Genomic DNA, 108,947 nt, shown 5'->3' with positions numbered 1-108,947 from the left:
CCGGATCGCGCTCACCCAGGCCCGCTGCCACCCGGGCGCGCGAGAGCTTCTCGCCCGCCGCAAAGCAGGCGGGGACGGCGGCATGGAAGCACTGCGTATCCTCAAACGCCGACTATCCGACGTCGTATATCGAGCTCTGATCGACGATCAGAAAACCTCCGCAGCCCGCACGCTCATCCTCGCTGCTTGACAGAGGAGCTAGGGACAGTCCCCCGAATCCGTCGCAGACGGCGATGAGCACGTCTTCCACGCCCCGGTTCTTCAGCTCGGAGAAGACCTGCAGCCAGAACCGGGCGCCTTCGGCGCCGTCGCCGGCCCAGATGCCCAGGATTTCCCGCTCCCCATTAGTGGTGACGCCCATGACGACGTAGAACGGGGTGTTGCGCACCTGACCGTCGCGGACCTTGACGACGATCGCATCGACGAAGAGCACCCTGCTGATCGACGACGAACCCGGGCAAAAGGCGTTCTACGAATCGCTCGGCTACCAGGAAATGTCGGAGTATCGGGACGCTTCCCTGCGGGCATATATCCGTTTCGACTGATCCGGCCCGCAGGCGTGAGCCATACCGTGATCAAAATAGGCCCGATGTAAGGATTTGTCGAGGCAGTCGGGTGGGCTGGAGCGTGAAACGGTCTCCTGTGCGTGATGGTTGAGTTTAGTCGGCTCCCTGGCTACTCGCCCTTGCCGTTTGACGAGGGTGCCGAATCCTCTTCTCCTACCTCAGCCTTGGCTCTGGTCTTTCTCCGGTGGTTGCCGAACAACAGAATAATGAGGCAGGGTCTGGCCGATGTCCGCCTCGACCTCCACCAAGTGGCCATTGAGCCCGACGAGCGCGACGGCAAATGTCCTTCCCAGCGGCATCTAGCCCACCGCCTTCAGGTGCTCGATCGCGGGCGGGTTGATGCCGTCGTCGACAATCCCCAGCGCATCGACCCGGTAGCCGGCCGGCCGGAGATCGTGGGCCCGGGCCCATTGCCCCGCCAGCAGACAGAGCCGCGCCAGCTTGGTTGCGCTGATGGCCTCCAGCGGGTGCCCGTAGTCGAGGCTGGACCGGGTCTTGACCTCCACCACCACCAGCGTCGCCTCATCGACCGCGACGATGTCAATCTCCCCGGCCGGGGACCTCCAGTTCCGGTCGACAATATGCAGACCGGCGTCCGCAAGGTACTCGGCTGCCAGCGCTTCCCCGCGCCGGCCCAGAACGTCCTTCGCTCTCATGAAACCACCTCCGCCCATACTGTGGCTCAGGGGCCATGGCGGAGGCAGGGCACGGGCGGGCTATGTGGAGAACGCAGCCGGCCCGGCAGCGTGTGCCGGACCAGTCAGTTGCCCAGGCTGCCGTCCTTGGGAAGGGCTAGGTCGTCCGACTTGGCCAGCTCTTCGACGTTGACGTCCTTGAAAGTGATGACCCGCACGCTCTTGACGAACCGGGCGGAACGGTAAACGTCCCAGACCCAGGCATCCTGGAGGGTCAGGTCGAAATAGATCTCGCCGTCGGCTGAACGCGCCTGCAGATCGACGTGGTTGGCCAGGTAGAACCGCCGTTCGGTCTCCACCACATAGCTGAACAGGCCTACTACATCCCGGTACTCGCGGTAGAGCTGCAGTTCCATGTCGGTTTCATAGTTCTCAAGGTCTTCGGCGCTCATGGCTCTATCATCGCACTGGCCGGAACCTCAGGAGCGCAGGGAACAGCCATCTGGGGCCCCGCCGGCCGCAACCCGTCCGGGCCGAAGGATGTGCCAAGGCGCCAGCTCGTGCGGTGCACTGCGGAGGCCCCCATCCCCGCGATCGCCGCACGGTGCGACTCCGTCGCATAGCCCTTGTTGACTTCCCAGCCGTAGCCGGGGTGCCGCAGGGCCAGTTCGGTCATCATGGCGTCCCGCTCGACCTTGGCAAGGACACTCGCGGCCGCGACGCTCAGGCATTGCAGGTCCGCCTTGATCTTCGTAAAAACGGGCGCGTCGCAGGCGTTTTCAGCGGGGTCGTCGAACAGCGATGCCTGCTGCTGTCCCGACAGCCAGTCATGGTTCCCGTCCAGGATCACCACTTCCGGCCGGACGGTCAGGAGCACCTGCTGCCATGCCCGGTTGCCTGCGAACCGCAGGGCGGCCATCAGGCCGTGCTCATCGATTTCCCGGTTGCTGGAGTGTCCTACGCCGTAGGCTACAGCCCAGCGCTGGATCCTGGGAACCAGTTGTTCACGCTCGGAAACGGACAGGAGCTTACTGTCCCTCACTCCCTTAAGCGCCCGCACCGCCGAAATGTCGATGACGACCATGCCGACGCTGACCGGACCGGCCAGCGCTCCCCGTCCGACTTCATCGCACCCGGCTATGTAGCGGTGTCCGGAGGCCGTGAACGAACGCTCGAACTTGAGCGTAGGTGCCGCCTTGGCGCTGCGGGCCGTGCCGCGCGCTCTGCCGGCGCGGGGGTTCACGGAGTCGACGGGGTTTACGGGATCAGTGGTCATCGCTGCGCCATCGTTGGTTTCAGTTCAATTCTCGCCGCTGCAGTTCGGCCGGTACAGACTCGTAGCGTACAGACCCGCCCGGTACAGACCCGCCCTGCCCGGACTGCGCTGCCGGCGGAGCGGAGGCCGGTTCCGGAATGCCCTCGAAGACGTTCGGATAGTTGCCCAGGAAGCCAACGCGGTTCAGCGGCCAGGCGATGACGGCGGCCTTGCCCTCGACATCGGCGATATCGATGAAACCCTGGCCCGGGCCTTCCTGGTGTTCACGGGAGTCAGCCGACGCATTGCGGTGGTCTCCCATGACCCACAGCTTGCCTTCCGGTACGGTCACGTCAAAGGCGCGGTCGGAGGGGCTGGCGCCGGGGAACAGGTAGGGCTCATCCAGTCCTTCGCCGTTGACGGTGATCCTGCCGTCGGCGTCGCAGCAGATGACCCCGTCCCCCGGCAGGCCGATGACGCGCTTGACCAGGTGCTGCTGCGATTCGTCTGGCAGCAGCCCCACGAAGACCAGGGCATCCTTGACCCAGGTGCCCGGGCCTTCAGGTTCGGGCTGAACCGGCGGGAGCCAGGCTTTCGTGTCCTTGAAGACGATGACATCGCCGCGGGACAGATCAAAGGGATCCGGCACCATCAGGTTCACGAAGATGCGGTCGTTGACCTGCAGCGTGTTCTCCATGGAGCCGGAAGGGATGAAGAAAGCCCGGAAGAAGAACGTCTTGATCAGGAAGGACAGCACCAGCGCGATGGCCACGATGGTGATGATTTCCTTGATCCAACTGCCGAAGGTGCGGGTTTCGCGCGGCTGCTTCTGCTTCATCGTCTGGGTCTCATCTCGTCGCGGTAAGTCCGGGCCGGACGCCTGAACGGCGCCGGCCGCAGTGGCAGGATCCTGGGGTGAGCGCGGGACGAACGCCTCGTCGTCGGACTTCTCCGGGAAGGTCTTCGGCATCGGCTCAGTCCCCTGTCTTTCGTGATCCAAATTTCCCGTCCGTGTTCGGATGCGGCGGATAGTTACTGCTCATCCAACAACGGTTCCGGCACCGGTCCGGTTAGCTGCAGTTCCCCGGCCCGGTCAAGGGGCCACAGGATGGACAGCGGCCGTCCGATCACCCGGTCCGCCGGCACGAAGCCACCGCCCGGAGCCCCCAGCAGGGAACGCGAATCAGCCGACACCGACCGGTGGTCCCCCAGTACCCACAACCTACCCTGCGGCACTTCGACGCTGAAATTGGACTCGCTGGGCACATCCCCGGGGTAGAGGTAATCCTCCCTGATGGGCTGGCCGTTGACCTCGATGCGGCCGCCGGCATCGCAGCAGGCTACCCGGTCGCCCGGCAGGCCGATGACCCGCTTGACGTAGACGGTATCGCTGCCTGCGATCCCCAGCCATTGACCCGCCGCATGAAGACCGTCGACGACGGCCGGCTGCCCTGAATCCAGCGGTGCGAAGGAACCGCGGCCATCGAAGACCACGACGTCGCCGCGCTCGATGGATCCCTGACGGTAGTCCGTTTTGGACACGAGGATCCGGTCCCCGGCCTCCAGCAACGGCTCCATCGAATCGGACGGAATGTAGTAGACATCAATCAGTACGGCCCGGACAATGCCGGCCAGCACCACGGCCGCTGCGAACGCTGAGAGCACGAAACGCCAGCCCAGTCGGGGCCGGCGTTCCGGATGCTCCTCGGATTCCTCCGGAGCGGATGTATCCTGCAACAGTTTCAGCGAAAAAGCTACTTCGCGGCGGTGAAGTCGCGCTTCTCCTTGATCTTCGCAGCCTTACCGTGCCGGTCGCGCATGTAGTACAGCTTGGCCCGGCGGACGTCGCCCCTGGTGAGAACTTCGATCTTGTCGATGATCGGAGAGTGGATCGGGAAGGTACGCTCCACGCCGACGCCGAAGCTGACCTTGCGGACCGTGAAGGTCTCGCGGACGCCGTCGCCCTGGCGGCCGAGGACGAAGCCCTGGAACACCTGGACGCGCGAGTTGCGGCCTTCGATGATGTTCACGTGGACCTTCAGGGTATCGCCCGCGCGGAACTCGGGGATATCGCTGCGCAGCGAAGCTGCGTCGACAGAGTCGAGGATGTGCATGTCAGTCACTCCTGGTGAACGCCACAGGTCATTCACTTTCGGTCACGGCAGCAAAGCCGCGCAGGCAAAAGCCGGGCTGCGGAATTACTGCCGAACATTCTGTAGACCGGCGTCCGGGATCGGCAGCCGGTGCGTTTGGCTGTTTGGCGGCACTCCCCCCGTGGCAGGAGCAGGCCCAGTAAACGCGACTCCCTATTGTGTCACACCAGGCCAGGCGGGAGCTAATCCCCGTTGGATTTTTCCAGCCGCCCTCCGGCCGGACGGTAGCCGAGCGCTTCCAGTGCCGCCAGGTCCTGGGGGGACAGCGATTCCGGGTCAAGCGCCTCGATAAGGTCCGGGCGTCGCCGGGCCGTGCGGCGCAGCTGCTCATCGCGCCGGAACCGCGCGATCCTGGCATGGTTGCCGCTCAGCAGCACCTCCGGTATGCCGCGCTCCCGCCAGAGCGAGGGCTTCGTATACACCGGGTACTCCAGCAGCCCGTCGGAGTGGGATTCCTCCACCAGCGACTCCGGATTCCCGACGACGCCGGGAAGGAGCCTGCCGACCGCCTCCACCATCGCCAGGACCGCCACCTCACCGCCGTTGAGCACGTAGTCGCCCAGGCTCACGGGACGCACGGCAAAACGGTCGGCGGCCCACTCCAGGACCCGCTCGTCAATGCCCTCGTACCGCCCGCAGGCAAAGACCAGGTGCTCCTCCTCGGCCAGCTCATAGGCGAGGCGCTGGGTGAACACTTCACCGGCCGGCGACGGGACGATCAGGACGGGACGGCGGGCGGGCGGGGTGTCGGCTCCGTTGGCGCTCGGCTCAACCACCGGGACTCCGCCGGCGCTCTCAACCACCGCTTCCAGCGCCTGCGCCCAGGGCTCCGGCTTCATGACCATGCCGGCGCCGCCGCCGTACGGCGTGTCATCCACGGTGCGGTGCCGGTCGCTGGTGAAATCACGCAGGTCATGGACCCTCAGGTCCAGCAGCCCGTCCTGGCGTGCCTTGCCGATCAGGGACAGGTCCAGGGCGGCCAGATAATCGGGAAAAATGCTGACGACGTCGATGCGCACCTAGCGTTCGCCCTCGCCGTCGTCGGGGGTGCCGGCCGCCCCCGGGGAATTTAGCTCGAACAGGCCTGGCGGCGGCGTCAGCTGCACGAAACCCTCGGCGATGTTCACCTCCGGCACGATCTGTTCCACGAACGGTACCAGCACCTCTTCCCCGTGCGCGTCTTCGATGACCAGGAGGTCCTGCGCCGGCATCGTGTTCAGTGCCGCAACGGTACCGACGACGACGTCCCCCACCTTGGCCTTCAGGCCCACCAGTTCGTGTTCATACCAGGTGTCTTCCTCGTCCTCGGCTTCGCCGCTGTCGATGAAAAGCCTGGCGCCGCGCAGCAGTTCGGCGGCATTGCGGTCCTGGACCTGCTCGAACCCCAGGAGCAGAATCTCCTTGTTCCAGCGGGCACTGCGCAAGGTCAGCGGTCCCAGCTTTTCCGGCTCGACGATGAACGCCGCGCCCACGGTGAACCGGTCTTCCGGTGCATCCGTGAGGACCTGGACGGTCACTTCGCCGCGGATGCCGTGCGGCTTGCCGATTCGTGCGACCTGTACCTGCATGGTTCTCCTGATGTTGTTTCTCCGTCCGGCCCGGGGCCGGGCCCGGCCGGTGGGAAAAGCGTCCGGCCCCTCCACCATTATCTGGTGTCGGGGCCGGATCCTATGAAATTGGTGGGCGCTGCAGCCGAAGCTGGTCAGCGGCGGCGGTCCGTGTCGACGACGTCGACGCGCACCGGTTCACCCTCGGCGAGGGCTGCCACGACCGTGCGCAGGGCGCGGGCTGTACGGCCCTGCCGTCCGATCACGCGGCCCAGATCATCCTGGTGGACACGAACCTCGAGGGTCTCCCCGCGGCGGTTGTTCTTCGCCGTGACCTTGACGTCCTCGGGACTGTCAACGATGCCACGGACCAGGTGTTCGAGCGCTTCGGCCAGCAACTTACTCAGCCTCGGTGGTCTCTGCCTCGGCGGCCGGAGCCTCTTCGGCTTCTTCCTTCTTCGCCTTCGGGGTGATGGCTTCCGGAATAATGACGGAACCCTTCTCCGGGGCGGCGAACGCTTCCTTGGCTACCTTGGACTTCAGGGTACCCTCAGCACCCGGCAGGCCCTTGTACTTCTGCCAGTCGCCGGTGATCTTGAGGATCGCGGCAACCTGCTCGGTAGGCTGCGCGCCGACACCCAGCCAGTACTGGGCGCGCTCGGAGTTGACCTCGATGAACGAGGGCTCCTCGGTCGGGTGGTACTTGCCGATCTCTTCGATCGCACGGCCATCACGCTTTTCGCGGGAGTCCATGACGACGATGCGGTAGTACGGGGCGCGCATCTTGCCGAGGCGCTTAAGGCGAATCTTTACGGCCACTTTTGTGGTCACTCCTGGTTCTGGAAAGTGGGCGAACCCGTTTTCATGCTCCCGTGGGGCAGGCCAATCGTAGGGTTCTGAGGACAAGACACACGCGCAGAGAGAGGGGCTGCACGGATCGAGTACCTGACTATTGTGCCAGAAAACCTGCCGGGCATGCGACACGCCCCGGCAGGTTCACCGGTCACGATCGGTACGGCGGATCTGCCGGCCGGTTCCGGTCAGGCCACCGCGATGCGGATCCGGTTCCGCCACGGGTCTTCAAAGCGCAGTTCGGCACCGGTGTGGTGGCTGGAGACTCCGGCATGCTTCAGGCGGTCCGCCACGGCCCCGACTTCATCCGCAGCGGGAACCCGGATGAGCACTTCGCCCAGGCCGAGCGTATCCTTACGCGGGCCTGCGCCGCGGCTGTTCCAGACGTTCATGGCCATGTGATGGTGGTAGCCGCCGGCGGCGACGAACAGCGCCTGGCCGTGCCAGCCTGCGGTCTGCTCGAAACCCAGGATGCCGACGTAGAACCGGTGTGCCGTTTCGACGTCGCCCACCTGCAGGTGGATGTGGCCGATTTCGGCCCCAGCATTACTCTGGTGCGCCACGGCCTCCTGTGTCAGATGGTCGCCCAGGTACTGCTGCGGCGGCAGCATGACATTGTCCATGCGGACCTGCCCGTTGATCCACTCCCAGCTCTCCCGCGGCTTGTCGAAATACAGCTCGATGCCGTTGCCTTCGGGATCCGTGAAGTAGAAAGCCTCGCTGACCAGATGGTCCGCACTGCCTACGTAGGCCCGGGGATTGAACTGTGCGGCGCTGGCAACGGTGGCAGCCAGGTGCGAACGCTCCTCGAACAGGAAGGCGGTGTGGAACAGCCCGGCCTCTCCGCGGGACGGCAACTGCAGTCCCTTGGCCGGGGCCAGATGGACCAGGGGGCGCGTGCCGCGGCCCAGGTACAGGCCGCCGTCGGCTTCGGCGACGACATCCAGGCCGAGGGCCTGCTGGTAATAGGTCGACATGGCGGACATGTCGCCTACCTTGAGCATCACGGTGCCCATCGAAAGGTCTGCGGGAAGGAGGTCCTGGGAGGTTGCTTGGATCATGCCCTCAATTTTACTTGAAGCTTCATCTATTCCGCAACCCCCGGTTTGTCCAGGGCAGCTCCGGCTGCCGGACCACCTTGCCGCGGAGGATCACGTGCGTGAGCGAAGCCACCTGGCTGATGTCGGTCCGCGGGTCCTCGCGGCAGATCACGACGTCGGCGCTGGCGCCTTCGCTGATCGCCTCGGCTCCCAGCCATTGGCGGGCGCCCCAGGCTGCGGCATCCAGCGCCGCCGCCGTCGGCAGGCCCGCCCGGGTCAGTTCGATGATTTCATCGGCGATCCGGCCGTGCCGGATCACGCTGCCGGCGTCCGTGCCGGCGTAGATCTTCACGCCCGCTTCGAATGCCCTGCGGACGGTCTCATGGCGACGTGCCCAGAGGTCGCGCATATGCGCGGCATAGACCGGGAACTTGGCCTCCGCGGACGCGGCGATCTCCGGAAAGGTGTCGATGTTGATCAGCGTCGGCACGATCGGTACCGGCTGTTCCACGAACCGGGGAATGTGCCGCTCCAGCATGCCGGTGGCGTGCTCGATGCAATCGATGTCCGCGTCCAGCATGTCGTCCAGGGTCTGTTCGGCGAAGCAGTGGGCAGTGACGCGCGCACCCTCGTCGTGCGCGGCGGCTACCGCGTCCCTGAGCACCGCCGCAGGAAAAGCGGGAGCCAGGTCGCCGGCGCCGCGGTCGATCCAGTCGCCCACCAGCTTCACCCAGCCGTCGCCGGCGCGCGCCTGCTTGCGCACCGCCTCCACGAGGTCCTCCGGCTCCACCTCAGAGGCGAAATCGCGCAAATACCGGCGGGTGCGGGCGACGTGCCTGCCGGCCCGGATCAAACGCGGCAGGTCCTGCCGCTGCTGGATCCAGCGGGTGTCATTGACGACGCCGGCATCCGCACCAGCAGGGTTCCGGCGTCGCGGTCCAGCAGGGCCTGCTCCTCGGCTGCCGCATCGGGAACCATGCCGCCGGCCGCCAGGCCGATGTGGCAGTGCGCGTCGACGAAGCCTGGCAGGACCCAGCCCTCCAGCCGGCCGGTGACGTCGCCGCCGGGGACCTCGAAGGTGATCGTGCCGTCCCGGATCCACAACTGCCGGCGTTCTTCGGTCGGCGAAACAAGGATGTGGCCGGTGACATGCAGGATCCCGCTCATGCCTGCCACCCTCCGTTGGCGCGGATAAAGTCCAGCAGCGCCTGATGGCCCTCGGCCGTGTCCTGGGGCCGGTGGTTTCCGCCCGCATGCAGATGCTTGGCGCCCGTCGCGGCCAGGTACTCCGCCACCTCCTCGTACAGCGGCTCCCAGGCACCGGTCTCAACGAGCGTCGACACGCCGGGCACAAGGTCCAGCGGGGCCTCCCACGGCCGGGCAGGCAGGGCGGCATTGCCGGCAATGTAGCTTTCGGTGACGGGCAGGTCCCGGGTCAGGGACAGCGGCGCCGGTTCCATCAGGGCCAGCGACCGGACCAGGTCGGGACGCTCCACCGCAGCCATCATGGCGGGAACGGCGCCCTCGGCATGGGCGACCACGTGGCCGCCGTCTTCCAGCAGTTCCAGGATGCTGTCCGCGTCGGCGCAGTAGTCAGGGACCGCGGGCCCGGGTTCCTCGAAGCCGGCACGTTTGAGGAACAGGCAGTCATAGGGCAGGGCGAGCTTGTGCTGGTTCGGCCAGGCTGCGGCACCGGCCGGACCGGCGCCGTGCACAAAGACGATGCGTTCCTTCTTCATGCATCCAACCTAACTGCCGCCGGGGACGCTACTTGCCCAGGAACTTCTCGAAGCCCTTGGGCAGGTTGAGTGCGGACGGGTCGAAGTCCTGCTTCTGCTGGCCGAAGGATGCTCCGGTGGGCAGGGACTTCGGTGCATTGGCCCGGCGTGCCTCTGCCTCGGCCAGCTGCTGGGCAGCCTTGGCCGGATTGCCGGAACGTGCCTTCTTCTTGTTCTTGGCGGCGGTCTGCTTGGCCTTCCGGCCGCCGCCGAAGCCGCCCGGACCGGGCATCCCGGGCATCCCGGGGATGCCGCCGCCCGCGGCCATCTTCTTCATCATCTTCTGGGCCTGCCCAAAGCGCTCCAGCAGCCCGTTGACCTCGGAGACATGGACGCCGGAACCGCGGGCAATGCGGGCGCGGCGGGAGCCGTTGATGATCTTGGGTGCGACGCGCTCGTGCGGGGTCATGGAGCGCACAATCGCCTCCACGCGGTCGATCTCCCGCTCGTCGAAGTTCTCCAGCTGCTCGCGAATGTTCGCGGCGCCCGGCATCATCATGAGCATCTTCTTCATCGAACCCATGTTGCGGATCTGCTGCATCTGGGCCAGGAAGTCCTCCAAGGTGAAGTCCTCCTGGTCGGCGAATTTCTTCGCCATCCGGGCGGCTTCCTCCTTGTCCCAGCTCTTTTCGGCCTGCTCGATCAGGGTGAGGATGTCGCCCATGTCGAGGATGCGCGAGGCCATCCGGTCCGGGTGGAAGAGTTCGAAGTCGTCCAGGCCCTCGCCCGTGGAGGCGAACATGACCGGCCGGCCGGTCACGGACGCGACGGAGAGCGCGGCACCGCCGCGGGCATCGCCGTCGAGCTTGGACAGCACGACGCCGGTGAAGTCGACGCCCTCTTCGAAGGCCTTGGCCGTGTTGACCGCATCCTGGCCGATCATGGCGTCGATGACGAACAGGACCTCGTCCGGGGAGATCGCGGCGCGGATGTCCGCGGCCTGCTGCATCATCTCCGCGTCGATGCCCAGGCGGCCGGCGGTGTCCACAATGACGACGTCGTGCAGCTTCGCCCGGGCGTGCTCGACGCCCTCGCGGGCCACGGTGACCGGATCACCGGTGGCAACATCGAATTCGGAGGTGGTGCCCGGATGCGGCGCGAAGACCGGCACGCCGGCGCGCTGGCCGACCACCTGCAGCTGGGTCACCGCGTTGGGACGCTGCAGGTCGGCGGCGACGAGGATCGGGCTGTGGCCTTGCCCCTTGAGCCATTTGGACAGTTTTCCGGCCAAGGTGGTCTTACCGGCACCCTGCAGGCCGGCGAGCATGATCACCGTCGGCGGGTTCTTGGCCAGCCGGATGCGGCGGGTTTCCCCGCCGAGGATGCCGACGAGCTCATCGTTGACGATCTTGACGATCTGCTGGCCGGGATTGAGCGCCTGGGAAACTTCTTCCCCGAGGGCACGTTCCTTGACCTTGGCGGTGAATTCGCGCACCACCGTCACCGCGACGTCGGCATCGAGCAGGGCGCGGCGGATCTCCCGCACCGTGGCATCGACGTCAGCCTCGGAGAGGCGCCCCTTGCCGCGCAGGTTCTTGAAGGTTGCTGTCAACCGGTCAGAGAGTGAATTGAACACGCGCCGTGTACTTCTTTCATCGCTATGGGCCAGATGTCACAGACAGAGCCTGATTCCACTGGCAGCCTTCCAAATATTCGTGGGACTGCGCTGGACTTCTCAGGACATTGTCCGGGCTCAACTATCAAGGATAACAACTGCTGCGGACCGGACCACGATCGCTGCCGCACAGCCGAGACAACGGCGGCCCGAAGTGGCAGGGTAAGTTCCGTGACTTCTTCAAATGTACCGGCTGCGGAATCCGCGGCCCAGCCGACGTCCGACTTCCGCTCCGGCAATGGCCATAGTGCCGTGCAGACGCTGCTGATCCTGGGTGCCTCCGGCGACCTGACCGGCCGCCTGCTGCTGCCCGGCCTGGGCAGGCTCCTGGCCCAGGGCCGGACCGCAGGCCTCAACCTGGTGGGCGCCGGCTCGGATGACTGGAGCGAGGAAAAGTGGCAGGACCGCGTCGCCGGCGCTTTCGAACCAAATGCCGCAGACGCCAACGACGCCGGCCGGTCGGCGCTGCGCGATGTGCAGGAGTCGACGACGTACCACGCACTGGATGCGACGGAGCCAGGAAAGCTTGCCGGGCTGCTGGCCTCGCTGCCGGCTCCGGTCGCCATCTTCTTCGCCCTGCCGCCTGCTGTCAGCCAGAAGGCCTGCGAAGTGCTCCGGCCCGAGGATCTGCCGGAAGGGACCCGACTGGTGCTGGAGAAACCGTTCGGGACCGGCCTCGAATCCGCCAGGTCCCTCAACCGGACGCTGACGGGACTGGTCCCGGAGGACCATATCCACCGGGTGGACCATTTCCTCGGCAAGGCGACTGTTTTCAACATCCTGGGCCTACGCTTCGCCAACCGGCTCTTCGAGCCGCTGTGGAGCAATCTCCATATTCAGAAGGTGGAGATCATCTTCGACGAGGACCTGGCCCTGGAAGGGCGCGCCCGCTACTACGACGGCGCCGGCGCCCTGCGGGACATGATCCAAAGCCACCTGCTGCAGATCATGGCGCTGCTGGCCCTGAACGCGCCGGCGACGCTGGGCGAACGGGACCTGCGGGACCACGTCGGCAGCGTGCTGCGGGCCAGTTCAGTGGACCCGGACTTCACCCGGACCACGCGGCGGGCCCGGTACACGGCCGGGCACATCGGCGAGCGCAGCATTCCGAGCTACATCGATGAGCCGGGCGTCGATCCGTCGCGGATGACCGAGACCCTGGCCGAGATCGAGGTGTCCATCAACAACTCCCGCTGGTCCGGCGTGCCGTTCATCCTGAGGTCGGGCAAGGCTCTGGGGACGCGGCAGAAGGAAGCCATCATTACCTTCAAGCAGATCGACCACCTGCCCACGGGCCTGCGCGGCGTGGACGAACCCACCCGGCTGCGGATCGGCTTCGGCCCGGATACGCTCCAACTGGAAATCGATGTAAACGGCCCGGGTGACATTTTCACGCTGGACCGGGCCGTCATGACCGCCCAGCTCAATCCCTCCGGCCTGCTGCCATACAGCGAAGTCCTGGACGGAGTCCTGCAGGGCGATCCGCTCCTCTCCGTGCGCGGCGATATCGCCGAGGACTGCTGGCGCATCGTGGAACCGGTCCTTGGCGCCTGGACCGCCAACAAGGTTCCGCTGGAGGAATATCCGGCCGGTTCCGGAGGCTGCCCGACGTGGGACACCTCGCGCGAGGACAAGCCCCTCGAGCAGGTGGATACCTCCGCCTGAGCCGTCCGCACACCGGACACAGCAGCAGCGCACCCATTCCCTGGCGGAACAGGTGCGCTGCGGCTGTGTTCGCTTCGGCTACAGTGCTGCCTCGGCCCGCTCGCCGGTGCGGACGCGGATCGCTTCCTCAACCGGGATGACCCAGACCTTGCCGTCGCCGGCCCGGCCGGTGTTGGCGGTGGCGACCAGGACGTCAACGATGTCGCTGACCCACTCGTCCGCCACGAGCACCTCCACCCGCACCTTCGGCAGCAGGTCCACGGTGTACTCCGCCCCCCGGTAGACCTCAGTGTGGCCCCGCTGGCGGCCGTAGCCGCTGGCCTGGCTGATCGTCAGGCCCTGGACGCCGTAGCTCTCCAGGCTGGAGCGGATGTCGTCGAGCTTTTCGGGACGGATGATGGCCGTGACGAGTTTCATGCCTTGACCTCTTCCGGTGCATTGTAGGCGGTGGCGTTCAGGTCTGCTGCCTGCGGGAAAGGCTTGAAGGTGCGGCCGGTGCTGAGGCTGCCGAATTCGTAGGCGGTTTCCGCATGCTCGCTCAGGTCCACGCCGGCGACCTCCTGCTCCTCGGTGACCCGGAAGCCCATGCTCCGGTGGATCGCCAATCCGATGGCCAGGGTCAGGACGGCCGTGTAGACGATCGCCACCAGAGTGGCCACCACCTGGGCGCCCAGCTGCCCCGGTCCGCCGCCGTAGAAGAGGCCGCCGCCTTCTCCGTCGACCGGCAGCGCGATGAAGCCAATGGCGAGGGTGCCGACGATGCCGGCGGCCAGATGGACACCGACGACGTCGAGCGAGTCGTCGAAGCCAAGCCGGTACTTCAGGCCGACCGCAAGGGCGGCGATGACGCCGGCGGCCAGGCCCAGGCCCAGTGCGCCGACCGGGCTGACATTGGCGCAGGCCGGGGTGATGGCGACCAGGCCTGCGACGACGCCGGAGGCTGCACCCAGGGAGGTCGGACGGCCGTCGCGGATCCGCTCGGTGAGGAGCCAGCCGATCATGGCTGCTGCGGGAGCGGCCATGGTGTTGACCCAGATGAGGCCGGCTTCCTGGGCCGAGCCTGCGGCGCCTCCGTTGAAGCCGAACCAGCCGAACCACAGCAGGGCCGCACCGAGCATGACGAACGGGATGTTGTGCGGGCGGTGGCTGGGATCCTTACCGAAGCCCTTGCGCTTGCCCAGGATCAGTGCCAGGACCAGCGCGGCGGTGCCGGCGCTGATGTGGACCACGGTCCCGCCAGCGAAGTCGATCGCCTCGCCGACCGCGGTGCCAATGGCGCCCTCTGCGCCCAGCAGGCCGCCGCCCCATACAATGAAGGCCATCGGGCAGTAGACCAGGGTGACCCAGACCGGGACGAAGACGGACCAGGCTCCGAAACGGGCCCGGTCGGCGATCGCGCCGCTGATCAGGGCGACCGTGATGATGGCGAACGTTGCGCCGTAGCCGGCGCTGATCAGGTCCTCGGTGCCCAGCAGGGACGCCAGACCGAAGGCGGCGAACGGATCGCCGAACAATTGCAGCACGCCGTCGCCGCCGCTCATCGAGTAGCCCCACAGGACCCAGACGGCCCCGACGATGCCGACCGAGATGAAGCTCATCATCATCATGTTCAGGGCCGCCTTGGCCCGTGTCATACCGCCATAGAAGAATGCCAGTCCCGGCGTCATCAGCAGCACGAGCGCCGCCGATACCATCACCCAGACGTGACCCGCAGTCAGATCCATTGCACGTCCTTCCCCTGAAGTCCTGAGGCGGGATGGTCCCGCCGCTACGACGTCTTCCGTCGTTCGCTTCCAAGCTTCCGGGACATGTGTTTCAAGCCATGCGGGGATGTGTTGCCGGCCGGTTACGAAAAAAGCGGCCACGTAAAAAACACGTGACCGCTTTGTTTCGGCGACGTAAACGGCGCCTGCCGCTGTCAGTTCAGGAGGGCATCGACGAAACTTTCCGCCTCGAACGGGGCCAGGTCGTCGGCCCCTTCACCCAGGCCCACCAGCTTGACGGGTACGCCCAGGCTGCGCTGGATGGCGACCACGATCCCGCCCTTGGCGGTTCCGTCGAGCTTGGTCAGCACGATGCCGCTGATGTTGACCACTTCGGCGAAGACCTTGGCCTGGCTCAGGCCGTTCTGGCCGGTGGTGGCATCCAGCACCAGCAGGACCTCGTCCACAGTGGCCTGCTTCTCGATGACCCGCTTGACCTTGCCCAGCTCATCCATCAGGCCCACCTTGTTCTGCAGGCGGCCGGCTGTGTCGATCATGACGACGTCGACCTCGCCCTCGATGCCCGCCTTGACCGCCTCGAAGGCGACGGAGGCAGGATCTGCCCCATCGACGTCGGACTTGATCGTGGGCACGCCGACGCGCTGCCCCCAGGTGGCCAGCTGCTCCGCCGCGGCGGCACGGAAGGTGTCCGCTGCCCCCAGCAGCACGTCCTTGTCCTCCGCCACCAGCACGCGGGCCAGCTTGCCGACGGTGGTCGTCTTGCCGACGCCGTTGACGCCGACCACCATCACAACGGCGGGACGGTCGGCATGGCGGTCGGTGGCCAGGCTGCGGTCCATCGCCGGGTCAATCAGCCGAACCAGCTCCTCGCGCAGCATGACCTTGACCTCTTCCGGGCTGCGGCTGCCGGCAACCTTGACCCGGTCGCGCAGCGCGTCGACCAGCTCCATCGTGGGTTCGGTGCCCAGATCTGCCAGCAGCAGCGTTTCCTCGATCTCGTCCCAGACATCCTCGTCGATCCTGTCGCTGGACAGCAGCGCCAGCAGACCCTTGCCGATCGCGTTGTTGGATTTGATCAGCCGCGCCCGCAGGCGGGCCAGACGGCCCTCGACAGGTGCCGGGGTTTCCACCGGAATGGCTTCGATGCCGGCAAGGGTTTCCTCGACCTCGGCTTCGGGAACGGCGACCTCGGCCTCCGGCGGAGCCTGGGGAGCCGCGGGCGGGGCCGCCGGCGGGGCCTCTTCGAGCGTGGCGGTCGCGGTGCCGCCCGGGGCCTGGTCGTTCTCGTCGCGGGTCGTCGGATAGGTGCCCTTGGGAACCTTGCGCCCCCGCAGCAGGAGGACGGCGAGGCTACCCACAACGGCAATGGCAATAACAACGTAGATAATTACCGCAAGAGTATCGTTCACACGTCTTAGCTTCTCACACGGCGCTTCCGGCGGGATGAGGGTGCCGGCTCTATGAGACTCTATTGACCATGCCCCGTCCCCGTCCTGCTGCCCGCCGTCCGATCAGCTTCCGCCCAGCCTCCCGTGTCCGCAGTCCCCGGGTGCCCATTCCCCCCGAGATCCAGGTCCTGGTGGCGGCGGCGTTCGTCATCGCCCTGGGGTACGGCCTGGTGGCGCCGGTGCTCCCCCAGTTCGCCCAGAGCTTCAACGTCGGCATCGCGGCGGCCTCGGTCATCGTCAGCGCCTTCGCCTTTACCCGGCTGGTCTTCGCGCCCGCCGGCGGCGCCCTGATCGGCCGCCTCGGGGAGCGGCCGGTGTACATCACCGGTTTGCTCATCGTGGCAGCCTCCAGCGCCGCCACCGCCTTGGCCCAGGACTACTGGCAGCTGCTGATCTTCCGCGGGCTCGGCGGGATCGGTTCAACGATGTTCACCGTCTCCGCCATGGGCCTGATCGTCCGGCTGGCACCGCCGGGCAGCCGCGGCCGGGTTTCAAGCGCGTATGCCACGGCGTTCCTCCTCGGCAACATCGGCGGGCCCATACTCGGCGGCCTGCTGGCCGGCTTTGGCCTGCGCGTCCCGTTCATCGTCTACGCCGTGGCGCTGCTCCTCGCCGCCGCGGTGGTCTTCGTCCGGCTGAAGCCCTCGGCGCTCAAGCCTAAGCAGGAGACGGCCGCCCGGCCGCCGATGACGTTCCGCGAGGCCCTGGGGGATTCCGCCTACCGGTCGGCCCTCGCCTCCTCCTTCGCGAACGGCTGGTCGAATTTCGGCGTCCGGATCGCCCTGCTGCCGTTGTTCGCCGCCGCGGTCCTCGGCCAGGGGCCGGAAGTCGCCGGTCTGGCGCTGGCTGTCTTTGCCGCCGGAAACGCTGCCGCGCTCACCGTCTCCGGACGGCTGGCGGATACGCTCGGACGCAAACCGATGATCCTGTCCGGCCTGGCCGTCAACGGCGTCGCCACCATCGTGCTCGGCTTCACGACGAATGTTCCGGCCTTCGTGGCCGCTTCGGTGCTCGCAGGGGTGGGCGCCGGGATGATGAATCCGGCCCAGCAGGCCGCCGTCGCCGACGTCATCGGCAGCGGACGCAGCGGCGGCAAGGTCCTGGCTGCCTTCCAGATGGTCACCGACACGGGAGCCATCGTGGGGCCCATCCTCGCGGGCATGCTGGCGGACCGCATGTCCTACGGCGTGGCGTTCGCCGTGACCGGCGGAATCGTCCTGGCTGCCCTGGTGGCCTGGCTGCCCGGCCGGGAGACCCTGCCCCGGGAGACGCCGCCGGACGGGGACGGAAAGCCGGACGGGGACGGAGAGCCGGACCGGGACCCGCGGCGCTAGCGCGTCACGCCTACCCCCAGCCTCGCAAGCTCGGCCAGAGCCCCTCGGCGCTAGCTGGCCGCGGCGATCCGCTGGCTGATGACCGTGGAGACGCCGTCGCCGCGCATGGTCACCCCGTACAGGGCGTCTGCTACCTCCATGGTGCGCTTCTGGTGGGTGATCACGATCAGCTGGCTGGACTCGCGTAGCTCCTCGAAGATCGTGATCAGACGCCCGAGGTTCGTGTCATCCAGGGCGGCCTCCACCTCGTCCATCACATAGAACGGGGACGGGCGGGCCTTGAAGATCGCCACCAGCATCGCCACGGCGGTCAGGGAACGCTCGCCGCCGGACAGCAGCGACAGGCGCTTGATCTTCTTGCCCGCCGGCCGTGCCTCGACTTCGATCCCGGTGTGGAGCATATCCTGCGGGTCGGTCAGTACCAGTCGACCTTCCCCGCCGGGGAACAGCCGGGCGAAGACATGCCTGAACTGCTCGGCGGTGTCCCGGTACGCGTCCGCGAATACCTTTTCGACGCGCTCATCGACCTCGCGGATGATGTCGAGCAGGTCCTTGCGGCTGGCCTTCAGGTCCTCAAGCTGCGTGCTCAGGAACCGGTGCCGCTCCTCCAGTGCATCGAATTCCTCCAGCGCCAGCGGATTGACCTTGCCGAGGGCGGCCAGGTCCCGTTCGGCCTTCTTCAGCCGCTTCTCCTGGTCCTGGCGCACGAACGGCACACCGGCCGGAACGGCGTTACCGTCCGCATCCACCTCGGCCCGCAGCGCCGCCCATTTGTCCTCCTTCTCCGGCGGGACCGGAACCAGAGTATGGGGGCCGAACTCGTTGACCAGGTGGTCCGGCGTCATGCCCAGTTCCTCGATGGCCCGCGTCTGCACAGTCTCGATCCGCAGCAGCTGCTGCGCGCGGGCCAGTTCCTCCCGATGGACCGAGTCCGTCAGCTCGGCCAGCTCGGCCGCGTACTTTTCGTTGGCCTCCCGGACCGCGGCCAGCTCCGAATCCCAGGCCGCGCGGACTTCCTCCGCCGCATCCCGTTCCCCGGCGGCCAGCTCCACCGAGACATCCAGATAGGCCAGCGCGTTCCCGACGCCACGGCTGACCGCTGTGGCCCTGCCTGCCTGGATACGGCGGCGGCGGGCACGTTCGGCCGCCTGCGCCCGGGCCTGCCGTTCGGTGGCGGCCGCGCGTTCCAGGGATGCAGCGCGGTTGGCGATGGCCGTCAGCTGTTCCTCCGCGCTGCGCAGCCCCAGGCGTGCCTCCATTTCGGCCTGCCGGGCCGCGGTGGCTTCACGGGCCAGCCGGTCCCGCAGGTCCGTGGACGGCTCCTCCTCCGCAGGAGCCTCCTGCGCGGCGGCCAGGCGGGCAGCGGCGGCAGCCAGCGTTTCCTGTTCGGCCGCCAGGTTCTCCTCGGCTGCCTCGGCAAGCCGGGCCAGCCGGTCGTTCTCCCCTACCGCGGACCGCAGGGCCGAGCCCAGGTTCCCGAGCCGCTCAGCGACAGCCGCCAGCCGGGCGTCTGATTCGTGCAGCCGGTCAAGCGCGGCGCCGGCCCGCGCGCGGGCCTCGTCCCGCTGCGCCTTGGCCGTGGCGATCGCGAACTTGGCCTGCTCGGCACGGGCCGCTGCCGCCCTGAGCCGGGACCCGGTTTCCTCCACCGCGGCCTGCACCTCGAGCAGGCTGGGCGCGCCCGCCGAACCGCCGCGCACCGACCAGGACGTGAAGACGTCCCCGCCGCGGGTGACGGCCATCAGGTCCGCGCGGGCGCCGATGACCGCCGCTGCGGTCCGCACATCCTCGACCACGACGACGCCGCGCAGCAGGGCCGCGAGGGTCCCCTCGAGCCCGTCCGAGGAGTCAATGAGGCCGCAGGCGGCAAGGGCACCGGGGATGTCCGCATCGGCCTGTTCGGGGCGTCCCGCTCCGCCGGCTGTATCGGGTCCGCCGGTTGAACCAGGCATGGCCGGGCCGGCCAGCAACAGCTCCACCCGGCCGCCGTCGTCGTTCTTCAGCAGCTCCAAGGCGCGCAGTGCCGCATCGAGATCCGCCACCGCCACCGCTTCCGCGGCCGATCCCAGCGCCGCGGCAATGGCCGTCTCGTAGCCGGGACGCACGCTGATCCGGTCTGCGACGGCGCTGAGCACGCCCTCGATTCCGGCGGACAGGAGCAGCTCCGAGCCGTCACGGCGGTTGAGGCCGACTTCGAGCGCTTCCTTCCGGGCCGCGAGCGCGTCCCGTTCCCGTTCGGCGTCCCGCTCCTGCCGCGTCAGCTCCTCGATCCGGTCAGCGAGCGCTTCGAGCTGCGCATTCGCCTCTTCGTACTCGGCGTCGAGGCCTTCCTCCCCTTCCTCGGCGCAGGCGACCTGGCTTTCCAGCGCGGTGAATTCCAGCTGCGCCTGGCGGCGGCGTTCGGTGCTGTCGGTGATGGAGCGGCGCAGCCGGCCCAGCTCCGCCTCCGCCGCTTCCACCCGGGACCGCGCGGCCCCCGCCGTGCCGGCGAGCTTGGCCAGCCCCTCGCGCCGGTCCGCGGCGGCGCGCAGGATGGCGGTCAGCCGTTCCTCCTCAGCGGCGGCGGCTTCCTCCGCGTCGGCACGGAGTTCGACGGCGGCTTCCAGGCTCAGGCGCCGTTCCTCAAGCTGCAGCCCGAGGTCCTCCTGTTCGGCGCGCACGCGGGCCGCCTGCTGCTCCAGCTGGTCAGGATCCTGTCCGGCCGGGGGCGGTTCTTCGGCGCCGAGGAGGCGGCGCCGCTCCGAGGCCAGCGTGCCCAGGGAACGGAACCGTTCGCGGGTGGCCGACAGCTGGTACCAGGCGTCGCGGGCGGCGTTGACCGCCGGCGTGGCCTCGGCCGCCAGCCGCTCGAGTTCTGCCTGCCGGATCCTGCCGGCGGCCAGCAGCTTTTCGGTTTCCGCCCGGCGTGCTTTCAGCGCTGTTCCGTCGGCGGCCTCCTGTTCCAGGGCGGCCTGGAGCTGGACGAGGTCGTCGGCCAGCAGCCGGGCGCGGGCGTCGCGCACGTCGAACTGGACTTGCTGCGCGCGCCGGGCCACCGCGGCCTGCTTGCCCAAGGGCGTGAGCTGGCGGCGGATCTCGGCGGTCAGGTCGGAAAGCCGCGTCAGGTTTGCCTGCATGGCTTCGAGCTTGCGCACCGTCTTTTCCTTGCGGCGGCGGTGCTTGAGGATGCCGGCCGCTTCCTCGATGAAGCCGCGGCGGTCCTCCGGTGTCGCATGCAGGATGCGGTCCAGCTGGCCCTGGCCGACAATCACGTGCATTTCGCGTCCCAGCCCGGAGTCCGAGAGCAGTTCCTGGATATCCAGCAGCCGGCAGTTGGTACCGTTGATGGCGTATTCGGAGCCGCCTGCACGGAACAGGGTCCGGGAAATGGTGACCTCGGAGTATTCGATCGGCAGAGCGCCGTCGGAATTGTCGATGGTGAGGGAGACCTGGGCACGGCCCAGCGGCGGACGCCCGGCGGTGCCCGCGAAGATGACGTCTTCCATCTTGCCGCCGCGCAGGGTCTTGGCTCCCTGTTCGCCCATAACCCAGGCCAGTGCGTCGACGACATTGGATTTGCCGGAACCGTTGGGGCCGACGACGGCCGTGACTCCGGGTTCGAAGTCGAACGTCGTGGCGGATGCGAAGGACTTGAAGCCCCTCACCGTCAAGCTCTTTAGATGCACATTCCTACTCCCGCACAGCAATCCGGCAGCACCGGACCTTCTGAACAATCTACCGTCTTGCTGTGACATTTCCCCGTTGGCAGGGCCGCAGCCGGCTGCACCGGTTCCGGCTCCTGGCCTGCAATGGCGCGGGATTTCCACCGGGCAGCGCCGGTGAGCCTATGTGCGGGAAGGGGTCGCAAGGGTGCATAGTTAAGGTTTCAGACAGTGAATTGTGCCCGCAGACCCTGTGCCTGCAGACCCTGTGTCCCAGGCTCTGCGCGCCATGCTCTGCACCCGCAGGGCGTACGGCACGTTCCTCCCCCGGACGAAGGCTGGATATTGATCGGTAACGCAACGTTTCGGCACACCAACACAGCTCTGCTCTCGGTCACCAGTGTCGAAGCCCCGGTCGCGGTCACGTCCGCAGAATTCGATGAGCGTCTGGCCCCCAGCCTGAAGCGGCTCCGCCTGTCGAAGCGGCTGCTTGAGCGGGTGGCCGGAGTGCGGGAACGGCGCTGGTGGCACACGGGCCAAAGCTTCGACGACGCCGCGACCGAGGCCGGGGCCAAGGCCCTTGCTGAAGCCGGCATCGCACCCTCGCAGGTAGGACTGCTGATCAATACCTCCGTCACCCGCCGGAATTTGGAGCCCTCCGTCGCGGTGAAGATCCACCACGGACTGGGGCTGCCGTCCTCGGCCATGAATTTCGACCTGGCCAACGCCTGCCTGGGCTTCGTCAACGGTATGACCCTGGCGGCCAACATGATCGACTCCGGCCAGATCAGGTACGCCCTGATCGTCGCCGGAGAGGACTCCAGGCCAACGCAGGAAACCACCTTCGAGCGCCTCAACCATCCGGACTCCACGCGCGAGGACTACCTGCGTGAGTTCGCCACCCTCACCCTCGGTTCGGGGGCGGCCGCCGCCGTGCTGGGCCCGTCCGACGCGCACCCGGGGTCCCACCGGCTCCTCGGCGGCGTCTCCCGCGCCGGCACCGAGCACCACGAGCTGTGCGTGGGCGGCCCGGACGGGATGTTCACCGATACCAAGGGTCTGCTGGACGGGGGCCTGGAACTGGTGATCACCGCCTGGCATGAGGCGCACGGCGACGGCTGGGACTGGGGCCGGATGGACCGCTACGTCACCCACCAGGTGTCCCATTCCTATACCAACGCGATCATCAAAGCCATCGACCTGGACCGCGGCCGCGTGCCCATCACCTTCCCCCGCTGGGGCAATGTCGGGCCGGCTTCCCTGCCGATGACCCTGGCAGCTGAAGCGCAGTCACTGAACGCCGGGGACCGGGTGCTGTGCATGGGAGTGGGCTCCGGACTCAACACCACCATGATGGAGATCGCATGGTGAACCGCTGGCCCGGCGTCGAGGCGGCCTGGTCCCGGCGCGTCCGGGTCCGCTCCACCGCGCCGGTGGATCCGGCCGGAACCGTCAATACCTGGCACCTGCTGGACAACGGGCCGCAGCTGGCCGAACGCGGCGCTGCCCCGGCCGGGACCCTGCTCTGCGTGCACGGCAATCCCACCTGGTCCTACCTGTGGCGTACCCTGCTGGCCGCCGGGACGCGGGCCGACCGGCCGTGGCGCGTCATCGCCGTCGACCAGCTGGACATGGGCTTCTCGACGCGGACCGGCGTGTTCCGCCGGCTCGAAGACCGGATCACCGACCTGGGCGATTTGGCGGACGCACTGGACCTGGACGGGCCCGTGGTCACGGTAGGCCATGACTGGGGCGGCATCATTTCGCTGGGGTGGGCCACCCGGCACCGGGCGCGGCTTGCCGGCGTGGTACTGGCCAACACCGCCGTCCACCCCGCCGGCTACGCTCTCCCCGCGCCGCTGCGGCTGGCGCTGCACCCGGCCGTCCACCGGTGGGGCACGACGACGACGGACGCCTTCCTGCGCGTCACCCACGCACTGGCCCGCCCGGCCCTGGCCGGCGACGTCCGGGCGGCCTTCAGAGCCCCCTACCGCAGTGCCGTCCGGCGTGCCGGAGTGGGCAACTTTGTCGCCGACATCCCCGCCGATCCTTCCCACCCGAGCTGGCCCACACTGTCCAGCGTGGCCGAGGGCATCCGCACCCTGGACGTTCCGGCCCTGCTGCTCTGGGGCCCCACGGACCCGGTCTTTTCCGACCGTTACCTGCGCGACCTGCTGGCGCGGCTGCCGCAGGCCGATGTGCACCGCTTTGAAGGCGCCGGGCATCTGGTCGGCGAGGATGTGGACATCGCCGCGCCGGTGTTCGAGTGGCTGGAGCAGAAGCTGCCGGCGGCAGCAGCCGGTGGCGGTGCCGCAGCCGGTGGCGGTGCCGAGCAGGATTTCGTCCCGATGCTGGCCGAACTGGACGCCCGCGCCGCGGATGACTCCCCCGCCGTCGTCGACATGGTGCCGCTGGGCGCCGCGGCGGGCAGCGGACCCCGGGTGCTGTCCTGGGCCGAACTGGCCCGCCGGGTCAACCGCCTGGCAGCCGGGCTGGCGTCTATCGGCGTCAAGGCAGGGGACCGCGTGAACCTGCTGGTACCGCCTGGTTCGGACCTCACTGCCCTGATCTACGCCTGCCTGCGGCTGGGGGCCGTCATCGTCGTCGCCGACGCCGGCCTGGGGGCCAAGGGGCTGAGCCGGGCGATCAAGGGCGCCGGTCCGGCCTACCTCATCGGCATCGACACCGCGCTGGCCGCGGCCCGGGTCTTCGGCTGGCCCGGGGTTAAGATCAGCGCCACGGACCTGCCGGCGGCGAAGCGGCGGCTGCTGGGCGCGGATCACACTGTTCCTGAGCTGCTGGAGTCTTCCGCCCACGCGATCCCGGCCCACCCGGTGGATCCGGAGGCCGACGCCGCCATCCTCTTCACCTCCGGCTCCACCGGCCCGGCCAAGGGCGTGGTCTACCGGCACCGGCAGTTGGCGGCGATGCGGGACACCCTGAAGGACACCTACGGCCTGCAGGCGGGAACCTCCCTGGTGGCGGGCTTCGCCCCCTTCGCGCTGCTGGGACCGGCCCTGGGCGCAACGTCCGTCACCCCGGACATGGACGTGACCAAGCCCAGGACGCTGACCGCGGCCGCCCTGGCGGACGCGGCCTCGGCAGTGGACGCCACGGCAGTCTTCGCGTCCCCGGCCGCGCTGAACAATGTGCTCGCCACCTCCGCCGGGCTGGAGCCGGAACAGCGCGAAGCCCTGGCCGGCATCGAACTGCTGCTCTCGGCGGGCGCTCCGATCCCGGAGCCGCTGCTGGCCCAGGTGCAGGAGCTGGTGTCCAATGCCTCGCTGCACACCCCCTACGGCATGACCGAAGCGCTGCCGGTGACGGATATCAGCCTGGACGGCATCCGCGCCGCCGGCGCCGGCAACGGCGTCTGCGTCGGCACCCCGGTCGCCGGGGCGCGGGTGGCGGTCTGCCCTCTCGAACCGGACGGCAGCGCCGCCGGCGGACCGACGACGGATCCCGGGGTCACCGGCGAGATCATCGTCAGCGCCGGGCACGTCAAGGACCGGTACGACCGGCTGTGGATCACCCAGGCCCACAGTGCTTCCATCCCCGGCTGGCACCGCACCGGCGACGTCGGCCACCTGGATCCGGCGGGACGGCTGTGGGTCGAGGGCCGGCTGGGCCACATCATCACGACGGCTGCGGGCGTCCGCACCCCGGTGGCCGCCGAGCAGCTGGCGGAAACGGTCGACGGCGTCCGGCTGGCCGCCGTCGTCGGCGTCGGCCCCGCAGGCGCACAGGTGCCGGTCGCCATCGTCGAAACCGTTCCGGCTGCCGCCGCACCCGGCCCGGCTTCCCCGCCCCTGGCGGCCCGGATCCGGGAGGCCGTGTCTCCGGCCCACCTGGACCTTGCCGCGGTGCTGGCAGTACCGGAACTGCCCACGGACATCCGGCACAATTCCAAGATCGACCGCAGCCGGCTCGCCCGGTGGGCCGCCGGAGTGCTGTCCGGCGGAAGGATGACGAAACCATGAGCAGCCCGGACACCGCGTCAGCGGACACACGGCGGGTTCTGGTCACCGGTGCCAGCGGCATGCTGGGCGGAGCCGTCGCCCGCCTGCTGCTGGAGCGCGGGCACCGGGTACGCACCTTCCAGCGGCGTCCGGCCCGGATCAGCGCCGCCGGCCGGACCGCAGAGGACGTGTCCGGATCCGTGGCGGATTCCGCCGCCGCCGCGCGTGCCGTGGCAGGGTCCGACGCCGTCATCCACCTGGCCGCGAAGGTTTCCTTTACCGGTGCCTGGGCGGAATTCGAGGCCACCAACATCCACGGCACACGGACCCTGCTCGAAGCGGCCAGGCAGGCCGGCGTCCGGGACTTCGTCTTCGTCTCCTCGCCCTCCGTGGCGCACTTCGGCGACCCGATCAGCGGCGCCGGCGCCGGGGCAGCCGATCCGGCCCGGGCCCGCGGCAGCTACGCCCGCTCCAAGGCGGCCGCCGAGCAGCTTGCCCTCGCCGCCGATGCGCCCGGCTTCCGGGTCACGGCCATCCGTCCGCATGTGGTGTGGGGGCCCGGGGACACGCAACTCGTGGAACGGGTAGTCGAGCGCGCCCGCGCGGGCCGTCTGCCCCTGCTGGACCAGGGTGCGGCGCTGATCGACACCACCTATATCGACAACGCCGCGGCCGCGATTGTCCGCGGGCTGGAACGTATGGAACAGGCGCATGGGCAGGCACTGGTAGTCACGAACAGCCAGCCCCGGACGGTGGCCGAGCTGATCGCCGGCATCTGCGCCGCGGCCGGGGTCGCTGCCCCGGCCTGGAGCCTGCCCGGCGCCGCTGCGCGGGCCGCCGGCTCGGTGATTGAGCGCGCCTGGCTCTTTGCCGGCCGGCGCGGCTGGGTCCACGACGAACCGCCGATGACCCGTTTCCTGGCCGAGCAGCTGTCCACGGCCCACTGGTTCGACCAGCGCCGGACGCGCCAGGTGCTGGACTGGGAGCCGCAGGTCGGCATCGAGGAAGGCCTGGAGCGCCTGGCCGCGCACTACGGACGGACAGCCGGCCCGGCTGCGCCGGAGCAGGCCGGCGGCGGACGGCAAGGGCTCCCTCGCTAGGATGGAACCTGTGCAGAGTGCGAAGATGATCGAGTCCTGGCCCGTGAAGCATGCGTCGACGGCGGTGGTCCGGCGCGACGGCGCCGTGACGGCCAGCCACGGCGACCAGGACCGGCGGTATCCGCTGGCCTCGGTAACCAAGCTGCTGACCGCCTACGCTGCGTTGGTGGCCCTAGAGGAAGGCGCGCTGGAGCTCGACCAGCCGGCCGGCCCGGAGGGGTCCACGGTGCGCCATCTGCTGGCCCACAGCGCCGGCTACGATTTCGCCGACCGGACGGTCCGGTTCACCCCCGGTGACCGCCGGCTCTACTCCAATGCCGGCTTCGAGGTCCTGGCCGAGACCCTGGCCGCCTCGGCCCAGATGCCGTTCGGCGACTACCTGCGCGAGGGCGTGCTGCGCCCGCTGGGCATGGACAGCACCACGCTGGACGGCTCCCCCGCCGCCGGGGCCACGTCCACCGTTGCCGATCTGGTGCGGTTCGCCGCCGAACTGCAGCGGCCGGCGCTGCTGGACCCGGCAACGCTGGCGGAGGCCACCAGCGTCGTGTTTCCCGGCCTGGCCGGCGTCCTGCCGGGCTTCGGCCGGCAGCAGCAGAACGACTGGGGGCTGGGCTTCGAGATCCGGAACCACAAGGAACCGCACTGGACCGGCGCCGGCAGCTCGCCGCGCACCTTCGGACATTTCGGCCAGTCCGGCACGTTCCTGTGGGTTGATCCGGACGCCGGTGCCGCCTGCATCGCGCTGACGGACCGGGACTTCGGCCCATGGGCCGCCCAAGCCTGGCCGGTCTACACGGACGCGGTGCTGGCTGACCTCAGGGGCTAAGAGCTACCAGCGGGCGTTGCGCGGCCTGCGCTGGCACACCGGGCAGGTATAGGACGAGCGGTTCATGAAGACGTCGCGCCGCATCAGGGTCTGCCGTCCCAGCGCGGCGCAGCGGCAGCAGGGCTGCCCCGCCCGCCCATAGGCCTTGAGGGAACGGGCAAAGTAGCCGGAGGCCCCATTGACGTTGACATAGAGGGAATCGAAGCTGGTGCCGCCGGCCTCCAGGGCACGGGTCATGACATCGTGGCACGCCTCCAGAAGCCGCTGCGCTTCGGTGCGGCGCAGCGTATCCGTCGGCCGGGCATAGTGAAGCTTCGCTGCCCAGAGCGCTTCGTCCGCATAAATGTTGCCGATGCCGGAAATCAGGCCCTGGTCGAGCAGTGCCCGCTTGATGCCGGTTCTCCGGGCCCGCAGCCGCCGGTAGAACGCGTCGAAGGAAAAGGCCGGATCCAGCGGATCCCGGGCAATGTGGGCGGCCTCCGCGGGGACCAGCGGCAGGGCCGTTTCGGACAGGCCGCCCGGGTGGCCGTCAGCCGTCGGAATGAGATCGGCCAGGAACACGCCGCCGAAGATCCGCTGGTCGATGAAACGCAGTTCGGCCGGAAAACCGTCCCGGGCGGACAGGGTGAAGCGTACCTTCAGGTGCTTTTCGTCCGGGGCGTCATCGCCCTCGATCAGCAGCTGGCCGCTCATGCCCAGGTGCGCCATCAGCGCAAGCCGCGGAACGCCGTCGTCGGTCCGGACTTCGGCGGGCAGCCCGGGGGCTGAATCGGTCAGCGGCATCCACAGGAACTTGCCCCGGCGGGCCACGTCAAGGACGGTGGCCCCGAGAAGGTTTCCACGCAGGTCCTCCGCTCCCAGCGCATGCCGGCGGATGGAGCGCTCGTCCAGCACCTGGACGTCGGTGATCGTGCGGCCGCGCACCCACTGGGCCAGGCCCCGGCGGACGACCTCGACTTCGGGGAGTTCAGGCATTTTGGTGCGCGGTGTCCGCGGCCGGCGCTGCCTCCGGCTCCCGTTCCCGCAGCATCTGCCAGGAGACCGCAGCGGCTTCCTGCTCGGCTTCCTTCTTGGACCGGCCGGCGCCTTTGCCGTACGCGGTCCCGCCGATGCTCAGCGTGGCCTCGAAGGTGCGGGCGTGGTCCGGGCCGGAACCCTGGACCCGGTACTCGATGTTGCCCATCTTCCGGTTGGCGGCCATCTCCTGGATGCTGGTCTTCCAGTCGGTTCCGGCGCCCAGGGCGGCGGCATCAGCCAGCAGCGGCCCGACCAGCCGCATGACCAGCTGCCGTGCCGTTTCGATGCCGCAGGACAGGTAGGCGGCGCCGAAGATGGCTTCCATGGTGTCCGCCAGGATGGAGGACTTGTCCCGGCCGTTGGTCAGTTTCTCCCCCTGTCCCAGCAGGATGTGGTCGCCCAGATCCAGGCTCCGGGCAATGCCGGCCAGCGCGCGGGTACTGACGACGGCGGACCGGCGCTTGGCCAGTTCACCCTCCGGTAGGTCGGGGTTGTCGCGGAAGAGAGCATCCGTGACGGAATAGCCCAGGATGGAGTCGCCCAGGAATTCCAGGCGCTCATTGGTGGGAATGCCGCCCTGCTCATAAGCGTAGGACCGGTGGGTGAGCGCAAGACGAAGCGTCCCGGCGTCGATAGGGACGCCGAGACGCTTCAGAAGCTCTTCAGTTGAAGGCATGACGTCTCTTTAGACGTCAGCTACCTTGCGGCCCTTGTATTCAAGGAACAGCGCGGTGCCGGCTGAGTCGGTAACGACCTTGGCCTGATGCGGCAGGCTGTAGGTAACGCGGCCGTTTTCAACGGTCTTCACCAGATTGGGGGCGCTGGCCTTCCACTGGGACCGGCGTGCGCGCGTATTAGAGCGGGACATCTTCCGCTTGGGAACAGCCACGGCTAACTCTCTTCTCTCTCGTCTGACTCTGTACTAGGTGCTGCGTCGGCAGCGTTGGACAGCCCGGCAAGGGCTGCCCAGCGAGGATCCAGGACCTCATGGTGGTGACCCGGATCATCCGCGAGGCGGATTCCGCATTCGGAACACAAGCCTTCACAGTCCTCCCGGCACACCGGCTGGAACGGCAGGGAAGTTACCACTGCGTCCCGCAGCACCGGCTCAAGATCGATGGAATCATGCTCGATCCGGTACTGGTCTTCTTCCCCTTCTCCTTCGGCGGCAGCCTCCTCGCGGAAGCGTTCCTCGTAGTAGAAGAGTTCCTGCACGTTGACGTCAAGGTCGTACGCGATAGGATCCAGGCACCGTCCGCACTCGCCGGTTACTTCGACGGCTGCGTTTCCGGAGACCAGGATTCCCTCGTGCACGGCCTCAAACCTCAGGTCCAGATCCATGGTGGATCCTTCCCGGACGCCAATGAGTGCCACACCAAAATCCTTTGGTGCGGGCACATGCTCTTCGATTGTCCGCATGGTTCCCGGGCTCCGCCCGAGGTCCTTGACGTTGAAAGTCAGGGGCGAACTGAGATCGCGATTAATGAGGACTCCTGTAGAACATATGACCGACGTATTATCTTAGCCTGATTCCCGGCAGCTCCCAAACCAGCCGGTACTGCGGCGCGCCGAGGCTTAGTGGGCACTGTCCCTGGCCCGCAGGCGCTTGAGGACACTCTTGGGAACAAAGCCGGAAATGTCTCCACCCAGCGTAGCCACTTCCTTCATCAGCGTCGAGGAAAGGTGGATGTAGTTGCTGTCGGCGGCCAGGAAAACGGTCTCCACTCCCGTCAGGTGCCGGTTCATGGTGGCCATGGGCACTTCGTAGTTGAAGTCCTGGTCGGACCGCAGGCCTTTAATGATGACGCCCGCGCCCCGGCTGCGGCAGAATTCCGCCAGCAGGCCGTCCGCCATGGGCTCCACCGTAATGCCGCGCAGGGCGGAAAGCGTATCGCTCGCCATCCCGATCCGCTCGTCGAGGTCGAACATGTACCTCTTGGCCGGGTTGTTGGAGACCGCCACGATGACTTCTTCGTACAGGCTGGCGGCACGGGCGATGATCTCGACGTGGCCGTTGTGTATGGGGTCAAAGGATCCGGGGCAAACTGCGCGTCGCATAGTACGAATCTACTTCACCGTTCCGTGGCGCTCCATACACAGCGGACCAAGGTGGTAATAGTGGGACTCATGACTACTTCAGTTCGACCCCTGCTGCTCGGCCCGGATCCGGACACCCGCGGCGGCGCCCCCTGGCAGCGTGCGGCGGCGGGTGCGAATCTGCTGGGCGCCGGCGGAGACGTGGCAGTGACAATCTTCGAGGAGATCACCACGCTGGCGGGACAGGTCGGCGCCATCAACCTCGGGCAGGGTTTTCCGGACGAGGACGGCCCGGCCTCGATGCTGGAGGCCGCGCGGTCGGCCATCGCCGGCGGCGCGAACCAGTACGCACCGGGCAAGGGAATACCAGCGCTGCGGGAAGCCATCGCAGCGCACCAGCAGCGCTTCTACGGACTGACTCCTGAGCCGGACTCGGAGGTCATCGTCACCACGGGGGCCACCGAAGCCATTGCCGCCACCCTGCTGGCCCTGACCGGTCCGGGTGATGAGGTGCTCACCTTCGAACCGTTCTACGACTCCTACGGTGCGGTCATCGGCCTGGCCGGAGCGGCGCACACTACCGCCCCCCTGCTGGCACCGGACTTCATGCCGGACATGGAGGCGCTGGAAGCCGCTTTCACGGACCGGACCCGGGTGGTCCTGGTCAACAATCCGCACAATCCCACCGGCGCGGTATTCGGGCGGGACGTCCTCGCCCGGATCGTCGACCTGGCCGCGCGGCACGACGCCGTCATCGTAACCGATGAGGTCTACGAACACCTGACCTTCGGCGCCGCCCACATTCCGGTGGCGACCCTTCCCGGGGCCGCCGAACGCACCATCACGATCTCCTCGGCCGGCAAGACCTTCTCCTTCACCGGTTGGAAGGTCGGCTGGCTCAGCGGGCCTGCGGATCTAGTCGCCGCCATCCGGACGGTCAAGCAGTTCCTCTCCTACAGTTCCGGCACCCCCTTCCAGTCCGCGGTGGCCCAGGGCCTGGGCCTGGACGACGGGTTCTATGCCGGCATCGCCGCCACGCTGGCACACAAGCGGGACCTCCTCAGCGAAGGCCTCAGGGCCGCCGGACTGGAGGTCTTCACCCCGCAGGGAACCTACTTCGTGAATGTGGATACCGCTCCGCTGGGTGTCACGGATGCAACCGCGCTGGCCAGGCGGCTTCCCGCCCTGGTCGGCGTGGCCGCCATACCCGTTCCGGTGTTCTGCCACGCCGAAGGAGCGCAGCGGACCCAGTCCCTGCTCCGGTTCGCCTTCTGCAAGAAAGTGGACGTGCTGGAAGAAGCAGCGCGTCGGATCGCCACGCTCAAAGACAGGCTCTGAGCCGTGGCCAAGGGCGACCCGTCCCGGCTGCTCGGCAGCGGCGTGCACGCCGTGATCGAACCGGATACCCTGGTCCCCGGCTCGTACATCCTCAGCATCGGTGGCGTGGAGCAGTCCCATGTCAATCTGCAGCACCCGGAAGAGATCTTCTACGAGTACCTGCGCCGCATCGGCCACCTGGCCGATCTGGTGGCTCCGCCCGGCGAGCCGATCACTGCGCTCCATCTCGGCGCCGGCGCCCTGACCCTGGCCCGCTACATCGCCGCCACCCGCCCCGGCTCGGTGCAGCACGCCGTCGAACTGGAACGCGAGCTGATGGACTTCGTCCTGCGGCATCTGCCGCTGCCTGCCGGCAGTGACATTGCCGTGCACATCGGCGATGCCCGGGACCAGCTGGCAGCCTTCGCTGCCGGTCCGGCGTTCGACCTGGTCATCCTGGATGTGTTCGCAGGCGCGGACGCACCGGAGCATCTGACCACCGCAGCGTTCTACCGCGAGGCCGCCTCCGCGCTGAAACCGCAGGGGCTGCTGGTGGTCAACGTGGGCGATGATCCCGGACTGGCGTTCGCCAGGGCCCAGGTGCGCGCGCTGCGGGAGGCCGTGGACGACGTCGCCGCCGTGGCCGAGCGGAGCATGTTCAGCGGGCGGTATCCGGGCAACATCGTCCTGGCCGGGTGCCGCGGCCGCTGGCCGGCGGACTGGACCGCGCGGCTGCTGGCCGCCGGCCCGCATCCGGCCGCGGTCCTCACCGGCCCGGATCTTGATTCCTTCGCCGGTGTCTAGGCCCCTGCTATCCAGGCCGCGGGAATCAGGCCTGCGCGGGTTCAGCGAACCAGAGCTGCGTTTCGCCGTACTTCTTCCGCGCAAAACCCTCCAGCCCGTCCGGCCAGCGTGGTTCGGGCGAGCGGGAGGAGCGTTCGACGACGACGACGGCTCCGTCGGCCAGGTGCCCGGCCACTGCGGCCAGGACTCCTTCCAGTGCCGCTTCGTCCAGCGGATACGGCGGATCCAGAAGGACCAGGTCCCACGCCGCCTCCCCGGCCCGGAGCAGGAAGGTTTCGGCCTTGGCCCGGTGCACGCGCACCGCTTCCCGGCCCAGCAGCCCGTTGACCAGGGCCGCGTTCTTCCGGCAGACACCGGCGGCCTTCTCCGATAGTTCCACCAGTTCCACCGCCTCCGCGCCCCGGCTGGCGCATTCGACCCCGAGCGCCCCGGAACCGGCGAACAGGTCGAGCACGCGCGACCCGGAGACGACGTCGTAGGATTCCAGGCGGGAGAAGAGCGCTTCCTTCACCCGGTCCGTCGTCGGGCGCGTGCCGGCGCCGGGAACGCTGGCCAGCGCAAGGCCGCCGGCAGCTCCGGCCACAATGCGGCTCATGCATCCCTCCCGCAGGCCCCCGGCACCAGGTGCAGGTCAGCCGCGCTCAAGGAAGGCTTCCTTTTCGGGATTCAGGTACTGCTGGATCGCATCGTCCAGCGGAGCGTACGTCAGCAGATCCGGATCCTCATCGATGATGGTGCGGGCATCAATGCGGGCTGTTTCGATGATGTGCTCGTCCTTGAGGACCCGCAGCAGCTTCAGGGTGGACCGGCCCCCGGACTGTGAAGCGCCCAGGATGTCGCCCTCCCGGCGCAGTTTGAGGTCTTCCTGGGAGAGCAGGAAGCCATCGGTGGTGCCGGCGACCGCATCGAGGCGCTGCCGGCTGGGATGTCCGGGCTCCAGGGAGGTGACCAGCAGACAGGTTCCGGGCTGGCCGCCGCGGCCCACCCGGCCGCGAAGCTGGTGCAGCTGGGAAATGCCGAACCGGTCCGCATCCAGGATGACCATCAGTGTCGCGTTGGGCACGTCCACACCCACCTCGATGACGGTGGTGGAAATCAGCAGGTCCAGTTCGCCGGCGTTGAAGGCGGCCATCGTCTGTGCCTTCTCGGCCGGATCGAGGCGGCCGTGCAGGACGCCCATCCGGACACCGGACAGGCTCGGGGTCCGGGCCAGCCTCTCGGCCACGGCCGTCACCGACGCGAGTTCGCGCTTGTCCGTGCTGTCCACCGGCTCCACCGAAGGATCGGCCTCGACCCCCGGATCATCGTCATCGCCGATCTTGGGACAGACCACGTAGACCTGGCGTCCGGCCTCGATCTCCTCCCGCGCCCGTTCCCAGATGCGCCCGACCCAGGACGGATTTTCCACCATGCCGACCAGAAAGGTCCGGATCGGGGCACGGCCGGCCGGCAGTTCGGTCAAGGTGGAGGTTTCCAGGTCACCGAAGACGGTCATCGCGACGGTCCGCGGGATCGGGGTCGCGGTCATGACCAGCAGGTGCGGCGGCTTGGCGGCCTTGGTCCGCAGCACATCGCGCTGCTCCACGCCGAACCTGTGCTGCTCATCAACCACCACCAGGCCCAGGTCGAAGAACTGCACATTCTCGGAGAGCAGGGCGTGAGTGCCGATCACAATGCCGGCGTCTCCGCTGGCCGCGTCCAGCAGCGCAGCCTTGCGGGCGGCGGCGGTCATGGACCCGGTCAGCAGCACGACCTTGGTGCCGTTCTCGGCCCCTCCCAGCATTCCGCCTTCCGCCAGCGGACCCAGAGTCCGGGTGATCGACTGGTGGTGCTGCGCTGCCAGCACCTCAGTGGGAGCCAGCAGCGCTGCCTGGCCGCCGCCGTCGATCACCTGCAGCATGGCGCGCAGGGCCACGAGTGTCTTGCCCGACCCCACCTCTCCCTGGAGCAGCCGGTTCATCGGATGTGCGCTTTCCAGTTCCCGGGCCAGGGTTTGTCCGACCTGTTCCTGGCCGGCGGTCAACTGGAATGGCAGCCGTGCATCGAACTGCTCCAGCAGGCCGCCCGGTATGGCCGGCCGGCTCGTCGCTTCCTCCCGCGCCGCTTCGGAACGCCGGCGCGCCAGCGATGTCTGCAGGATCAGGGCTTCCTGGTAGCGGAACCGGTCCTGCGCCTCGCGTGCGGCTTCCATCGTGACCGGCCGGTGGATCTGCTCATAGGCCTGTGCCAGCGGCAGCAGCCGGTGCCGTGCCCGGATGTTCTCCGGGACAGGATCCGGCACGGACGCGAATTCGACGCTGTCCAGCAGGACACCGACGGTGTTGAAGATGCTCCAGCTGCTGAGCTTGGCCGTGGCCGGATAGATGGGGATGGGCTGTTTGGCCAGCTCGACGTCGTCCTGTCCGGCCTCTTCCAGCAGCACGAAGTCCGGATTCGTCAGCGTCAGCTTGCCCTGGTACATGCTCACTTTGCCGGAGAACATGGCACGGCGCCCGGTCAGCAGTTCCTTCTGCGCCCGCCAGCCGTTGAAGAAGGTGAGGTGCATGCCGCCATAGCCGTTGCCGGTGTCATCCGTGATCGTGATGTCCGTGATGGATCCGCGGCGCGCGCGCATCTGGCGCGTGGTGCTCGCCTGCACCCGTGCCAGCAGCGTGACGTCCTCGTCCAGCGGCAGCTCGGAGATAGGTGTCAGCTCTCCCCGCTTCAGGTAGCGTCGCGGGAAGTAGTTGAGGAGCTCACCGACGGTGGTGAGGCCCAGATGCTTTTCGATCGGACCGGCGGACCGCCTTCCGACGCGGCGCTCAAGCGGATAATCGAATTCGCCGGGAACGCTAATGCCCATGGACGTCCTCCGCGGCGGCCGTCAGCTGCGTGACGGTGACGTTCATCGGGTCGCCGACTCCGCTGATGATACCGAGGGCGGCGTCGGCATCCGGAACATGGACATGGACCCTCCAGCGGTACCCTTCCTCGACCTCGGACACGGCGCTCATGATGACCGAATCCCCGAACTCATCCAGCTGCATGCGCAGTGTGGCGGCATCGAGCGGGCTCAGCTCGACGGTGCACATCAGCTCCACACCGGAGGCAGGCGGCATAGCCTCATGGATGTGCGGGTCCTGGACATCGTAACCATGCAACCCGTCCAGCAGCTCGCCCTTGAGCGCTTCGCCCAGCAGCGAAGCGCGCAGCGCATCCATGATCAGCAGGAAGCCGACCCCACCGGCGTCCACGACGTGGGCCTCGGCCAGCGCACCAAGCTGGCTTTCGGTCCGGACCACGGCTTCGAGGGCGGCATCCACGGCGGCCTGCACCGTTGCCGTCAGGGCACTGTTGCTGTCATCGTGCTGGCCTGAACCGGCCTCCGAGGCTGCCCGGGCCGCGGCTTCCAGCACCGACAGCAGTGTTCCCGGTACCGGATCGCTCAGTGCTGACCAGCTGCGGATCTGCCCGCGCTCCAGGGCCGCGGCCAGCAGCGGTCCGGTCAGCCGGGTGACCGACTGCAGCGGCTCTGCCATGGCGGAGAGGAAGACCGAAAACAAGGTTCCGGAGTTGCCGCGGGCCTCTTCCATGGCGGCCCTGCCCGCCACGGCCAGCAGCTCCCCGATGTCCTGGGTCCCGGCGGCCGACGCCGCCGCAGCGGCCGAGCGCACCGTCAGGTACAGATTGGTCCCGGTGTCCCCATCCGCAACCGGAAAAATATTGATGGCATTGAGGCGGTCGCTGTGGTTGCCCAGGACCTCCTCCGCTTTGCACAACCATCGCGTGAGCGCTTGCGCGTTTGCGGCAACCCTAGTTTGCAAAGTGATCCCATCCCACGCTTGCCGGCGGCTCGCCGCCCACTGTCACGCCGGGTGACCCGGCGTTAACCGAGCCTATCGCAACGAATCCTTCCGGCAGCGCCGCCTGGGGAGGAAAAACGCCCAGCAGTCCGTGGTCTTCGCCGCCGCCAAGCACCCACAGGGCCGGGTCCGCGCCGAGCAGTTCCGCCGCCGGCAGCAGCGGCTGTGCCAGGGCACGGACCGCAGCCGGCAGCAGGTCGATGCCCACGCCGCTGGCGCTGGCCATCCGGCCGGCATCGCGCACCAGCCCGTCGGAGACGTCCATCAGGGCATGGGCGCCGGCCGCGGCGGCGCCGGGGCCGGCCGCCAGCGGAGGCCGGGGCCGCAGTTGCCGGCCGACCAGTTCCGCCAGCTCCGGGGCAAGTCCGTCCACCGGATGGGCGCTTTCCAGCAGTGCCAGGCCGGCCGCCGCATAGCCGACCGTACCGGCCAGCGCGAGGACGTCCCCCGGACGCGCACCGCTGCGCAGCACCGGACTCCGGCCCGCCAGCGATCCGGTCACGGCCGCCGTGACGGAGATTTCGCTGCCGCCGCCCAGGTCCCCGCCGGCGACGGAACAGTCGGCGGCGCCGAGCTGGACGATACCGGCCGTGAGACCTTCGGCCAGCTGCTCCACCCAGGAAACGGGGGTGTTTTCCGGAACGGTGAGACTGACCACCATGGCTGTGGCTGCTGCGCCCATGGCATTGATATCCGAAAGATTCTGTGCCGCTGCCTTCCAGCCAACATCGAACCCCGACGTGCGGCAGCCGTTCGGCCAGACCAGCCGGAAGTCCCGGTCCTGCACCTGGGTATCCACCGAAATCACCGTCCGGCCGTCCGGAGCGGCGATGACCGCAGCATCATCCCCGGGGCCAACGAGCACCGAGGAGCTGGTGTGCAGTCGGGGAAAGATCCTGGCCAGCAGCTGGGACTCGTCCAGTTCGCCGACCACCAGCTCGCCGACCACCTGCTCGTTGAGGCTGCCAGCGGGGCCGCTGCCGGCGGGAACGTTGCCGGCGGGTTGGACTTGTGCTTCAGTTTCCACGTTTCCACGTTAGCGCTTCGCACGGACGGTTTAGCTGAAGAACAGGCGATCAGGGCCCTTGCACGGCCATCGGGCTCCCCAGCTGCGCCCGGACTCCCGGGGAGAACAGCACTGATTCCGGGGGATCCTGAACCGGAAAGCCGGCGGCTTCCAGCAGTGAATCCTCACAGTGGACCAGCGCAGCGGGATGCAGCGGCCAGGGCCGGTGCGAGATGGGGAGATAGGCCGTGCGGCCGGCGAACCGGCCATGGAGCCCATACCGCGCCGTAAGCCACCGGGACAGCCCATCGCCGGCCGGCCTGGTCAGGTCCGGGCGCACAGCGAACGATGAAGCACCCTGCCCGCGGAACCGTTCGACGTCGTACCCATAGCCCGGCGCCGTCCCCGGCACCACAGTGGGCCGGCACCGGGACCACACATACGGCATGCCGCCGGCCCGGGCGGCGAGGACGAAGGCGAGTCTGGATGCGTCCATCGACAGGAACACCACCCCGCCCTTTCCGTCCCTGCCGCGCGAGTACAGGCGCACATTGATCTCGGTGAAGGAGCCGGCATATGGAAGCGGCAGGACCGGGCCGAGCCGGGTGCCGGGCACACGGAAACCGATGAGTCCAACCCAGGTCGATCCCTCGAACACGTCCGGTTCGATGCCGGGCGGCATGTACGGCGAGGCGGCGGGGCCGGGGATGCGCCAATGCAGGAAGACCGCGTCGGCCCAGGACTGCTTCAGCAGGACGGGGCCCGCCAGCCCCGGTCCGGTCGTCCGGGAACCGGCGTGGCTGGATTGAGGTAGCTGCATGCCGCAAATCTAGCAGCCGCCGCATCTGGCGGAACCGATAGTCTTGACATCATGCCTGTTTTACCCACCCACACCGCCGGAAGCCGACGGCGGCAGGCCGGCGCCGCCGTCGTGCTTGCCGCAGCTGCCGCCGCGCTGGCCGGATGTTCCCCTGTTGTCGACGTCGAACCTGCCGCGGATGCCGCCAATCCGGACTGCGCCAGGATCATGGTGGTGCTGCCGGACCTGGTGGCCGACAACGAACTGCGGGAGACCAACAGCCAGGCGACCGCCGCCTGGGGGGATCCGTCCAAGGTGGTGCTCCGCTGCGGTGTCCAGGTGCCGGGACCGACGACGGACCAGTGCGTAGGCGTGAACGGCGTCGATTGGGTCATCCAGGAGGGAGACCCTTACTGGACCATGACCACCTACGGCCGCAATCCGGCCACGGAGGTGCTGATCGACCCGAACCAGGTAGCCTCCAGCACGGTGCTGGTGGACCTGTCCGCGGCCGTTGCCGAAGTGCCGCAGACGAATAGGTGCCTGGGCCCTGCCCAGACGCTGCCGGGCTGAGCCCGGCCCTAACGCAGACCCACCTTGCGGTTGAGCGCCAGGTGGATGAGTTCGTCGATCAGCTCGCTGTAGGGCAGTCCGGTCTTTTCCCACATCTGCGGATACATGCTCTTGGGCGTGAAACCGGGCATGGTGTTGATTTCGTTGATGATCAGCCCGCCCGCGGGGGTGTAGAAGAAGTCCACCCGTGAAAGGCCTTCCGCCCCCACGGCATCGAAGGCCGCGGCGGCCTGGGCCCGGACCTGTTCCGTGACGTCTTCCGGCAGGTCTGCCGGGCAGCTTAGCGCTGCGGCATTGTCCTCGACGTATTTAGCGTTGAAGTCGTAGAACTCGTGCGTTCCGTCGTGGGCCACGGCGATCTCACCGGGGAGGCTGGTGCGCGGCGGCTCGCAGTCCCGGCCCTGCAGGACCGCGCATTCGATCTCGCGGCCGGCGATGGCGGCTTCGACGACGACCTTCGGGTCATGCTCCCGGGCGGCCTCGATCGCTTCCCGCAGGCCGCTGCGGGAGGAAACCTTGGAGATGCCCATACTCGAGCCCGCCCGCGCGGGCTTGACGAAGACCGGGAAGCCAAGTGCGGCCACGCTGTCCATCGCCGCCGCCTCGTCCCTGAGCCACTGCCGGTCGGTGATGACGCGGTAGGGGCCGACGGCCAGGCCGGCGGATTCGAAAACCACCTTCATGTAGTGCTTGTCCATGCTGACCGCCGAGGCCAGGACGCCGGCGCCGACGTAGCGGACGTCGGCGAGCTCCAACATTCCCTGCAGGGTACCGTCCTCGCCGAACGGGCCGTGCAGCAACGGCAGCACCACATCCACCACGCCCAGGCTGCGCAGCAACTGGTTCGGGGCCGCCGCAACCAGCGCGGTGCCTTCAGGATCCTGGTCCAGCAGTACGCGCTCACCGGCAGCGGTGACCTCGGGAAGGGTCGCCGAGGCCAGGGACCACTGCTCCGGGTCATCGGACACCTGCACCCACTGGCCCTGCCTGGTGATGCCGATCGGAACCACGTCGTACTTGCAGCGGTCGATGGCGTGCAGCACGCCGGCGGCGGTCACGCAGCTGACGGCGTGCTCGCTGGAGCGGCCGCCGAACAGTACGGCGACGCGCGGCCTGCGTGTACTGCCGGCAGGGGTATCCGTCCCCGGCACTGCGCGGGCTGACATCTGATCGGTCACTTTTCGCCTTCGGATTTCAATTCCCGGGACAGCAGTCGCGGCCCCAGGTCGTCTACGGACAATTCGCCATGCAGCACGGCGACAACGCTTTCGGTAATGGGCATCTCAACGTCGAGTTTATTGGCCAGGTCCAGCACGGCCTGGCCGGACTTGATCCCTTCGGCGGTCTGGGTCATCCGCTCGGTGACTTCGCTGAGGGTCAGGCCCTCGCCCAGCAGCCGGCCGGCGGTGTGGTTGCGGGACAGGGGCGAGGAGCAGGTGGCCACCAGGTCCCCCAGGCCTGCGAGCCCGGCCATCGTCTCGATCTCGCCGCCCAGCGCCAGCGCCAGCCGGGTCGTTTCGGCCAGGCCGCGCGTAATGACGGATGCCTTGGTGTTGTCGCCGAACTGCCTGCCTTCGCAGATGCCGACGGCCAGGGCGATCACATTCTTGACGATCCCGCCGATTTCCACCCCCACCACATCGGTGTTGGTGTAGGGACGGAAATAGGCCGCGGTGCAGGCGGACGCGATCCAGGCCGCCGTGGCGCGGTCGGTGCACGCGACCACCGACGCCGTGGGTTCCTGCCGGGCGATCTCCATCGCCAGATTGGGTCCGGAAATCACCGCGACGCGCTCCGGGGGCAGTCCCAGCTCCTCCTGGATGACCTGGCTCATGCGCGCATCGGTCCCGATCTCCAGGCCCTTCATCAGCGAGACAACGACGGCATCCGGCTCGATCAGCGGCTTCCAGGCTCCCAGCTGGGCGCGCAGGGACTGCGCCGGGACGGCCAGCACCACCAGTTCGGCTTCCCGGAGCACCTCGGCGACATTCGTGGACGCCGTGATATTGGCCGGCAGCTCGGTGTCCTTCAGATACTGGACATTGCGGTGGGTGGAGTTGATCTGTTCGGCGACTTCCGCCCGGCGGGCCCACAGCCGGACCTGCCGCCGGTCCGGGTCTCCCCCCGCCGCGTCTGCCACGATCTTCGCGAACGTGGTGCCCCAGCTTCCGGCGCCGAGCACCGCAATGACGGAGGGCGGTTCAGTGGACGCACCGCCGTGCTGATCATCCGGGCCCGCGGACCGGGCGGACGCTCTCACGCCTTGCCCTCGTCAGCGCCGTTGCCGTTGTCCGCGCCCAGCGCAGGCGGGTTCTTTTCCATCATCCGGCCCAGCGTCGTCTGGTTATGGGCCACCGGGTCCCAGCGCTCGGCCGGCGGTTCCTCGCCGCGCAGTTCGGCCAGCAGCGCGGTCACGGCATCGAGAATGCGGTCTGTTGCCGCCGTCAGCGTCGCCTTGTCCAGCGGCCGTCCGGCAAATTCGGAGAGGTCCACCGGTTCGCCGGCCAGTACCCTGACGGTCCGGCGCGGGAAAATGCGCAGGCGCTTGGCGTACCGCGGCAGGACCTCCTGGGCGCCCCACTGAGCGACCGGGATGACCGGCGCCCCGGTCTGCAGCGCAAGACGCGCAGCCCCGGTCCGGCCCTTCATCGGCCAGAGCCCGGGATCCCGGGTCAGGGTGCCTTCCGGATAAATGATGATGCCGCCGCCCTGCCCGAGGATCTCGCGTGCCGTCTCCAGGGACCGGTTGGCACCGGCAGTGCTGCGTTCGACCGGAATCTGCTGCAGGCCGTGCAGTACCTGACCCAGCACAGGAACCCGGAACAGGGATGCCTTAGCCAGGAAGTGCGGCAGGACCTTGTTGCTGTACAGGAAGTGCCCCACGACGACCGGATCAATCTCCGTGACGTGATTGGGACAGACGATGAACCCCCGGTCCTTGGGCAGATTGCCGGTGCCGAACCATTTGCGGCCCATCAGCCCGTTCATGATGGGCCGGACAATGGCGGCGAGCACGGCAAAAGTTGCGCGCGGCGGACGGCTTTGGCTCATCGGTCCCCTCAGGCTGCCGCAGAGGCTGCGATATCGAAGTCCGCCCCCAGGCCTGCCAGCTTGTCCTGGAACCTCTCGTAGCCCCGGTTGATGAGTTCGATGCCGGTGACCCGGGACGTGCCCGTGGCAGCCAGGGCGGCGATCAGATGGCTGAATCCCCCGCGCAGGTCCGGCACGTCGATATCGACGCCCTTGAGCTGGACCGGCCCCGAAATGACGGCCGAATGCAGGAAGTTACGCTGGCCGAAGCGGCACGGCACGCTGCCGAGGCATTCACGGTGGACCTGGATATTGGCCCCCATGCGGATCAGCGCCTGGGTGAAGCCGAAGCGGTTCTCATAGACCGTCTCATGCACGATCGAGACACCGTCGGCCTGGGTCAGCGCGACCACCAGCGGCTGCTGCCAGTCCGTCATGAACCCCGGATGGACGTCGGTTTCGAGGACCAGCGGGGACAGCTTGCCGCCGGGGTGGTAGAAGCGGATGCCTTCGTCGGTGATGTCAAAGGCACCGCCGATCTTCCGGTAGGTGTTCAGGAAGGTCATCATGTCCTGCTGGTTGGCACCCTCGACGAAGATGTCACCCCGCGTCACCAGCGCCGCCGAAGCCCACGAGGCCGCCTCGATCCGGTCGGAGAGCGCCTTGTGGTTGTAGCCGTGCAGTTCGCTGACGCCTTCGATGCGGATGACACGGTCCGTCTGCACACTGATGATGGCGCCCATCTTCTGCAGCACCGCGATCAGGTCCATGATTTCGGGTTCGATCGCCGCGCCGCGCAGTTCCGTAATGCCCTCGGCGCGGGTTGCCGCCAGCAGGACCTGTTCGGTTGCTCCCACGCTGGGGTAAGGCAGCTCCAGTTTGGCGCCCTTGAGGCCCTTCGGCGCGGAGATAGCGATGCCGCCGGGGCGCTTTTCGACGACGGCTCCGAAGTTGCGCAGGACCGTCAGGTGGAAATCGATCGGGCGGTCGCCGATCTTGCAGCCGCCCAGGTCCGGAATGAACGCTTCGCCGATCGAGTGGATCAGCGGACCGCACAGGAGGATGGGAATGCGCGAATCGCCGGCGTGGGCGTCGATTTCCTTCGACGGGGCAACGGTGGCGTTCTTCGGGTCCAGGCTGAGGTCGCCCGTTACCGGGTCCTTGGTCACGTCGACTCCGTGGAGGCGAAGCAGGTTCGTGACGACCTCGACGTCCTTGATCTCCGGGACGTTGCGCAGCAGCGAAGGTTCGCTTCCCAGCAGCGCGGCAACCATCGCCTTGGGGACCAGATTCTTGGCTCCCCGAACCGCTACTTTGCCCGTCAGGGGAACGCCCCCGCGGATTGTCATAACGCTACCCATGAACACCTGTTTCCTAGTACTTTTCGGGCCTCTGCAACTGAGCGAGGCTCCAGCTAAGTGTAGAAGCTCCCGTAATGAGACTGAAACCAAACGGAGGGGTGTCGCGCGATTCACCGCCGCCAGTGGCGCACGACAATACCGCGCGGCCGGACACGTCAGCGTCCGGCGCCGTGCTCCTTGGCGCGCTGCGCCTCGGCACGGACCTCGGCCTGGGTGGCACGCTCGGCGACCAGCCACTGGGGCGGATTTGCCAGCAGCTCCGATATCTGCGCGGTGGTCAACGCCTCCGTCACGCCGCCGCGGGCCAGGCCGGAAATGGAGACGTTCAGTTTCCGTGCCACGACCGGCCGGGGGTGGGGCCCGTTCCTTCGCAGCTCCACCAGCCAGGCCGGCGGGTTTTCCTGCAGCTCGTTGAAGGCGGTGCGGGTGATCGGGTTCTCCTGGAATTCCCGGGGCGTGGCGGGCAGGTAGACGCCCAGCTTCTTGGCCGCCGTCGCCGGCTTCATAGTTTGCGGTGTTTTCTCCGAACTCATGCCTCCAGCGTATCCGCCGCCGGCGGCGCAGGGTGCGCTAGGGTGATTTCTACCCGCGCAGAGGGAAAGGACACCCATGGAACCCGCCGAGGGCGCGCATGCGAGCCTCACCATCGGATTCGTCCCCGGCGTAGCCCCGGGAAAATGGTTCGGCCGGTGGCGGGAACGCCAGCCGGACATCCCGCTGGACTCCTTCCAGACCGAGGTCCAGGACCAGGTCCGCATCCTGCGGGACGGGCGGGCCGACATGAGCTTCGTCCGCCTCCCCATCGACCGCGAAGGCCTCAGCGTGATTCCGCTGTACCGCGAGCGTCCCGTGGTCGTTGCCCCCAAGGACCATGAAATCGCCCTGTTCGAGGAGGTCGACGCCGCCGAACTGGACGGCGAGAATATCCTCGATCCCGCCGGGATGGGCGGTGCCGCAACGGGCATCGAGGTGGTGGCCTCCGGAGCCGGACTCATGATCCTGCCGATGTCGGTGGCACGGCTCTACAGCCGCAGGGACGTGGTGTACCGCCCGGTGAGGGGACTTGAGGAGACGCAGATCGCCCTGGCCTGGCCGGAAGGGAAGACGACCGAGGTCATCGAAGAGTTCATCGGCATTGTCCGCGGACGCACGGAACGAAGTTCCAGGCAGCCCAGCTCCCGCCAGCCCTCCGCGCAGCAGGCGGAAGGCTCCCGGCAGCAGGGAGACAGCTCGCAGAAGCAGGCGGCAGGGCGGAAACGGACCGGAGGGGCGGCACAGTCCGGCGGCCGCGCCCGGAACACCCGGAGCGGCGGCCGCTCCGGACGGCGCGGCCGCCGCTGACGCCTCACAGGCTCGGCGCGGGCCCTCAGCTCTTGGCTGGGAGAGTCTTCGGCTTCCAGCTGGGCCGGGTGGCCTCGTAGGCGGTGATGTCCGCTTCGTGGCGCAGGGTCAGCCCGATGTCGTCGAGTCCCTCCAGCAGGCGCCAGCGGGTGTAGTCGTCGATCTCGAACGGCGCCACCAGCGAGCCGCAGGTGACAGTCTTCGATTCCAGATCGACCGTCACCTCGGTGCCCGGATGGCTTTCCAGCTCTTTCCAGATCAGCTCGATGTCGTTCTGCGCAACCTGGGCGGCCACCAGGCCCTGCTTGCCGGAATTGCCGCGGAAAATGTCCGCGAAACGGGAGGACAGGACGGCCTTGAAGCCGTAGTCCTTCAGCGCCCACACAGCGTGCTCGCGGGAGGATCCGGTGCCGAAATCCGGTCCGGCGACCAGCACCGAGCCGCTCTTGAACGGCTCCTGGTTCAGGATGAAATCGTCATTCTTGCGCCAGGCGGCAAACAGTGCGTCCTCGAAGCCGGTGCGCGTGATCCGCTTCAGGTACACGGCCGGGATGATCTGGTCCGTGTCCACATTGCTCTGGCGCAGCGGAACACCGATGCCGGTATGGGTGATGTACTTTTCCATCGAAGTCCTCCTAGGCAGCCTGGCCGGCGGATGCGGCGTCGTCGTGTACGGGGTCCAGGTCCGACGGCGCGCTGAGCGTGCCGCGGATCGCGGTTGCGGCCGCCACCACCGGCGAGACCAGGTGGGTGCGTCCGCCCTTGCCCTGGCGGCCTTCGAAATTGCGGTTCGACGTCGATGCGCAGCGCTCCCCCGGTGCCAGCTGGTCCGGGTTCATGCCCAGGCACATGGAGCAGCCGGCAAAGCGCCACTCGGCGCCGAAGTCCCTGAAGACCCGGTCCAGGCCCTCGGCCTCGGCCTCCAGCCGCACCCGGGCCGAGCCGGGAACCACCAGCATGCGGACATTCGGGTCCTTCCGCCGGCCGCGGATGATGTCCGCGGCCGCACGCAGGTCCTCAATGCGGCTGTTGGTGCAGGAGCCCAGGAAGACCGTGTCGACGCGGATGTCCTTCATCGGCGTACCCGCTTCCAGGCCCATGTACGTCAGGGCCCGGGAGGCGGCGGCCTTCAGGTTCTCATCCGCGAAGTCCTCCGGAGCCGGCACGGATCCGGACAGGGAAACGCCCTGCCCCGGGTTGGTGCCCCAGGTGACGAACGGTTCCAGTGTGTCGGCATCGAGGAAGACCTCGGCGTCGAAGACGGCATCGTCATCGGTCCGCAGGCTCTTCCAGTATTCGACGGCGGCATCCCAGTCCGCGCCTTCGGGCGCGTGCGGGCGGCCCTTCATGTAGTCGAAGGTGGTGTCGTCCGGTGCCACCATGCCCGCCCGGGCGCCGGCTTCGATGGACATGTTGCAGATGGTCATCCGCGCTTCCATGGACAGCTGGCGGATGGCCGAGCCGCGGTACTCCAGCACATAGCCCTGGCCGCCGCCGGTGCCGATCTTGGCGATGACGGCCAGGATAATGTCCTTGGAGGTCACCCCCGGCTGCAGCGTTCCCTCGACGTTGATGGCCATGGTCTTGAACGGCTTCAGCGACAGCGTCTGGGTGGCCATGACGTGCTCCACCTCGGAGGTGCCGATGCCCATGGCCAGCGCGCCGAAGGCGCCGTGCGTGGAGGTGTGCGAATCACCGCAGACCACGGTCATGCCGGGCTGGGTCAGGCCCAGCTGCGGACCTACCACATGCACGATGCCCTGCTCAGCATCGCCGAGCGGGTGCAGGCGGACGCCGAATTCCTTGCAGTTGGCCCGCAGGGTGTCGATCTGCGTCCGGCTGGTCAGGTCCGCGATGGGCTTGTCGATATCCAGCGTCGGCGTGTTGTGGTCCTCGGTGGCGATGGTCAGGTCGGGACGCCGCAGCTTCCGGCCGGCCAGGCGCAGCCCCTCGAACGCCTGCGGGGAGGTTACCTCATGGACCAGGTGCAGGTCGATGTAGAGGAGGTCGGGCTGCCCATCCTCGCCCTTGCGCACCACATGCGCATCCCAGACTTTCTCGGCAAGTGTCCTGCCTGCGGATTGCTCGCCCATCGCCAGCTCCCTCCATCGGAAATCCCCTCGGAACCACCTGTAACGGCTCCTTGAATTGTGTTCTTCCACTGAACCAGCACCACCGCTGTGCGCGCCAGCACTTCCACTTGCATCTCAGATACTGAGACGGCAATATCAAGCTATGGACAATTCTAGTGGCGTCGGCGTCATCGATAAAGCAGCCATGGTGCTGGATGCCCTCGAGGCAGGGCCTACCTCCCTGGCACAGCTGGTGGCCGCCACCGGCCTGGCCCGTCCCACCGTCCACCGCCTCGCGCAGGCCCTGGTCCACCACCGGCTGGTGAGCCGGGATATCCAGGGCCGCTTCGTCCTCGGCAGCCGCCTGGTGGAGCTCGCCTCCGCTGCCGGCGAGGACCGGCTGATCGCCTCCGCCGGACCGGTGCTGCTCCAGCTGCGGGACGCCACCGGGGAGAGTTCCCAGGTTTTCCGCCGGCAGGGTGAATGGCGTGTGTGCGTAGCCTCTGCCGAACGCCCGATCGGCCTGCGGGACACCATTCCGGTCGGCACCCAACTGTCGATGAAAGCAGGCTCCGCGGCCCAGGTCCTGCTCGCCTGGGAAGACCATGACCGGCTGCTCGAGGGCCTCCAGAATGCCCGCTTCACGCCGACCGTCCTTGCCGGCGTCCGGCGCCGCGGCTGGGCCCAGAGCCTGGGCGAACGCGAGCCCGGAGTGGCGTCGGTATCCGCGCCGGTGCGCGGCCCGTCCGGACGGGTGATCGCCGCGGTCTCCATTTCGGGACCGATGGAGCGCCTGACGCGCCAGCCCGGCCGGATCCACGCCGAGGTCATCGTGAATGCCGCCCGCCAGCTCTCCGAGGCCCTGCGCAAAGGCAGCGAGTAGACAGTCCCCGCCCCGGCCTACGCTGTGGGCATGACCAACTATGCAGTCTTCCTGCGCGGTATCAATATCGGCGGCATCAATATCAAGATGGCGGCCCTGCGCCGGGCGCTGGCCACACTGCCCCTGACGAACGCGTCGACCCTGCTGGCCGCCGGCAACATCGTCTGCAGTTTCGACGGTACCGCCGCGGACCTGAAGTCCCTCGTGGAACAGTGCCTCCGGGCCGCCTTCGGCTACGAGGCCTGGGTCATCGTGCTGCCCAGCGAACGCCTCGCGGCCGTCATCGAAGCCTGCCCGTATCCGGCGGAGTCGAAGGAGCAGCATACGTACATCACCCTGTCCTCGGATCCGGGGGTCCTGGATGAGCTGTACGAGGCGACCGCCGCCGTTGATCCGCAGGCGCCACAGCAGCGGCTGGGGCCGGAGGCCACGGCCTGGCTGGCCCCGGTCGGCGGCACCGCGGATTCGCCGGCCGGCAAGGTGGCCGCCAAGCCCAGGTACAAAAGCACGACGACGACCCGCAACCTGCGTACGATGCTGAAGGTCCGGGATGCGCTGGCCAAGCTCTAGCCGCCCTGCGCGGTCCGCAGCGCCTCCCGGAAGCCGATGCAGCGGGCCAGTTCCGCCTCCACAGGCGCAGCCACATATCTGTCCGCGACGGCGGCGATGGCCGCCCTCAGGCGCCGCCGCGCGGCCCGCGCCCTGCCCCTGGCCACCCATCGGGCGGCCACCGCCGAGGCCAGGGCCAGCACGATGCCCAGCAGGATCCCCGCGCCCAGCAGCAGCGTGGGAACGGGCAATCCTTCCACCTGCGGTGGCTGAGGCACCGGCAGCTGCAGGTAGCCGAGGATGAACAGCAGGCCCAGCCACAGCAGCCCGGCCACGGCCGCAGCCAGTGCCAGCCACTGGAGGAGTCCGACCACCGGCCACCACCAGGAATTCCTGCGCGCCCCCAGGTCCGCGGAGGCGATGGCCTGGTCGATCGCGTCCGGCAACGCATTGGTTGAGGCCCTGGCGGCACGCCGAATGGCTGCCCGCCACGGTTCCGGCACACCGCTTCCTGCGGCGTCGGCGAAGGCCCGCACCGCGGAATCCGCCTGGGCCCGCTGGGCGGGACCGGGCGGCGGCAGCGATGACCGGTTCAGCGCTGCCTCCACCTCGGGCCGGTGCAGGTTCAATCTGCGCAGCGGGTCGGGGCGCAGGCCGCCGATCCAGCGCAGCACCGGCCAGCCCGTCCGCGCGTGGGCCCGGCGGCGGTAGGACTTCTCCACCGCCTCCACCACGACGTCGACGGCTGCCGCCTGGGCGAGCCGTTCGGCCAGCAGGTGCCGGGAGTCCTTGGCGACCGTCGCAGCCGGCGCCGGCTCCTCCCCCAGACCCGCGGCCTCCCCCAGCCGGCGCGCCGCGTCCGACACATCGGCCGCCAGTCTGGCCTCGGCCGCCCACCGCCGGTCCACGACCGCGCGGATCGCTGCCCTCAGCTCTTCGATGCCCCGTCCGGTGGCTGCGGAGACAGGGAAAACCGGCACCGTCGGCAAACCGTCCTGCGCCAGCGCTGCGTGCAGTGAGCCGAGGACCGGTTCCACGTCCTGCTCCGGCAACCGGTCCAGTTGGTTCAGGACGATCATGGTCACAGCGTCGTGCGAGGCCAGGGGTTGGAGGAAACCGTGGTGAACGGCCGCATCCGCATACTTCTGCGGGTCGAGGACCCACACGAGGACATCGACCTGGCCGGCCAGCCGCTCGACGATCTGCCGGTGGACCAGCGCCGTCGAATCGAAATCGGGCAGATCGAGCAGGATAAACCCGGCCGCCGGTTCCCTGGCTGCGTTGTTCCTGGCGGGGTTCCTGCCGACCTGCTCGGCCAGCACGTGCCGGCGGCGGACCTGCAGCCAGTCGAGCAGCGGTTCGCTGCCCTCGGCACCCCAGATGGCGGCGAGCGGTTCCGCCGTCGTTGGCCGCCGCGCCGCCACTGCGGCCAGGTCCTGTCCCGTTACGGCATTGAAGAGCGACGACTTGCCGCTGCCGGTGGCTCCGAAGAATCCGACGACGGTGTGCTCCTCCGAGAGGGAACGGCGCGTTGATGCGCGCTCCAGGACGGCATCAACAGACGTCAGGGCCTGCTCCGGGAGCCTGCCGTCGGCGAGCTCGCGGGCTTCATCGAGGGCCTGCAGCCGGACGCTGAGTCCGGGCGCCCTGCCGGTGCTGCGGCGGCTGCTCATCCCTGACCCTCCCCTGCGGCGGCCGGCAGTTCCAGCCGCGCCAGGCGGTCCGCCTGTGCCCGGAGTGTCCCGGCGGGCGTTTCCGTGCGCAGGACATCCAGCCGGTCCAGGAAGCGCTGTTCCTCCGCCTTCATCAGCACGGTGCAGCGCCGGGCCAGGTTACCCTGCGCGGTCCTGGCCAGCCTGCGCACAGCGTCCTCACCGAAGACCGCCTCCAGCAGCTTCTGCCCCACGATGGCGGATCCGCCCGCGATGCCGACCTCCAGACCGGTCAGGCCGGCCGTTGACGCGAAGACGACAACCATCAGAGCCACCGCCAGGCCATTGACGCCGAAGGACAGCATCCGCGCTACGGAACGCTTGCCCGCGCCCTCGCTGCGGATCAGTTCCATCAGGTCGCCCTGCCAAGCGCGGATCTGAGCGGCAACGGCAGCCGGAAAGTCCGGGCTCGTGCTGGACAGATCGTCCGCCCCGAGGAGCTGGCGCCCGGCCGGATCGTCCCGCCAGCGCTGGTCCGCCGTTTCCGCGGCTTTGGCGGCCTCGTCCACAATCACCGCCTGCAGGCCCGATTCGATCGCTGCCTCGACGGTGACAGCGGGTGTGGGTTTGCCGGCGAAGAACGCGCCGATCCGGTCCCGCAGCCGCCCGATTCCGCTTTCCAGCGCGCGGAAGAACTCGCCCGTGCCCACGAAGTCCTGCCAGCGTGCCAGGACTTCGCCGCGCAGCAGCGTCCCGTCCCGCGCGGCCGCCAGGATCCGGGCCAGGCCATCTTTGTAGGCGGACGCGGCATCGACGGCCAGCCGGTCTCCGGCAGCCAGCTGCTGCTGACCGGCGTCGGCAACGGCCTGGATCGTCCCGCCCAGGGAACGAACGGCCCCTGTCAGTGTGCGGCGCGCAATCCGGGAACGTCCGGCGGCATCCGCGGCAAGGTGCGTCAGCCAGGTCCGGACCGGTTCGACGGCGTGCGGCGGAAGCATCCCGGTGCTGCCCAGGTTCTGCTCATGGATGACGAAGAGCCGGGCCTGGCCAAGGCCCTGGCGCGCCAGCATGCCGGCCAAGTCGGCACGCACCTCTTCCTCGGCCTCCGGGGGCACCCGGTCCAGCACGACCCCCACCACGATGTCCCGCGACGCGGCGTCCAGCAGCAGGCGCCATGGCACCGCGTCCGCATACCTGTTGGCGGTGGTCACGAACAGCCACAGGTCCGCGGCGGCGAGCAGCTGCCCTGCGAGCCGGCGGTTCTCATCGGCGATGGAGTCGATGTCCGGAGCATCCAGCAGGGCCAGGCCGCGGGGTATGGACTCATCGGCCACCAGCATCAGGGAAGCGGCCGGCTGCGCTTCCGGGCGCCGGGAGGGCGGCTCTACCGCTGGGCGCCGGGACGGCGGCTGCGGGCTCCGGCCGTCCTTCAGGACCACGCCGGTAACCCGGCTCAGCCCGTGCAGCACGCGCTGGTCCGCGAACCAACGGCGGTCACCCGGATGGTGCAGGAGGATGGGCTGGCGCGTCGTCGGCCGGATGGCACCCGCGCGCGTCACAGGGTGGCCGGCAAGGGCATTCACGAGAGTGGACTTGCCGGCGCCCGTGGACCCGCCCACCACCGCCAGCAGCGGAGCGTCCAGGCTTCGGCAACGCGGAAGAATGTAGTCATCGAGCTGGGCGAGGGCGGCGGTAATACTGCCGCGGGCTTCCTCGGTGCCTGGCAGCTGCAGCGGCAGCTTGACGGCGGCCAGGGATTCACGGACCGACTCCAGCAAGCCCAGCAGCTCATGCGCGCCGAACGGAGCGTCGCTGTTCGATGTGGTGCTCACGGACTCCATCATGCCAGCCGGTGCCTCGGAGGTAGGCAAAGGAAGCAGGCAAAAGAAAACCGGCCCCGGACCTAATCGTCCGGGACCGGTATCGGTGACCCCAGCGGGATTCGAACCCGCGTTACCGCCGTGAGAGGGCGGCGTACTAGGCCGCTATACGATGGGGCCTGGTATCTTACTGCTTGCAACGTTGCTGCCTTCGGCGTTCCGGCCGAACGGGCTCAATGAGTATTTCACACATTCCGCCCGGCTCCAAATTGGTGATTTGGAGGAATCCCGCCGGTGCTGCGAAGCGAACCGGCTGTCTATCCAGCGCTGGGATACCAGGACTCGAACCTAGAATGACGGTACCAGAAACCGTTGTGTTGCCAATTACACCATATCCCAAAGGCGCTTCATCACTGACCGCCCGAAGTCTTCCGTCTGACTTTCAGTGGTTCAAGCGCCGGGATAAAACTTTACCTGCCCTTCGCCGATTTCTCAAAATTCACTTTCCGGCCATCCGTTTTTCCCTTGATTCCGCGGGAATCCGGGGCACATCAGTCCCTGGAAAGCCGGACGGACGGAAATGCTATTGAGTGATAAACATCTCAAACAATTGCGACAGGTCCTTGAGCTGCGCGCCGTCGTAGCCCTCCGCGCCACGGCCGTTGCGGTTCAGCCAGATGCCCACCATGCCGGCCGCCGTCGCACCCACGGCATCGACTTCCAGATTGTCTCCGACGTACAGGGTGCGTCCGGGCTCGGTTCCCAGCAGCCGGGTGCCCTCCAGGAAGATGGCCGGATCCGGTTTGGCCACACCCACGGTGTCAATGCCCACCAGGATCCTGATCCGCTGCAGCCCGGCCTGGTCGAGCTTGGCCCGCTGGTAGTCGTGCACATTATTGCTGACCGCCCCGTACGGTATGCCGAGGGCATCGAGTTCGTCCAGCACGGGTCCCACGTCCGGGAACGGCGCAAAATGGAGCGAGAGGGTCGCCTCGTATGCGGTGTTCCACTGCGCGGCGGTGTCGGCGTCGAACGGCTCCGCCCCGAACCGCCCATGGGCGTGCCGCGCCCGCTCGATCCGCTGCTCCACGAAGCTCAGCTCACCGGCCAGGTACCGTTCATAGTGCCGCAGGGGGTCGTCGACAAAAAGCCGCTTGTATTGGACCCAGTCATCATCGCTCAATCCCGGCAGCAGCCGGGCGCTGACGTGCTGGAGGGTGTTGCCCATCGCGGTTTCGAGATCCACCAGGGTGTCGTCGATGTCGAAGAGGACACCTCCGATGCGGTGGTCGGGCGGGCTGGTCCGGGTTCCGGTCACAGGGGTGTCCTCTTCTGGTTGTGTCAGGGGGCGCAGCCGACGGGCTGCGGCGTGTGCAGGAGACGGGCGCTCAGCCGCGGAAGGCCTTGATGCGGGCGAGCGATGAATGCCTGCCCAGAATCACCATGGACTCGAACAACGGCGGCGAAATGCGCCGGCCGGATACCGCTGTGCGGATGGGGCCGAAGGCCAGCCGCGGCTTGATACCCAGATCCTCGACCAGCGCCTGCTTCAACGCCGATTGCAGGTTCTCGGCCGTCCAGTCCGCCGGCTCGATGGGTTCCAGGGCGGCCAGCGCGGCGTCGAGCACCTCGGCGAGGTTCTGCGGCAGCCCCTTGCGTGCGTCGTCCGCGATGTCGATCTCGTCGTCGTTCCTGAACAGGAAGCCGAGCATCTCCGGAGCCTCGCCCAGCAGCGTGATGCGCTCCTGGATCAGCGGGGCGGCCTCGGCCAGGATCTCCTCCTGCCGGGGCTCCAGCTCCTCGCCCACCAGACCGGCATGGCGCAGGTACGGCAGGAGACGGTTGCGGAAGTCCTCGGGCTGCAGCATGCGCACATGGGTGCCGTTGATGGCTTCGGCCTTCTTGAGGTCGAAGCGGGCCGGGTTGCTGAGCACGTCGTGGATGTCGAACTTCTCCACCAGCTGGTCGACGGTGAAGATGTCCTCGTCTGCGGACAGGGACCAGCCCAGCAGGGACAGGTAGTTCAGCAGGCCCTCCCGGATGAAGCCGCGTTCCCGGTGCAGGAACAGGTTGGATTCCGGGTCGCGCTTCGACAGCTTCTTATTGCCCTGGCCCATGACGTAGGGCAGGTGGCCGAACAGCGGCATGTACTGCGCCACGCCGATGTCCACCAGCGCCCGGTAGAGCACAATCTGGCGCGGCGTCGAGGACAACAGGTCCTCGCCGCGCAGCACGTGGGTGATGCCCATCAGCGCGTCATCAACGGGATTGACCAGCGTGTAGAGCGGTGCGCCGTTGGCACGGACGACGACGAAGTCGGGCACGCTGCCGGCCTTGAAGGTGATCTCCCCCCGCACCAGGTCAGTGAAGGTGATGTCCTCGTCCGGCATGCGGACGCGCAGCACCGGTTCGCGGCCCTCTGCCCGGAAGGCAGCCACCTGCTCGGCGCTCAGTTCGCGGTCGAAATTGTCATAGCCCAGCTTTACGTCGCGGCCTGCGGCCTTATGCCGGGCCTCGATCTCCTCCGGAGTCGAGTAGGACTCATAGACATGCCCTGCGGCCTTGAGCTTGGCGATCACATCCTGGTAGATGTCACCGCGCTGGGACTGGCGGTACGGCTCATGCGGTCCGCCTACCTCCACGCCTTCGTCCCAGGTGATGCCCAGCCACCGCAGCGCATCGAGCAACTGGTGGTAGCTCTCCTCGCTGTCGCGTGCAGCGTCCGTGTCTTCGATCCGGAACACCATGGTCCCGCCCGTGTGCTTGGCATAAGCCCAATTGAACAGGGCGGTACGGATCAGGCCGACGTGCGGAGTACCCGTCGGTGACGGGCAGAACCGGACGCGAACAGGCGTTTCGTCGGTGACAGTGGGAACGGCGGACGGTGCGGCAGCGGAGGAAGGAGTACTCATGATGATCCGAGTTTACCTGCCCTCCAGCTTCCGGCCCTCAGCAACTCAGGAGCGCCCGGTCAACGCGAAAGTGTTGGCCTCCGGACCGGAGCCCGGACGCCTGTCCCAGTACAACTAGCGCCGTGCCGGATTCGACAGCCTGCCGATTCCCTCGATCTCCACTTCATAACGCTGGCCCTCGGTGATGAGGCCGACCCCGGAGGGCGTTCCGGTCAGGATGATGTCGCCGGGCAGCAGCGTGAAGGCCTGGGAAACGTAGGAAACCAGTTCCTTGACGTCCCAGATCATGTCACTCGTTGTGCCGTCCTGCTTCAGCTCGCCGTCAAGCCGTCCGGAGATCGACAGGTTGTCCGGATCAAGGTCGGTCTCGATCCACGGACCAATGGGGCAGGAGGTATCGAAGCCCTTGGCCCGCGCCCACTGCCCATCCGTCCGCTGTGCATCGCGGGCGGTCAGATCATTGGCGCAGGTATAGCCGAACACGACTTCATTCACGCGTTCCAGTGGAACATCCTTGCAGATCCGCCCAATGACGACTGCGAGTTCGGCCTCGTAGGAAACTTCTTCGGAGAAGGCCGGCAGTATGACGGGGTCGCCGGGACCAACGACGGAGGTGTTGGGTTTCAGGAACATCAGCGGTGCTGCCGGGGTCTCGTTGCCCATCTCCCGGATATGTTCCGCGTAGTTGCGGCCGATCCCGACCACCTTGCTGCGCGGGATGATCGGTGCCAGCAGCCGGACGTCCTCAAGCTTGTGGCGGGCACCGGTCAGTTCGACACCCGAATAGAAGGGATCGCCCTTGATGGCAACGACCTGCTCGCTGCCTTCTTCACCCTCAACGACGCCAAACCCCGGATCACCATCAGCAACAAATCGAGCAATACGCATGGTTCCCACCTTAGTGGAATGCGCGCTAGCACCATTTCGCACAGCAGGTCGTGTTGGCAGAGCAATCCCGATCCTTGTGGATGCACCGTGGGGCCTGGCTCGGTGTGGAGGCAGGCAGAAGGACGCCCGCTGAGGCGGACGTCCTTCGGAGGCTGAAGTTATGTGCGGTTCAGGCCAGCCGGGTCAGCCAGCCGTAGGTGTCCTCGACGGTTCCGGTCTGGATGCCAAGGAGCTGTTCGCGCAGCGACATGCTGACCTCGCCGGCGCCGGCCTCGGGGGCGCCAATAGAGCCCTCAGCCGTCTTCAGTTCCCCGATCGGAGTGATGACGGCGGCGGTGCCGCACGCGAATACCTCGGTGATATCGCCGGAGGCTACGCCGTCACGCCATTCGTCCAGGGTGATCTTGCGCTCTTCTACCCTAAGACCGCGGTCCCTTCCCAGCTGGAGGATCGACGAACGGGTCACGCCCTCGAGGATCGTTCCGGTCAGCGCCGGGGTCACCAAGGACCCGTCCTTGAACACGAAAAACACATTCATGCCGCCGAGTTCTTCGATGGCGTTGTCATTGAACTGGTCCAGGAACAGCACCTGCTGGCAGCCATTAGCCTCGGCCTCGAGCTGGGCGGCCAGCGAAGCGGCGTAGTTGCCGCCGCACTTGGCGGCGCCAGTGCCCCCGCGGCCCGCCCGCGCATAATTCTGCGAGAGCCAAATGGAGACGGGCTGGAGTTCACCGCCGAAGTAGTTGCCCGCAGGAGAAGCGATCACCCGGTAGGACACTTCACGCGCGGGCCGCACGCCCAGGAAGGCTTCCGTGGCAATCATGAACGGCCGCAGGTACAGGCTCTCGCCGGCGCCGGACGGAACCCAGTCCTTATCCACGGCCACGAGCTCGCGGATGGACTCAAGGAAGACGCCATCGGGAAGCTGCGGCAGGGCCAGCCGTACGGCGGAGCGGTTCAGGCGGGCGGCGTTGGCTTCGGCGCGGAACGTCCAGATGCTGCCGTCCGCATGCTTGTAGGCCTTCATGCCTTCAAAGATTTCCTGGCCATAATGGAGCACAGCAGCGGCCGGATCGAGGGGGATCGGACCGTAGGCTTCGATCCGGGCGTCGTGCCAGTAGCCCTCGCCGTCCTCGCCTACCGAAAAGTCGACAACTGCAGTGTGGTCCGTGAAGTACTTGCCGAAGCCGGGGTTGGCGAGGACCGCTGCGCGCTGTTCTGCGCTCTTCGGCCGGTTCGAAAGGTGCCGGGCGAACTCCAGGTCACTCTTGGTCTGAGTCATACTTCCTCCACGGATACAAGCACGCCCTTGTGCCGGAAATTTCTTGTGCTGTTACAGCGTATCGCTTTTCACAAAGGCCCCTGCCGCCCCGCCGGCAAGCCGGCGAGCGGCGGAGGCGGCAGGGGCGGCAGCAATCAGAGGGCTGATGCGATCGCGTCGCCCACTTCGGCCGTGCTCCGGGCGGTCCTGCCGCGGTTGGCGACATCGCTCTCAACCGCCTTTTCCACCCGCGAGGCTGCCTCATGGAGTCCAAGGTGCTCAAGGAGCAGGGCCACGGACAGGATGGCCGCCGTCGGATCCGCCTTCTGCTGGCCGGCAATGTCCGGAGCGGAGCCGTGGACCGGTTCGAACATCGACGGCGCGGTCCGGTCCATGTTGATGTTGCCCGAAGCGGCCAGGCCGATGCCGCCGGTGACGGCGGCGGCCAGGTCCGTGATGATGTCGCCGAAAAGATTGTCCGTCACGATCACGTCGAAGCGGGACGGGTCGGTGACCATGAAGATGGTGGCGGCGTCGATGTGCAGGTAGTCGTGGGTGACCTCGGGGAATTCCTTGGCAACAGCCTCGACCGTGCGCTTCCACAGATGGCCGGCGTGGACCAGCACATTGTGCTTGTGCACCAGGGTGACCTTCTTGCGCGGACGCTCGCTGGCGCGGCGGAAGGCATCGCGGACGACGCGCTCGACGCCGTGGGCCGTGTTGACCGAGACTTCCGTGGCGATCTCATGCGGCGTGCCCACGCGCAGCGCCCCGCCGTTGCCTACATACGGTCCTTCGGTGCCCTCGCGGACGACGACGAAGTCGATCGCACCCGGGTTGGCGAGCGGGCTTTCGACGCCGGCGAACAGCTTTGCGGGCCGCAGGTTGACATAGTGGTCCAGGCTGAAGCGCAGCTTGAGCAGCATCTCCCGCTCGATGATGCCCGACGGGATGCGGGTGTCCCCGGGAGCGGCCCCGACGGCGCCGAACAGGATCGCGTCATGCCCCCGCAGTTCCTCGAGCGTCGAATCCGGCAGGGTTTCGCCCGTGGCGAGCCAATGCTCGGCACCGAGCTTGAATTCCTTGAGTTCGAAGGACACGGACTCGTTTTCCGTGACCTTCTTCAGGACCTTGACGGCTTCGGCAATGACTTCAGGGCCAATGCCGTCACCGGGGATTACTGCCAGATGAATGGATGTGCTCATGGCCATGAGTTTAAGGAGCCGTCCCACATCATGGGCAATCCGTCTCAGAATCCGGACAGCCCCGCACCTCAGACCTAGGGTGGATGCCCGCCCGGGCCGGCTCCCCCTAAAGTTACACACCATGGGCCTGCATCAGAAGATCTACCGCTGGTTCCAGCGCAATCCCCGAAAAGTCGACTTCCTCGCGATGCTCGTCTGGCTGACGTTCCTGGCACTTCCGTTTATCTTCATGGACCGGGTGCTGTTCGTCGCTTCCGTGGCCATGATCGTCCCCCTCGCCTGGCGCCGCAGCCACCCGGTTCCTGCCACGGCCGTCCTCGTCACCGTCTTCTTTTTCGTGTGGCTGGCGGACCTCGCGCCGGTGCCCGCCCTCATCAGCGCGCCGGTCATGATCCATGCTGCGGCAGCCTATGGACCCCGCTGGTGTGGTCTCGCCGCCTTGGGAGCGGGGACGCTGGGCGCGGTCCTCTACGGAATCCGGCAGCCCAATATCAGTCCGCCGGACCTGACCGGCACCAGCTGGCTGCTGCTGGCAGCCGCCAATTTCGTGTTCATTGAACTGCTCTCCGTGCTCGCCTGGACCTTCGGCGACCTCCAACGGACCCGGCGACTGCAGGTCGAGGCGCTGCGGGACCGGGCACATCGGCTGGAAATCGAACGCCAGCAGGAGCGCGACCTCGCCGCAGCTGATGAACGCAGCCACATCGCCCGCGAAATGCACGACATCGTGGCGCATTCGCTCTCGGTCATCATCACCCAGGCCGACGGCGCCCGCTATGCCGGGGCCCAGGATCCGCAGGTCGCGCTCAACACGCTGGGCACCATCGCGGACACTGGCCGGACTTCGCTGCGCGAGATGCGCCGGCTGCTCGGTGTCCTGCGCAGCGACGAGGTTGCCTCGACCCGCCCCCTGCCCGCGCTGGCCGACGTCGAAACCATGGTCGGGACGGTCCGGAAAGCCGGGCTGGCGGTCCGGTACACCGCCCAGGGCGAACCGCGCCGCGCGCTGCCGGCAGGCGCCGAGCTCACCGCGTACCGCGTCGTCCAGGAAGCACTGACCAATGTGCTCAAGCATGCCGGACCGAATACCGCGGCTGAGGTCCGGCTGGAATGGACCGGTAAGGGCCTGGAACTGCAAGTCGACGACGACGGCCGCGGCGCTGACGCGGATCCGGCCACCGCCGGCGCGGGCCAGGGAATCGTCGGCATGACCGAGCGGCTGGCCCTCTACGATGGGACGGTGCGGGCTGCGCCCCGGGCCGGCGGAGGTTTCCGGGTCCAGGCTTTCATCCCCTACACCGAGGCTTAGCAAATAACGAGGCAGAGAACATGACCATTTCCACGCCGGCCGCGCCCGGACCGGCCCCTGCCGCTCCCATCCGGGTGGCGCTGGTCGACGACCAGCAGTTGGTGCGCAGCGGCTTCACCATGCTGATCAATTCCCAGCCGGACCTGGAAGTGGTCGCGGAGGCCGGCAACGGCATGGAGGCCCTCTCGGCGCTCGCGGCAACCCGGGCCGACGTCGTCCTCATGGACGTCCGCATGCCGGTGATGGACGGGATCGAGGCGACCCAAAGACTGCTCGACCGCGCCGCCGGGCAGCCGGACGGCTCCGCGCTGGCGGACCTGAAGATCGTCGTGCTGACCACCTTCGACCTCGATGAGTACGCCCTGTCCGCGATCCAGGCCGGCGCCAGCGGCTTCCTGCTCAAGGATGCGCCGCCGGAGGAGCTGCTGGCCGCGATCCGCACGGTGCACCGCGGCGATGCCGTGATTGCCCCCTCCACCACGCGGCGCCTGCTGGACCACGTCGCTCCCCTGCTTACGGCCCCCAGCCCGGCACGCACGGCCCACACCGCGGCGGTCGAATCCCTCACCGCCCGCGAGCGCGAGGTGTTCACGCTGATTGCCCAGGGCCTGTCCAATCCGGAGATTGCCGCGCAGTTGTTTCTCTCCGAGGCCACCGTCAAGACGCACGTGGGCCATATCCTGGCCAAGCTGGGCGCGCGTGACCGCGTCCAGGCTGTGGTCATCGCCTATGAAACGGGCATTGTGACGGCGGGCTGACCCCAGCTGAGGCAGGGTGCCTGCCGCCTGGAGCTGAGACCAGCCTCATCCCGCGGTATGAAAGAACGACGGCGGCGGGCCGGCTTTTTCCGTCCGCAGCCCGATCCGCCGGCCGGCTCCCGATACCTACCTTGGATACGACCCCATCACCGATCCAAGGAGAAACCGTGCCACGCACCGGCTACGAGACCCAACCCGCGCCCCCGGCAGCCCCAGCCCACTCTGCCAAGGCGGACGCCGTCGTCGCCCGCGGCCTGACCAAAACCTATGGCAGGGGCGACACCCGCGTGACCGCCCTGCGCGGGGTGGACGTCGGCTTCGAAGCCGGCAAGTTCACCGCGATCATGGGGCCGTCCGGCTCCGGTAAGTCCACCCTCATGCACTGCCTGGCCGGGCTTGACGCGTGCGACGGCGGGCAGATCCTGATCGGCGGCACGGACATCACGCAGCTGACCGACAACCAGCTGACGGAACTGCGCCGGGACCGCGTGGGCTTTGTCTTCCAGGCCTTCAACCTGGTGCAGACGCTGACCGCCGAACAGAACATCACGCTGCCGGTCGCCCTGGCCGGCGGCAGCGTGGACAGGGAGTGGTTCCGCTCGGTGACCGCCACCCTCGGCCTGGCCGAACGGCTCCGGCACCGCCCGCACGAGCTCTCCGGCGGCCAGCAGCAGCGCGTCGCCGTCGCCCGCGCCCTGCTCACCCGCCCGGATGTCATCTTCGGCGATGAGCCCACCGGCAACCTGGATTCCAAGGTGGGGGCCGAGGTGCTCTCCCTGCTCCGCCGCTCCACCAAGGAAATGGGCCAGACCATCATCATGGTCACCCACGACCCGGTGGCCGCCTCCTACGCCGACCGCGTGGTGCTGATGAACGACGGCGAGCTGGTCGGCGAACTGCAGCGGCCCAGCGGCGAAGAGATCCTGGCCGCCCTGGCCCGGCTGGGGGAATAACCCATGCTGAACATTGCCCTGTCCCAGGTGCGCAGCCACGCGCGCCGTTTCATCGCCGTCGGCCTGGCGGTGGTGCTGGCCGTCGCGTTCCTCAGCGCCACGCTCATGGTCAACGCCACCACCCAGGCATCGCTGGGCGCCAGCCTCGGCGCGGCGTATGCCAAGGCGGATCTGGTGGTCACCTCCGACGAGCCGCTGGATCCCGCCGCAGCGGACGCCGCGCTCCGGGACCCCGCAGTGGAGGCGGCCTACGTCCGGTCCACGTCGCTGGCCGCCTTCGGCACCGGGCGCAACGCGGTCTTCGCCCAGGTGGCCAATACGGCGCCGGAGAAGCTCGAAGCCGCGCAGCTGCTTGAGGGTTCGCTCCCGGGCGGACCTGGAGAACTGGCGCTGGATGCGGCCAGCGCCGACAAGTACGGGGTGAACATCGGTGACGTGCTGTCCATCGCTCCGGGTACCGGCGCCTCGGCACAGCAGGACCTGGACGACGCCGGCACAGCCGCCACCGTGGTGGGCATCGTCGCGCCCTCCGCGGATCCGTTCCTGGCGGCGCTGCCGCAGCTGCTGGCAGAGGACCGGACGGTCGCATCCCTGGCCGGAGGCGAGCCGGCCATCCACAGCATCCAGCTCGATCTGGCCGCCGGAACCGGCAGCAACCAGGCGGCCGACGACGTGGCCCGGCTGCTCGAGGGCGCAGGCTACCCAAACCTGAACGTGCGGACCGCCGACGAGCAGACCACCGCAGTCGTCCAGTCCCTGACCGGCGGCAGCGACCAACTGACCATCATCCTGCTGGCGTTCGCGCTGGTAGCCGTACTGGTCTCCGCACTGGTCATCTCCAACACCTTCTCCGTCCTGGTGGCCCAGCGGACCCGGGAATTGGCGCTGCTGCGGTGCATCGGCTCCAGCCAGCGGCAGATCCGCAATTCAGTGCTGGCCGAGGCGGCCGTGGTGGGCTCCGTTGCATCGGTGGCCGGGGTACTGCTGGCCACGGGCGTCATGGCCGGGCTGGTCTCCTATGCCAGGACGATTCCCGGCAGCGAATTCGCCACCCTGGCGGTGCCGCCGTCGGCCATTGCCGCCGGCCTGGCGGCAGGCATCCTGATGACGCTCGTCGCCGCGTCCTTCCCGGCCCGGGCGGCCACCGCCGTCGCACCGCTGGCCGCACTGCGCCCCGCCGACGACGCGGCCCTGGGCAACCGGAAGGGACGCCTGCGGCTGGCTCTCGGCTTGGTTCTGCTGGCGGGCGGCGCCGCACTGCTGGCCGCCGGCGCCGCGTCCGGGCAGCTGCTGGTGGCGCTGCCGGGCGGAGCGCTGTCCTTCGTCGGCATCCTGCTGTGCGCGGTTCTCTTTGTCCCCGCCCTGGTCTCCGGAACGGGCAGGCTGGCCGCCGGACTCGGTGTCCCGGGCAGGCTCGCGGCGGCCAACGCAGTGCGGAATCCTGCCCGGACCTCGTCCACGGCGGCGGCGCTGCTGATCGGTGTCACCCTGGTGACGATGATGATGACCGGTGCGGCCTCTGCCCGTACCGGCTTCGACAACGCCCTGGATGAAAGCTATCCGGTGGATGTGGCCATCAGCGGACCCACGCTCGCGGGCGGACCATTGTCAGGCGGCGCCGTTACGGCCGCCCGGGAGGTGCCAGGAGTCCAGGATGCCGCGCTGCTGCTGCCGGCCGGAACACTGGAAGACACCGGAACGCCGGAGGCGGCCGATCAGGAGCCGGGCGGTCCTGTTCCCGTCCTCGCCCTGCCGGAAGAAAAGAACGGTCTGCTGCGGGACGATGCCTTGATCCTCGACGCGGACACCATCCTCATGCCCGCCGGGACTGCAGCGGATACCCTCACTGTGACCGGTGCCAGCGGCCAAGCCGAACTGCGGGTCGTCACCTCGGAAGCGGATGACTTCCCGCCGCTGATCTCCGCCGCGGTGATGGACCAGCTGGGCGGTCCCGCGGCAGACGCGGCTTCGGAACTGTGGCTCGCCGTCGAACCGGATCTGTCCGGAGGAGAGCTCATGGACCTGCGCACCGAGCTGGCCTCCGTGGTGCACGTCAACGATTACCAGGTCTCCGGTGCCGCTGTGGAGAAGGCGACGTTCAACGAGGTCATCGATGTGCTCCTGCTGGTCGTCACTGCGTTGCTGGCCGTGGCTGTGCTGATTGCGCTGATCGGGGTGGCGAACACCCTCTCGCTGTCCGTGCTGGAACGGACCCGCGAATCCGCCCTGCTGCGGGCACTCGGCCTGACGAAGGGGCAGCTGCGGGGGATGCTGGCCGTGGAGGCGGTGCTGATCGCCGGGGCGGCGGCACTGCTGGGTACAGTGCTGGGTTCCGCCTACGGAGTCCTCGGCGCGCAGGCCGCCCTCGGTGCGGTCGCCGACGTCGTACCGGTCCTGCCCTGGACGCAGCTGGCGGCGGTTCTGGCCGTGGCCATCGTTGCGGGCCTGCTGGCCTCGGTCATGCCCGCGCGGCGGGCGGTCCGGCTGTCACCGGTGGAAGGACTGGCGACCACGTAGCGCCTCCGGGAGCCCTGACCGAAAAAGCCGCCGCGGCAGCAGACGCCGCGGCGGCTGCGTGCTACGTTGGCTGGAACAGTTAAAGCATCTCTGTTTAAAGCATTACTGTTCCGCCAAGATCAATTCCGTTACATTCGATGGAGTTTGACGATGAGCAAACCCATACTGGTCCAAGAGCAGCCGGAACTGAAGCGGGCCATCGGCCCCAAGCTCCTCCTCCTGTTCATCGTCGGCGACATCCTGGGCACCGGCGTCTACGCGCTGACGGGCAGGGTCGCCGGGGAAATCGGCGGCGCGGCCTGGGCTCCGATCCTGCTGGCGTTCGCGGTCGCCACGATCACGGCCTTCTCCTATCTGGAGCTGGTTACGAAGTATCCGCAGGCCGCAGGGGCGGCTCTGTACACGCACAAGGCCTTCGGCATTCACTTCCTGACGTTCCTGGTGACCTTCGCGGTGCTTAGTTCCGGCATCACCTCCGCCTCTACGGCCGCCAAGTTCCTGGCCGAGAACTTCATCGTCGGATTCAACCTCGACTGGAACCAGACCGGCGTCACCTGGGTCGCGGTCATCTTCATGGCGCTGCTGGCGGTGATCAATCTGCGGGGCGTGAGCGAGAGCGTGAAGTTCAACGTGGTGCTCACCCTGGTCGAGTTCACCGGCCTGCTGATCGTGATCCTCATAGGATTCTGGGCCATGTCCCAGGGAAATGTGGATTTCAGCCGCACTGTCGTCTTCGAAACATCCGGTGACAAGAGCGTCTTCCTGGCCCTGACCGCTGCCACCTCGCTGGCCTTCTTCTCCATGGTGGGGTTCGAGGACTCGGTGAACATGGCGGAGGAAACCAAGGATCCGGTCCGGATCTTCCCGAAAGTGATGCTGACCGGCCTGAGCATCACTGTAGTGGTCTATGTGCTCGTCTCGATCAGCGCAGTGGCGATCGTGCCAATCGGCATGCTGTCCGAAAGTTCAACGCCATTGCTTGAAGTGGTCCGCATCGGCGCTCCGGGCCTGCCGGTCGATGTCATCTACCCGTTCCTGTCCATGTTCGCCGTGGCCAATACCGCACTGATCAACATGCTGATGGCCAGCCGGCTGCTCTTCGGCATGGCCCGGCAGGATGTGCTTCCTCCGGTGCTGGGCAAAGTCCTGCCGCGCCGCCGTTCGCCGTGGACCTCCATCATCTTCACCACCGTGCTTGCCTTAGGCCTGATCATCACGGTGACGAACTTCATGGGTGCGGACACGGTCAGCGCACTCGGCGGCACCACTGCCCTCCTGCTGCTGGGCGTCTTTACGATCGTCAACATCGCCGTCCTGGTGCTGCGGCGCAGCCCGGTGGAGCACCGGCACTTCCGCTCCCCGGGGATCCTCCCCTACCTTGGGATCCTGACCTGCGCGTTCCTGGTCGGCCCTTGGGCCCAGGACCCCATCGAGTACCAGATCGCCGGCATCATGCTGGCGATCGGCGTCGTGCTCTGGCTGCTGACCTGGCTGTGGAACCGCACGGTGCACCACCGGAAGACCCGCTTCGAACACCCCGAGGACCTTGTCCGCTGACAGGCGCATCCCGTCACCCCTCCCGGTGACTCAGTAGCACACGTATGAAAAACCGGTCAGACGTGCGCGTACTGCGGAGCCAGCGAGGGTGCGGGACTCCGCGACGCCCGGATAAGGTAAGGCTACTGACGATCGACGGAACAGGAGCGCACGATGACTAAGTCCCCTTCCCGGCCGCTGGAGGCCTATCTGAACGACCACCTGGCCGCCGCAACGGCCGGGGTCCGCTTGTTCGACGCGGCCCAGGCCACCTGGCGCGGCACAGCGCACGAAGAAATGTTCCGGCACCTGCGGGAGCAGATCGCCGGCGAGCGGGATGAAGTCCGCCGGCTGATCTCAAGGCTTGGATTGTCATCCAGCAACGTCAAGCTGGGGCTGGCGGCGGCCGGTGCGCAGGTCAGCAGGGTAAATCCGCTCAATCTGCTGCGCTCCCGCAACGGCACCGCGCCACAGTTGGAGCTGGAGTCCCTGCAGACCGCGGTCCGCGGCAAGGAATGCCTCTGGGAGACACTGCTGGCCCTTGCCCCGTCGGATCCCCGGCTCGACGCGGACCACCTGCGACAGCTGCGGGATGTGGCCCGCCTGCAGCAGCAACAGATCGCCGCGGTCATGGCCGAGACGGCCCCGGACCGGTTCCCCCGCTGAACGAAGCCCCGTCCGCGGCCTAAGCCTCCACCGGCTCCTCATACTTGGGGAAGACCGGCTTGGGCGCCGGCAGCCCGGTGCCCGGCACGATGGGTGCGGCCAGCGCCGCGAAGGTGCGGGCGCCGTCGTCGTCCTGTCCCAGCAGCGCCAGCAGCTTGGCGGCACTGTCCGGCACCACCGGCTGGACCAGGATGGCCACGGTGCGCAGCACTTCCAAGGTGACATACAGGACCGTGTTCATGCGTTCAACGTCGGTCTTCCGCAGAACCCACGGTTCCTGCACGGTGAAATAGCGGTTGGTGTCCGCGACCACGGTCCAGATGGACTCGAGCGCCCGGTGGAAGTCCTGCACCTCGTAATCAGCCCGGGCGGTTTCCAGCAGGCCGGCGGCGGCGTCCAGCAGTTCCTTGTCCTCGGCGGAGAAAACACCGGGCTGGGGAACGGCCCCTGAGCAGTTCTTGGCGACCATGGACAGCGACCGCTGGGCCAGATTGCCAAGGTCATTGGCCAGGTCCGCGTTCATCCGGCCAACAATGCCATCGTGGCTGTAATTGCCGTCCTGGCCGAAAGGCACCTCGCGCAGCAGGAAGTAGCGCAGCTGGTCCAGGCCGTAGGTGTCCACCAGCGCGAACGGGTCCACCACATTGCCGACCGACTTGGACATCTTCTCCCCCTTGTTGAAGAGGAAGCCGTGCGCGTACACGCGCTTGGGCAGCGGCAGCCCCGCGGACATCAGGAACGCCGGCCAGTAGACGGCATGGAAGCGGGCAATGTCCTTGCCGATGACGTGCAGGTCCGCCGGCCAGTAGCGGCGGTAGGTACCGCCGTCGGTATCCGGATAGCCGACGCCGGTCAGGTAGTTGGTCAGCGCGTCCACCCACACGTACATCACATGTTCCGGGTGGCCCGGCACCGGCACGCCCCAGTCGAAGGTGGTGCGGCTGATGGACAGGTCCTCCAGGCCGCCGGACACGAAGCTCATGACCTCGTTGCGCCGCTGGCTGGGCCCGATGAACGCGGGGTTTTCCTCATAGTGCTTCAGCAGGCGGTCGGCAAAGCCGGACAGCCGGAAGAAGTAGGTCTGTTCCTCAGTCCATTCGACCGGCGTTCCGGTCAGGAGGGCGTAGCGGACACCGTCCTCGCGCACCTCCGTCTCCGCCTCGACGTGGTAGGCCTCGTCCCGCACCGAATACCAGCCGGCATAGGAATCCAGATAGATGTCCCCGGCCTCCTCCATGCGCTTCCAAATGGCCTGGGACGCCTCATAGTGGTCCGCGTCCGTGGTGCGGATGAAGCGGTCGTGGGAGATATTCAGCAGGCCGGCCATGTCCTGGAAGATCTGGGAATTACGGTCCGCCAGCTGCCGGGCCGTCAGGCCCTCCTTCTCGGCGGTCTGCTGCATCTTCAGCCCGTGCTCGTCCGTTCCGGTCAGGAACCGGACATCGTAGCCGTCCAGCCGCTTGAAGCGGGCCATGGCGTCGGTGGCGATGACCTCGTAGGCGTGGCCGATATGCGGCCGGCCATTCGGATAGGAAATGGCCGTGGTGATGTAGAACGGGGTCTTTTCAGAGGAAGAATGCACCCTTAGAAATTACCCCCGCTCGCGGAGGTTGTCGAAATCCGGAAAACCGAAGGCGCGGCCCGGCAATCGGCGCGGCGACGTCGTCGTCCGCAGAATGCCGGGCCGCGCCCGCCTGCATTAGTCGCGATTAGTCCTGCAGGTCGACCTCGCGGGCCACAGTGGCGCCGATCGCCTCGCGGATCGCGTCGAGCACGTCCTGCGGAACGGCGCTGTCCACGGCCAGCAGGGACAGGGCCTGTCCGCCTTCAGCCTTGCGGGCCACCTGCATGCCGGCGATGTTGATGTCCTTTTCGCCGAGGAGGCGGCCCAGCGTGCCGATGACGCCCGGACGGTCCTGGTAGAGCATGACCAGCAGGTGCTCGCTGATCGGGATCTCCAGGTCGTAGCCGTTGATGCCGACCAGCTTTTCGATCTGCTTGGGTCCGGTCAGCGTGCCGGACACCGAAATCTGGGTACCGTCGGACAGTGCGCCGCGGATGGTCAGAACGTTGCGGTAGTCCTCGACCTCCGTGGTGGTGATCAGACGGGTGCTGATCCCCCGCTGTTCGGCCAGGACCGGTGCGTTCACGTAGGAGACCTGCTCGGAGACGATGTCCTTGAAGACACCCTTCAGGGCCGCCAGCTCCAGCGCCTTGACATCCAATGCGGCGATTTCGCCGGCGACCTCGACGTCGATCTGGGTGACGGATCCGTGGGACAGGGCGGTGAAGATCCGGCCCAGCTTCTCGATCAGCGGGATGCCCGGGCGCACGTCTTCGGCGATGACGCCGCCGGCCACGTTGACCGCGTCGGGAACCAGCTCGCCGGCCAGGGCCAGGCGGACGGACTTGGCGACCGAAATGCCGGCCTTCTCCTGCGCTTCCTCGGTGGAGGCGCCCAGGTGCGGGGTGACGACGACATTCTCCAGCGCAAAGAACGGCAGGTCGGTGCTGGGTTCCTTGGCAAAGACGTCGATGGCCGCACCGGCGATTTTCTTGTCCTTGAGCGCGCGGTACAGGCTGTCCTCGTCGATGAGGCCGCCGCGGGCTACGTTGACCACGTAGGCGGTGTCCTTCATCTTGTCGAAGGCGGCGTCACCGATCATGCCGACGGTCTCCGGCGTCTTGGGCATGTGGATGGAGATGAAGTCGCTTTGCTCCAGCAGCTCGTCCAGGCTGACCAGCCGGACGCCCAGCTGCGCAGCGCGGGCGGACGTCACGTAGGGATCGTAGGCCAGGATCTCGGTCTCGAAGGCCTGCAGGCGGGAGGCGATCAGGGCGCCGATCCGGCCGAGGCCGATGATCCCGATCTTCTTTTCGTACAGTTCCGTACCGGTGTACTTGGACCGCTTCCACTCGCCGTTCTTCAGTGCAGCGTTGGCCGCCGGAATGTGGCGGGCCAGGGAGAGGATGTGCCCGACCGTCAGTTCGGCCGCGGAGACGATGTTCGACGTCGGCGCGTTGACCACCATGACGCCGGCCTGGGTGGCAGCCTTGATGTCCACGTTGTCGAGGCCGACGCCGGCGCGGGCGATGACCTTCAGGTTCTTCGCCGCGGCAATGGCTTCGGCATCCACCTGGGTGGCCGAACGCACGAGGATCGCGTCCACGTCGGCGATGGCCGGCAGCAGCTGGGAACGGTCCGCGCCGTCCGTCGTGCGGATTTCGAAATCGGGGCCCAGCGCCTCGATGGTGGCCGGCGACAGCTCTTCAGCCAAAAGTACTACTGGTTTTTGCATGGTTTCAGGGATCCTCTGCGAAACAGTACGGTTGATTTGTTTAGTCTAGATCGACAAAAAGGCCGGACCCACAATGTGAAGTGTGTGTCCGGCCTTTTTGGGGTTCAGCGCGCCTTAGCGGGCAACGGAACCTTCGGTGTAGTCGTCGTCCGTGGACTTGATCCAGGAGAAGAGCTTGCGCAGCTCGCGGCCGGTGGCCTCGATCGGGTGCTCCTCGCCCTTCCGGCGCAGTTCCTTGAACTCCGGAGCTCCGGCGTCCTGGTCGTCGATGAAGCGCTTGGCGAAGGTGCCGTCCTGGATGTCCTTCAGGACAGCCTTCATGTTCTCCTTCACGTGCGGGTCGATCACGCGCGGGCCGGAGACGTAGTCACCGTACTCGGCGGTGTCGGAGACGCTCCAGCGCTGCTTGGCGATGCCGCCTTCGACCATCAGGTCGACGATCAGCTTCAGTTCGTGCAGGACCTCGAAGTAGGCGACCTCCGGCTTGTAGCCGGCTTCGGTCAGGGTCTCGAAGCCGTACTGGATCAGCTGCGAAGCACCGCCGCACAGGACGGCCTGCTCGCCGAAGAGGTCCGTCTCGGTCTCTTCAGTGAAGGTGGTCTTGATGACGCCGGCACGGGTGCCGCCGATGCCCTTGGCGTAGGACAGCGCCAGGTCCCAGGCCTTGCCGGAAGCATCCTGCTCGACGGCGATCAGGTCCGGAACACCGCGGCCGGCTTCGAATTCGCGGCGCACGATGTGGCCCGGGCCCTTCGGAGCGACCAGTGCGACGTCCACGTCCGCCGGCGGCTTGATGTAGCCGTAGCGGATGTTGAAGCCGTGTCCGAAGAACAGTGCGTCGCCGGACTTCAGGTTCGGGGCGATTTCCTCGGCGTAGACGAAGCGCTGGGCCTGGTCCGGGGTAAGGACCATGATGAGGTCGGCTTCGGCGACGGCGTCGGCAACGTTGAGGACCTTCAGGCCCTCGGCCTCAGCCTTGGCGCGGGACTTGGAGCCCTCCTTGAGGCCGACGCGGACATCGACGCCGGAGTCGCGCAGGCTCAGGGCATGGGCATGGCCCTGGCTGCCGTAACCGATCACGGCAACCTTGCGGCCCTGGATGAGCGAGAGGTCGGCGTCGTCGTCGTAGAAAAGTTCAGTCACTTTTGCATTCTCCTGATTGATATTGCGGTCTTTGCGGGCCCGGCTGTGCAGCCGGACCCGGAAGCGGGTTTAGCTAAGCGGAACGCAGGGCGCGGTCGCTCATCGACTTGGCGCCGCGGCCAACGGCCAGCGTTCCGGATTGGACAATTTCGCGGATGCCAAACGGCTCCAGCACTGACAGCAGTGCGTTGAGCTTCTCGGCGGTGCCGGTTGCCTCGATGACCAGCGATTCTGTGGAAACGTCGACCACCGAGGCGCGGAACAGATCTGCTGCCTGGGTTACCTGCAGCCGTGTTGCGGCATCCGCACGAACCTTGACCAGGATGTGGTCGCGTTGCACGGAAGACTCGGGAACAAGCTCCACGATCTTGATGACATTGATGAGCTTGTTCAGTTGTTTGGTGACCTGCTCGAGCAGATCACCCTCGGCCTCGACCACCACGGTGATCCGGGACAGCCCGGACACCTCCGTGGGGCCGACGGCCAATGAATGGATGTTGAACGCCCGGCGGGCGAACAGGCTGGCCACCCGGGTGAGCACACCCGGTACGTCTTCAACCAGCACGGAAAGGGTATGGCGTGCCATGGTCAGTCCTCCTGCTCCCACTCCGGGGTCATGTCGCGGGCGATCTGGATGAGGTCGTTGCTGACTCCGGCGGGGACCATCGGCCACACCATGGAATCACGGCTGACCACGAAGTCGACGACGACGGGCCGGTCGTTGATCTCGAGCGCCTGCTGGATCGTCGCGTCGATATCCTCGTCCCGCTCGCAGCGCAGGCCAGCGCAGCCGTAGGCATCGGCCAGCTTAACGAAGTCCGGGACCCGGATGGTGCCATGGCCCGTCAGCAGGTCCGTGTTGGAGTAGCGGCCCTCATAGAACAGGGTCTGCCACTGGCGCACCATGCCCAGGGACGAATTGTTGATCACCGCGACCTTGATCGGGATTTTGTTGATCACGCAGGTAGCCAGTTCCTGGTTGGTCATCTGGAAGCAGCCATCGCCGTCAATCGCCCAGACCACGCGGTCCGGGGTGCCCACCTTGGCGCCCATTGCAGCCGGGACGGAGTAGCCCATGGTGCCCAGCCCGCCGGAGTTCAGCCAGGCGTGCGGACGTTCATACTTGATGAACTGGGCCGCCCACATCTGGTGCTGTCCGACGCCGGCGACGTAGACCCCTTCCGGTCCGGTCAGCTCGCCGATCCGCTGGATGACCCGCTGCGGCGCGGACAGACCGTCCTCCGGCTGCGTGAAGCCGATCGGATATGTCTCGCGAAGACGGTTGAGGCTGTCCCACCATTCGCTCAGGTCCGGCTTGCCGGTCGCGGCGAACTGCTCGCGCACGGCCTCGGCCAGCTCCGGAATAATCTCCTTGACGGATCCGACGATCGGCACGTCCGCGGTGCGGTTCTTGGAGATTTCCGCCGGATCGATATCGGCGTGGATCACCTTGGCATTCGGGGCGAAGGTGGAGAGTACGCCGGTCACGCGGTCATCGAACCGCGCACCCAGCGTGATGAGCAGGTCCGCCTGCTGCAGCGCGGTCACTGCGCTCACGGAACCGTGCATTCCGGGCATGCCCACATGCTGCTGGTGCGAGTCCGGGAACACGCCCTTGGCCATCAGGGTCGTGGCCACGGGCGCTCCGACCAGTTCGGCCAGTTCGAGCAGCTCCGCGGAAGCATGCCCCTTGACCACGCCGCCGCCGACGTAGAAGACCGGACGCTCGGCGGCGGCGATCAGCTTGGCCGCTTCACGGACCTGCTTGGCATGGCCGCGCACCACGGTGCGGTAGCCGGGGAGGTCGATCCGCGGCGGCCAGGAGAATGTCATCTTGGACTGCTGGGCGTCCTTGGTAATGTCCACCAGCACCGGACCCGGCCGGCCGGTGGAGGCGATATGGAACGCCTCGGCCAGCACACGCGGAATATCCGCTGCCTTGGTGACCAGGTAGGAATGCTTGGTGATGGGCATCGTGATGCCCACGATGTCCGCTTCCTGGAACGCATCCGAGCCGATCACCGCGCTGGACACCTGGCCGGTGATGGCCACCATCGGCACGGAATCCATGTGCGCGTCGGCGATGGCGGTCACCAGGTTGGTGGCTCCGGGGCCGGAGGTGGCGATGCAGACACCTGGCCGGCCGGTGACCATGGCATAGCCCTGCGCGGCGTGCCCTGCTCCCTGTTCGTGGCGGACCAGGATGTGATTGATCTTGGCCGAATCCATGAGGGGGTCGTAGGTGGGCAGGATGGCCCCACCTGGCAACCCGAAGACGTCGTCGACGCCGAGTTCTTCCAGTGAACGGACAACGGCTTGTGAGCCGGTCATTTCGATGGGCGCCACGATGTTGTTGGGTCCCTGGACCGGGCCCGCGGCGTCCACAGTGGAAGAGACAGAGGAAGCTACATCTTTTGGTTTGGCTTCGCCCGCGGCGGTGCGTGCGGGCGCCTTTGTTGCCATCAGCGAAGGGCTGACCGGCGATCCTTTACTCATCGGACTCTTCCTTTGCGGATCTTACTGTTGTCGATGTGCCCGCCGGGCAGGCATTCTGCCGGCCCGGCTTCTGTTCTCTTCTGCAAATAGAAAAACCCCTCCAGCCTGGTGGCTCCGAGAGGGGTTCGCGCGTAGACGTAGTCAGACCAAATGCGGCTTACGCCACGCGCTTGGTAATAAGGACTACGTTTACGATCTGCATGCCTTCAGTCTTCCCTCCGGAGCCCGAGGGTGTCAACTGGCGGACACTGCGTCTCAGTATTCGGACACAGTGTCCGCCAGTCGGAAGTCCTAGCCGCAGTAGGCGCCGGTGCTGGCCGAGTGCACCAGCTTGGCGTACTTGGCCAGCACCCCGGAGGTGAACTTGGCCGGCAGCGGCTCCCAGCCGACCTTGCGGGCCGCGAGCTCCTCGTCGTCGACCAGCAGGTCGAAACTGCGGGCGGCAATATCCACGCGGATCCGGTCGCCGTCCTTGACGAAGGCGATCGGGCCGCCGTCGACCGCCTCGGGCGCAACATGGCCGATGCACAGGCCGGTGGTGCCGCCGGAGAAGCGGCCGTCGGTCAGCAGCAGCACGTCCTTGCCCAGGCCCGCACCCTTGATGGCGCCGGTGATGGCCAGCATCTCCCGCATGCCCGGACCGCCCTTGGGGCCCTCGTAGCGGATCACGACGACGTCTCCGGCCTTGATCTCGCCGTTATCCAGGGCATCCAGCGCCCCTTGCTCGCGTTCGAACACGCGGGCGGTGCCTTCGAAGACGTCGGCGTCGAAGCCGGCGCTCTTGACGACAGCGCCCTCCGGCGCCATCGAGCCGTGCAGGATGGTGATGCCGCCGGTCTTATGGATCGGGTTATCCAGCGCGCGCAGGATCTTCCCGTCGAGGTCCGGCGGGTTGATCTCCGCGAGGTTCTCCGCAACGGTCCTGCCCGTCACGGTCAGGCAGTCGCCGTGCAGCAGGCCCGCGTCCAGCAGCGCCTTCATGATGACCGGGACGCCGCCCATCCTGTCGACGTCGACCATGACATAGCGGCCGAAGGGCTTCAGGTCGCCCAGATGCGGGATCTTGTCGCCGATGCGGTTGAAGTCGTCCAGCGTCAGTTCCACCTGGGCCTCGCGGGCGATTGCCAGCAGGTGGAGCACGGCGTTGGTGGAACCGCCGAAGGCCATCGTGACGGCGATCGCGTTCTCGAAGGCCTTCTTGGTCATGATGTCCCGGGCAGTGATGCCCAGGCGCAGCAGGTTGACGACGGCCTCGCCGGACTTGCGGGCAAAGGCGTCACGGCGGCGGTCGGCCGACGGCGGCGCGGCGGAACCCGGCAGGGACATGCCCAGGGCCTCGCCGATGCAGGCCATGGTGTTCGCGGTGTACATGCCGCCGCAGGCGCCTTCGCCCGGGCAGATGGCGCGTTCGATCGCGTCCAGGTCCTTGCGGCTCATCTTGCCGGCGGCGCAGGCTCCGACCGCCTCGAAGGCGTCGATCAGAGTGACTTCCTTCTCGGTGCCGTCCTCGAGCTTGGCGAAGCCGGGCATGATGGAACCGGCGTAGAGGAAGACGCTGGCCAGGTCCAGGCGGGCGGCGGCCATCAGCATGCCGGGGAGCGACTTGTCGCAGCCGGCCAGCAGGACGGAGCCGTCGATGCGCTCGGCCTGCATGACGGTTTCCACCGAGTCGGCGATGACCTCGCGGGACACCAGGGAGAAGTGCATGCCCTCGTGGCCCATGGAAATACCGTCGGAAACGGAAATGGTCCCGAACTGCATCGGGAAGCCGCCGCCGGCGTGGACGCCTTCCTTGGCCCCCTGGGCCAGGCGGTTCAGTGAGAGGTTGCAGGGAGTGATCTCATTCCAGGAACTGGCGACGCCGATCTGCGGCTTGGCGAAATCGTCGTCCCCCATTCCCACTGCGCGGAACATGCCGCGCGCCGGGGCTGCGTGGATTCCATCGGTGACTGCTCTGCTTCGGGGCTTGATATCGGGAGTTGCGTCCGTGCTCATGACCCAAATTGTATGGCTTAAGCAGCAACCCCCCGGACCATTTCTGCGGCAGACGACGGCGCGGCGGCATCACAGCAGCCGCGGATTGCCGCATTCCGGCCCGTAATGCTTCGCATTCTGCCACCTGGCTGGTCCCGGTACCAGGCCGTCGGTAGTGGCCCGGCGGCGCGAACCTTTCCACAGTTGTTACCTGCCGGTGGCGGTCCCCGGGAGGCTTCTCAATAGACTGGACCCATGGCCATGCCACACACCGACGCAGAGCAAGTCCCGGCCGAGCAAGTCCCCGCCGACAGGATCAGCGAGCATCCCAATGTCACGGAGGTCGTCGCTGCACTGGCCGCCGCCGGACACCCGGCCGACGTCACGGTGCTGGCCGCGTCGGCGCACACCGCCGCCCTGGCCGCCGCGGCGCTCGGCATTCCGGTGGGCGCCATCGCCAACTCCCTCGTCTTCACTCTCGACGGCAAACCGGTGCTGATCATGACCTCGGGAGCGCACCGGGTAGACACCGCCCTGGTGGGCCGGGAACTGGGCGGCGTCCTCGCCCGGGCGAGTGCCGGCGTCGTACGCCGTGCCACCGGCCAGCCCATCGGCGGCGTCGCTCCCCTGGGCCATCCGGCTCAGCTGCCCACCTATGTGGACGTCGACCTGGCCGACTACGGGACCATCTGGGCAGCGGCCGGGCATCCCAGCACCGTTTTTCCCACCGATTACCCGGCCCTGCTGCGGCTGACGGCCGGAATGCCGCTCAAGGTTGCCTGAGATGACGTCCCAGCCCGATGTTCCCGACAGCGACGAACTCAAGGACATCCTGCGCGCGGTCTTCGATGCACAGATCCCGAATTTCGGCTCCTACAACCTGGTCTACGGCGGCCCCGGGAGGCGGAGCCGAATGGATCGGCCGGGAAGCGGCGGCAGGACCGGCTACTACGTGGTGGGATACCGCTGGCAACCGGCGGAACTGGTGATCGCGCCGTTCAATGTCCCTGCGCTCACGGGCGCGGGCACCCCGACGGCGATCAACATGACGAACCTGTCCCATGCCGTCATGCTGCCGGGCGGAGGCTACGAGGCCGGCACCAGCACCGGCCGAACCTTCCGCTTCAGTGTTCCGGACCGGGCACATATCCCCGGTCCCGGCGGCCTGTCCATGGAACTGCACCAGGAAGAGGACTGCGAGGATTTCCACGCCTTCATGGCTGCGTTCATCGATATGGCCTGAGAACCTCAGCGCAGCGGGCCGGACTGCACCAGGTTCGCCGGCCGCTCCCCTGCCGCCAGCGCCGCGAGCTGGCTACGCAGCAGCTTCACGATGCGCGGCCAGAACGCCCCGGTATTTCCGCCGACATGAGGGGTGATGATCGCCCCCGGCGCATGCCAGAGCGGATGCTCGGCGGGCAGCGGCTCCGGGTCGACCACGTCCAGGGCAGTGCGCAGCCGGCCGGACAGCACCTCTGCGGTCAGCGCGTCCGTATCCACCACCGCGCCGCGGGCCACATTCACCACCAGGGCTCCGTCCGGCAACGCAGCCAGTACCTGCCCATCGATCAGCCGCTGCGTCGATGCATTCAGCGGGGTGATAACGATCAGCACGTCGTGCCGCGGCGCCAGGGCCACCAGTTCATCCGTTCCGTGGACATGGCCGGACGCGTCGTCGCGCGCATTGCTGCCGACCCGCGTTATCTCCACCTCGAACGGTTCCAGCCGGCGGGCTATTTCGGTTCCGATGCCGCCGACACCCACCAGCAGCACTTTCCTGTCCGCCAGGCCCGGGTAGCGCTGCGGATTCCACACCGCCCGCTGCTGGTCCCGGATGGCCACATCCATCCCCCGCAGCGAAGCCAGCGCCAGGCCGACGGCGATTTCGGCCGTGGCCGCGGCATGGACGCCGGCCGCGCTGGCCACCGCAACGCCGCCGCCGACCGCTTCGGGCACGCCGTCGAAGCCGGTGGACTGGGTGTGGACGAGCTTCAGGCCAGGTACGCGTTTCAGCGCGGGCAGGCAGTTGCTTGCGCTGGCATAGGGAAGTACGACGGCGTCAAGATCCTTTAGCGCGACGCCCACCGGATCGCCGTCCAGGTCCCAGACGCCGGCCGTGATTCCTGCCGGCAGCGGCAGCATGGCCTCAAGAAGCTCGGGCGTGGGGAAGGATACGGTCCGGATGAGCTGCGCGCGTTGTGCCATGACGCCACTGTAACCATGGCCTGAGTCATTCCAGGCCTTCGGCAGCCGGGATCCGGACACCGTGCAGCCGGTTTCCCGGGGTCTGGACAGCCGGTGGGGGGAAGTCGTAACGTCAGGATCAGGAGAATCCCGGCGCGACTGGAGGCTCGGCCATGGAACTCTTAATCTGGATATTTATCATCGGTGCCGCGGGGTGGTGGTACATGAACCGGCGCAAAGCGCCAGGCGCGGCCGCGGAACCGGCCGTACAGCTGCTGCCGATGCCGTCCGCGCACTTTCAGCTGAGGCATGAACCACCCGGACGGTCCGGGGCTACCGTTGCGGCGGACCGGCCCGCTGCCCGCCAACCGGCCCCGCAACAGGCACCGCATCGGGCACCGGACGACGCCGACGACGTCGATGGCTGGACAGAATCGGCGGCCGCGGAGGCCGCCTCGATGCACGATCCTGCGGCCAGGATCCACCGTCCGGGACCGACCACGCGCCCAGGCCAGGAACAGCACGGCAGGCACGGCCCCTGCCGGGCCAGCGAGTTCCCATCGTCGCCGGGTACGGGCACCGGAACCTCACGGCACTGCGGCTGGGACGGATCCGAATCCGAAGAGATCGTCCACCACCATGCGGGCAGCAACCGGTCGGGCTACCCCTTCGATCCGTCGGAGACGCCGTTTGGACCCGGTTCGGCCTTCGCCGCGTGGAACGGCAGCGGACCCGACGGGTTCCTGATCAAGGGCAACGGAACGTCGATGATCTACCACCAGCCGGGCATGCCCTCCTACGCGGACACGAAGGCGGAGTTCTGGTTCCAAACCGTGGAGCAGGCCGAAGCCGCCGGCTTCCGGCCTCCGAAAGGGCATTGAACCGATGAGGGCGCGACGAAGGACCTGGACGGCGGTACTGGCTGGCCTGTGCCTGGCCTTGACAGGCTGCACCGGCGAAACGGCACCGCAGGTGGCTGCGCCGTCGTCGGTTCCGGGTGGAGTCAATGGAGCGGCTTCCGCCGCCGCGGAGAACGCCGCTGCCTCCTCCGTTCCGGTGCCGGCTTTCGACCGTGAGCTGGCCACCGGCCTGTCCCTGCCGTGGTCGATGGCGCCGCTGCCTGACGGCTCAGTCCTGGTCTCGGAGCGCGACAGCGCCCTGGTCAAGCGCCTTGCGGACGGAAACATGCAGGAGGTCGGGAGCATCCCGGATGCCCTGGCCGGTACCGGGGAAGGCGGGCTGCTGGGCCTGGCGGTCAGCCCGGATTTCGAGCAGGACCAACTGGTGTTCGCATACTTCACCGGAGCCCAGGACAACCGCGTGGTCAGGTTCACTTTCGACGGCGCCACCCTGGGACAGCCCGAGCCGATCCTTACCGGCATCCCGAGCGCCCGGATCCACAACGGAGGACGGATCAAGTTCGGGCCGGACGGGTTCCTCTATGTTGCCACCGGGGATGCGACCGAACAGGGCAGTGCCCAGGATCCTTCCTCGCTGGGCGGCAAGATCCTGCGCATCACCGCGGCGGGCGATCCGGCGCCGGGCAACCCGACGGAAGGCTCGCCCGTCTACAGCCTGGGACACCGGAATGTCCAGGGCCTCGCCTGGGATTCGGCCGGCCGCCTGTGGGCCACCGAATTCGGGGCCGATGTCAACGATGAACTGAACCTGATCCAGCCGGGCGGCAATTACGGCTGGCCCGAGGTCACCGGGGCACCGGGACGGGCGGGCTTCGTCGACGCCCAGGTGGTCTGGCCCTCTCCGGCCACCGCCTCCCCCAGCGGCATGGCCATCATTGACGACATTGCCTACATCGGAGCGTTGCGGGGTGAACGGCTGTGGCAGGTACCCCTTCGCGGGGGCGCCGCCGCGGAGCCGATCGAACATTTCGAGGGCCGGTTCGGCCGGCTGCGGGACGCCATCCAGGGCCCTGACGGCTCCTTGTGGGTAGCCAACAACGCCGCGGGCGCAACCAGCAGCATCCTGCGCTTCGGGGTGAATTAGCTTACAACGGCCACGTGGATTTCATTTTTCGGAAATCTTCCGGTAGAGTTTTTACTCGTTGCGGACGACGAAGAAGCGGGAAAAAACCTGAGATCCCGCGGAGATCCAGTCCACAGCGAAGGCACCTCTAGCTCAACTGGCAGAGCAATTGACTCTTAATCAATGGGTTCCGGGTTCGAGTCCCGGGGGGTGCACAGAGGAAGGGTTTGACCCCGGCCGGCGCACAGCGCAGGCCGGGGTCAAATTGCGTTAACGCGCCGCTCCCGCTAGCCCAGCCCCGCTGGCTCAGCCCCGCTGGCTCTGCAGCACGCGCACGTGCCGGTCGGCAAACGTGCGCGTCCTGCAGAGTCAACGGGGGCTAGACGGTCTCAGGCCCCGGAATGTCGGGAAGGCCGGTTTCGACCCAGTTCAGCTGCGGCTCGTCCAGTTCCCGGATGACGTACATGAGATGCCGGCGGAACTGTTCGTCCGTCAGGCCCCGGCCGGGCATGAGGTTCCGTTCGATCTCCTGCGCCCGGTACAGCGCCTCGGCGCCCGCTTCCGTGATGGAGACCAGGTGGCTCCGCTTGTCCTGCTCGCTGCGGACCCGCGTCACGTGGCCCCTGGATTCGAGCCGTCCCAGCGTCTTGCCCATGGTCTGGGCCTGGACCCGCACGATCTGGGCCAGGCTCGCCTGCGTCATCGGTCCCTGGCTGGACAGCACACCCAAGGCAATCACCCCGGCATGGGTGACGCCGATGGCGACCAGCTGTTCGTTCCAGGCGTGTTCCACCAATCGGGCGGCTGTCGATAAGAGGCGTCCAGTAAGCCACTGCTCCATGTCAGGCATATAGCGAGTATATCGGCGCAGGAAATGTTGGATAAGCTGGCGTATCACCGACCGGAAGGAATCAACGATGGCCGAGCGACTGTCGGCGGGCGATACAGCACCCGATTTCACCCTGAAGGCTGCAGACGGCAACACAGTTTCACTCTCCGGCAGCCGCGGACAGAACGTCATCGTGTACTTCTATCCGGCGGCCTCGACCCCCGGCTGCACCACTGAAGCATGCGATTTCCGCGACAACCTGAACTCGCTGAAGTCCGCCGGCTACACGGTGCTCGGCATCTCCCCCGATCCGGTCGACAAGCTGATCAAGTTCACCGAGGCCGAGGGCCTGAATTTCCCGCTGCTCTCCGATGCGGACCATGCGGTCGCGGAGGCGTGGGGCGCCTGGGGCGAAAAGAAGAACTACGGCAAGACCTATGAAGGGCTGATCCGGTCCACGATTGTCGTCGATCCGGACGGCGCGGTGGCGCTGGCGCAGTACAACGTGCGCGCCAAGGGGCACGTTGCCAAACTGCGGCGGGACCTGGGCCTGGACTGACCCGCCGCCGTCACCGGCACAGCCCGCCCACGGTACACTTGAGGCTGGCGTCCCTCCCTGAGGATTCCGTCCCGGACCGCTATTCCGGGACGGCGCAGGTACCGGCGCCGTCACGCGCGAGTGGTGAAATTGGCAGACACGCAGGATTTAGGTTCCTGTACCTTCGGGTGTGCGGGTTCAAGTCCCGCCTCGCGCACCAATTCTCTTCCCGGCGTCAGCGCAGCGGACTAGGCTCTCTCACATAAGCGGAACCGTGTCCCAGCGGTCGCCGCGGGGCGCCCCGCCGCGCACGGGCCCGTGTCACTCGTTTGCGAGGAGCACCAATGTCGTTTGTTGCGAAACATCCCTCAGGACGCACCGCTGCAGGCCGCACCGCCGCTGCCTTGGCCGGGATAGCCATCAGTGCGCTGGTGCTCACCGCATGCGCGGAAAGCAACCGCCCCGACGGCGCAGGCGAAGACGGAGCAGTCGACTCCACCTTCGTCTTTGCTGCCTCCTCCGACCCCAAGTCCCTTGATCCGGCCTTCGCCAGCGACGGCGAGTCCTTCCGGGTCAGCCGCCAGATCTTCGAAGGCCTGGTCGGGGTGGAGCCCGGTACTGCGGACCCGGCTCCCCTGCTCGCCCGGTCCTGGGAGAGTTCCGACGACGGCCTGTCCTACACCTTCCAGCTCGAGGAAGGCGTCACGTTCCACGACGGTACCGACTTCAACGCCGAAGCGGTCTGCTTCAACTTTGACCGCTGGTACAACTTCACCGGGATCCTGCAGTCGCAGTCCGTGGCCTATTACTATGGCTCCTTGTTCAAGGGCTTCAGCGATTCTCCGGACACCGCCGTCTATGAGTCCTGTGAGCCCAGCGGCAGCAGCGAGGTCACGGTCCACCTGGCGCGGCCGTTCGCCGGCTTCATCGCCGCTCTGTCCCTTCCCTCCTTCGCCATGCAGAGCCCCACCGCCCTGCAGGAATTCGACGCCGACGCCGTCAGCGGTTCGGCCGAGGCACCCGAACTAAGCGAATACGCCAGGGCACACCCTGTGGGCACCGGCCCCTTCACGTTCGACAGCTGGGAAGTGGGACAGCAGCTTGAGCTGTCCGTCAACGAGGATTACTGGGGCGACCGGGGCCAGATCGACCGGGTGGTCTTCCGGATCATCGACAACGCCCAGGCACGCCGCCAGGCGCTGGAGTCCGGTTCCATCGACGGCTATGACCTCGTGGCCCCGGCCGACACGCAGGCGCTGAGGGACGCCGGGTTCAAGATCGTCGCCCGGGATCCGTTCACCATCCTGTACCTCGGATTCAACCAGAAGGTTCCGGAACTGGCCGACCCGAAGGTGCGGCAGGCCATTGCGCACGCCATCGACAAGGACGCCCTGGTCCGCCAAACGCTGCCGGAGGGCACCAAGGTCGCCGACCAGTTCGTGCCCGAGTCGGTCAACGGCTACAACCCCGACGTCCCCAGATACGACTACGATCCGGACCGGGCCAGGCAGCTGCTCGCCGAGGCCGGCTATCCGGATGGTCTGACCCTGACCTTCAACTATCCGACCGGCGTTTCCCGGCCGTATATGCCCACCCCGGAGCAGGTCTTCACCAGCCTGAGCGCACAGCTGGCCGAGGCCGGAATCACGGTGGACCCGGCGCCGTCGAAATGGTCCCCCGACTACCTGGACCGGGTCCAGGCCACCGAAGACCACGGCATCCACCTGCTGGGCTGGACCGGCGACTACAATGACACGGACAACTTCGTGGGCGTGTTCTTCGGTCAGGCCAAGCCGGAGTTCGGCTTCGACAACCCCGCCCTGTTCAAGGCCCTTTCCGATGCCCGGTCCGTCAGCAAAGTGGAAGAGCAGACCCCGCTGTACCAGCAGATCAACGAGGACATCGCCAACTTCCTGCCGGCGGTCCCGCTGGCCCACCCGGCGCCGTCGCTCGCCTTTGCCCCGCGCGTGGAGTCCTACCCCGCCAGCCCGGTCAACGACGAGGTCTTCAACGAGATCCGGCTCAGCGAGTAGCCGTTGTGCTGCGCGTCATCGGCAAGCGGCTGGCACTGCTGATCCCCACGCTCATCGGCCTGTCGATCCTGCTCTTTATCTGGGTGCGCAGCCTTCCCGGCGGCCCGGCGACTGCGCTGCTCGGCGACCGGGCGACCCCTGAGGCGATCGCCAGGATCAATGAACTGTACGGTTTCGACCGGCCGCTGCTGGAGCAGTACTTCATCTACATAGGCAAGCTGCTGCAGGGGGATTTCGGCGTCTCCACGCTCACCGGGCGGCCGGTGCTGGAGGAACTCGCCACGCGGTTTCCCGCCACTATCGAACTGACGGCCGTGGCACTGGTCTTCGCCGTGGGCCTGGGCATACCGCTCGGCTACCTGGCGGCACGGCACTACGGGCGTCCGCTGGACCACGGCTCCGTGGTCCTAAGCCTGGTCGGCGTCACCGTTCCCGTCTTCTTCCTGGCCTTCATCCTGAAGTACCTCTTCGCCATCCAATGGCAGCTGCTGCCGACCGACGGCCGGCAGGATCCCCGGATCAGCGCCACGCATGTGACGGATTTCTATGTGCTGGACGGCCTCCTGACCCGGGAGTGGGACGCTGCGTGGGACGCGCTCATGCATCTGGTCCTGCCCGGCATTGCCCTGGGCACCATCCCGCTGGCCATCATCGTGCGCATCACGCGCGCCGCGGTGCTGGAGGTCCAGCACTCGGACTACGTCCGGATGGCGCGGGCCAAGGGGCTGCTGGAGCGCACGATCCGCGGGCGCTTCATCCTGCGCAACGCCATGCTGCCCGTGGTCACCACGATCGGGCTGCAGCTGGGCCTGCTCATTTCCGGAGCCGTCCTCACGGAAACGGTCTTCGCCTTCAACGGGATCGGCCGCTTTCTCCGGGACGCCATCTTCAACCTGGACTACCCGGTGCTCCAGGGCTTCATCATTTTCATCGCCGTCATCTACTCGTTGATCAACCTGGCGGTGGACATCTCGTACAGCTTCATCGACCCGAGGGTGCGTGTGCAATGAATACGGACCTGCCGCCGGCCGCCGGCGGAACAGAAACCCCAACAGGCACCGCTCCCCGGCCCGAACCCGGCGGCAGCGGCCTCTGGAAGGACGCCTTCCGGCGGCTGCGGAGGAATCCCGCGGCCATTGCCGGTGCCGTGATTGTCGCCGCGTTCCTGCTGGTGGCGGCGCTGGCTCCGGTGCTGGCTCCGTTCGCGGGCGAGGACCTGCCCGGTCGGACCCAAATCACGCCCACGCATATCCCGGGGCCGGGCGAGCTGCCGCAGTACCCGCTCGGCCTGGACCGCTTCGGGGGCGATGTCCTGAGCAAGCTCATCTGGGGTGCGCAGTCCTCCCTGCTGATCGGTGTAGTCTCCACCGCACTGGGACTGGCCGGCGGCATGCTGCTGGGCATCCTGGCGGGCGGGTTCGGCGGATGGCTGGACAACGTCGTCATGCGCTTCGTGGACATCCTGCTGTCCGTCCCCAGCCTGTTGCTTGCGGTCAGCATCGCTGCGGTCCTGGGCCAGGGCGCCTCCGCGGTGATGATCGCCGTCGGCGTCCCGCAGGTGCCAGTCTTCGCCCGGCTGCTGCGGTCCTCCATGCTGGCCCAGCGCGGAGCCGACTACGTGCTGGCCGCGCAGACGCTGGGGCTGAGCCGGCGCACCATCACCATGAGCCATGTGCTGCCCAACAGCGTGGGTCCGGTCATCGTCCAGGCGACGCTGACCCTGGCCACCGCCGTCATCGATGCGGCCGCGCTGTCCTTCCTGGGACTGGGCGGCGGCAGGCCGGAAACGGCCGAGTGGGGCCGCATGCTCACGTATGCCCAGGACGAACTGGCGGTCGCGCCGCAGCTGGCCTTCCTGCCCGGCATCTGCATCGCCGTCACGGCGCTGGGCTTCACGCTGCTCGGTGAAGCCCTCCGGGAAGCCCTGGACCCGAAGACGCGCGCCCTCTGAATCCGGCCGGCGCTTGAACCTGGCCGGCGCTCGCCGGACGCTGAAGCCGGCACTCAAGCCGGCGGCCACTCAGGAGGCGAGACCGCCGCCGTCGTTAGCCGGGCCCGGGTCCCGCTCCATCTTCAGCGCGTTGCCGGGGATCGAGGACAGCAGCTGCCGCGTATAGGGGTGCCGCGGATTGCGGAACACCTCCTCGGTGCCGGCGGCCTCCACCAGTTCGCCGTCCTTCATCACGCAGACATAGTCGGAGATCAGCCGCACGACGGCCAGATCGTGGGAGATAAACAGATAGCTGAGCCCCAGTTCGGCCTGCAGGTCCCCCAGCAGCTTCAGGATCTGGGCCTGCACCAGCACGTCCAGGGCGGAGACCGGCTCGTCGCACACCAGCAGCTCCGGCTTCAGTGCGAGCGCACGGGCGATGGCCACCCGCTGCCGCTGGCCGCCGGACAGCTCGGCCGGATAGCGGCGCAGCACGGACTGCGGCAGCGCCACCTGGTCCAGCAGTTCCCGTACCCGGGCCGACCGTTCGGCGGGGTTGCCCCGTTTGTAGGTCTTCAGGGGCTCCTCCACGATGCGCTCGATGGTGAACATCGGATTCAGGGAGGAATAGGGATCCTGGAAGACCGGCTGGACCCGCTGCCGGAAGTCCCTGAGCCGGTCTTTCGTCAGCGCGGCAATATCCATCCCGTCGAAAAGCATGGTGCCGCTGGTGGGTTCGATCAGTTTCAGCAGCATGCGCGCCGTGGTCGTCTTGCCGGAACCGGATTCGCCGACGAGCGCAACGGTCTGCCCGCGGGGAATATCCAAGGTGACATTGCGCGCCGCATAGAAATCCTCTGCTTTGCCCCGGATCCGGTACACCTTGGTCAGGTCCCTCAGCTCCACGATGTTGCCGGCAGCCGCCTTTCCGGCCGGGCGCTCCCCTGCAGCCGCGGCGGGGCGCAGCCGCACCGCCGCGACGCTGGGCGCGGCCCGGACCAGGGACTGGGTGTAGGGGTGCTGCGGATCCTTGAGGAGCTGCTGTGCCGGGCCGGCTTCCACGACCCGGCCGCGGTGCATCACCACCACGTCGGACGCCCGCTCCGCGGCCAGGCCCAGGTCGTGGGTAATCAGCAGCACCGAAGTGCCCAGTTCCCGGGTCATCCGTTCCAGCTGGTCGAGGATGGTCCGCTGGACGGTCACGTCCAGCGCGCTGGTGGGCTCATCCGCAATCAGCAGCCGGGGCCGGCAGGCCAAACCGATGGCGATCAACGCACGCTGGCGCATCCCGCCGGAAAATTCGTGCGGATACTGCCGGGCACGTTCGGCGGCGTTGGGCAGTCCGGCCGCCGTCAGGATCTCGACTACTTTCCGGTCCACATTCTTCGAGGTCGCCATGCCATGGACCAGCAGGGTCTCCGCCACCTGCGTGCCGATCCGGGTGACCGGATTCAGGTTCGACATCGGGTCCTGCGGGACCAGGCCTATGGATCGACCGCGGATGGCCCGCATCCTGCTTTCGGGCAGTCCCACGAGTTCCTGCCCATCGAAGCGGATGCTGCCCCTGATGATCCGTCCGTTGCCGGGCAGCAGCCCGATGACGGCCATCGCCGTCGTCGACTTCCCGGATCCCGATTCCCCCACGATGGCCAGGGTCCTGCCTGCGGCGAGGCTCAGGCTGGCGCTTTCGACGGCGGCGACCTCGCCGTACAGGGTACGGAACGTCACGGCAAGATCCGTAACCTCGAGCAGCCCAGGGTCCGGTCCGGTATCCGTCATTGCTCCATCCTGCCCCGGAAACGGGCGAATGTGAGCGGAATCTCAGCGCCTTTTGCCGCATTTTTATCATTTACACTGGGGAGTCGTACCGGCCATGTGAGCAAGACCGGGGATACGCAGATCCGCACGGAGGAGATAGTGGCAGTGAGACGATCCGCCGTGCGGCGCTTTTTCGCGGCAACCGCCGCCGCAGCATCCGCCTTGGCGCTGGCTGCCTGCAGTACCGCCTCGGCAGGAAGTCCTGCCCAATCCGGAAGCCCTGGCTTGTCCGGCGGTGCATCGTCTCCGGCGGGGTCCGCCGCAGCGGCACCCACAGAGACCTTCACCTTCGGCACCGCCGCCGCTCCCGTGGGGCTGGACCCGGCCCTGCGTTCGGATACTGAGTCCTTCCGCATTACCCGGCAGATGCTGGAGGGCCTGGTGGGCGTGGACCCGAACATCAACACCCCGGCCCCGCAGCTGGCCACGTCCTGGGAAGAGACCAATTACGGCCGCAGCTACGTGTTCACGCTGCGGGAGAACGTCCGGTTCCACGACGGCGAGCCCTTCAATTCGGCCGCGGTCTGCGCCAACTTCAACCGCTGGTTCAGCTTCCCCGAGCAGGTGCGCGGCTCCAGTGAAGAACTGGCTTTCAAGTCCGTTTTCGGCGCCTTCGCCGACACCCCCGAAAAGTCCGCCTACAAGAGCTGTGAACCCCAGGGTGAGCACCAGGTACAGATCAACCTGACCACCCGGATGACGGGGTTCATCCCGGCGCTTTCACAGCCGGCCTTCGCCATCTCCTCCCCCAAGGCGCTGGCCGAACAGGCCGCGGACCAACTGACACGGACCCGCAACGGTGTCCGGCTTTCTGCCTATGCCGAGCATCCCGTGGGTACCGGGCCGTTCAGGTTCGGAAGCTGGGAGGGCGATGTGGTGACGCTGACCTCCAATCCCGACTACTGGGGGGACCGCGGCGAGATCCAAACGGTCGTGTTCCGCATGATTCAGCATCCGGATAGCCGGCGGCGTGCCCTGGAAACCGGAGACATCGACGGCTACGATCTGGTCACCGTCTCCAATGTCACGGCACTGGCCCGCAACGGCCGGCAGATCCTGCACCGGGACCCGTACTCCGTGCTGTACCTGGGGATGAACGCGTCCTTCCCCGGCGTGGACAATCTGAAATTCCGCCAGGCGATTTCCCACGCCATTGACAAGGATGCGCTGCTGGACGGCCTGTTCCTGAACGGCACCAAGCCTGCCAACCAGTTCATTCCGCCGAAGCTGGCGGTCACCAGCGAGGACATCCGGAATTCGGGCTACAACCCGGCGCTGGCCAGGGAACTGCTGGCCGAGGCTGGCTACAGCGGGGAACCGCTGCCGTTCTACTACCCGCGCAATGTCACGCGCGCCTACCTGCCCACCCCGGAAAAGGTCTACGCCGAGCTGAGCCGCCAGCTCACGGCCGCCGGTCTGAATATCAAGCCCGTGCCAATCGAATGGTCCGACGGCTACCTGGCCAAGATCCGCAGCGCCGGCGACCGTGCCTTCCACCTCGGCGGCTGGAGCGGCAGCTACCAGGATCCGGACCACTTCATCAGCCCGCTATTCGGCGCGCCCAGCGCGGAGTTCGGCTTTAACGACATTCTGCTGTTCACACGGATCAGCAACGCCCGGTCCCTGCCCGAGGGGCCGGAACGGGTCCAGGCTTACCAGAAGATCAGCACGGCGGTTTCCGAACTGGTGCCCGCGGTTCCGCTGGCCTTCCCCGTCTCCGCAGTGGCCCTGGGCAACCGGGTGGAAAGCTATCCGGCCAGCCCTGTACTCGATGAAGTCCTCAACAAGGTACGGCTGCGCTGACAACGGCGGCCCGCGCCGAGGACCATCGGACCGGCCGGCACAAGAGCCGCGAAACATTTTTTGACCGTGACCCCCTTTACAAACCGCCCGCAATTTTAGTAAGGGCCTTGACACGCGGTACCCTTCTAGGGCTAGCGACCGCGCATCGGGAGAATGAAGTTGACTGCTAATAATTCAAACAACATTGACGTCGTTTTGATCGGTGGAGGCATTATGAGCGCCACGCTCGGTGCCTTCCTCAAGCAGCTCCAGCCGGATTGGAGCATCTCCCTGTTCGAGCGGCTGGACCAGGCCGGCCTGGAGAGCTCCGATCCGTGGAACAACGCCGGCACGGGACACGCTGCGCTCTGCGAACTCAACTACACTCCAGCGGCCAAGGACGGCTCCGTCGATCCCGCCAAGGCGATCGGCATCAACGAGCAGTTCCAGATTTCCCGCCAGTTCTGGTCCCACCTGGTCTCCAACGGGCACATCGGCTCCCCGAAGAACTTCATCAACCCGCTGCCCCACATGAGCTTTGTCTGGGGAGACGCACACTCCGACTACCTGCGCCGCCGCTACGACGCCCTCAAACCCAATACCCTCTTCAAGACCATCGAATTCTCCGAGGACCACGACGAGCTGGCCCAGTGGGCCCCGCTGGTCATGAAGGGCCGTGATGCCGGCCAGCGCGTTGCCGGTTCACGCGTCGTCGGCGGCACCGACGTCGACTTCGGTGCCCTGACCCGCCAGCTCACCAGCTACCTCGCCGCCAACGGCGCCGACCTCAGCTTCAACCACGAGGTGACGGACGTATCCCGCGGCACCGACGGCCGCTGGCAGGTCGAGGTCAAGGACCGCAAGAACGGCGACAAGAAGACCGTGAACGCCAGGTTCGTGTTCATCGGCGGCGGCGGCGGAGCCCTGCACCTGCTGCAGCGCTCCGGCATTCCTGAGGGCAAGGGCTACGCCGGCTTCCCGGTCTCCGGCCAGTTCCTGCGCTGCACCGACGAATCGGTCATCAGCCAGCACAACGCCAAGGTCTACGGCCAGGCATCCGTCGGCGCTCCGCCCATGTCCGTACCCCACCTGGATACCCGCTTCGTCAACGGCAAGCGTTCCCTGCTGTTCGGCCCGTACGGCGGCTTCTCCCCGAAGTTCCTCAAGACCGGCTCCTTCCTGGACCTGCCGCTGTCCGTCCGCCCGTCCAACCTGATTCCGATGCTCGCCGTCGGCAAGGACAACCTGGGCCTGGTCAAGTACCTGGTCTCCGAGGTCCTCAAGAGCCGCGAGGCCAAGAACAACGCCCTGCGCCAGTTCTACCCGGAAGCCGACGGCGGCCCCTGGGAGCTGATCACTGCCGGCCAGCGCGTCCAGGTCATCAAGAAGGACCCGAAGAAGGGCGGTGTGCTGCAGTTCGGCACCGAGGTGATCACCTCCGCGGACGGCAGCATCGGCGCCCTGCTGGGCGCCTCCCCGGGAGCTTCCACCGCTGCCCCGATCATGATCCAGCTGCTCAAGCGCTGCTTCCCGCAGCAGATGACCGGCTGGGAGCCGAAGCTGAAGGAAATGATCCCCGGCTACGGCGTCAAGCTCAATGACAACGAGCAGCTGGCCGATGAGATCCTCGCCGAAACGAACAAGGTTCTCGAACTGAACTGATCCGTACTCGTCAGGGTTCCGGCCACCGCGCCGGAACCCTGACTCGTATCCGCCCCGGGGGAGGCAGGCCATGTTCCGCTTGGCGCGTTTATCACTGGCAAACAGGGCACTCATCGCCCTGATCACCGTTATCGTTGCCGTCTTCGGCGTCATCACCATGGGCTCGCTCAAGCAGGAGCTCATCCCCTCACTCGAATTTCCGCGCGTCACGGTAGTCACGGCCATGCCCGGTGCCTCCCCCGAGGTCCTGGACAAGCAGGTCAGCGAGCCGTTGGAGGGTGCGCTCAATGCGGTGGAGAACCTGGAGTCGTCCCTCGCGACCTCCCGGACCGGCCTGTCCACGATCAGCCTGACCTTCGCCTACGGCACCAACCTGGACCGCGCCCGCAGTCAGGTCGACCGGGCCATCTCCAACTCGCGCGACCTGCTGCCGGACGAGGTTTCACCGCAGTCGGTGACCGGCAGCGTCAACGACATCCCGATCGTCTTCATGGCGGTTTCCTCCGACCTGCCGCTCAGCGAACTGAATACGGAACTGCAGCGGCTGACGGTGCCGCGACTGGAGAAGGTCGACGGCGTCCGCGACGCCGAGGTGACCGGCGGCGCCCGCCAGCACCTGGCCATCCTCCCGGACGGCGCCGCGCTGGCTGCCAACGGCGTCGAAGTTTCCGCCATCGCGGACAGTCTGCGCAACAGCGGCGGCCTGGCACCGGCCGGCACCGTGGAGCAGGACGGGAAGTCGCTCTCCGTGCAGATCGGCTCACCGCTGGACAGTCTGGACAAGGTCCGGAACCTGCCGTTGGAGTCCGGCGCCGGCCCGGCCGACGGCGGCCCCGTCACCATTGGCGACGTCGCCGCCGTCGACATCGCCGAGGACGACCGCATGTCCATCACCCGGACCAACGGCGCCGAAACACTCGCCGTCGCCGTCACCAAGACACCCGAGGGCGACACCGTCGCCATCTCCCATGCCATTAATGCCCTCATCCCCCAGCTCGAGGCGGAGCTGGGATCCGGCGCGAAGTTCACGATGGTCTTCGACCAGGCGCCGTTCATCGAGAAATCGATCGATGATTTGACCACCGAAGGACTGCTGGGACTGGGCTTCGCCGTCCTGGTCATCCTGGTCTTCCTGCTGTCGGCCCGCTCCACGCTCATTACCGCCATCTCCATTCCGCTGTCGCTGCTGGCGACGTTCCTCGGCCTCTACGCCTTCGGCTATTCGCTCAACATCCTCACCCTGGGGGCATTGACCATCGCCATCGGCCGCGTCGTCGATGACTCGATCGTCGTCGTGGAGAACATCAAGCGGCACGTGGGCTACGGCGAAGACAAACGCACGGCGATCCTGACCGCCGTGCGCGAGGTGGCCGGGGCCATTACCGCCTCCACCCTGACCACGGTGGCGGTGTTCCTGCCGATCGCCTTCGTCGGCGAGCTGGCCGGCGAGCTCTTCCGGCCCTTTGCCGTCACAACGGCACTGGCGCTGCTGGCGTCCCTGGCCGTATCGCTGACCATCGTCCCGGTGCTGGCCTACTGGTTCGTCAAACCGGCGGACGGGCGGCTCGATGCGGCCCAGGTACGCACTGCCGCCGAGGCCAAAGAGCAGCGCTCCCGGCTGCAGCGCGGCTACCTGCCGGTGCTCTCCGCGACCCAGAAGCATCCCGTCGCCACGCTGGTTGCCGCCGGCCTCATCCTGGCCGGCACGGGCGCCATGGTGCCGCTGCTGCAGACCAACCTGCTGGGTGATTCCGGCCAGAACAGCTTCAGCCTTCGCCAGGAAATGCCGGCCGGCACCAGCCTCGAAGCCACCGACCGGGCCGCCGCCCGGGTCGAGGAGCTGCTGGCGGACACCGGGGGCATCGAGAACGTCCAGGTCACCATCGGCAACTCCACCGGCGGGCTGGGCCGCTTCTCGTCGGCGGGGGCATCGGTGGCCCAGTTCACCGTCATTACCGAAGCCGGGGTGGACCAGGCTGCCCTCCGGGAGGCGGTCCGTTCCCGGGCGGAAGCCCTCGCGGACGCGGGCACCATCACGCTGGGAACGCAGGGCGGCGGCTTCGGCACGTCCAGATCCATCGGCGTGAACATCTCGGCGAGCAACCCGGATGAACTGCGCGCGGCCTCGGACACCCTGGTCTCGGCGTTCCGGGAGTTGCCCGGCGCAGCCGAGGTCGCCAGCAACCTCTCCGCCTCGGAACCGGTGGTCCGGGTGTCCATCGACCGGGCCAAGGCCGTGGCGGCGGGGCTGAACGAGGAAGAAATCGCCGGGCTGCTGGCCTCCACCATCACTCCGGTGCCCGGCGGCACCGTCCGCTTCGGAACCACCGACTATCCGGTCCTGATCGGCGAGGGCACCGAATTCACCAGCGTGGACCAGCTGCGCGGCGTCATGGTCCCGACCTCCGCCGGGCCCGTGCAGCTGACCGAACTGGCGGCCGTCGAGGAAACCCTTGCCCCCGCCTCGATCACCAGCTCCGGCGGCGAGCGCACCGCCGTCGTCTCCGTCACCCCGGCCGGCGGCGACCTCGGTGCCTTCAGCAACGAAGTCCGGACCACGCTGGACGGCCTGGACCTGCCGCTGAGCGTAACGGCTACCCTGGGCGGAGCGGCCACGGAGCAGGCCGAATCGTTCCGGCAGCTTGGCTGGGCGCTGCTGGCAGCCATCGCCATCGTCTACGTGATCATGGTCGCGACCTTCAAGAGCCTCGTCCAGCCGCTGATCCTGTTGGTTTCCGTCCCGTTTGCCGCCACCGGCGCCATCGCGCTGCTGGTGGTCACCGGGATACCGCTGGGCCTGCCGTCACTGATCGGCATGCTGATGCTGGTCGGCATTGTGGTCACCAACGCGATCGTCCTCATCGACCTGATCAACCAGTACCGCCGCCCGCACGACGGCGGTCCCGGCCTGGGCGTGGCGGCTGCCATCACGCACGGGGCCAGGCAGCGGCTGCGCCCGATCCTGATGACGGCACTGGCCACAGTCTTCGCGCTGACTCCGATGGCCCTGGGCCTGACCGGCCAGGGCGGCTTCATCTCGCAGCCGCTCGCCGTCGTCGTCATCGGCGGCCTGGTTTCCTCCACCGCACTGACGCTCGTGTTGGTGCCGGTGCTCTACCGGCTGGTCGAGGGACGGCGCGAGGCGCGCGCCCTGCGGAAGGACCTGCGGGGAATGGACTCCGGCGGCGGACCGGCGGCTCAGCCGGAAGCGGCGGTGGCCGCGCAGCGGTGAGTCAGTAGGCGAGGCCGAAGATCCTATCATCGGACCTATCGTCCGGCCACCTTGCCGTCGGGTTTGCCGTCCGCAGTACGGGCCTGTTCCAGCAGCGACGCATCCGCATACAGCCCGTGGGTGTAGAGCTCCAGGAGCGGGAGGGCCAGCCGCTCCAGCAGTTCCGGCGACAGTCCGTCCGGACCGGTGCCCAGGCAGCGGCCCAGGTGCCGCCCCATGGCCAGCGGCACCAGCCCGTAGGCGGCCACCATGACTGCCAGCGCGTCGACGTCGGAACTGGGCCTGATCCGGCCGCTGGCGATGCCATCACGGAGTTGGGTCCGCGTGGATTGAACGAACAGGTCGAAGAGGTGGTCGCCCACCTCGGTTCCGTCGTGCAGCATGCGGGCCAGGTACGTCATTTCCGGCCGGTACCGGTCCACGGCGCGCAGTGCCTCCTCGAGCCGCCCGGCCGCCCCGCCGTCGGAAGCGTCCGTTGGCCCGCCCAAGATGGTTTCGGCGACGTAATCGTCGCAGGCGAGCCGCAGCCCCTCCTTCGAACCGAAGTAGTGGATGACCAGCCCTGGACTGACACCGGCGGCCTCCGCCACCGCGCGCACGCTCGCCTTGGCGAATCCGGCTTCGCCGAACAGTACGACGGCGGCATCCCGGATCCGTGCCTTGGCTGCTGGATCCGCCTGATCCGGCTTTGAACGCATGTTCAAGATTCTAGGCCCCTGCCTTGGGGGCAGCAACGGTTCCACCGGCGGCTGCGGCGTCCTCGCCGGGATTGCGCAGATGCTGTTGTGCGGTGCGGGACGGGCCTATGATGCTTTCAGCGGAGCAGGCGGCGGTCAGCGGAGAAGTTCCCCGCACCGGGAACATTTCCCATCCGGCACCAGTTATGCAGTATAATAGATGCAAAAGCATACAATTTTCCGGGCTGCGGCCCGCAGGCCCGCTGAGGAAGGCTCACATGCAGATCGGCGTATTTTCAGTCACGGACATCACCCGGGACCCCACCACCGGCCGGATGCCCACCGAACACGAGCGCATCAAGGCGGCGGTGGCGATCGCGAAGAAGGCCGAAGAGATCGGGATGGATGTCTACGCCACCGGCGAGCACCACAACCCGCCCTTCTACGCCAGCTCCCCCACCACCCTGCTGGGCTACATCGCCGCGCAGACCGAGCGGCTCATCCTCTCCACCGCCACGACGCTGATCACCACCAATGACCCGGTGAAGATCGCCGAGGACTTCGCTATGCTCCAGCATGTCGCGGACGGCCGGGTGGACCTGGTCCTGGGCCGCGGCAACACCGCCCCGGTCTACCCCTGGTTCGGCAAGAACATCCAGGACAGCGTCGAACTGACGGTGGAGAACTACCAGCTGCTGCGCATGCTGTGGGACAACGAGGTGGTCAACTGGCAGGGCAAGCACCGCACGCCGCTGCACAACTTCACCTCCACCCCGCGCCCGCTCGACGGCGTCGCCCCCTTCGTCTGGCACGGATCCATCCGCACCCCGCAGGTGGCCGAGATCGCCGCCTACTTCGGCGACGGCTTCTTCGCCAACAACATCTTCTGGCCCAAGGAGCACTACATGCAGCTCATCGGCCTCTACCGCGAACGCTACGAACACTACGGCCACGGTTCGGCGGACCAGGCGATCGTCGGGCTGGGCGGCCAGTTCTTCATGCGGAAGAACTCCCAGGACGCTGTGCGCGAATTCCGCCCCTACTTCGACAACGCGCCGGTCTACGGCGGCGGCCCGTCCATGGAGGACTTCACCGCCCAGACCCCGCTGACCGTGGGCAGCCCGCAGGAGGTCATCGAGAAGACCCTCACCTTCCAGGAATACTTCGGCGACTACCAGCGCCAGCTCTTTTTGATCGACCACGCCGGCCTGCCGCTGAAGACCGTGCTGGAACAGCTGGACCTGTTCGGCGAGTATGTCCTGCCCACCCTGCGCGCCGAATTTGCCGCCCGCAAACCCGCCCACGTGCCGGACGCCCCGACCCACGCGTCCCGCGTCGCCGCGCTCGGCGGCCCCAAGGTCGCCGCAGCCGCCGGCGTAACCGACGACGTCACCGGGAGCTGAGCGCCGTGCCGTCCGATGCTGACCGCCGGCGCAGGAAGCTGACGGCCGAAACCTGGGAATCCCTGTTCCGGGCCCAGGTGGGTGTGATGCGCCGCCTGCAGGCGGCACCGGTGTTCAAGCAGCTGAGCCTGCGTGAGTATGACGTCCTGTTCAACCTCACGCGCTGTCCGGAGGGCTGGCTGCGGCTCAATGAGCTCAACGAGCATGTGCTGATCAGCCAGCCGAGCCTCAGCCGCATGGTGGAACGGCTCGAGGCCAAGGGCCTGGTCCAGCGCAGGCCTGCTCCCGACGACGCCCGCGGCGTGCTGATCGGCCTGACCGACGAGGGCCGCAGGACGCAGCGCGTCATGGGCCGCAGCCATGTGGAGGATATCGTCGAACTGGTCGGGCCGGCGCTGACGGATGAGGAGATGGCGCAGCTCAAGGCCCTGACGGACAAACTGCTCAACAACCTGCCGCCCCGTACCGGAGGGTAGGTGGTCCGGAGGGTAGGCGGTCCGGAAGCTAAGAGCTCAGGGAGCCACGGTCAGTGAGGTGATCATCCGCTGGATGGTCTGGAACTCCGGGGTCAGTGAGTACTCCTGGGCCTCGGCAATGGTATTGAAGGCCTTCAGCGGCTCCACCGGGTCCGCCGGCGCCGGAGCCGTGGCCTGCAGCACGTCGCCGAACATGTAGCCGTTGACCGGCGCGGGCCCCTCCACCACGTTGTACAGCCGGCAGGCGCGGTTGTCCGGGCCGTTGACCAGGTTGGTGATCCCGTAGGAACCAAAGAACCGGTACCCCTGCAGTACCCGGAAGACGAAGCGGGGTTCCACGTGCACTCCAGGCTGATCCCCTACCGCGGGGAGCTCCATGGGAACGCTGGACAGGACCGTATAGGGCAGCGCACCCGCGGCATCACACCCGCGGTCCAGGCCCTGGATTCCGGTGCGCAGCTCCGCAAGCACGGCGCCTTCGCCGTTCTTCACCTGAAGCGCCACGGCACCTTCGGCCGTGCCCTCCGCCGGGGGTACGGCCTGGACAATCCACGCTTCGGGCAGTTCGAAGGCGACCAGGTTCGACGGGTCGCTGTACCTTTTCCAGCCCGGGCTGGAGCCGGTTGACGTGGTTCCGGGGTCGCTGGCCGGCGGGGCGGCTGCAGTGCCGGTCCCGGAATCCGCAGCGCCCGGAACTGCTTCTGTGGCCGGGTCCGTGGCCTGCGGAGCCTGGCCTCCGGTGCAGCCGGTCAGAAGCAGTATCCCGGCGGCCACCGCCGCCGGCGCAACGCACCGAAGCTTCATCTCAGGACCGCCCCTCCATGCTGTGCACCTGTACCGTCGCTGGTCCTGCTGGCAGTCTACGCGGCGGAGCGGACATTTCGGAGGGCCTGGGGCTTACCGGTTTTCGGCCGCCCGGCTGCCCGTTCCCAGTCCCCGGACCGCCTGCACCGACCGCACCACGGCCCGTGCCGCCATCGAGATCCCGGCCTCCGTGGCCGCACCGGTGAAGGACAGCCGCACCGCGGTCTGCGCCACCGCCGGCTCGATACCCATCGCCACCAGCACCGCCGAGGGCTCATCGGAGCCGGCTGCGCAGGCGGAGCCGCTGGAACAGACGACGCCGGCCCGTTCCAGTTCCAGCAGTACGGATTCACCGCTGGTGCCCGGGAAGCAGAAGGAGGCGTGCCCCGGCAGCCGCTCGGTGCGGTGACCGGTCAGCACCGCCTCCGGAACGCCGTCGAGCACCTGGCCGATCAGGAAGTTCCGCAGCCGCGTGGTCTGCTCCGCCGCGTCCTGCCGCTCGGCATCGGCCAGCCGCAGTGCCGTGGCCAGTCCCACCGCACCGGCCACATTCTCGGTACCGGAGCGCTTGCCGCGCTCCTGGCCGCCGCCGTGGACCAGCGGTTCGAGCGGAATGCGGCCGCGGACATAGAGCACGCCGATTCCCTTGGGAGCACCGATCTTGTGTCCGGAGATGCTCAGCGCATCGACCCCCAGGTCCTTGACTTTCAGCGGCAGCCAGCCCGCGGCCTGCACGGCGTCGGTGTGGAACGGCACCCCGGCCGCCGCGCAGAGGCCGGCGATCCGCGTGATGGGCTGGACCGTCCCCACTTCATTGTTGGCGTACATCACGGTGCACAGCGTCGTTTCCGCGGTCAGTGCGGCTTCCAGCGCGGCGAGGTCGACGACGCCGGCTCCGTCCACCGGGACCAGGCTGATCCGGAAGCCATGGAACCGTTCCAGGTAGTCCAGCGCTTCCAGCACAGCCGGATGCTCGACGGCACTGGAGACGATGTGCCGGCCCCGCGGCCTCGCCAGCGCCATGCCCTTGATGGCCAGGTTGTCCGCCTCGGTGCCGCCGGAGGTGAAGATGACTTCGCCCGGTCGGCAGCCCAGGACCTCGGCAACGGTGCGGTGCGCGTAGTCCAGCGCCCGCGCCGCGGCCTCCCCCACCGTGTGGTGGCTCGAAGGGTTGCCGAATTCGGAGGTCAGCAGCGGCCACATCACTTCCAGCACCTCCTGGCGCACGGGGGTGGTGGCGGCTGCGTCCAGGTAGATCATCCCTGCCGGTCCTGCGGCTCCGGTCCGGGCTCGACGGCGATATCCAGTCCCAGATCCAGCGCGTGGACGCTGTGGGTCAGGGCCCCGGAGGAAATAACGTCGACTCCGGTGCGGGCGATGTCCCCGACGGTGTCCAGGCGCACATTGCCGCTGGCCTCCACGATGGCCCTTCCGCCGACCAGTGCCACGCCCTCGGTCAGCTCCGCCAGCGTGAAATTGTCCAGCATGATGGTGTCCACGCCGGCGGCAAGGACCGGCTCGATCTGATCCAGCCGGTCCACCTCCACCTCGAAGTGGACGGTGTGCGGCAGGCGGGCCTTGGCCTCGCGCAGCGCCTCGGTCAGGTCCCTCGTGCCGTTGGCGGTCAGCAGGGCGAGGTGGTTGTCCTTGGCCATCACGGCGTCGGAAAGGCTGAAGCGGTGGTTGAAACCTCCGCCGCACCGGACGGCGAAGCGCTCCAGCACGCGCAGTCCCGGCGTCGTCTTGCGGGTGTCCACCACCCGCGCCTTGGTTCCGGCAACCGCAGCCACGAAGCCTGCTGTCTGCGTGGCGATGCCGCTCATCCGCTGCGTGAGGTTGAGCGCCACCCGCTCGGCGGTCAGCACCGCCCGCGCCGGGCCGGTCACCTCCGCAAGAACTGCACCGACGTCGAACCGCTGGCCGTCGTGCACCAGGAACCCGGTGGCGATGCGAGCGTCTGCCAGCCGCATGGCCGCCTCGAACACCTGCGTGCCGCTGAAGATCCCGGGCTCGCGGGCCACCAGCCGGGCAGTCGCGCGGGTCTCGGACGGGATCAGCGTCTGCGACGTGATGTCGCCCCACGGGGCGTCTTCGGCGAGCGCGGCGGCAACGATCCGGTCGACGGCGGACTGCTCCAGGGTGCCGGGGTCCGGCTGGGAGGGGGCCTCGGCGGTCTGCTGCCGGGTCCGTTCGCCGGCTAGGGGCGCGGAAAGGGTCATCGGGTCTCCTGGCTTCGAACGTACGCGCGGTGTGCGGCCCCGGCACGCTGTGGGTAATCGGATCGGTAGTGCGCGCCGAAGGACTCGATGCGCTGGCGGGCGGCGTGTACCAGCAACTGCGCGGTCAGCAGCAGGTTTCCGGTTTCGCGCTCCGCTATTCCCAAGCCGCCGGCTGCCTGCCATGTTGCCAGCTGCTTGGCGGCGACGGCCAGGCCGGCGTCCTCTCGGACAACCGCTGCATTGTCCGCCATCAGCCGCTGCAGCTGGGGACGCACCACCGGTTCAGCGGCTTCCCCGCGGTCCGCGCCGGCCGGCTCCGGAAGGCTCAGCGGCTGTGCGGTGAACGACGGCCACTTTTCCGGAGTGCCGCCGGCCAGCGCAGCCACCGCGCGGCCGGCGAAGACGAGTCCTTCAAGCAGTGAATTGGAGGCCAGCCGGTTGGCTCCGTGCACCCCGGTGCAGGCAACCTCGCCGACGGCGTACAGTCCGCGCAGGGACGTGCGGCCCCACAGATCGGTCTGCACACCACCCATCCAGTAGTGTGCCGCCGGCACCACCGGGAGCAGGTCCGTTTCCCAGTCGAACCCGAGCTCCCGGGTGCGCCGGGTCAGCATGGGGAACCGCCTGGCCAGGAAGCCTGTGCCGCGGGCCGCCGCCACACCGGTGGCGTCGAGATAGACGTGCCGGTCGCCGTCGTTGTTCTGCTTCAGGTGCTGGGCGATGCTGCGCGAGACCACGTCCCGCGGTGCCAGCTCTGCGTCCGGGTGGTAGCCGGGCATGAAGCGGTGGCCGTCCGCATCCCGCAGCACCGCGCCCTCGCCGCGGACCGCCTCCGAGATCATGAAATTGCCCGGTACGTCCAGGGCGGTGGGATGGAACTGGTAGAACTCGATGTCCTTGACCACCGCCCCCGCGCGCCAGGCGGCGGCAAAGCCGTCCGCGGTCGCGACCTCCGGATTGGTGTTGTGCTCGAACAGCTGCCCCGCCCCGCCGGTGGCAAGAACGACGGCGTCCGCCTCCACCGCACGCACGTCACCTGCGTGCGGCCCGCCGGCGGCAAGGATCTGCGCGCCGCAGACCGCGCCGCCGTCGGTCAGCAGCCCTGCGAGGAAGGTATGGTCCAGGATGTCGACGCCGGACGCCCGGACCGCGCGGACCAGTGCAGCGGCGACGCCGGCTCCAGTGGAATCCCCGTCCACGTGCAGGATCCGGTTCACCGCATGCGCCGCCTCCCGGCCGAAGGCGAACCCGCCGCCGGCGGCGCGGTCGAAGACCGCCCCTGCCTGGACCAGCCGTTCGATGTGGCCCGCCGCGTCCCGGCACAGCAGTTCCACCGCGGCCGGATCGTTGAAGCCGGCGCCTGCGGCGAGCGTGTCCGCCACATGGGAGGCCACGGTGTCCCCCGCGGGATTCGCGGGCAGAACAGCCGAGATCCCGCCCTGCGCGTACCAGGTGTTGCTCTCCTCCACGGCGCCCTTCGTGACCAGGGTGATGGACGCCGTCGGACATGCCGCCCTGGCCAGCAGCGCAGTGTACAGTCCGGCAATGCCGCTGCCGGCGACCAGGATCCGGCGGACGGGAGCCGCTGCCGTCACGGCTTGGCCGCCAGCATACGCTCCAGCGCGACCCGGGCCGGTGCGGCAACGGTGCCGGGGACCGTGATCCGGTTCAGCACCTCGCCCCCGCTGCCGTTGTGTCCGGCCAGGCCTTCCAGCACCCACGCCAGGTAGCCGGGGTGGATCCGGTACATCGTGGAGCAGGGGCAGATCACCGGATCCAGGCAGAAAATGGTGTGCTGCGGGTACTCCGCCGCCAGCCGGTTCACCAGGTTGATTTCGGTGCCGACGGCGAAGACCGTCGGCTCGGTTGCCGCGGCGATGGCCTTGCGGATGTAGTCGGTGGACCCTGACTCATCCGCCGCATCCACCACGGGCATCGGGCATTCGGGGTGGACGATCACGCGCACGCCCGGATACTCGGCGCGGGCCTGCTCGATCTGGCCGACGGTGAAGCGCTTGTGCACGGAGCAGAAACCGTGCCACAGGATCACCTTGGAATCCTGCAGGGTCTGCTCATCACTGCCACCCAGCGGCTTGCGCGGGTTCCACATCGGCATCTGCTCCAGCGGCACGCCCATGGCCTTGGCCGTGTTGCGGCCCAGGTGCTGGTCGGGAAAGAACAGGACCCGCTGGGCCCGTTCAAAGGCCCACTCGAGGACGGTAGCGGCATTGGAGGAGGTGCACACGATGCCGCCATTCTCGCCGCAGAAACCCTTCAGCGCTGCAGAGGAGTTCATGTACGTTACCGGCATGACCGGAATCTTTCCGTCGGCATCCGGTTCGGTACCGAACAGCTCTTCCAGCTGTTCCCAGCATTCTGTGACGGAGTCAATATCCGCCATGTCCGCCATGGAGCAGCCGGCGGCGAGGTTGGGCAGGATGACGGCCTGTTCGGGCCGGGACAGCAGATCCGCGGTTTCGGCCATGAAATGCACGCCGCAGAAGACGATGGCTTCGGCCTCTGGCTTTTCCTTGGCCGCACGGGCCAGCTGGAAGGAGTCGCCGACGAAGTCCGCATACTGGATGACCTCGTCGCGCTGGTAGAAGTGCCCCAGGATCACCACGCGCTCCCCCAGCGTCTTCTTGGCAGCCCGGATCCGGGCGTCCAGTTCCTCGTCGCTGGCCAGGCGGTATTCCTCCGGAAGCTGTCCCTGCCGCGGGGTGGCGGCCGGGGCGGTATCGGCCATCGAGGAGCCCGGCCCGTAGCTGGGAACCGCTGCGCCGTCGAACAGCCAGGGGGCCTTGGCCAGGTCCGGGGTGCAGGTGCCGGCGGCGGCCGGGCGGGCGGCTGCCTCTTCACGGGTGATGAGCTGGATGGTGGTGTTGACTGATGCCATGGTGCGGTGCTCCGTGGGTTGTGGGCGGGATGAAGTGTTCAGTTGGGGACCGGCGCCGTCTGGGGCGGTGGCCCCTGCGCCGCTGCGGATACCGGTTCCGGGCCCGGGCCGGACCGCTGCGCCGCGCTCCCGGTGTAGCGGTACAGCCGGGGCGGCCGGTGCCGGCCGCCCTGGAGGTATTCATCCGTGGCTTCGATGTCCGGCGTGGCGTTGAGCTGGCGGCGGAAGTTCGCCGGGTCCAACTGCTTGTCCAGGACCGCCTCGTACACCTCGCGCACCTGCGCAAGGGTGAAGGTTTCGCCGAGGAAGTAGTAGGCGATGGAGCTGTATTCCATCTTGTTCCGCAGCCGCCACAGCGCGTAGTCGACGATCTGGTTGTGGTCGAAGGCCAGCCGCTCGACCTGATCGGCGCGAAACCAGCGGACATTCTCCGATTCCTCTGCGAGGGCGGCTTCGTCCGGCTGGACCAGCGCCCAGTACACGATCGAAACCACCCGCTGGGTGGGCGACCGGTCCAGGCCACCGAAGGCGTACAGCTGCTCGAGGTACTTGGGTGCCAGCCCCGTGGTCTCGCGCAGATTGCGGGCGGCCGCGTCCTGGAGGGACTCCGCGTAGCTCAGCGGACCTCCCGGCAGTGCCCACATTCCCCGGTAGGGCTCGCGGATGCGCCGGACCAACGGCAGCCACAGCGTAGGCCGGCCGGACACCGCGCTGGGGCGCAGCGCAAAGATGACTGTGGAGATCGCCAGCGCCGGCGGCTGCGCGCGGCGCTCGGAAACATTGGCTGCGCTGTTGTACATGGCGGCCGGCTCCTTGAGGTCCAGGCTGCGGCCGCGCTGCGGCCGCTTCCGTGGTGGTCAGTTCGTGTCGGTTTGAGTAAAGGTCGAAGTGACTTTAAGTGATTGTAAACGTCCGGCGTGCGATAGCCAAATTCCTGCTGTACCCGGTTCACGCGGGCAGAGGTTCGCGCGGGCGGCTGCCGCCGGGGGCGCCGGCGGGTGATCTCTCCGGCCGCCGGGGCGGTCAGCCCCCGGTCCGGACCTTCGCCGCCGCATGAAGCAGCGGCAGCGTCCGGCCCTCGAAGTATGTGTTGAGGATGATCACCGACGATGTCCGCAGTACTGTATTGGTCGAAATAACGGCATCAATGACCCGCTGCAGATCCGAGTTGGAGCGGGCCACCACCTTGGCCAGCAGATCGCTTTCACCCGACACCGTGTGGACCTCGATAACCTCCGGAATCCCCGCCAGCTTCTGGGCCACTGCATCATGGCCGGCATCCTGGTTGATGGCCAGCGAGCAGAAAGCCATCACCGAATAGCCGAAAAGGGCAGGATCGATCCGCGGCCCCCAGCCGCTGATCACACCTTCGCGCTGCATCTTGTCCAGCCGCGCCTGCACCGTGGCCCGGGCAACCTTGAGCACGCGGGACGCCTCCAGGACGGACATCCTGGGCTCGCCCGCGAACAGGTCGACGATCTGTGCGTCCAGCTGGTCGATCGGCATGACTCGCATCCCTCCGCGGGCGGATAGTGAACCAGGGCGGCCATTGAACCACAGCGGAACTGCGCGCGCTGGTCAATGTGTCCAAGTATCACCCAATAATAGTCGGCAATCTGCGCAGACTGTCCAGCTTTATCCAAGGCAATTGCCTACTTTTCATCCTGTGACCGGGTGCACCACAGGGGCATTCCGGAGATTGGGTAGAGAATACTTTCATGCATACTGTCGAAGGCACCGATCCCCAGCTTTACGTCGAACTCCACGAGCCGGCGGCGGCCGCCGCCCCCGGCCCCCGCACGACCCGTCCGATCCTCCTGATCCACGGCTTTGCCTCCTCAACCCGGCTCAATTGGCAGGACTCGGGCTGGATTTCGGCCCTGACGGCCGCAGGTCGCCGCGTCATCACCGTGGATCTGCCCGGCCACGGCCGCAGCGCCACCCTGGCGGACCTGGACTCCTATACGCCCAGCCGGATCCGCGCGGACATCCTGCAGCTTGTCGCCGACGCCGGCGCGCGTCCCCTGAAAGAAGGAGATCCATCGAGCGGTCTGGATGTTATCGGCTACTCGCTGGGGGCCAGGCTCGCCTGGGAGTTCGGGGCCACCCAGCCCGAACTGGTGCATCGCATGGTCCTGGGCGGGGCCTCCGCGGTCGACCGCCTGGCGGCCTTCGACCTGGAAGCTGCACAGCAGCATCTCGCGGACGGTTCGCCGATTGCGGATCCGGTCACTGCCGACCTGCTGCGGACCGCCCTGTTGGTGCCAGGCAATGACACCTTCGCCTTGATGAGCCTTGTCCAGGCCGTGAAGGCCGAGCCGTTCCTGCCTGCGGAGGCTGTCCCCCACATGCCCATGCTCTTCATCGCCGGAGACGCTGATGAAGTTGCGCGCTCAATGGCGGATCTGGCGGCACTGAGCACGCAGTCCGAGATCGTGTGGATTCCCGGACGCAACCACATCAATGCCGTCACCGCCAGGGCCTTCAAAAAGGCAGCCATCGAATTCCTCGCCGTGGAGTGATGTGACGCATCAGTCGGGGTCAATCAAGCAGAATCAACGCGTCCCGCGGCGCCAAAGCGCACCTGCAAGGTAGGCTTATGCTTCATTGGACAGCCACCTTATTAACTACCGGAGGATCGTGGGATGGACGAGCTCCTCGGAGGCAGGTACCGCACCATCGAGTTGCTGGGCGCGGGACCGGCGGCCTCGGTCTACCGGGCTGTGGACGAGACACTTGGTCGGGACGTCGCGGTCAAAGTGTTCGCGCCCGCCAATGCCGGCGATGACGATTACCGCCGCCAGCAGACCGAAATCCTGCTCCTGGCCAGGCTGACCCATCCCTGCCTGGTGACCCTGCATGACGTGGGAATCCACCGGCAGGAATCCGGCGCCGCCAGCACTTATCTGGTCATGGAACTGGTCAAGGGATCGGACCTCCGCAAGGTGCTCGTGTCCGGCCCCATCGATCCGGTGTATGTTGCCGAAATCGGCGCCGACCTCGCGGACGCCCAGCATTACATCCACAATCACGGAGTAATCCACCGGGACGTCAAGCCGGCCAATATCCTTATGGCCAGCAGGGCGGGTGACGACACCCGCGTGCATCCGCTGCTGACGGACTTCGGCATTGCCAAGGTAATGAACACAACTTCAGTTACGGCCCACGGCGCCACCCTCGGGACCGCCAGCTACCTCAGCCCGGAACAGGCCCTGGGGGAACCGGTCGGGCCGCCGTCGGATGTCTACTCGCTCGGCCTGGTCCTGCTGGAATGCCTCACCGGAGAGAAGGCTTTCCCCGGTCCGGCGGTCGAGGCGGCTTTGGGCAGGCTGCTCCGGGACCCGGATATCCCCGAAGACCTCGGCGATGGCTGGGTCCGGCTGCTCCGCGCGATGACCGCGCGCACGCCTGAAGACCGCCCTTCGGCACACGAGGCGGCGCTGGCCTTGCGTGCCTGGTCCCAGGCTCCGGCGGCAACCGGCCTTCCGGCCCAACCTCCGCTGCCCGGACCCAGTGCCCTGAGCGGCGACCTGACCGGTGACCTGCACAGCGGCGAAGCCGTCCTCCGCATCACCGACGGCAGCACCGGTGAAACGACGACCGGGAAGGTCAGGATACCCACGCCGCCGGACCATGCTCCCCGCCACTGCTGAAGCGCAGCTGCCGAGGCGCAGCTTCGGCCGGGACGCACTACGCCTGGGCAGCCAGCCTCTCGGCATTCGCGGCCATACGTTCCAGCACGCTGACCGCGGAGGCGTACTCGTCGATACCGATGCCCATGGTCAGGTCCTGCCGGCTGTGCCGGATGATGTCCTCGGCGGTGGTGTGCTTGGCAGCGCCTTCTTCGGTGAGCGCCAGCAGACCCCCCGCGAAGGTCAGATGACCGCGGCGGACCAGTGCGGCCAGTTCACTTTCATGGGTGCCCTCGCCGGCCGTTGACCAGAATGGCCGCAACGCCTCATGGACAGCGGCCGGCGGCAGCGGTCCCTGGGCAAGCACGGCCAGCACCTGCCATTGCCTGCGGGTCAGATGCTCATGGGCAAGCACCAAGTCGAGGTAGTGCTCCAGCGCTTCATCCAAGCGCCGGGCCCAGTAACCGATGGGTCTCTGTTCCTGATCCATGACCGGTTCCTTAGCTGCCGCTAATCTGTATCAAGCAGTGTTTACTGTACCGCCGTGACCTAAACGGCGGCCAGTACCCGGCGAGCTCTGCCGTCGCCGAATCGTCGGCAGTATGCTGAATATACAGGCAACACTGGATTCACCACTTCATTTACCGCTTCACATCTTGAAGGTGATCAGACATGCCGCGCTGGCGCCTGGAGCCCGGGGCTGGTTATGCCAAGGGGTCAGGCAGAACCCATGATATCTATTCCGACCGCCACGATGCCGGGCAGAGGCTGGCGGAGCAGCTGGCAGAGTATGCAGGCAGACAGGACGTCATCGTACTGGGCCTCCCCCGCGGAGGGGTACCGGTGGCACAGGCAATTGCCGCCGCGCTGGATGCTCCGCTCGACATCGTCGCCGTACGCAAACTGGGGATTCCGGATCAGCCTGAGGTCGCCTTCGGCGCTGTCGCGGCCATCGCGGACAGCGTGGAAACCGTCTACAACCCCGAAATCCGCGCGGCGGCCGAATACAGCTACCGCGGCTCGACGGCACTGGACAAGGTCAAGGAGCGGGAGCTGGCCGAACTGGCCCGGCGCGCCACGGCCTACCGGTCCGGCCGCCCGCCGCTGGATCTGGCCGGGATGACCGCCATTCTTGTCGACGACGGACTGGCCACCGGGGCGACGATGCGGGCCGCCGTTACGGTCGTCCGCACTGCCGGCCCCGCCCGGGTGGTCGTTGCAGTCCCCGTCGGGTCGGTGGAGGCCTGCGGGGCGCTGAAGAGGCTGGCAGACGAGGTCATCTGTCCCTGGATTCCGCCGGACTTCCGGGCCGTGGGCCAGGCCTACATAGATTTCGACCAAGTCTCCGATGCCGAAGTCGAGGCCGTGCTGTCCGGGTCCAGCTGACTCGGTACAGCTGAACCGGCCCGAGATGAGAGGCCGGGCCAGCCTCCACTGGCCAACGTTCGTCAGGCCTACTGGTTCCGGTGGGCCTGACGAAGGCGCTGGTCCCTGACCGCCACCGCCAGCGTCAGCAGCATGACCAGGCCGATCACGGCGAAGCCGGCGGTGATTGCCGCGCTCCAGTCCGAGCCGGAAAGTACCGCGAACGCGAGTGCCGTGATCATGGCGATCCCCATTGAGGTGCCCAGTCGCTGGCCGGTCTGCACGATGCCCCCGGAACTGCCGGCGTAGTCCAGCGGCACCTCGGCCAGGGTCAGCGTCTGGTTGGGGCTGATCACCATGCCCTGGGCCATACCGACCAAGGAGAGCGTGGCCAGCAGCCACCAGACGCTCACCGCACCCGCCGCCTGCAGTTGGATGACCAGGATGGACAGGGCCACACCGCTCATGGCGCACAGGATGCCTGCGATGACGACCTTCCGGCCGTACTGCATCACCGCTCTGCCGGACCAGTGTGACGAAAAGACCGACAGGACCGCGCCGGGCAGACCGATCAGTCCGGCCTCCAGGGCGCTGTGCCCTAGCCCCGTCTGCATATACAACGCGATCAGGACCCAGATGCTGGTCATGCCCGTGAAGTAAACCGTACTGAGGATCGTGCCGTTGGTGAAGCTTGGAATGCGGAAAATCGCGAGGTCGACCATGGGGCTGCGGCCACGGCGCTTGTAGCGGTGCTCCCAGGCTATCCACACCGCTGCCAGTGCCAGCCCGGCGGGCAGCAGCAGCCAGAGCCAAGGCTCGGACCGGGCCTCCATGAATGGCAGCAGCAGCGCCATCACGGCCAGGCCCAGCAGCACGGCGCCCACCGGATCCAGGTCGCCGTTGCGGCGCGGCGGATCAGCCGGCGCAGCCGGGATAGCCGGGCCAGCCGGATCCGCAGCATGGTTGCGCAGCGGCCGGGGGAACCACAACAGCGCGAGCACGATCGCCAGGATGCCCACCGGCACATTGACGATGAAGGTCCACCGCCAGCCGTCCTGGACGCCGGCGAACTCGATCAGCACACCGCCAAGCAGCGGACCGATGGCCACGGACAGCCCGACGGTACTGCCGAACAGGCCGAAGGCTCTCCCCCGTTCGGCGCCGCGGAAGTACTCCTGGATCATCCCGACCGTCTGCGGATTCAGCAGGCCCGACCCTATCCCCTGCACGAACCGGGCGATATTCAGGCTCACCGGATCAGGGGCGAAGCCTGCGGCGATGGAGGCCAGCGTGAAGACCGCCACCCCGGCAAGGAACAGCGGTCCGCGTCCAAAAATATCCCCCGCCCGCCCAGCCGCGACCAGCACGATGCCGAAGGTCAGCGCGTACCCGGAGAGCACCCACTGGATGTCCGATTGGCTGGCACCCAAGCCCGACTGGATGGACGGCAGGGCAACATTGACGATGCTCACGCCGACCAGGGACATTAACAAGGTCACCAGCAACACCATCAGGATGCGCCAGCGCCTCGGATCCGGCACATGCTCCGGCTGGGGGTTTGCAGGTATGCTCACCCCTCCATTGTTACCCCACACCCTGGCGCCGGTGCCCCTGGAAAGCGTGGCTTTCCAGTACGACGGCGGGAGTCGGCACTGTGCCTTCCCGCCGTCGGACTGGTGCCGTCAGGCAGCTGCCTTGCCCCGGAGCCGAACGTCAGGCGCCGAACGTCAGGCGCCGAACGTCAGGCGCCGAACGTCAGGCGCCCGGGTGGGTCTTGACGAATTCCTCGTGCGCTTCCTCCACCCGGAGGTTGACGCCCTTTGTCTCCTTGACGATGCTGACCGCCGCGAAGGAGATGACGGACAGGACCATGATGTAGATGCCGATCGACGGGGACCACCCGGTCCGGTTCAGCAGCATCTGGGCGATCATGGGGGCGAAGGCACCGCCCAGGATTGCGCCCAGTGCGTAGCCGATGGAAACACCGGAGTAGCGCACGCGGGCCGGGAACATCTCCGCGTAGAGGGCGGACTGCGGACCGTAGGACAGGCCGAGGCCGAACGTCAGGATGAAGATCGAGACCGCGAACAGGACGATGTTGGCCGTGTCGATGAGCAGGAACATCGGAATGGACCACAGGAACACCCAGGCGTAGCCGATCTGGAAGGTTCGGATGCGTCCAAGCTTGTCCGAGAGGATACCGCCGAACATGGTGAAGATCAGCCAGCCAAAGGATCCCAGCGTCGTGGCCAGCAGCACCGAGGGACGGTCCATGCCCAGGCCGCCCTTGTCCGGAGCGCCGGCGGCGTAGGAGGCGAAAAAGGCGATGACCAGGTAGCCGGCCGCGTTGTTGGCAATGAAGATCAACGCGGTCAGGATTACTTCCTTCCAGTTGTGCTTGAACAACTGGCCCAGCGGAGCGCCGGATTCCTTTTTGCGCTGCTGGATCTCCTTGAAGACCGGGCTTTCATCGACGGAGCGGCGGATAAAGTAGCCGACCACGATCAGCAGCACGGAACTGATGAACGGAATGCGCCAGCCCCAGGCCAGGAAGGCTTCGTTGCTCATCGAGGAGGTGATCAGGAACATCACAAACGTCGCCAGGATCATGCCGATGGGGACGCCGATCTGCGGGTAGGCGCCGAAGAAGCCGCGCTTGTTCACCGGCGCATGCTCCACGGACATCAGGGCCGCGCCGCCCCATTCGCCGCCGGCGGAGAAGCCCTGCAGGATGCGCAGCACGATCAGCAGGATGGGCGCTGCGGCGCCGATCTGGGCATAGGTGGGCAGCAATCCGATCAGGGCGGTGGCCGCCCCCATCATGATGAGCGTGAAGACCAGCATCATCTTCCGGCCCAGCCGGTCCCCGAGGTGTCCGGCGACGATGGCTCCGAGCGGGCGGAAGAGGAAGCTGATACCAATGGAGGCCCAAGAGACAATCTGGGCCAGGGCGGCGTTCTCCTGGCCCAGCGGTGCGAAGTAGTGCGCGGCGAGGACCATCCCTGCGGCCTGGGCGTAGATGAAGAAGTCATACCACTCGATGGTGGTGCCGATCAAGGTGCCGGCCAGGACCTTGCGCTCTTCGCGGTTCATGCGCTGGCGCGCGGGAGCCGTAGCGGTTGAAGACGTCACAGAAACTCCATTGTTGCTAAGTGATCGATTTACCGACAGAACGGTCGGTAACGCTGAGAGTAAAGAGTACAGGACGGCTGTGATCCACACCACCCCCCGCGTTGACTCATAGAAAACCTCCGCGTAGCGGTATACGTTGCCTCATTTGAAATCCTCCGCCTGGCGGCGTGGTGGACCGGTGTTGGCGGCCGATG

95 protein-coding genes, 4 tRNA genes and 2 pseudogenes are annotated in these 108,947 nt (G+C 67.5%); 36 read left to right on the top strand and 65 right to left on the bottom strand.

Annotated features, from left to right (window positions below):
* Positions 1 to 205 precede the first annotated feature (205 nt).
* The 15 genes and pseudogenes from AC5RWU_RS09015 to ffh all read right to left on the bottom strand — a co-directional run.
* Positions 206 to 430: pseudogene (locus AC5RWU_RS09015) on the bottom strand (transposase); the annotation flags it as partial.
* A 435-nt stretch (positions 431 to 865) separates the two neighbouring features.
* Positions 866 to 1,222: a YraN family protein gene (locus AC5RWU_RS09010; RefSeq protein ID WP_494030608.1), complete on the bottom strand. Its 357-nt coding sequence runs from the start codon at positions 1,220 to 1,222 to the stop codon at positions 866 to 868.
* Between the two features lie 104 nt (positions 1,223 to 1,326).
* Positions 1,327 to 1,653, bottom strand: a complete 327-nt coding sequence (locus AC5RWU_RS09005; protein ID WP_494030607.1) for a DUF2469 domain-containing protein — start codon at positions 1,651 to 1,653, stop codon at positions 1,327 to 1,329.
* Positions 1,650 to 2,477, bottom strand: coding sequence for a ribonuclease HII (gene rnhB, locus AC5RWU_RS09000; protein WP_494030606.1), 828 nt, complete (start codon positions 2,475 to 2,477; stop codon positions 1,650 to 1,652). Before rnhB ends, AC5RWU_RS09005 begins: the two co-directional genes overlap by 4 nt.
* Positions 2,478 to 2,496: 19 nt before the next feature.
* Complete coding sequence (lepB, locus tag AC5RWU_RS08995; RefSeq protein WP_494030605.1) at positions 2,497 to 3,426, bottom strand: signal peptidase I; 930 nt, start codon at positions 3,424 to 3,426, stop codon at positions 2,497 to 2,499.
* 62 nt (positions 3,427 to 3,488) lie between these two features.
* Entirely contained in the window at positions 3,489 to 4,193 is a 705-nt protein-coding gene (gene lepB, locus AC5RWU_RS08990; protein WP_494030604.1) for a signal peptidase I, read from the bottom strand.
* 17 nt (positions 4,194 to 4,210) lie between these two features.
* Entirely contained in the window at positions 4,211 to 4,570 is a 360-nt protein-coding gene (gene rplS / locus AC5RWU_RS08985; RefSeq protein ID WP_494030620.1) for a 50S ribosomal protein L19, read from the bottom strand.
* 221 nt (positions 4,571 to 4,791) lie between these two features.
* Positions 4,792 to 5,628, bottom strand: coding sequence for a tRNA (guanosine(37)-N1)-methyltransferase TrmD (gene trmD, locus AC5RWU_RS08980; RefSeq protein ID WP_494030603.1), 837 nt, complete (start codon positions 5,626 to 5,628; stop codon positions 4,792 to 4,794).
* Positions 5,629 to 6,177 (bottom strand): ribosome maturation factor RimM, encoded by a 549-nt coding sequence (gene rimM / locus AC5RWU_RS08975; protein WP_494030602.1) that lies wholly within the window; start codon positions 6,175 to 6,177, stop codon positions 5,629 to 5,631.
* 134 nt (positions 6,178 to 6,311) lie between these two features.
* Positions 6,312 to 6,554 (bottom strand): RNA-binding protein, encoded by a 243-nt coding sequence (locus AC5RWU_RS08970; RefSeq protein ID WP_494030601.1) that lies wholly within the window; start codon positions 6,552 to 6,554, stop codon positions 6,312 to 6,314.
* 1 nt (position 6,555) lies between these two features.
* Positions 6,556 to 6,975, bottom strand: coding sequence for a 30S ribosomal protein S16 (gene rpsP / locus AC5RWU_RS08965; protein WP_494030600.1), 420 nt, complete (start codon positions 6,973 to 6,975; stop codon positions 6,556 to 6,558).
* 221 nt (positions 6,976 to 7,196) lie between these two features.
* The gene (locus AC5RWU_RS08960; protein ID WP_494030599.1) at positions 7,197 to 8,069 is read right to left on the bottom strand and encodes a VOC family protein; all 873 of its coding nucleotides are present in this window, start codon (positions 8,067 to 8,069) and stop codon (positions 7,197 to 7,199) included.
* A 22-nt stretch (positions 8,070 to 8,091) separates the two neighbouring features.
* Positions 8,092 to 9,215 (bottom strand): annotated as a pseudogene (locus AC5RWU_RS08955) (amidohydrolase family protein).
* Positions 9,212 to 9,787 (bottom strand): alpha/beta fold hydrolase, encoded by a 576-nt coding sequence (locus AC5RWU_RS08950; protein WP_494030598.1) that lies wholly within the window; start codon positions 9,785 to 9,787, stop codon positions 9,212 to 9,214. The pseudogene AC5RWU_RS08955 and the gene AC5RWU_RS08950 overlap by 4 nt, the downstream one beginning before the upstream one ends.
* A 28-nt stretch (positions 9,788 to 9,815) precedes the next feature.
* Entirely contained in the window at positions 9,816 to 11,402 is a 1,587-nt protein-coding gene (ffh, locus tag AC5RWU_RS08945; RefSeq protein WP_494030597.1) for a signal recognition particle protein, read from the bottom strand.
* A 291-nt stretch (positions 11,403 to 11,693) separates the two neighbouring features.
* Between ffh and AC5RWU_RS08940 the strand changes: the two genes are divergently transcribed.
* Positions 11,694 to 13,106, top strand: coding sequence for a glucose-6-phosphate dehydrogenase (locus AC5RWU_RS08940; protein WP_494030619.1), 1,413 nt, complete (start codon positions 11,694 to 11,696; stop codon positions 13,104 to 13,106).
* A gap of 78 nt (positions 13,107 to 13,184) precedes the next feature.
* Here AC5RWU_RS08940 and AC5RWU_RS08935 read toward each other — a convergent pair whose 3' ends face one another.
* From AC5RWU_RS08935 to ftsY, 3 genes are all read right to left on the bottom strand, one after another.
* Complete coding sequence (locus AC5RWU_RS08935) at positions 13,185 to 13,523, bottom strand: P-II family nitrogen regulator (protein WP_494030596.1); 339 nt, start codon at positions 13,521 to 13,523, stop codon at positions 13,185 to 13,187.
* Complete coding sequence (locus tag AC5RWU_RS08930; RefSeq protein ID WP_494030595.1) at positions 13,520 to 14,830, bottom strand: ammonium transporter; 1,311 nt, start codon at positions 14,828 to 14,830, stop codon at positions 13,520 to 13,522. Before AC5RWU_RS08930 ends, AC5RWU_RS08935 begins: the two co-directional genes overlap by 4 nt.
* A 194-nt stretch (positions 14,831 to 15,024) precedes the next feature.
* Positions 15,025 to 16,239, bottom strand: a complete 1,215-nt coding sequence (gene ftsY / locus AC5RWU_RS08925) for a signal recognition particle-docking protein FtsY (protein WP_494030594.1) — start codon at positions 16,237 to 16,239, stop codon at positions 15,025 to 15,027.
* Between the two features lie 68 nt (positions 16,240 to 16,307).
* Here ftsY and AC5RWU_RS08920 point away from each other — a divergent pair, with 68 nt between their 5' ends.
* Positions 16,308 to 17,612: an MFS transporter gene (locus tag AC5RWU_RS08920; RefSeq protein WP_494030593.1), complete on the top strand. Its 1,305-nt coding sequence runs from the start codon at positions 16,308 to 16,310 to the stop codon at positions 17,610 to 17,612.
* A 50-nt stretch (positions 17,613 to 17,662) separates the two neighbouring features.
* On the opposite strand, the gene smc is transcribed toward AC5RWU_RS08920, so the two are convergent.
* Entirely contained in the window at positions 17,663 to 21,277 is a 3,615-nt protein-coding gene (smc, locus tag AC5RWU_RS08915) for a chromosome segregation protein SMC (protein ID WP_494030592.1), read from the bottom strand.
* 321 nt (positions 21,278 to 21,598) lie between these two features.
* On the opposite strand from smc, the gene AC5RWU_RS08910 reads away from it, so the two are divergent.
* The 4 genes from AC5RWU_RS08910 to AC5RWU_RS08895 are packed head-to-tail and all read left to right on the top strand — an operon-like array spanning position 21,599 to position 27,138.
* Positions 21,599 to 22,624 carry a 3-oxoacyl-ACP synthase III gene (locus AC5RWU_RS08910; protein ID WP_494030591.1) on the top strand — a complete coding sequence of 342 codons (1,026 nt, stop codon included), beginning with the start codon at positions 21,599 to 21,601 and terminating at the stop codon, positions 22,622 to 22,624.
* Complete coding sequence (locus AC5RWU_RS08905) at positions 22,618 to 25,233, top strand: alpha/beta fold hydrolase (protein WP_494030590.1); 2,616 nt, start codon at positions 22,618 to 22,620, stop codon at positions 25,231 to 25,233. The genes AC5RWU_RS08910 and AC5RWU_RS08905 overlap by 7 nt, the downstream gene beginning before the upstream one ends.
* Positions 25,230 to 26,312 carry an NAD-dependent epimerase/dehydratase family protein gene (locus AC5RWU_RS08900; RefSeq protein ID WP_494030589.1) on the top strand — a complete coding sequence of 361 codons (1,083 nt, stop codon included), beginning with the start codon at positions 25,230 to 25,232 and terminating at the stop codon, positions 26,310 to 26,312. The genes AC5RWU_RS08905 and AC5RWU_RS08900 overlap by 4 nt, the downstream gene beginning before the upstream one ends.
* Before the next feature lies 1 nt (position 26,313).
* Positions 26,314 to 27,138: a serine hydrolase domain-containing protein gene (locus AC5RWU_RS08895; RefSeq protein WP_494030588.1), complete on the top strand. Its 825-nt coding sequence runs from the start codon at positions 26,314 to 26,316 to the stop codon at positions 27,136 to 27,138.
* Between the two features lie 3 nt (positions 27,139 to 27,141).
* On the opposite strand, the gene mutM is transcribed toward AC5RWU_RS08895, so the two are convergent.
* The 5 genes from mutM to coaD all read right to left on the bottom strand — a co-directional run bounded on the left by mutM (position 27,142) and on the right by coaD (position 30,213).
* Entirely contained in the window at positions 27,142 to 28,113 is a 972-nt protein-coding gene (gene mutM / locus AC5RWU_RS08890) for a bifunctional DNA-formamidopyrimidine glycosylase/DNA-(apurinic or apyrimidinic site) lyase (protein ID WP_494030587.1), read from the bottom strand.
* On the bottom strand, positions 28,106 to 28,831 hold the full coding sequence (gene rnc / locus AC5RWU_RS08885; protein WP_494030586.1) for a ribonuclease III: 726 nt from the start codon (positions 28,829 to 28,831) through the stop codon (positions 28,106 to 28,108). Before rnc ends, mutM begins: the two co-directional genes overlap by 8 nt.
* 9 nt (positions 28,832 to 28,840) lie before the next feature.
* Positions 28,841 to 29,044 carry a 50S ribosomal protein L32 gene (gene rpmF / locus AC5RWU_RS08880; protein ID WP_005268294.1) on the bottom strand — a complete coding sequence of 68 codons (204 nt, stop codon included), beginning with the start codon at positions 29,042 to 29,044 and terminating at the stop codon, positions 28,841 to 28,843.
* A 2-nt stretch (positions 29,045 to 29,046) separates the two neighbouring features.
* Positions 29,047 to 29,616, bottom strand: coding sequence for a YceD family protein (locus AC5RWU_RS08875; protein ID WP_494030618.1), 570 nt, complete (start codon positions 29,614 to 29,616; stop codon positions 29,047 to 29,049).
* 114 nt (positions 29,617 to 29,730) lie between these two features.
* Entirely contained in the window at positions 29,731 to 30,213 is a 483-nt protein-coding gene (gene coaD / locus AC5RWU_RS08870) for a pantetheine-phosphate adenylyltransferase (protein WP_494030585.1), read from the bottom strand.
* Positions 30,214 to 30,282: 69 nt separating this feature from the next.
* Here coaD and AC5RWU_RS08865 point away from each other — a divergent pair, with 69 nt between their 5' ends.
* On the top strand, positions 30,283 to 31,530 hold the full coding sequence (locus tag AC5RWU_RS08865; RefSeq protein ID WP_494030584.1) for an aminotransferase class I/II-fold pyridoxal phosphate-dependent enzyme: 1,248 nt from the start codon (positions 30,283 to 30,285) through the stop codon (positions 31,528 to 31,530).
* A 3-nt stretch (positions 31,531 to 31,533) separates the two neighbouring features.
* On the top strand, positions 31,534 to 32,313 hold the full coding sequence (locus AC5RWU_RS08860; RefSeq protein WP_494030583.1) for a spermidine synthase: 780 nt from the start codon (positions 31,534 to 31,536) through the stop codon (positions 32,311 to 32,313).
* Between the two features lie 25 nt (positions 32,314 to 32,338).
* Here AC5RWU_RS08860 and rsmD read toward each other — a convergent pair whose 3' ends face one another.
* The 5 genes from rsmD to AC5RWU_RS08835 form a co-directional block, all read right to left on the bottom strand.
* Positions 32,339 to 32,908: a 16S rRNA (guanine(966)-N(2))-methyltransferase RsmD gene (gene rsmD / locus AC5RWU_RS08855; protein WP_494030582.1), complete on the bottom strand. Its 570-nt coding sequence runs from the start codon at positions 32,906 to 32,908 to the stop codon at positions 32,339 to 32,341.
* 36 nt (positions 32,909 to 32,944) lie between these two features.
* On the bottom strand, positions 32,945 to 35,155 hold the full coding sequence (locus AC5RWU_RS08850; protein ID WP_494030581.1) for an ATP-dependent DNA helicase RecG: 2,211 nt from the start codon (positions 35,153 to 35,155) through the stop codon (positions 32,945 to 32,947).
* A complete protein-coding gene (locus AC5RWU_RS08845) occupies positions 35,145 to 36,071 on the bottom strand; it encodes a DAK2 domain-containing protein (protein ID WP_494030580.1) in 927 nt (308 codons plus the stop codon). The genes AC5RWU_RS08850 and AC5RWU_RS08845 overlap by 11 nt, the downstream gene beginning before the upstream one ends.
* Before the next feature lie 34 nt (positions 36,072 to 36,105).
* Positions 36,106 to 37,092, bottom strand: a complete 987-nt coding sequence (locus AC5RWU_RS08840; RefSeq protein ID WP_494030617.1) for a thiamine-phosphate kinase — start codon at positions 37,090 to 37,092, stop codon at positions 36,106 to 36,108.
* A gap of 139 nt (positions 37,093 to 37,231) precedes the next feature.
* Positions 37,232 to 37,981 carry a YqjF family protein gene (locus tag AC5RWU_RS08835; protein ID WP_494030579.1) on the bottom strand — a complete coding sequence of 250 codons (750 nt, stop codon included), beginning with the start codon at positions 37,979 to 37,981 and terminating at the stop codon, positions 37,232 to 37,234.
* A 51-nt stretch (positions 37,982 to 38,032) separates the two neighbouring features.
* Between AC5RWU_RS08835 and AC5RWU_RS08830 the strand changes: the two genes are divergently transcribed.
* Positions 38,033 to 38,533 (top strand): DUF3515 domain-containing protein, encoded by a 501-nt coding sequence (locus AC5RWU_RS08830; protein WP_494030578.1) that lies wholly within the window; start codon positions 38,033 to 38,035, stop codon positions 38,531 to 38,533.
* An 8-nt stretch (positions 38,534 to 38,541) separates the two neighbouring features.
* On the opposite strand, the gene AC5RWU_RS08825 is transcribed toward AC5RWU_RS08830, so the two are convergent.
* From AC5RWU_RS08825 to AC5RWU_RS08805, 5 genes are all read right to left on the bottom strand, one after another.
* Positions 38,542 to 39,699, bottom strand: a complete 1,158-nt coding sequence (locus tag AC5RWU_RS08825) for a D-alanine--D-alanine ligase family protein (RefSeq protein ID WP_494030616.1) — start codon at positions 39,697 to 39,699, stop codon at positions 38,542 to 38,544.
* An 8-nt stretch (positions 39,700 to 39,707) separates the two neighbouring features.
* A complete protein-coding gene (locus AC5RWU_RS08820; protein WP_494030615.1) occupies positions 39,708 to 40,721 on the bottom strand; it encodes an NAD(P)H-dependent glycerol-3-phosphate dehydrogenase in 1,014 nt (337 codons plus the stop codon).
* 68 nt (positions 40,722 to 40,789) lie between these two features.
* Complete coding sequence (locus AC5RWU_RS08815; RefSeq protein WP_494030577.1) at positions 40,790 to 41,584, bottom strand: lysophospholipid acyltransferase family protein; 795 nt, start codon at positions 41,582 to 41,584, stop codon at positions 40,790 to 40,792.
* An 8-nt stretch (positions 41,585 to 41,592) separates the two neighbouring features.
* Positions 41,593 to 42,924 carry a UDP-N-acetylglucosamine 1-carboxyvinyltransferase gene (gene murA / locus AC5RWU_RS08810; RefSeq protein WP_494030576.1) on the bottom strand — a complete coding sequence of 444 codons (1,332 nt, stop codon included), beginning with the start codon at positions 42,922 to 42,924 and terminating at the stop codon, positions 41,593 to 41,595.
* A 155-nt stretch (positions 42,925 to 43,079) separates the two neighbouring features.
* Positions 43,080 to 43,430: a DUF5997 family protein gene (locus tag AC5RWU_RS08805; protein WP_494030614.1), complete on the bottom strand. Its 351-nt coding sequence runs from the start codon at positions 43,428 to 43,430 to the stop codon at positions 43,080 to 43,082.
* A 103-nt stretch (positions 43,431 to 43,533) separates the two neighbouring features.
* Here AC5RWU_RS08805 and AC5RWU_RS08800 point away from each other — a divergent pair, with 103 nt between their 5' ends.
* On the top strand, positions 43,534 to 44,265 hold the full coding sequence (locus AC5RWU_RS08800) for a LysR family substrate-binding domain-containing protein (protein WP_494030575.1): 732 nt from the start codon (positions 43,534 to 43,536) through the stop codon (positions 44,263 to 44,265).
* A 25-nt stretch (positions 44,266 to 44,290) separates the two neighbouring features.
* Here the strand turns inward: AC5RWU_RS08800 and leuD are convergent, their stop codons facing one another.
* Together leuD and leuC are read right to left on the bottom strand one after the other, a co-directional pair.
* Complete coding sequence (leuD, locus tag AC5RWU_RS08795; RefSeq protein ID WP_494030574.1) at positions 44,291 to 44,890, bottom strand: 3-isopropylmalate dehydratase small subunit; 600 nt, start codon at positions 44,888 to 44,890, stop codon at positions 44,291 to 44,293.
* Positions 44,891 to 44,900: 10 nt separating this feature from the next.
* The gene (leuC, locus tag AC5RWU_RS08790; RefSeq protein WP_494030573.1) at positions 44,901 to 46,358 is read right to left on the bottom strand and encodes a 3-isopropylmalate dehydratase large subunit; all 1,458 of its coding nucleotides are present in this window, start codon (positions 46,356 to 46,358) and stop codon (positions 44,901 to 44,903) included.
* A gap of 142 nt (positions 46,359 to 46,500) precedes the next feature.
* On the opposite strand from leuC, the gene AC5RWU_RS08785 reads away from it, so the two are divergent.
* Both AC5RWU_RS08785 and AC5RWU_RS08780 read left to right on the top strand, forming a co-directional pair.
* Positions 46,501 to 47,220, top strand: a complete 720-nt coding sequence (locus AC5RWU_RS08785; protein ID WP_494030572.1) for an IclR family transcriptional regulator — start codon at positions 46,501 to 46,503, stop codon at positions 47,218 to 47,220.
* 30 nt (positions 47,221 to 47,250) lie between these two features.
* The gene (locus tag AC5RWU_RS08780; protein WP_494030571.1) at positions 47,251 to 47,790 is read left to right on the top strand and encodes a DUF1697 domain-containing protein; all 540 of its coding nucleotides are present in this window, start codon (positions 47,251 to 47,253) and stop codon (positions 47,788 to 47,790) included.
* Here AC5RWU_RS08780 and AC5RWU_RS08775 read toward each other — a convergent pair.
* From AC5RWU_RS08775 to AC5RWU_RS08735, 9 genes are all read right to left on the bottom strand, one after another.
* The gene (locus AC5RWU_RS08775; RefSeq protein ID WP_494030570.1) at positions 47,787 to 49,442 is read right to left on the bottom strand and encodes a GTPase; all 1,656 of its coding nucleotides are present in this window, start codon (positions 49,440 to 49,442) and stop codon (positions 47,787 to 47,789) included. The two genes, AC5RWU_RS08780 and AC5RWU_RS08775, sit on opposite strands and share 4 nt — an antisense overlap.
* A complete protein-coding gene (locus tag AC5RWU_RS08770) occupies positions 49,439 to 51,262 on the bottom strand; it encodes a dynamin family protein (protein WP_494030613.1) in 1,824 nt (607 codons plus the stop codon). The genes AC5RWU_RS08775 and AC5RWU_RS08770 overlap by 4 nt, the downstream gene beginning before the upstream one ends.
* Positions 51,263 to 51,348: 86 nt before the next feature.
* Positions 51,349 to 51,421, bottom strand: a tRNA-Glu gene (locus AC5RWU_RS08765).
* A 147-nt stretch (positions 51,422 to 51,568) separates the two neighbouring features.
* A tRNA-Gln gene (locus AC5RWU_RS08760) sits at positions 51,569 to 51,640 on the bottom strand.
* A 184-nt stretch (positions 51,641 to 51,824) separates the two neighbouring features.
* On the bottom strand, positions 51,825 to 52,559 hold the full coding sequence (locus AC5RWU_RS08755; protein ID WP_494030569.1) for an HAD family hydrolase: 735 nt from the start codon (positions 52,557 to 52,559) through the stop codon (positions 51,825 to 51,827).
* A 70-nt stretch (positions 52,560 to 52,629) separates the two neighbouring features.
* The gene (gene gltX, locus AC5RWU_RS08750; protein ID WP_494030568.1) at positions 52,630 to 54,153 is read right to left on the bottom strand and encodes a glutamate--tRNA ligase; all 1,524 of its coding nucleotides are present in this window, start codon (positions 54,151 to 54,153) and stop codon (positions 52,630 to 52,632) included.
* Positions 54,154 to 54,267: 114 nt separating this feature from the next.
* The gene (locus AC5RWU_RS08745; RefSeq protein WP_494030567.1) at positions 54,268 to 55,041 is read right to left on the bottom strand and encodes a fumarylacetoacetate hydrolase family protein; all 774 of its coding nucleotides are present in this window, start codon (positions 55,039 to 55,041) and stop codon (positions 54,268 to 54,270) included.
* A 169-nt stretch (positions 55,042 to 55,210) separates the two neighbouring features.
* Entirely contained in the window at positions 55,211 to 56,323 is a 1,113-nt protein-coding gene (locus AC5RWU_RS08740; protein ID WP_494030566.1) for a branched-chain amino acid aminotransferase, read from the bottom strand.
* A 134-nt stretch (positions 56,324 to 56,457) separates the two neighbouring features.
* Positions 56,458 to 57,507, bottom strand: coding sequence for a 3-isopropylmalate dehydrogenase (locus AC5RWU_RS08735; RefSeq protein ID WP_494030565.1), 1,050 nt, complete (start codon positions 57,505 to 57,507; stop codon positions 56,458 to 56,460).
* A gap of 121 nt (positions 57,508 to 57,628) precedes the next feature.
* Here AC5RWU_RS08735 and AC5RWU_RS08730 point away from each other — a divergent pair, with 121 nt between their 5' ends.
* The 6 genes from AC5RWU_RS08730 (at position 57,629) to AC5RWU_RS08705 (ending at position 65,246) form a co-directional block, all read left to right on the top strand.
* Complete coding sequence (locus tag AC5RWU_RS08730) at positions 57,629 to 58,816, top strand: sensor histidine kinase (RefSeq protein WP_494030564.1); 1,188 nt, start codon at positions 57,629 to 57,631, stop codon at positions 58,814 to 58,816.
* 20 nt (positions 58,817 to 58,836) lie between these two features.
* The gene (locus tag AC5RWU_RS08725; RefSeq protein WP_494030563.1) at positions 58,837 to 59,574 is read left to right on the top strand and encodes a response regulator; all 738 of its coding nucleotides are present in this window, start codon (positions 58,837 to 58,839) and stop codon (positions 59,572 to 59,574) included.
* 254 nt (positions 59,575 to 59,828) lie between these two features.
* Complete coding sequence (locus AC5RWU_RS08720) at positions 59,829 to 60,527, top strand: ABC transporter ATP-binding protein (protein WP_494030612.1); 699 nt, start codon at positions 59,829 to 59,831, stop codon at positions 60,525 to 60,527.
* A 3-nt stretch (positions 60,528 to 60,530) separates the two neighbouring features.
* Positions 60,531 to 63,044 (top strand): ABC transporter permease, encoded by a 2,514-nt coding sequence (locus AC5RWU_RS08715; RefSeq protein ID WP_494030562.1) that lies wholly within the window; start codon positions 60,531 to 60,533, stop codon positions 63,042 to 63,044.
* 150 nt (positions 63,045 to 63,194) lie between these two features.
* Complete coding sequence (locus tag AC5RWU_RS08710) at positions 63,195 to 64,601, top strand: APC family permease (protein ID WP_494030561.1); 1,407 nt, start codon at positions 63,195 to 63,197, stop codon at positions 64,599 to 64,601.
* Between the two features lie 153 nt (positions 64,602 to 64,754).
* Complete coding sequence (locus AC5RWU_RS08705; RefSeq protein ID WP_494030560.1) at positions 64,755 to 65,246, top strand: hypothetical protein; 492 nt, start codon at positions 64,755 to 64,757, stop codon at positions 65,244 to 65,246.
* Between the two features lie 19 nt (positions 65,247 to 65,265).
* Here the strand turns inward: AC5RWU_RS08705 and metG are convergent, their stop codons facing one another.
* The 6 genes from metG to ilvD all read right to left on the bottom strand — a co-directional run bounded on the left by metG (position 65,266) and on the right by ilvD (position 74,179).
* Complete coding sequence (gene metG / locus AC5RWU_RS08700) at positions 65,266 to 66,828, bottom strand: methionine--tRNA ligase (protein WP_494030559.1); 1,563 nt, start codon at positions 66,826 to 66,828, stop codon at positions 65,266 to 65,268.
* 127 nt (positions 66,829 to 66,955) lie between these two features.
* Positions 66,956 to 68,545, bottom strand: coding sequence for a phosphoglycerate dehydrogenase (serA, locus tag AC5RWU_RS08695; RefSeq protein WP_494030558.1), 1,590 nt, complete (start codon positions 68,543 to 68,545; stop codon positions 66,956 to 66,958).
* A gap of 114 nt (positions 68,546 to 68,659) precedes the next feature.
* Positions 68,660 to 69,709: a ketol-acid reductoisomerase gene (gene ilvC / locus AC5RWU_RS08690; protein ID WP_494030611.1), complete on the bottom strand. Its 1,050-nt coding sequence runs from the start codon at positions 69,707 to 69,709 to the stop codon at positions 68,660 to 68,662.
* Between the two features lie 52 nt (positions 69,710 to 69,761).
* Positions 69,762 to 70,274 (bottom strand): acetolactate synthase small subunit, encoded by a 513-nt coding sequence (ilvN, locus tag AC5RWU_RS08685; RefSeq protein WP_494030557.1) that lies wholly within the window; start codon positions 70,272 to 70,274, stop codon positions 69,762 to 69,764.
* Positions 70,275 to 70,276: 2 nt separating this feature from the next.
* Positions 70,277 to 72,184 carry an acetolactate synthase large subunit gene (locus AC5RWU_RS08680; protein ID WP_494030556.1) on the bottom strand — a complete coding sequence of 636 codons (1,908 nt, stop codon included), beginning with the start codon at positions 72,182 to 72,184 and terminating at the stop codon, positions 70,277 to 70,279.
* Positions 72,185 to 72,475: 291 nt separating this feature from the next.
* Positions 72,476 to 74,179, bottom strand: coding sequence for a dihydroxy-acid dehydratase (gene ilvD, locus AC5RWU_RS08675; RefSeq protein WP_494030555.1), 1,704 nt, complete (start codon positions 74,177 to 74,179; stop codon positions 72,476 to 72,478).
* A 234-nt stretch (positions 74,180 to 74,413) separates the two neighbouring features.
* On the opposite strand from ilvD, the gene AC5RWU_RS08670 reads away from it, so the two are divergent.
* Positions 74,414 to 74,941, top strand: coding sequence for a YbaK/EbsC family protein (locus AC5RWU_RS08670; protein WP_494030554.1), 528 nt, complete (start codon positions 74,414 to 74,416; stop codon positions 74,939 to 74,941).
* 1 nt (position 74,942) lies between these two features.
* Positions 74,943 to 75,401 carry a hypothetical protein gene (locus AC5RWU_RS08665; RefSeq protein WP_494030553.1) on the top strand — a complete coding sequence of 153 codons (459 nt, stop codon included), beginning with the start codon at positions 74,943 to 74,945 and terminating at the stop codon, positions 75,399 to 75,401.
* 5 nt (positions 75,402 to 75,406) lie between these two features.
* Here AC5RWU_RS08665 and AC5RWU_RS08660 read toward each other — a convergent pair whose 3' ends face one another.
* The gene (locus tag AC5RWU_RS08660) at positions 75,407 to 76,363 is read right to left on the bottom strand and encodes a 2-hydroxyacid dehydrogenase (RefSeq protein WP_494030552.1); all 957 of its coding nucleotides are present in this window, start codon (positions 76,361 to 76,363) and stop codon (positions 75,407 to 75,409) included.
* A gap of 152 nt (positions 76,364 to 76,515) precedes the next feature.
* On the opposite strand from AC5RWU_RS08660, the gene AC5RWU_RS08655 reads away from it, so the two are divergent.
* The 3 genes from AC5RWU_RS08655 (at position 76,516) to AC5RWU_RS08645 (ending at position 78,540) form a co-directional block, all read left to right on the top strand.
* Positions 76,516 to 77,223, top strand: a complete 708-nt coding sequence (locus tag AC5RWU_RS08655; protein WP_494030551.1) for a sunset domain-containing protein — start codon at positions 76,516 to 76,518, stop codon at positions 77,221 to 77,223.
* A gap of 4 nt (positions 77,224 to 77,227) precedes the next feature.
* Entirely contained in the window at positions 77,228 to 78,346 is a 1,119-nt protein-coding gene (locus AC5RWU_RS08650; RefSeq protein WP_494030550.1) for a PQQ-dependent sugar dehydrogenase, read from the top strand.
* Positions 78,347 to 78,467: 121 nt separating this feature from the next.
* Positions 78,468 to 78,540: transfer RNA gene (locus AC5RWU_RS08645), tRNA-Lys, on the top strand.
* A 164-nt stretch (positions 78,541 to 78,704) separates the two neighbouring features.
* Here AC5RWU_RS08645 and AC5RWU_RS08640 read toward each other — a convergent pair.
* Positions 78,705 to 79,175 carry a MarR family winged helix-turn-helix transcriptional regulator gene (locus AC5RWU_RS08640; protein ID WP_494030549.1) on the bottom strand — a complete coding sequence of 157 codons (471 nt, stop codon included), beginning with the start codon at positions 79,173 to 79,175 and terminating at the stop codon, positions 78,705 to 78,707.
* A gap of 67 nt (positions 79,176 to 79,242) precedes the next feature.
* Between AC5RWU_RS08640 and bcp the strand changes: the two genes are divergently transcribed.
* From bcp to AC5RWU_RS08615, 5 genes are all read left to right on the top strand, one after another.
* The gene (gene bcp / locus AC5RWU_RS08635) at positions 79,243 to 79,713 is read left to right on the top strand and encodes a thioredoxin-dependent thiol peroxidase (RefSeq protein WP_494030548.1); all 471 of its coding nucleotides are present in this window, start codon (positions 79,243 to 79,245) and stop codon (positions 79,711 to 79,713) included.
* A 114-nt stretch (positions 79,714 to 79,827) separates the two neighbouring features.
* Positions 79,828 to 79,912: transfer RNA gene (locus tag AC5RWU_RS08630), tRNA-Leu, on the top strand.
* A gap of 124 nt (positions 79,913 to 80,036) precedes the next feature.
* Complete coding sequence (locus AC5RWU_RS08625; RefSeq protein ID WP_494030547.1) at positions 80,037 to 81,725, top strand: ABC transporter substrate-binding protein; 1,689 nt, start codon at positions 80,037 to 80,039, stop codon at positions 81,723 to 81,725.
* Between the two features lie 5 nt (positions 81,726 to 81,730).
* Complete coding sequence (locus tag AC5RWU_RS08620; RefSeq protein WP_494030546.1) at positions 81,731 to 82,735, top strand: ABC transporter permease; 1,005 nt, start codon at positions 81,731 to 81,733, stop codon at positions 82,733 to 82,735.
* Entirely contained in the window at positions 82,732 to 83,676 is a 945-nt protein-coding gene (locus tag AC5RWU_RS08615; RefSeq protein ID WP_494030545.1) for an ABC transporter permease, read from the top strand. The genes AC5RWU_RS08620 and AC5RWU_RS08615 overlap by 4 nt, the downstream gene beginning before the upstream one ends.
* A gap of 69 nt (positions 83,677 to 83,745) precedes the next feature.
* Here the strand turns inward: AC5RWU_RS08615 and AC5RWU_RS08610 are convergent, their stop codons facing one another.
* Positions 83,746 to 85,434 (bottom strand): ABC transporter ATP-binding protein, encoded by a 1,689-nt coding sequence (locus AC5RWU_RS08610; protein ID WP_494030544.1) that lies wholly within the window; start codon positions 85,432 to 85,434, stop codon positions 83,746 to 83,748.
* Between the two features lie 144 nt (positions 85,435 to 85,578).
* On the opposite strand from AC5RWU_RS08610, the gene AC5RWU_RS08605 reads away from it, so the two are divergent.
* From AC5RWU_RS08605 to AC5RWU_RS08595, 3 genes are all read left to right on the top strand, one after another.
* Positions 85,579 to 87,276 carry an ABC transporter substrate-binding protein gene (locus AC5RWU_RS08605; RefSeq protein WP_494030543.1) on the top strand — a complete coding sequence of 566 codons (1,698 nt, stop codon included), beginning with the start codon at positions 85,579 to 85,581 and terminating at the stop codon, positions 87,274 to 87,276.
* A 213-nt stretch (positions 87,277 to 87,489) separates the two neighbouring features.
* Complete coding sequence (locus tag AC5RWU_RS08600) at positions 87,490 to 88,917, top strand: malate:quinone oxidoreductase (protein ID WP_494030542.1); 1,428 nt, start codon at positions 87,490 to 87,492, stop codon at positions 88,915 to 88,917.
* A 70-nt stretch (positions 88,918 to 88,987) separates the two neighbouring features.
* Positions 88,988 to 92,149: an efflux RND transporter permease subunit gene (locus AC5RWU_RS08595; protein ID WP_494030541.1), complete on the top strand. Its 3,162-nt coding sequence runs from the start codon at positions 88,988 to 88,990 to the stop codon at positions 92,147 to 92,149.
* A 35-nt stretch (positions 92,150 to 92,184) separates the two neighbouring features.
* Here AC5RWU_RS08595 and AC5RWU_RS08590 read toward each other — a convergent pair whose 3' ends face one another.
* Complete coding sequence (locus AC5RWU_RS08590; protein WP_494030540.1) at positions 92,185 to 92,847, bottom strand: TetR/AcrR family transcriptional regulator; 663 nt, start codon at positions 92,845 to 92,847, stop codon at positions 92,185 to 92,187.
* Between the two features lie 257 nt (positions 92,848 to 93,104).
* Here AC5RWU_RS08590 and AC5RWU_RS08585 point away from each other — a divergent pair, with 257 nt between their 5' ends.
* Together AC5RWU_RS08585 and AC5RWU_RS08580 are read left to right on the top strand one after the other, a co-directional pair.
* Positions 93,105 to 94,229, top strand: a complete 1,125-nt coding sequence (locus tag AC5RWU_RS08585; protein WP_494030539.1) for an LLM class flavin-dependent oxidoreductase — start codon at positions 93,105 to 93,107, stop codon at positions 94,227 to 94,229.
* 86 nt (positions 94,230 to 94,315) lie between these two features.
* Positions 94,316 to 94,705, top strand: a complete 390-nt coding sequence (locus AC5RWU_RS08580) for a MarR family winged helix-turn-helix transcriptional regulator (protein ID WP_494030610.1) — start codon at positions 94,316 to 94,318, stop codon at positions 94,703 to 94,705.
* A 36-nt stretch (positions 94,706 to 94,741) separates the two neighbouring features.
* Here AC5RWU_RS08580 and AC5RWU_RS08575 read toward each other — a convergent pair whose 3' ends face one another.
* The 7 genes from AC5RWU_RS08575 to AC5RWU_RS08545 form a co-directional block, all read right to left on the bottom strand.
* Positions 94,742 to 95,509: a hypothetical protein gene (locus tag AC5RWU_RS08575; RefSeq protein ID WP_494030538.1), complete on the bottom strand. Its 768-nt coding sequence runs from the start codon at positions 95,507 to 95,509 to the stop codon at positions 94,742 to 94,744.
* Between the two features lie 93 nt (positions 95,510 to 95,602).
* Positions 95,603 to 96,769 carry a cysteine desulfurase family protein gene (locus AC5RWU_RS08570; RefSeq protein ID WP_494030537.1) on the bottom strand — a complete coding sequence of 389 codons (1,167 nt, stop codon included), beginning with the start codon at positions 96,767 to 96,769 and terminating at the stop codon, positions 95,603 to 95,605.
* A complete protein-coding gene (nadC, locus tag AC5RWU_RS08565) occupies positions 96,766 to 97,728 on the bottom strand; it encodes a carboxylating nicotinate-nucleotide diphosphorylase (RefSeq protein WP_494030536.1) in 963 nt (320 codons plus the stop codon). Before nadC ends, AC5RWU_RS08570 begins: the two co-directional genes overlap by 4 nt.
* Positions 97,725 to 99,323, bottom strand: coding sequence for an L-aspartate oxidase (nadB, locus tag AC5RWU_RS08560; protein ID WP_494030535.1), 1,599 nt, complete (start codon positions 99,321 to 99,323; stop codon positions 97,725 to 97,727). Before nadB ends, nadC begins: the two co-directional genes overlap by 4 nt.
* The gene (gene nadA / locus AC5RWU_RS08555) at positions 99,320 to 100,624 is read right to left on the bottom strand and encodes a quinolinate synthase NadA (protein WP_494030534.1); all 1,305 of its coding nucleotides are present in this window, start codon (positions 100,622 to 100,624) and stop codon (positions 99,320 to 99,322) included. The genes nadB and nadA overlap by 4 nt, the downstream gene beginning before the upstream one ends.
* 38 nt (positions 100,625 to 100,662) lie before the next feature.
* Positions 100,663 to 101,424: an NUDIX hydrolase gene (locus AC5RWU_RS08550; RefSeq protein ID WP_494030533.1), complete on the bottom strand. Its 762-nt coding sequence runs from the start codon at positions 101,422 to 101,424 to the stop codon at positions 100,663 to 100,665.
* A gap of 223 nt (positions 101,425 to 101,647) precedes the next feature.
* Positions 101,648 to 102,130: an Lrp/AsnC family transcriptional regulator gene (locus AC5RWU_RS08545; RefSeq protein WP_494030532.1), complete on the bottom strand. Its 483-nt coding sequence runs from the start codon at positions 102,128 to 102,130 to the stop codon at positions 101,648 to 101,650.
* Between the two features lie 212 nt (positions 102,131 to 102,342).
* Between AC5RWU_RS08545 and AC5RWU_RS08540 the strand changes: the two genes are divergently transcribed.
* Positions 102,343 to 103,146 (top strand): alpha/beta fold hydrolase, encoded by an 804-nt coding sequence (locus AC5RWU_RS08540; protein WP_494030531.1) that lies wholly within the window; start codon positions 102,343 to 102,345, stop codon positions 103,144 to 103,146.
* Between the two features lie 123 nt (positions 103,147 to 103,269).
* The gene (locus AC5RWU_RS08535) at positions 103,270 to 104,277 is read left to right on the top strand and encodes a serine/threonine-protein kinase (RefSeq protein ID WP_494030530.1); all 1,008 of its coding nucleotides are present in this window, start codon (positions 103,270 to 103,272) and stop codon (positions 104,275 to 104,277) included.
* Between the two features lie 37 nt (positions 104,278 to 104,314).
* On the opposite strand, the gene AC5RWU_RS08530 is transcribed toward AC5RWU_RS08535, so the two are convergent.
* Positions 104,315 to 104,746, bottom strand: a complete 432-nt coding sequence (locus AC5RWU_RS08530; protein WP_494030529.1) for a MarR family transcriptional regulator — start codon at positions 104,744 to 104,746, stop codon at positions 104,315 to 104,317.
* A 182-nt stretch (positions 104,747 to 104,928) separates the two neighbouring features.
* Between AC5RWU_RS08530 and AC5RWU_RS08525 the strand changes: the two genes are divergently transcribed.
* The gene (locus AC5RWU_RS08525) at positions 104,929 to 105,642 is read left to right on the top strand and encodes a phosphoribosyltransferase (RefSeq protein ID WP_494030528.1); all 714 of its coding nucleotides are present in this window, start codon (positions 104,929 to 104,931) and stop codon (positions 105,640 to 105,642) included.
* A 68-nt stretch (positions 105,643 to 105,710) separates the two neighbouring features.
* Here the strand turns inward: AC5RWU_RS08525 and AC5RWU_RS08520 are convergent, their stop codons facing one another.
* Together AC5RWU_RS08520 and AC5RWU_RS08515 are read right to left on the bottom strand one after the other, a co-directional pair.
* Positions 105,711 to 107,195: an MFS transporter gene (locus AC5RWU_RS08520; RefSeq protein WP_494030527.1), complete on the bottom strand. Its 1,485-nt coding sequence runs from the start codon at positions 107,193 to 107,195 to the stop codon at positions 105,711 to 105,713.
* 181 nt (positions 107,196 to 107,376) lie between these two features.
* Positions 107,377 to 108,714, bottom strand: a complete 1,338-nt coding sequence (locus AC5RWU_RS08515) for an MFS transporter (protein WP_494030609.1) — start codon at positions 108,712 to 108,714, stop codon at positions 107,377 to 107,379.
* Between the last annotated feature and the right edge of the window lie 233 nt (positions 108,715 to 108,947).

This window comes from Arthrobacter sp. B0427-1-12 (assembly GCF_059092905.1).
The sequence above is the reverse complement of the archived record's forward strand: the minus strand, read 5'-3'. Positions and strand labels throughout refer to the sequence as shown.

What these genes read in the sequence shown, in the direction of transcription:
- AC5RWU_RS09010 (WP_494030608.1), bottom strand. Translation starts at nt 1,222, where the DNA reads ATGAGAGCGAAGGACGTTCTGGGCCGGCGCGGGGAAGCGCTGGCAGCC.
- AC5RWU_RS09005 (WP_494030607.1), bottom strand. Translation starts at nt 1,653, where the DNA reads ATGAGCGCCGAAGACCTTGAGAACTATGAAACCGACATGGAACTGCAG.
- rnhB (WP_494030606.1), bottom strand. Translation starts at nt 2,477, where the DNA reads ATGACCACTGATCCCGTAAACCCCGTCGACTCCGTGAACCCCCGCGCC.
- lepB (WP_494030605.1), bottom strand. Translation starts at nt 3,426, where the DNA reads ATGCCGAAGACCTTCCCGGAGAAGTCCGACGACGAGGCGTTCGTCCCG.
- rplS (WP_494030620.1), bottom strand. Translation starts at nt 4,570, where the DNA reads ATGCACATCCTCGACTCTGTCGACGCAGCTTCGCTGCGCAGCGATATC.
- rimM (WP_494030602.1), bottom strand. Translation starts at nt 6,177, where the DNA reads ATGCAGGTACAGGTCGCACGAATCGGCAAGCCGCACGGCATCCGCGGC.
- AC5RWU_RS08960 (WP_494030599.1), bottom strand. Translation starts at nt 8,069, where the DNA reads ATGATCCAAGCAACCTCCCAGGACCTCCTTCCCGCAGACCTTTCGATG.
- AC5RWU_RS08950 (WP_494030598.1), bottom strand. Translation starts at nt 9,787, where the DNA reads ATGAAGAAGGAACGCATCGTCTTTGTGCACGGCGCCGGTCCGGCCGGT.
- AC5RWU_RS08935 (WP_494030596.1), bottom strand. Translation starts at nt 13,523, where the DNA reads ATGAAACTCGTCACGGCCATCATCCGTCCCGAAAAGCTCGACGACATC.
- AC5RWU_RS08930 (WP_494030595.1), bottom strand. Translation starts at nt 14,830, where the DNA reads ATGGATCTGACTGCGGGTCACGTCTGGGTGATGGTATCGGCGGCGCTC.
- AC5RWU_RS08920 (WP_494030593.1), top strand. Translation starts at nt 16,308, where the DNA reads ATGCCCCGTCCCCGTCCTGCTGCCCGCCGTCCGATCAGCTTCCGCCCA.
- AC5RWU_RS08905 (WP_494030590.1), top strand. Translation starts at nt 22,618, where the DNA reads ATGGTGAACCGCTGGCCCGGCGTCGAGGCGGCCTGGTCCCGGCGCGTC.
- AC5RWU_RS08900 (WP_494030589.1), top strand. Translation starts at nt 25,230, where the DNA reads ATGAGCAGCCCGGACACCGCGTCAGCGGACACACGGCGGGTTCTGGTC.
- AC5RWU_RS08895 (WP_494030588.1), top strand. Translation starts at nt 26,314, where the DNA reads ATGGAACCTGTGCAGAGTGCGAAGATGATCGAGTCCTGGCCCGTGAAG.
- mutM (WP_494030587.1), bottom strand. Translation starts at nt 28,113, where the DNA reads ATGCCTGAACTCCCCGAAGTCGAGGTCGTCCGCCGGGGCCTGGCCCAG.
- rnc (WP_494030586.1), bottom strand. Translation starts at nt 28,831, where the DNA reads ATGCCTTCAACTGAAGAGCTTCTGAAGCGTCTCGGCGTCCCTATCGAC.
- coaD (WP_494030585.1), bottom strand. Translation starts at nt 30,213, where the DNA reads ATGCGACGCGCAGTTTGCCCCGGATCCTTTGACCCCATACACAACGGC.
- AC5RWU_RS08865 (WP_494030584.1), top strand. Translation starts at nt 30,283, where the DNA reads ATGACTACTTCAGTTCGACCCCTGCTGCTCGGCCCGGATCCGGACACC.
- rsmD (WP_494030582.1), bottom strand. Translation starts at nt 32,908, where the DNA reads ATGAGCCGCATTGTGGCCGGAGCTGCCGGCGGCCTTGCGCTGGCCAGC.
- AC5RWU_RS08850 (WP_494030581.1), bottom strand. Translation starts at nt 35,155, where the DNA reads ATGGGCATTAGCGTTCCCGGCGAATTCGATTATCCGCTTGAGCGCCGC.
- AC5RWU_RS08835 (WP_494030579.1), bottom strand. Translation starts at nt 37,981, where the DNA reads ATGCAGCTACCTCAATCCAGCCACGCCGGTTCCCGGACGACCGGACCG.
- AC5RWU_RS08830 (WP_494030578.1), top strand. Translation starts at nt 38,033, where the DNA reads ATGCCTGTTTTACCCACCCACACCGCCGGAAGCCGACGGCGGCAGGCC.
- AC5RWU_RS08825 (WP_494030616.1), bottom strand. Translation starts at nt 39,699, where the DNA reads ATGTCAGCCCGCGCAGTGCCGGGGACGGATACCCCTGCCGGCAGTACA.
- AC5RWU_RS08815 (WP_494030577.1), bottom strand. Translation starts at nt 41,584, where the DNA reads ATGAGCCAAAGCCGTCCGCCGCGCGCAACTTTTGCCGTGCTCGCCGCC.
- murA (WP_494030576.1), bottom strand. Translation starts at nt 42,924, where the DNA reads ATGGGTAGCGTTATGACAATCCGCGGGGGCGTTCCCCTGACGGGCAAA.
- AC5RWU_RS08805 (WP_494030614.1), bottom strand. Translation starts at nt 43,430, where the DNA reads ATGAAGCCGGCGACGGCGGCCAAGAAGCTGGGCGTCTACCTGCCCGCC.
- AC5RWU_RS08800 (WP_494030575.1), top strand. Translation starts at nt 43,534, where the DNA reads ATGGAACCCGCCGAGGGCGCGCATGCGAGCCTCACCATCGGATTCGTC.
- leuD (WP_494030574.1), bottom strand. Translation starts at nt 44,890, where the DNA reads ATGGAAAAGTACATCACCCATACCGGCATCGGTGTTCCGCTGCGCCAG.
- leuC (WP_494030573.1), bottom strand. Translation starts at nt 46,358, where the DNA reads ATGGGCGAGCAATCCGCAGGCAGGACACTTGCCGAGAAAGTCTGGGAT.
- AC5RWU_RS08785 (WP_494030572.1), top strand. Translation starts at nt 46,501, where the DNA reads ATGGACAATTCTAGTGGCGTCGGCGTCATCGATAAAGCAGCCATGGTG.
- AC5RWU_RS08780 (WP_494030571.1), top strand. Translation starts at nt 47,251, where the DNA reads ATGACCAACTATGCAGTCTTCCTGCGCGGTATCAATATCGGCGGCATC.
- AC5RWU_RS08775 (WP_494030570.1), bottom strand. Translation starts at nt 49,442, where the DNA reads ATGAGCAGCCGCCGCAGCACCGGCAGGGCGCCCGGACTCAGCGTCCGG.
- AC5RWU_RS08770 (WP_494030613.1), bottom strand. Translation starts at nt 51,262, where the DNA reads ATGGAGTCCGTGAGCACCACATCGAACAGCGACGCTCCGTTCGGCGCG.
- gltX (WP_494030568.1), bottom strand. Translation starts at nt 54,153, where the DNA reads ATGAGTACTCCTTCCTCCGCTGCCGCACCGTCCGCCGTTCCCACTGTC.
- AC5RWU_RS08745 (WP_494030567.1), bottom strand. Translation starts at nt 55,041, where the DNA reads ATGCGTATTGCTCGATTTGTTGCTGATGGTGATCCGGGGTTTGGCGTC.
- AC5RWU_RS08740 (WP_494030566.1), bottom strand. Translation starts at nt 56,323, where the DNA reads ATGACTCAGACCAAGAGTGACCTGGAGTTCGCCCGGCACCTTTCGAAC.
- AC5RWU_RS08735 (WP_494030565.1), bottom strand. Translation starts at nt 57,507, where the DNA reads ATGAGCACATCCATTCATCTGGCAGTAATCCCCGGTGACGGCATTGGC.
- AC5RWU_RS08730 (WP_494030564.1), top strand. Translation starts at nt 57,629, where the DNA reads ATGGGCCTGCATCAGAAGATCTACCGCTGGTTCCAGCGCAATCCCCGA.
- AC5RWU_RS08725 (WP_494030563.1), top strand. Translation starts at nt 58,837, where the DNA reads ATGACCATTTCCACGCCGGCCGCGCCCGGACCGGCCCCTGCCGCTCCC.
- AC5RWU_RS08715 (WP_494030562.1), top strand. Translation starts at nt 60,531, where the DNA reads ATGCTGAACATTGCCCTGTCCCAGGTGCGCAGCCACGCGCGCCGTTTC.
- AC5RWU_RS08710 (WP_494030561.1), top strand. Translation starts at nt 63,195, where the DNA reads ATGAGCAAACCCATACTGGTCCAAGAGCAGCCGGAACTGAAGCGGGCC.
- AC5RWU_RS08705 (WP_494030560.1), top strand. Translation starts at nt 64,755, where the DNA reads ATGACTAAGTCCCCTTCCCGGCCGCTGGAGGCCTATCTGAACGACCAC.
- serA (WP_494030558.1), bottom strand. Translation starts at nt 68,545, where the DNA reads ATGCAAAAACCAGTAGTACTTTTGGCTGAAGAGCTGTCGCCGGCCACC.
- ilvN (WP_494030557.1), bottom strand. Translation starts at nt 70,274, where the DNA reads ATGGCACGCCATACCCTTTCCGTGCTGGTTGAAGACGTACCGGGTGTG.
- AC5RWU_RS08680 (WP_494030556.1), bottom strand. Translation starts at nt 72,184, where the DNA reads ATGAGTAAAGGATCGCCGGTCAGCCCTTCGCTGATGGCAACAAAGGCG.
- ilvD (WP_494030555.1), bottom strand. Translation starts at nt 74,179, where the DNA reads ATGAGCACGGACGCAACTCCCGATATCAAGCCCCGAAGCAGAGCAGTC.
- AC5RWU_RS08670 (WP_494030554.1), top strand. Translation starts at nt 74,414, where the DNA reads ATGGCCATGCCACACACCGACGCAGAGCAAGTCCCGGCCGAGCAAGTC.
- AC5RWU_RS08665 (WP_494030553.1), top strand. Translation starts at nt 74,943, where the DNA reads ATGACGTCCCAGCCCGATGTTCCCGACAGCGACGAACTCAAGGACATC.
- AC5RWU_RS08660 (WP_494030552.1), bottom strand. Translation starts at nt 76,363, where the DNA reads ATGGCACAACGCGCGCAGCTCATCCGGACCGTATCCTTCCCCACGCCC.
- AC5RWU_RS08655 (WP_494030551.1), top strand. Translation starts at nt 76,516, where the DNA reads ATGGAACTCTTAATCTGGATATTTATCATCGGTGCCGCGGGGTGGTGG.
- AC5RWU_RS08650 (WP_494030550.1), top strand. Translation starts at nt 77,228, where the DNA reads ATGAGGGCGCGACGAAGGACCTGGACGGCGGTACTGGCTGGCCTGTGC.
- AC5RWU_RS08640 (WP_494030549.1), bottom strand. Translation starts at nt 79,175, where the DNA reads ATGCCTGACATGGAGCAGTGGCTTACTGGACGCCTCTTATCGACAGCC.
- bcp (WP_494030548.1), top strand. Translation starts at nt 79,243, where the DNA reads ATGGCCGAGCGACTGTCGGCGGGCGATACAGCACCCGATTTCACCCTG.
- AC5RWU_RS08625 (WP_494030547.1), top strand. Translation starts at nt 80,037, where the DNA reads ATGTCGTTTGTTGCGAAACATCCCTCAGGACGCACCGCTGCAGGCCGC.
- AC5RWU_RS08615 (WP_494030545.1), top strand. Translation starts at nt 82,732, where the DNA reads ATGAATACGGACCTGCCGCCGGCCGCCGGCGGAACAGAAACCCCAACA.
- AC5RWU_RS08610 (WP_494030544.1), bottom strand. Translation starts at nt 85,434, where the DNA reads ATGACGGATACCGGACCGGACCCTGGGCTGCTCGAGGTTACGGATCTT.
- AC5RWU_RS08600 (WP_494030542.1), top strand. Translation starts at nt 87,490, where the DNA reads ATGAGCGCCACGCTCGGTGCCTTCCTCAAGCAGCTCCAGCCGGATTGG.
- AC5RWU_RS08595 (WP_494030541.1), top strand. Translation starts at nt 88,988, where the DNA reads ATGTTCCGCTTGGCGCGTTTATCACTGGCAAACAGGGCACTCATCGCC.
- AC5RWU_RS08590 (WP_494030540.1), bottom strand. Translation starts at nt 92,847, where the DNA reads ATGCGTTCAAAGCCGGATCAGGCGGATCCAGCAGCCAAGGCACGGATC.
- AC5RWU_RS08585 (WP_494030539.1), top strand. Translation starts at nt 93,105, where the DNA reads ATGCAGATCGGCGTATTTTCAGTCACGGACATCACCCGGGACCCCACC.
- AC5RWU_RS08580 (WP_494030610.1), top strand. Translation starts at nt 94,316, where the DNA reads ATGCGCCGCCTGCAGGCGGCACCGGTGTTCAAGCAGCTGAGCCTGCGT.
- AC5RWU_RS08575 (WP_494030538.1), bottom strand. Translation starts at nt 95,509, where the DNA reads ATGAAGCTTCGGTGCGTTGCGCCGGCGGCGGTGGCCGCCGGGATACTG.
- AC5RWU_RS08570 (WP_494030537.1), bottom strand. Translation starts at nt 96,769, where the DNA reads ATGATCTACCTGGACGCAGCCGCCACCACCCCCGTGCGCCAGGAGGTG.
- nadC (WP_494030536.1), bottom strand. Translation starts at nt 97,728, where the DNA reads ATGACCCTTTCCGCGCCCCTAGCCGGCGAACGGACCCGGCAGCAGACC.
- nadA (WP_494030534.1), bottom strand. Translation starts at nt 100,624, where the DNA reads ATGGCATCAGTCAACACCACCATCCAGCTCATCACCCGTGAAGAGGCA.
- AC5RWU_RS08550 (WP_494030533.1), bottom strand. Translation starts at nt 101,424, where the DNA reads ATGTACAACAGCGCAGCCAATGTTTCCGAGCGCCGCGCGCAGCCGCCG.
- AC5RWU_RS08545 (WP_494030532.1), bottom strand. Translation starts at nt 102,130, where the DNA reads ATGCCGATCGACCAGCTGGACGCACAGATCGTCGACCTGTTCGCGGGC.
- AC5RWU_RS08540 (WP_494030531.1), top strand. Translation starts at nt 102,343, where the DNA reads ATGCATACTGTCGAAGGCACCGATCCCCAGCTTTACGTCGAACTCCAC.
- AC5RWU_RS08535 (WP_494030530.1), top strand. Translation starts at nt 103,270, where the DNA reads ATGGACGAGCTCCTCGGAGGCAGGTACCGCACCATCGAGTTGCTGGGC.
- AC5RWU_RS08530 (WP_494030529.1), bottom strand. Translation starts at nt 104,746, where the DNA reads ATGGATCAGGAACAGAGACCCATCGGTTACTGGGCCCGGCGCTTGGAT.
- AC5RWU_RS08525 (WP_494030528.1), top strand. Translation starts at nt 104,929, where the DNA reads ATGCCGCGCTGGCGCCTGGAGCCCGGGGCTGGTTATGCCAAGGGGTCA.
- AC5RWU_RS08515 (WP_494030609.1), bottom strand. Translation starts at nt 108,714, where the DNA reads ATGAACCGCGAAGAGCGCAAGGTCCTGGCCGGCACCTTGATCGGCACC.